The sequence below is a fragment of the Vagococcus lutrae genome, from assembly GCF_023299185.1.
GTDB lineage: Bacteria > Bacillota > Bacilli > Lactobacillales > Vagococcaceae > Vagococcus_A > Vagococcus_A lutrae.
This window is the reverse complement of the sequence record NZ_CP097017.1, coordinates 1,205,858-1,321,200: the sequence shown is the minus strand read 5'-3', so window position 1 is coordinate 1,321,200 and position 115,343 is coordinate 1,205,858. Positions and strand designations below refer to the sequence as shown.

Below are 115,343 nucleotides of genomic sequence, written 5' to 3'. Positions count from 1 at the left end.
AGATGAAGCTGAAACGATTGCGAAATACAGTAAAATCCTTCGCGAAGAAAAAGGAATTGATGCAATTGTTTTAATTACTCATTTATCAGCGGTAAGTGATGCGAATGGAAATGTATCAGGAGAAGTGGCGACTGTTCTTGATAAAGTAAACCAAATCTATCCAGATAACAGTATTGATGTTGTATTTGCGGGTCATAATCATCAACATACAAATGGCGTCTATGAAAATGGGGAAAATAAAACACGTGTTGTTCAAAGTACGGCACAAGGAAAAGCGTACATTGATTTACAAGGTGAACTTGACCCTGAAACAAAAGACTTTGTTGACGTACCGGAAGCGGAAGTGAAGCCGACAACTGATCGTTCAGACAAAAACGCAGAAGTTCAAAAAACTGTGGATCACGCGAGTGAATTGATTAAAAAAGTAACAGAATCTAAGATAGCTACTGCAGCAGAGGGCGTTACCACGATTACAAAAGATGTCAATGCTCATAGCGAATCACCTTTAGGGAACTTGATTGTCGATGCTCAGCTTCATATGGCGAATGATATTCAGTTGAAAGATGCAGCTGGAAATCCGGTTACAGTGGACTTTGCAATGACTAATAACGGTGGGATTCGTGCTGATTTAACTGCTCAACCAGACGGTGCTATTACATGGGGAGCTGTGCAAGCTGTGCAACCATTTGGAAATATTTTACAAGTGGTAGCGTTAAGTGGACAAACGATTCGTGATGTTTTAAATGAGCAACATAAAAATGGTAAGTTGCATTACTTCCTGCAAATTGCTGGTTTATCCTTTACCTATCAAGGTGTAGGTGATGACTTTAAAGTTGTCGAGATTAAGGATAGTCAAGGCAAGGAATTAGACCCTGAAAAAATGTACAACGTAGTGATAAATGATTTTCTATTTGGTGGTGGCGATGGATTTAAGAGCTTTACCAAAGGGAAGTTAGTTGCAGCTATGGATACAGACACCTCAACATTTGTTTCTTATTTTGAAAAGATGGAAAAAGAAGGTAAAAAGATTACCGCTCCCGCTTTAGGAAGAAAATTAGAAGTAGGAGAAGAAGTTCCCTCTGAAACAGAAGAGCCGGGTACAACAGAAACAGAAGGAACCGGTACAACAGAAACAGAAGAGCCAGGCACAACAGAAACAGAAGGAACGGGCACAACAGAAACAGAAGAGCCAGGCACAACAGAATCGACGGAAGATTCTAAAGAAACAGAAAAAAACAAACCACTAGATGAAGCGACAAAAGTTTCAAAAACAGTTCTTGTGGGAGGAGTTATTAAAGGAGAAAGTCTACCTGGTGCAGAAGTCATTATCACATTGCCAAATGGAGAAGTTCACCATGTAACAGTTGGTAAAGATGGAAAATTCTCATTTGATATCCGTGGATTCGATTTGAAAAAAGATGACACCCTTAAATTACATTTCATTAAAGATGACATGATGGTTGAAAGAGATATCGTAGTGACAAATGAAAAGGCAGAAAATGGTGGCACATCTGGCTCAAATAACAGTAATAATAAGAAACCTGGTTATTTACCACAGACAGGTGAAGAAGCAGCACCGTTTGCTTTAGCAGGGTTAGCCATTGTCGGCGGCGTATTAACAATCGTAATGGTTCGCAAGAAAAACGAAGTAAAATAGTTTTTGACTATTTAATTAATTTACGACTATTTCAAAGAAGTCGTCAGCGTAATCAATAATACGTTGACGACTTTTTTTATAAAAAAACGTGATAGCGTTGTCAAATAGATTGTGTAATGTTACACTTTTGATAGACATTATTAATAATAATGTAACGAAAGGGGAACTGTTTACGTGAATAATGAACAAAAACAAAGAAAAGAGTTTTTAAAGAATGGGAGAGGAAATATCGAAGCTCATAAGCGTACGAAGAACGTAATGTATCTATCACTATTAATTCTGTCGTTTTTATTAGTATATCACGATAGTTTGCCGGTAAAAGCAGATACTGTTATGAGTACAGTAGGTACAGCAACTGTAAATGTCAGTCAAGTGCAACAAGTGACGATGGAAAAAAGACGGTTAGACAGTTATGTGACGTCAGTAAGAGGTTTAGACCCAAATGTTGTTCGCTCTTATGTGAAAGAAATTCAATCAGCTGCGTCATTGACAGAACTAAACGCAATTGAAATGGCGATTCAAAATGATGTAGCCGCTATTCCATATGAACAGTATGATCAACAAGCGAGTGACAGGTTAAATGATTTAATCAATCAGGAGCGTGTCAGTCAAGGTTTTACTGCCTTTAAAGTAGATAAAAGTCATCGTGATATGCAAGAAGGAGCGCGTATTCGAGCGCGTGAAATTAGTCAACGCCCGACTCATCAACGTCCAGACGGTAGTAAATTTTATACAGCGATTCCAACAACCGATGGAAATCATTATACGTATTTTAGTGAAGCCGTCTATCGTGGCCCAGCTCCCTTTGTGCATGAGGAAATGGCTGCGATTGCCTTTAAAGCTTGGATGAATAGCGAAGGACATCGTCGTATTTTAATGAAAGACCGTTCCGACTTATATATGACGACTGCTTTTTACACAGATAGCGCAACAGGACGCATGCATGCGGTTTTAATGACTTATAAAGTTAAATAATCAATAAAACGTCATCACTATTCGCTGTGATGACGTTTTACTATTAACTGATGATTTTAACCGTTTTTTCTAATTCGCTCGTAGGGAAGTATTGATTTAAATGTAATAAAATTTGAGCACTGGCAATCGCATCGTCTAAAGCATGGTGATGATGTTCTAAAGGAATACCAATTGCTTGGCAAAGTGTGTTTAGTTTGTGATTTTCTAGTTCAGGCATTAGTCGTCTGCTCGCCGTTACCGTACATAAAGATTGATAATATGGTTGAGCTAGTCCGTGGTGTGCCAAAGTATGACGTAAGACACCATTATCAAAGGCGGCATTGTGCGCCACAATCAAGTGCTCTGGTTGAAATAGAGGTTCAATATCTTGCCATACTTCTTTAAACGTCGGTGCGTCTTTGACCATCTCAGGTGTAATGCCGTGGACTTGAATATTCCGCCAATGAAAGTCGGTTTGTGGCTGGATAAGTGAGTAGTAGCGTCCGACCAGTTGATTGTCTTGTACGACTACTAAGGCAATGGAACAAGCGCTATGACGTTTTTGGTTAGCCGTTTCAAAATCCAGTGCGATAAAGTTCATCTTACCCCTCCTTTGACCAATTAAGGCGAATCGAGACTGGACAGTGGTCACTTCCAAACACGTCCGCATGAATTTCAGCTGTTTCTAGGTAATCGGTCAATCTTTCAGAAATGAGAAAATAGTCGATACGCCACCCAGCGTTATTTTTTCTTGCATTAAAGCGATAGCTCCACCATGAGTAGGCGCCTTCCAAATCTGGATAGAAAAAGCGGAAAGTATCAACAAATCCACTATCGAGTAGTTGAGAAAAACTTTCACGTTCTTCTATAGAAAATCCAGGATTCTTTTGATTAGTTTTCCAGTTTTTTAAATCGATTTTTTGATGAGCGACATTTAAGTCACCGCAAATAATGACAGGTTTTTGTTGGTCTAATGCGACAAGGTGTTCTCGAAAAGCTTGATCCCACTCTAAACGATAGGGCAACCGCTTGAGCTCTGCTTGAGCATTCGGTGTATAGCAATTAACGAGGAAGAAGTCGTCATACTCTAAAGTAATTACACGTCCTTCTGTGTCGTGTTCAGCAATACCTAATCCGTATTGAACAGATAGTGCCGGCTTTTTAGCGAAAATGGCAACACCTGAGTAGCCTTTTTTCTCAGCATAGTTCCAATAGTGATGATAGTCGGGTAAAGGCATCTCAATTTGCCCTTCTTGTAATTTAATTTCCTGTAAACAGAAAAAATCTGCCTCAAAATTTTCGAAAATGGACAGAAAATCTTTTTTCATGACCGCTCTGAGTCCATTTACGTTCCATGAAACAAGTTTCATGTCGCAACACTCCTTTTTATTCATGTTTTCATTGTATCGAATATTGAGTAAAATCGCGACTATTTCTGTTTGATAGTTGAACGAATTAAGAGAATAGATAAGAAAGAGGAAAGATAGTTCTATTATCATGATTTTGTGATAAAATGAAACAGATAGTAATAGAGAAAGGATACATTTCCGTGAAGATAGAAAAAATACAACAAGACTTGTCACATTTAAATATTAAAGTAAATGAACCGTTATCGAATTACACGTTTACCAAAACAGGTGGTCCAGCAGATGTGTTAGCTTTTCCTCGTAGTCAAAAAGAAGCTCGTGAGTTAGTAGAGTACTGTTTAGCTCATCAACATCCGTGGTTAGTATTAGGTAATGCTAGTAATTTAATCGTCAGAGATGGTGGCATTGAAGGGTTTGTTTTAATGTTGACTGAGATGAATCAGATTGACGTTCATGAGGATAAAATTGTCGCCGAAGCAGGTGCAAAGCTGATTGAAACGAGTCGCGAAGCTTACCGTGCTTCTTTAACCGGTTTGGAATTTGCGTGTGGAATTCCGGGCAGTATTGGTGGCGCTATTTATATGAATGCAGGTGCTTATGGTGGCGAGATTAAAGATGTGTTTGAATCATGTGATGTACTATGGGCCGATGGAACATTTGAAACATTGACGTTAGAACAGCTTGAATTTTCTTATCGTCACAGTGTTTTGCAAGAGCGAAAAGGTGTCGTATTATCTGTTACTTTTGCTTTACAACAAGGTGATGCTTCAGCAATTAAAGCTCAAATGGATGAGTTGACACATTTGAGAGAATCGAAGCAACCGCTTGAATACCCATCATGTGGCAGCGTGTTTAAACGACCTGAAGGCCATTTTACTGGCAAGCTTATTCAAGATGCTGGTTTACAAGGATATATTCAAGGTGGCGCTCAAATTTCCACGAAACATGCCGGGTTTATTGTGAATATTAATCAAGCGACTGCGACAGATTACGTGACGTTGATTCGCTATATACAAGAAGTTATTTTTGAAAAATATCAAGTGAAACTCGAAACCGAAGTGCGTATTATCGGTCGCGAAGCATAGAAAAAGACATTCCTATTTGGGAATGTCTTTTTTATATTACGGATTTAATGTGACTAAATAGCGTCCAGTCATTTGTCCATTAAGTAAATCATTCATGGCACGAGGAACGTTTTCTAATGGAATGGTAGCTTGTATGGCGCTTTCTAATTGTGCGGGTTTCAAATCGGTCGCGAGTCGTTGCCAGATATGTTGGCGTTTATCATAAGGTGTATGAACGGAATCAATCCCAAGTAATTGAACGTGTCGAAGGATGAAAGGTAAGACAGTCGTTGTTAACTGAATACCTCCAGCGTTGCCACAAAGAGCTAGGCTTCCGCCATATCTAACACGCGGCAAAATAGCTGTGAGCAAAGGACCACCGACAGTATCAATCACGGCATCGTACTCTTGTTTCATTAAAGGACGGACTTTGTCCTCTGTTAAATCATTTGGTGTGAGAATTGTGCTAGCACCTTGTTGCGAAAGGTAGGAATAAGCGTCGTCACTTGTTTTTCGACTAACTGCTGTGAGATTTTGGTAGCCTTTTGCTTTGAGCATGGCTAATGCCAGACTACCTACGCCACCTGTTGCGCCAGTGATAAGGACGGTTTGAGCAGGTGTTAAGCCATGCGCTTCTAGTGCATCAATGGCAAGAGCTGCCGTAAACCCGGCAGTGCCGATAATCATGCTTTCTTTTAAAGTGAGTGAATGAGGGAGTGGGACGAGCCATTCACCCGGGACACGTGCGATTTCTGATAAACCACCACTATGGCTGACTCCAATATCATAGCCAGTAGCAATCACGCTATCCCCTTTTTTAAAGTTGGGGTTAGTCGAAGAAATGACGGTGCCGCTGAAATCAATCCCTGCAATAAGGGGATACTGTTTGATAACGCCTGTTTTCGGTTGTGAAGCTAAGGCATCTTTAAAGTTTAAACTAGAATAGGCGACCCTTACCATAACATCTCCAGGACCTAAATCGCTTTCAGTGGAAGGTAAAACGCTTGTTGTAATTTCATGATCATCATCTGCTTTAATCAAGTGTACTGCTTTAAAGGTGTTCATCCGCATAACCTCCTAGTATATGTTACCCTTATTATAGAACACCTTTAAAAAAATAACGATAAAAGATGAGTTGTTCTTGAAAAAGAAAATGTCATCCTTTATAATTGTGTTTAAATTAAACTTTAAGTTTACTTTTAGGTTACTTTAATAAGTGAGATGAAACATGGAAAGAGGGACATCGATGGATATTGGACAACGTATTAAAAATTTGCGTGTTCAAAAAGGATTAACACAAGAAGAGTTAGGCGAGCGAACGGATTTAACGAAAGGGTACATTAGTCAGTTAGAGCGAAATTTGAGTTCTCCTTCGATGGAAACATTTTTTTCTTTATTAGAAGTCTTAGGGTGTCAGCCACAAGACTTTTTTAATGTGGAAAGCACGCAACAAAAGGTCGTTTATGAGGTGGATGAGCGTACGAGCTATATTGATGAAGAAAAGCGGTATGAAGTGGAATGGTTAGTTCCGGATTCAAATGAAAATAAAATGGAGCCCATTTTTTTAACCTTAGAACGAGCGGGAGAATTTAAAGAGTTCGAACCGTCCATGTCGGAAACATTTGCGTATGTTATAGAGGGGTCGGTAGTGGTCGAGCTAGGAAGTAATCGTTATGTAGCGACAGAGGGACAGGCGATTTATTATCGCGCGACAGAGGTTCATCAAATTAAAAATAATGAGACAGGTGTGAGTCGGTTGTTGATTGTGGCAACAGAATCATATTTGTAAGGAAAAGGGGAGAGACGTATGACGGAAGCGATTATTACTTTTCATAATGTCAAAAAGGTTTATGATGATCAAGTGGTATTGAAAAATGTGAGTTTTGACATTGAACAAGGTAAGTTTTATACATTATTGGGACCATCAGGTTGTGGTAAGACAACGATTTTACGATTAATAGCAGGTTTTATCGAAGCGAGTGAGGGAGACATTCGGATTAAAAATAAACGTGTAAATGACATTCCAGCAAATCAACGAAAAGTAAATACAGTTTTTCAAGATTATGCGTTATTTCCTCATCTTAATGTTTTTGAAAATATTGCCTTTGGGCTAACCTTACGTAAAATGCCGAAAGCAGAAATCAAAGAACGGGTACAAGAAGTATTAAAACTCGTACAATTATCAGGATTTGAAGAACGCGAGATTAGTGAAATGTCAGGGGGGCAGCGTCAGCGTGTTGCCATTGCTCGCGCGTTAGTCAACGATCCTGAAGTGCTATTGCTAGACGAGCCTTTATCGGCACTGGATTTGAAGCTGCGGACGGATATGCAGTATGAATTGAGAGAATTACAACAACGTTTAGGTATTACGTTTATTTTTGTGACGCACGACCAAGAAGAAGCACTCGCCATGAGTGATGAAATATTTGTTATGAATGGTGGGAAAATCATCCAAAGTGGGACACCGGTTGATATTTACGATGAACCAATTAATCGCTTTGTTGCAGATTTTATTGGTGAAAGTAATATTGTAGACGGGATTATGCGTGAGGATAATCTTGTAGAGTTTGTTGGCAAACCATTTGAATGTGCAGACGGAGGGATGAGACCGAATGAGCCCGTTGAAGTCGTACTACGTCCTGAAGATATTCGCATCACATCGGTAGCACAAGGAAAGTTAAAAGTGAAAGTAGATACGCAACTTTTCCGTGGTGTACATTATGAAATTATTTGTTTTGATGCGGATGGCAATGAATGGGTCGTTCATTCGACTAAAAAAGCTGTTGAAGGCAGTGAAGTCGGCTTATACTTTGATGCAGAAGATATTCATGTGATGCGTTTCGGTGAGACCGAAGAAGAATTCGATGCTCGTTTAGAAAGCTACGAAGAGGATTAGGAGGGGGAAAAATGAAACAAACACGTATTACGTATTCCGTCCCGTATGTCTTATGGCTCGTCTTTTTTGTATTAGCACCTGTATTGTTGATTGTTTATCAATCATTTACTAATGGTAGCGGGCAGTTTACCCTTGAAAATTATCAAGCGTATTTTTCTTCCTCGACGTATTTAAAAATGACATTTAATTCCGTTTTTTATGCGTTTATTATTACAATGGCTGTTTTATTGATTAGCTATCCAACTGCTTATTTACTAAGTAAAACAAAACATAAACAACTATGGTTGATGCTCATTATTTTACCGACGTGGATTAATTTGTTATTAAAAGCGTATGCCTTTATTGGAATCTTTAGTCAAAATGGAAGTATTAACCATTTCTTATCGTTTATTGGTATTGGCAAGCAACAAATTTTGTTTACTGATTTTAGTTTTATTTTTGTGGCAGCTTATATTGAAATACCTTTCATGGTCATGCCGATTTTTAACGCTTTGGAAGAAATTAATCCGTCATTAATCAGTGCCAGTCATGACTTAGGAGCAAATCGTTGGCAGACGTTTCAACGTGTTATTTTCCCCTTATCGCTTAACGGTGTGCGAAGTGGCGTGCAAGCAGTCTTTATTCCGTCACTGAGCTTATTCATGTTGACTCGCTTGATTGGTGGTAACCGTGTCATAACCTTAGGAACCGCGATTGAACAGCATTTCTTAGTGACACAAAACTGGGGAATGGGCTCGACAATTGGTGTCGTACTGATTGTGGCGATGGTGATTATCATGATTCTAACGGGAGAAAAACGTAAGAAGGGAGGACGTCGCCATGAAAAAGCAACGCATAAAGTGGTCTAACTTGTATTTGGTCTTTGTCTTTATCTTATTGTATTTACCGATTTTCTATTTGATTTTTTACTCCTTTAATGCTGGCGGCAATATGAATGGCTTTACTGGTTTTACGTGGGAGCATTATCAAGCGGTTTTTGAAGATAAACGCTTATTGGTCATTGTATTACAGACGTTCCTCTTAGCGTTCTTATCCGCTTTAATTGCAACTGTGATTGGGACGTTTGGCGCGATGATGATTCATAGTACGCGTACACGTCAGCGTCGTAATGTCTTGTTAAGTGCGAACAATATTTTAATGGTGTCACCCGATGTTATTATTGGAGCGAGTTTTTTAATCTTCTTTACGATGTTAGGAGTCAGTCTTAACTTTGTGTCAGTAATGTTATCTCACGTGGCGTTTAGTATTCCTATTGTTGTGTTAATGGTGCTACCTAAACTTAAAGAGATGAACCCGTCACTAATTGACGCCGGTCGAGATTTAGGTGCAACGAATTGGCAAATCATTCGAAAAGTGATTATCCCTTATATTACACCGGGAATTATTGCAGGTTATTTTATGGCTTTTACGTATTCATTAGATGATTTTGCGGTGACCTTTTTTGTAACGGGTAATGGTTTTTCTACCTTATCAGTAGAAATTTACTCCCGTGCACGTCAAGGAATTAGTTTAGAAATCAATGCGCTGAGTACCTTGTTATTCTTATTCTCGATGGTCTTAGTGACAGGTTACTATTTTATTACGCAAGATAAATCACGTAAGAAAGAAAAACAAGCACGTCAGAAACAAGAGGTGGCGGCACTATGAAAAATTTAAAAGTGTTAGTTATTGGCATAGTGGGAATTATCGGATTGTTATTTTTCTCGAGCCAACAAATGCAACGCTCTCAAGGTTACGCCAGTGGTAATACGGTGACCATTTATAACTGGGGAGATTATATCGACCCGAAATTAATTAAAAAGTTTGAAAAAGAAACCTCTTATAAAGTGAGTTACGAAACATTTGACTCAAACGAAGCCATGTTTACCAAAATTCAACAAGGTGGCACGGCGTATGATTTAACAATCCCTAGTGAGTATATGATTCAAAAGATGATGAAAGAAAAAATGTTAATCCCAATTGATTACAGTAAGATAAAAGGCATTGAACAGATTGATGAGCGGTTTATGGATTTAGACTTCGATCCCAAAAATGTCTACTCGATTCCTTATTTTTGGGGAACACTAGGAATCGTTTATAACGACAAGGTTATTAAAGCCGATGAAATGCAACATTGGGATGACTTATGGCAAGAAAAATTAGCGAACAATGTTATGCTATTTGACGGTGCACGTGAAGTGATAGGACTCGCTTTAAATAGTGACGGGCACTCGTTAAATAGTAAAGATAATCAGTTGTTAGAAAAAGCTGCGCATAAACTGGACTCTTTACCGAATAATGTCAAAGCTATTGTCGCAGATGAAATTAAAATGTATATGATTAATGAAGAAGCAGCGGCTGCGGTAACTTTCTCAGGTGAAGCTTCAGAAATGCTCGATAATAATGAACATCTACATTACGTTATCCCATCTGAAGGGTCTAACTTATGGTTTGATAACATCGTGATTCCTAAAACAGCTAAAAATATTGAAGGAGCTTACGCGTTTATCAATTTCTTATTGGAACCTGAAAATGCAGCACAAAATGCTGAATATATCGGATACTCCACTCCAAATAAAGGAGCATTAAAGTTATTGCCAAAAGAAATCACTGAAGATGAACAGTTTTATCCTAAAGATGAGGTGATTGCTAACTTAGAAGTCTATGAGGATTTAGGGCCAGAATATATTGGGATTTACAATGATTTGTTTTTAGAATTTAAAATGCATCGAAAATAAAACAGACAGGTAAGAGTGATGTGACTCTTACCTGTTATTTTTTACTGTAGGTATTTTTGGTTATTCTTTGTCTGATTTATGGTATGATATTTTAAAGAGATCATCCGATCAACAAAGGAGGAGAACGATGGAAATTATTGAGAAAGCACCTGCCAAAATCAATCTCGGTTTGGACGTTCTCCGAAAACGAGAAGATGACGGGTATCATGACTTAGAAATGATTATGGCGAGTGTTGATTTAGCCGATAAGTTGTTTATTCAAGAATTAGAAACAGACGATATTGTAGTGAAGACCAGTGCGAGCTTTTTACCAGTAGATGCAAAAAATAATGTCTATCAAGCTGTCGCATTATTAAAAGAAGCGTGTGGGATTTCTAAAGGCGTTTTTGTCGATATCAAAAAGAATATCCCAGTTGCTGCTGGACTGGGAGGAGGTAGTAGTGACGCTGCAGCTGCGTTACGTGGCTTAAATCAGTTATGGGGACTTGGTCTTAAAACGAATGAGTTGAGCCAGATTGGTTTTCAAGTCGGTACAGATGTCCCGTATTGTATGTACGGCTCTACAGCGTTTGTTAGTGGACGTGGGGAAAAAGTCGAACGTTTACCTGCGATGCCACAGTGTTGGGTTGTGCTAGTCAAACCCCCATTTAGTGTGTCTACGCGTAAAATATTTGCTGAGTTGGATATGGAAACAATCAGTCATCCTAATATCGCAGCGTTGAAAGAAGCGATATTGAATGAAAGTTATGAAGACATGATTCAATACATGGGCAATGCAATGGAAGCGACGACAATCGAACGTCGTCCGGTTGTGCAAGAAATTAAAGACCGCATGATGCGTTATGGAGCAGACGTTGCGATTATGAGTGGCAGTGGGCCGACCGTTTTTGGTTTGTGTCAAAATTATTCGCGTGCAAAACGTGTCTATAATGGCTTAAAAGGATTTTGCCAAGAAGTTCATATTGTTCGGACGTTGAATTGTTAAACGAAAAAAGTTTGAACAGTCGCTAACATATAGCGTATAATAAAAGGCGTATAAGATGAGAGTGTGGAGGGAATAGAATGTTTAAACGATTTAAAAAAAATAAACAAGCAACATGTCATGCTGTAGCGAAAGGTCAGTTAATAGACTTACCAACTGTTGGGGATGGTGTTTTTTCAAGTAAGATGTTAGGAGATGGCTTTGCTATTCGTCCAGAAAACTCAGCGGTGTTTTCACCAGTTACAGGAAAAGTACTGAGCGTCTTTCCGACAAAGCATGCGATTACGATTGCTAGTGACGACGGTTTAGAAATATTAGTTCATATGGGGATTGATACGGTCGAATTAAAAGGAGTACCTTTTACCATTCACGTCAAAGAAGGCGATAAAGTATCCCCTACAACTCAACTAGCAGATATGGATTTATCTGAACTAGCTAAAACAGAAACAGACTCTACAGTTGTCGTTGTTGTCACAAACATGGACGCTGTTAAAGAAATGCCAGCTGTGACGGAACGCACAGTGGAAGCTTCTGAAGAAGTATTAACCTTAACCTTAAGTTAACCAAAAAACATCGGACTGCTTGTAAAGCAGACCGATGTTTTTTTTATAAAAATTAATTATTCTTGTGTTAAACCGTCATGAATAGTGTCAATATTCCACTTCATCATGTCGTAATAAGTATCTCCTGTTTCGCCTTCTTTTGCTAACGAGTCAGTAAATACAGTGTCGTAGATATCGACTTTTGTTTGAGCAGCGACAGCTTTCATTGTTTTAGGAGAAACACTTGTTTCCACAAATAAGGCTTTAACGTTTCCGCTATTGACGATGTCAGTAATACGAGTCATTTGTTCTGGCGTACCTTGGTTATCAGTATTGATTTCCCAAATGTATTCAGCACGTAGGTCGTAGGCTTTAGAGAAATACTTAAATGCGCCTTCACTTGTTACTAAAATACGTTGTTCTTCAGGAATCGCCGCCATTTTTTCTTTGGCTTCTTCATGTAATGCCGCTAGTTTTTCTTGGTAACGATCATGATTTTTTTCATAATAGTCTTTATTATCAGGGTCGATTTCGATAAGACGTTTGGTGATATTATCAACGTAAATCATACCGTTGGCTAGAGATAACCATGCATGCGGATCTTCTTCATTTTCTTTGCCTTCTTCTGTTAAATGCTCAGGTTCAATTCCCTCAGTGACTAAAAAGGCAACGTCCTCTTTACGAGCATTTTCTAATAACTTCTTAAACCAACCTTTTCCTGTTTCTAAGTTCATGCCGTTATAAAACAAAATGTCTGCTTTTTCTACGTTTAAGGTATCTTCAGGTGTGGGTTCATACATATGAGGGTCTGTCCCGCGTGTAACGATACTTGTCACATTCACTTTATCACCGCCGACATTTTCAACCATATCAGCGATAATGGAATAACTTGCGACAACCTCTAATTTATCTCCTTCTTTTTTTGTTGATGCTTTATCTGATGTGTCAGTCGCGCTACATGCTACTAACGTTGTAGCAGCCACAACACTGACTAATCCAAGTAACCACTTTTTCATTCTGTAACTTCCTTTCCTTTGGCTTTAAAGAAGCCGTTTTTTGGTGAAAAAATAAATGAAACAATAAAGAAACTAGCACTGACTAATACAATAGCTGCACTTGTCGGTAAGTTGTACTCAAAACTTAATATTACGCCAATAATTCCGCTAATCACGCCCAAACATGATGAGCCAATAATCATATGGGATAACTTGTTTGACCATAAATAGGCTGTCCCAGCTGGTGTAACTAAAAGCGCAATAACCATGACAATCCCAACTTGGGAAAGAGCAGAAACGGTAAAGATAGTTAATAAAAACATCAATAAGTAATGATAGAAGGCAGTGTTCATTCCATAAGTTTGTGAAACAACAGGGTCAAACGACGTAATTAGAAATTCTTTGTATAAAAGACTAATAATGCCTAAAACAATGACCATAATGATAAAAGATTGTAAAATTTCGCCAGGTGTAACGGCTAGCACATTCCCGAATAAAATATGGTTTAAGTCGGCACCACTTTCTGCTTTGGTAATTAAGATAATCCCTAAAGCGAAAAAGGAGCTTAAGATTATGCCAATAGAAGTATCGGTTTTAATTTTACTTTTCTTAATAATAAACTCGATTAACACTGCGGCAAGCAAACCAAAAGCGGTTGCGCCAATCATCATATTAATGCCTAGCATATAGGAAACTGCGACACCGGGTAAAACGGCATGGGATAAGGCATCTCCCATTAAAGAAAGGCGTCTTAAAACAATAAAGCTACCTAAGACCCCGGATGTGATACCGAGTATGACGGATGCAAGTAAAGCATTAAACATACTTACCGGCATATTCAGTGCGTCTGCGATATTAAAGAGTATTTCCATGAATAGGTTCCTCCTCTCTAAAGAGCAAGTTACCAAGTGTTTGGCCGTAAGCAGATTGGATATTTTCTTGATTGAAGACATCTTCTGTTTCACCAGCACCGATAATGGTGTGATCAAGTAAAATAAGATGATCAAAATAATCTTGCACTTTATTTAAATCATGGTGGACGGTAATAATTGTTTTGCCGTCAGCGACTAGTTCATTGAGAATATCAATGATGATTTTTTCACTCGCCATATCAATACCGACAAACGGCTCGTCTAAAAAGAAAAAATCAGCTTGTTGAGCTAAAGCACGTGCAATAAAAACACGTTGTAGCTGTCCGCCTGATAAGTTACCTATTTGACGGTGAGCAAGGTCGGCTAAGCCGACTTTTTCCAAAGCTTCTTTAGCAATGGCTTTTTCTTTTTTTCCAGGATGTTTAAAAAGAGGTAAACGTGGATAGGTACCTGTTATGACAGTATCCATGACGTTAATTGGAAAAGTTAAATCAATTTCACTGCGTTGGGCGACATAGGCAATTTGTTGGCGATAACTGTCTATTTTTTGACCATTAATTGTGACTTGTCCAGAATCTTTTTTTATAATTCCCAGGATGGCTTTTAATAATGTGGATTTACCAGCTCCGTTTGGTCCGATAATACCGATAGAGTGTTCTAAAGGTAAATCGAGTGACACATTATTTAATGCTTTCGTTCCATAATAGGAAACATTCAAATTTTTTACTGAAAGCATATGAGTTCCTCCTTCTATTTTCTTGTAATTACAGTGTAAACCAAAAAAGATTTTTAGGCAAGCCTAAAACGCTATTAAATTTTTATTGTTGCATCTCGATTGACGATTTTCTCGTAACGTGTTATTATTGTAAAGTTAATCAAAACGTAACTGTTACGTTTTGTCGAAAGGAAGGGGAGATGACATGGTTTACTATATAGAAGTAAACGATATTACCTTTTATTACGAAGATGAACCCGTTTTAGAAAATATCTCTTATACCGTTAGTCCGGGAGAGTTTGTGATTTTAACAGGAGAAAATGGCGCTGCGAAATCGACATTACTGCGAAATACGCTCGGTTTATTGCATCCTTCTAGTGGGTCGATTAGGATTGCGGATAAAAATATTAAAGGCGAATCTTTAAGTATCGGCTATATACCACAGCAGATTGCCTCTTTTAATGCAGGATTTCCAAGTACTGTATTAGAGTTAGTTGAATCAGGTCGGTATCAACATGGCAAATGGTTTAAGCGTCTCAACGCACGCGACCATGAGCATGTAGAGAAAGCATTAAAGTCAGTCAACATGTGGGAGATGCGTCATAAGCGGATTGGGGAATTGTCAGGCGGGCAAAAGCAACGGATTGCTTTAGCACGTGTTTTTGCGACCGACCCAGATTTATTTGTTTTGGATGAACCAACTACTGGAATGGATGAGGGGTCACGTGGGGACTTATATCGTCTATTGCAACATAATGCACATGAACATCAAAAAGGGATTTTAATGATTACCCATGATCATGAAGATGTAGAAAAATATGCAGATCGACATATCCGATTAGTTAGAAAGGAGAATTCTCCATGGCGATGTTTTCATATGAATTCATGATTCGAGCCTTGATTGCTGCGAGTATGATGGCTGTTATTGCCCCGTTATTAGGTGTCTTTCTAGTCATTCGTCGACAATCATTACTGGCCGATACGCTTTCACATGTCTCACTAGCAGGGATTGCACTCGGCTTTTTTGTAAATTGGAACCCAACGATTACGACGTTGTTAGTCGTGATTGTTGCCGCTTTTATTTTAGAAGCGTTAAGACAAGTTTATCGCTCCTATGCCGAGATTGGGACAGCTATTTTAATGTCGGGTGGTATGGCGACCGCCTTAGTTTTAATGAGTTTAAACAAAGGCAATAACGCCATGCGTATTCAAGAATATTTATTCGGTTCGATAGTGACGATTAGTTGGGACCAGATTAAAATTTTAGGCTTTTTATTCGTTTTATTAATTATCGGCTTCTTTTTATTCAAGCGTCCTATGTATGTTTTAACTTTTGATGAAGCAACGGCTCATGTCGATGGTCTGCCTGTTAAAACGATGTCGATTGTTTTCAACGTTTTGACGGGGGTCGCCATAACAGTCCTCATTCCTATTGCCGGAGCCTTATTAATTTCTGCGGTAATGGTTCTACCAGCAGCTATTGGAATGCGTATTGGTAAAAGTTTTAATCACGTTATTCTCGCAAGTATTTTTGTCGGCTTGATAGGTATGCTAGGTGGACTGGTGGGCTCATATCAATGGGATACGCCTGCTGGGGCAACGATTACGTTAATTTTTATTTTTATCTTTTTACTGTTAACCCTTTATAAAAAGCTGCGTGTAGCTTTTAAAAAGAAACAAACTTCATAATGAAAAGACATAGAATGTGGTGATTCTATGTCTTTTTTTAGTTGCTTCTCATGAAAAGCTGTTTTTCTGTTATAATAGGAAGTGAATCGCTGAAAAAACTATGAAAAGTATGTGTTTCATCATATAATAATATGAAACAGAAGAAAGAACGAGGGATGGCAATGAAAGTGAGACGAAGTGAGCGACTCATTGATATGACGCAGCATTTATTAACACATCCACGAACATTGATTTCACTAACCTACTTTGTTGAAAAATATCATTCAGCAAAATCGTCGATTAGTGAAGATTTGGGGATTATTAAGCGGACATTTCAAGAGCGCGGCTATGGCCTATTGGAAACATACCCAGGAGCAGCTGGGGGAGTGGTGTATACACCTAAGATGACCATGACAGAAGCAGAAGAAGTAGCGAAAGAATTGAGTGCTCGCTTATCTGAAAGTGACCGTTTACTACCAGGTGGTTACGTGTATTTATCAGATTTACTAGGCGAACCGGAATTGCTACGTAAAGTAGGACATATGATTGCTTCTAAATATGTGGAGCAACCGATTGATGCGGTCATGACTGTGGCAACAAAAGGAGTACCAATCGCGCAAGCTGTTTCATACTATTTGAACGTTCCATTCGTGATTGTACGCCGTGACTCTAAGATTACAGAAGGGTCGACAGTAAGTGTCAACTATGTTTCAGGCTCATCTGAGCGTATAGAAAAGATGGAGTTATCAAAACGCAGCTTGAAACCAGGCTCTAAAGTGCTAATTGTGGACGACTTTATGAAAGGCGGCGGCACAATTAACGGTATGAAGAGTTTGATTGAAGAGTTTGGTGCGGAGCTTGTCGGTACGACTGTTTTTGCAGAGTCAAATTTTAGTGGACGCAAACAAGTAGATGATTATTACTCGTTACTGTGCGTAGAAAGTGTTGACACTCAGACGAAAACGATTCAAGTCGTTCCGGGAACGTATTTTCAAGAAGAATCAGATTAAAGGGGGATTTTTTTGATGGGAAATCGTTATGCCATCATTTTAGCTGCGGGGCAAGGATCTCGTATGAAGTCAAAAAAATATAAAGTATTACATGAGTTAGCAGGAAAAAGCATGGTCGATCATGTTTTAACACAGGTAGAAACATTAGCGCCGACCCAAGTGGTAACCATTGTAGGATATGGTGCGGAAAGCGTGAAGGAAGCGTTAGGCGACCGTACGGCTTACGCTTTACAAGCGGAACAATTAGGAACGGGGCATGCTGTGTTACAAGCAGATGCTTTATTAGCTGATAAAGACGGGACAACACTTGTGATTTGTGGGGATACGCCTCTATTACAAGCGTCGACTTTAGCTGCACTTTTTGAAACACATGAGTCAACAGGAGCGAAGGCGACCGTATTGACTGCAGAAGCACCTAATCCTTTTTCTTATGGACGGATTATTCGTGATGAATCGGGTAATGTAAAGAAAATTGTAGAAGAACGTGATGCCACAGATGAAGAGCGTCAAGTCACAGAGATTAATACGGGGACGTTTTGTTTTGACAATCAAGCTCTTTTTGACACGTTGAAAAAAGTAGGAAATGATAATGATCAAGGTGAGTATTACTTACCTGATGTTATTGGATTGTTACAACAACAAGGTGAGAAAGTTGCGGCGTATCAAATGGCTGACTTTGCTGAATCAATTGGTGTTAATGACCGCGTAGCGTTAGCGAAAGCAACGGAAACAATGCGTCAACGCATTAATCATCAACATATGGTTAATGGTGTTACCTTTGTTAATCCTGCAGCAACGTATATTGATGCGGAAGTTGAAATTGGTAATGATACATTGATTGAAGCAGGCGTTACTTTGCGTGGACGCACTAAAATTGGTTCTAATTGTGTTATTGGAGCAAATAGCGAGATTGTTGAGAGTGTGATAGCTGATAATGTTGTCGTCACCTCTTCGATGATTGAACATGCGACCATTGCTGCGGGTGTAGATGTCGGCCCTTATGCACATATTCGTCCAAACAGTGATTTAAAAGAAAACGTTCATATTGGAAACTTCGTAGAAATTAAAAACACTACGATTGGGGCAAATACCAAAGTCGGTCATCTAACGTACGTAGGAGATGCGGACTTAGGCGAGCATATTAATGTCGGTTGTGGCACAGTTTTTGTGAACTATGACGGAAAAAATAAACACCGTGCGACAGTAGGGGACCATGTGTTTATTGGATGTAATGCTAACTTAGTTGCGCCGGTAACGATTGGGGACCGGGCATTTATTGCAGCAGGTTCGACGATTACTAAAGATATTCCGAACGATGCATTAGGTATCGCGCGCAGCCGTCAAGAAAATAAGGATGGTTATGCGAAGAAACTACCACATAATGAATAAATAATATAAAATCTCTTGATTTTATATGGAAAAATGACTACTATTTATAAGGAAGTAATATTAATTAGATAGCAAAAAGAAAGCGGAGGTTCTCATGACAAATCATTACTTTGATCCAAGGTTAAAAATATTTGCCCTGAATTCAAACAGACCGTTGGCTCAAAAAATCGCAAAAGCAGTAGGGGTCGAATTAGGAAAATCATCAGTGAAGCAATTTAGTGATGGCGAGATTCAGATTAATATTGAAGAAAGTATTCGTGGTGACCATGTTTATTTAATTCAATCAACAAGTTTCCCAGTCAATGATAATTTGATGGAGTTACTAATTATGATTGATGCCTTGAAACGTGCGAGTGCGAAAACCATTAACGTGGTGATTCCTTATTACGGTTACGCCCGTCAAGACCGTAAAGCACGCTCTCGTGAACCTATTACAGCGAAGCTAGTAGCAGATATGTTAACAGCAGCTGGCACGACACGTGTGTTGACACTTGATTTACACGCGGCACAAATCCAAGGATTCTTTAATATCCCTGTTGACCACTTGATGGCAGCACCTTTATTAGCTGACCACTTGACACACCAAGGATATGTGGGAGACGATGTGGTTGTCGTATCACCCGACCATGGTGGTGTGACACGTGCGCGTAAATTAGCCGAGTTTTTAAAAGCACCAATTGCGATTATTGATAAACGTCGTCCAAAAGCAAATGTGGCGGAAGTGATGAATATTATCGGTCAAGTCAATGGGAAAAAATGTATCTTAATTGATGATATGATTGATACAGCTGGCACGATTACATTAGCCGCACAAGCGTTGAAAGATGAAGGTGCGACAGAAGTGTTGGCATGTTGTACGCACCCTGTTTTATCAGGACCGGCTTTTGAACGTCTTGAAGCTTCTCCGATTGAAAAAGTCATTATTACGGACTCTATCTATTTACCAGAAGAAAACCGTATTGAAAAATTAGAAGAAGTAAGTGTGGGTTCATTGATTGGGGATGCGATTAAACGTATCCATGAGAATAAACCTGTTAGTCCGCTTTTTGAACAAAAGAAACTATAAAAAAACGAGCCAATTACGGCTCGTTTTTTTTATAGACAATATTAAGGTTGGTTATCTTGTTTGATTTTGTTTATAGCTTCTGGATCGTTTGCTAATAAATCTCTAATTTCGCGTAAGTAGACTTCAGCAGCAGCTAATTCTTCTGCTACTTCTTCCTCTTCTTCTTGTTTTTTGCCAAATGAACGAGCTTTGTTCATAGCTTTAACAATTAAGAATACGACAAACATAGTAATAAAGAATGTAATAATAGCTGAAACAATCATGTTAAAGTCGAGGACAATACCTTTTCTTAATGTAACGCTAAGACCAGAGATTTCGCCTGTTTTACTTCCAGTAATTAAAGCAATGGCAAATTCAACAAGTGGTGTGATAAACCCTTCTACAAGTGCTGAAACGATAGAACTAAACGCTCCCCCAATAACAACCCCAATAGCTAAGTCTAACGCATTTCCTTGAACAATAAATTCTTTAAATTCTTTAATCATTTACTTCCTCCTTGATTTGATACTTATATTATAACGAAAAAGGATAAAAAAGTAGAATTATTCGCTTTTAAATGTTATTTTTTAATGTAATTTTTATTTGAAAGTCGAGTGTTATTCAAAATTATGCTATGATAGTAAAGATTAAAGACCGTAATGTGAGAAACATTGGACACATTACACAGTGGAGAAAGGACGGTTGGGAACATGACGATTTCATTAGCAGAAAATGTCACTTTACACGTTATTCCAACAAAGAAATATAAAACGACACGTGTGCTGATTCGTTTTGCCACAGATGTGACAAAAGAAAATGCGAGTTATCGCACATTATTGAGTAGTTTATTGGAGACAAGTAGTGCAAACTATCCCACGAATAAACAAATGAATGAACATCTTTCTGAGCTTTATGGTGCTAGTTTTGGTTCGGGGACGGGAAAAAAAGGAAATCAACACTTTTTAGAGGTTTCTTTATCAGTTGTCAATGAAAAATTTTTACCGCGTAAAGAAGCAGTATTAGCGGCAGGGATTGATTTCTTGGAACAAGTGTTATTTTATCCGAATGTTCAAGATGGTCAGTTTGATAAAGCACAATTTGAGCGAGAAAAGCGTAATTTAATGGCGTATATTCAATCCATTTATGATGATAAACAGAGTCGAGCGGGTCTTAGTTTACAAGCGTTATATTTTGAAGACTATCCAGAACAGGCGATTCCAAGTTTTGGAGACTATCACATTATTAAAAATATTGAAAATGAAGCACTTGTATCCTACTATCACCAGATGTTACGTGAAGACCAAATTGATATTATGGTGTTAGGGGATGTAGAAGAGGAATCAGTTCGACCATTATTTGAAAGTTTACCCTTCCAGGGACGCTCGATTTCGGCTCCTTCTTTTTTTGTGGACACAGTTGCGACTTCGCTTAAAGAACAAACGGAGTGTTTAGAAGTGAAGCAAGGAAAGCTAAACATGGGGTATCAAACGGGTGTTTACTATTATGATGAGGATTATTTTGCTGCGCAAGTTTTTAATGGTTTGTTTGGTGGTTTCCCTCATTCTAAACTTTTTATGAATGTGCGTGAAAAAGAAAGTATGGCGTATTATGCGTCTAGTCATTTAGATACATTTCGAGGTATGTTGACGGTGCAAACAGGAATTGACGACCGTTTGAAAGACAAAGTGATGACATTAATTGATGCACAATTAGCGTCACTTCAATTAGGAGAAATCAGTCAAGAAGACTTGTATCAGACGAAAGAGATGCTAAAGAATCAGTATCGTCTGTCGCAAGATAATCCAAGCGTTATGATGGAAGTTTCTTACTTGAGCCACTATATCCCTAACATGGTGATGAGTGATGATGACTGGTTTAACAAGATTGACGCAGTAGAAGTGGCGGATGTTCAAAGAGTCGCCCAACGTGTCAAAAAACAAGCGATTTACTTTATGAAAGGAGTGGGCGAACGTGTTTCATAAAAAGGAATATCCATTATTAGAAGAAACCCTTTATTCAGCCACCTTACCGAATGGTTTGACCGTTCATCTGTTACCTAAAACAGGTTTTCATAAAACTTACGGCATTATGACGACGGAATATGGGTCGATTGATAACGAATTTATACCGTTAGGGGAAACAGAGTTTCGTCATGTTCCAGACGGTATCGCTCATTTCTTGGAACATAAATTGTTTGAAAAAGAAGATGGCGATGTTTTCCAAACATTTGGTAAACAGGGTGCTTCCGCGAACGCTTTTACTAGTTTTACTCGTACGAGTTATTTATTCTCTACCACAAGCCGAGCGATTGAGAATGTGGAGACCTTATTGGATTTTGTACAGGAGCCTTATTTTACCGAGCAGTCGGTCAATAAAGAAAAAGGTATTATTGCCCAAGAGATTCAAATGTACGAAGACGATCCGAATTGGCGTTTGTTTTTTGGCGCTTTGAATAATATGTATCCTAAACATCCTTTACACATTGATATTGCAGGGACGGTTGAAAGTATCCAAGATATTACGGCAGAAGATTTATATCAATGTCATGAGACGTTCTACCATCCTAGTAATATGAACTTATTTGTGGTAGGAAATTTTGATTTAGAACAGATGCAGGAAGTGATTACAAGCAATCAATCCAGTAAAAGTTTTGCCCCTTCAACTGTAATAGAGCGTCGTTTCCCTAGTGAAACGTTGGCGGATATTGTACGAGAGAGTGCCATTGAATTGGATGTTCAACGACCTAAAGTTGCTTTGGGAATTAAAGGTATTGAAGATTTACCTGAAACAGGTTATGAAAAAGTACGTTATCGTACGGCTGCTAGTCTTTTATTACAGCTACTTTTTGGCAGTACCTCACAAAACTATGCTGATTTATACGATGAAGGGCTACTTGACGACACCTTTAGCTATGAATTTGAAATGAATCGTGGTTTTTATTTTGCTTTATTAAGTGGGGAGGCCGAACAGCCTGAGGAGTTAGCCGAACGTTTGACAGACATTTTGTTGACAGCAGAAGTGTCAACGGAAATTACAGAAGAGAATTTAGAGTTGCTTAAAAAGCGAATGATGGGGAAATATTTACAATCATTAAACTCGTTAGAATACATTGCCAATCAATTTGGTCAAAATCATTTCGGAGATGTGTCATTATTTGATATGATACATGTTATAGAAAGTATTCAATTAGAAGATATTCACACAGTGAGAAAACAATTGCTCCATCCACAAGCAATGACACGTTTCTATATCTATCCTAAAGGAGCGATGTAAGCGTGAAGTATGCGTTGATATTGGGAGCAAGTGGGGATATTGGAATGGCGACGGCTCGCGAACTAGCCTCAGCTGGTTGGTCGCTTTATTGTCATTATCATCGACATGAAGAAGTAGTTAAGACACTAGTACAGGAATTGTCCGAAAATTATCCTGAGCAGTTGTTTTCTGCGGTTTCATTAGATATGACACAGTCAACCGTTCCACTTGCTTTTTATGAAGAGATTGGGCCTGTCGATGCGCTCATCTTTGCAAATGGTAAAACCGTCTACAAGCTGTTAACCGAGATGGAAGCGGAAGAAATGGATGAGTTGTGGCGCTTATTCGTTAAAACACCGGCATTAATTTGCCAGCATTTACAAGAGAAATTAGCCAAACGCAAGCAAGGGCGTATCGTCTTTATTAGCTCGGTTTATGGTTTTTCTGGTAGTGCGATGGAAGTGATGTATAGTACCTTAAAAGGGGCGCAACACGCGTTTGTTAAAGCGTACGCTCAAGAAGTCGCTTCTTTAGGGATGACGGTTAATGCTGTGGCACCAGGCGCAGTGGACACACATATGAATACGGATTGGACGGCGGAAGAGCAGGCTCAGTTACTGTCTGATATTCCATTGCAACGAATGGCTTCGCCTTATGAAGTCGCAACATTAGTGACATTTTTATTAGGGGAATCTGCTAGTTATATTACGGGAGCGAGTATTCCGATAACTGGAGGTTGGAAGTATTAGTACGAAAAAGAAAAAGGTGAGAATGTGGAAACAATCGGTGAACGACTAAAAAAAGCCCGTTTAGAAAAAGGCTATACCATGGATGAATTGCAACAATTAACTAAAATTCAACGACAATATTTAGAAGCCTTAGAAGAAAATGAATTTGAAAAATTACCAGGAAGTTACTATGCTCGTAACTTTATCAGACAGTATGCTAAAACGGTCGATCTAAATCCAGATGAAATGGTCACCATTTATGACGGGAAGACCCCTAAAGCGCCAGTGCTCGTGGATGAAGTCAATCATTCGCGAAAAGCATTGCATCAAAAAAAAGCGACGAAACAAACATGGTTTTCTCGCGAGCGCTTACCGATGATAATTTTAATAGCCGTTGCCACACTAATTGTGGGCAGTATTCTTTGGCTGTCGTTAAAAGATGATGGAAAACGTCCTGTGATTGAACGTCCCGAGGAAGTTGTGATTGAAGGGGAAACGAGCTCGGTAGAATCAGAAACGACACAAGCAGAAACGGAAGAATCAGTGTCTGAAACTGTGGAAGAAAAACAAATGGCTGTGAAATTTGAGCGTGAAAGTGGCAGTAACAGTTACTTTACGATTAAGGGTGTAGCGGAACCCCGTACATTAAGTTTTACTTCGCAAAATGGCCGTTGTTGGATTGGCGTAATGGTGGATGGGAACTATATTTTTGATCAAACATTAGAAGTAGGAGACCAGACAGAAACGACGCTTCCTAAAGGTGCCAACAATGTGACGATTGTACTAGGGGCATCTGATTATGTTTCGATTGCTATTAACGATGAGGACTTCCAGTTTGACCCTAATCACACGGGTAATATTAAACGAGATATCCATGTGACTTTTAAAAAGTAGTGGAAAGAAAGTGAGCGAAAAAAATGAATTTACCGAATAAATTAACTGTTATTAGAATTTGTATGATTCCTTTTTTTATCATCATGTTAACTGTTCCTTTAAATTGGGGAGTCGTCAATTTAGCCGGGACGAGCGTGGCGTGGACGCAAGTCATTGCCATGGTAATATTTGCCGTAGCGAGCATAACAGACTGGTTGGATGGTAAAATTGCGCGCGACCGAGGTCTAGTTACAAACTTTGGTAAGTTTGCAGACCCTTTAGCCGATAAGATGTTAGTGATGACTGCGTTTATTATGCTAGTGGAACAAGGAAAAGCACCGGGGTGGATTGTAGCTATTATCGTGTGTCGCGAGTTAGCTGTTACTGGTTTACGCTTATTATTAGTAGAAGATGGCGAAGTGATGGCGGCAGCATGGCCGGGTAAAGTTAAAACGATGACACAAATGTTGGCGATTATCTTTTTATTAATTGATAACGCACCGTTCAATGCGCTTCATTTACCAGTGGCGACGATATTATTATATGTCTGTTTATTCTTTACCGTTTATTCAGGTGCCGACTACTTTATAAAAAATAGTCATGTTTTTAAAGGATCTATGTAAGTTAAAATTAATGAGACTCGTATCAAATTCGATACAGAGTCTCTTTTTTTGTAGTAGAATAGTAAAAAAGAGAGAAGATAATAAAAATAAGAAATAAAGTCTTTTTTTTACGTATATTATCTTTGAAAGGAGAAAAAGGATGCGAGCAGAAATTATCGCAGTGGGTACGGAGCTATTAATTGGCCAAGTGGTTAATACCAATGCGACTTTTTTATCAGAAGAATTAGTGGGGATTGGTTACGATATTTATTATCACAGTGTGGTAGGAGATAACCCAGAGCGTTTAAAAGAGTTAATTGGACAAGCCTCTCAGAGAAGTGAATTGATTGTGTTGTGTGGGGGATTAGGACCAACAGAAGATGATTTAACGCGAGATGTGTTAGCTGATTATTTAAAAGAGCCGATGGTGTTAGATCCAGAGGGTTACGATAAAATTGCTACCTATATGACACGCTCTGGTCGCGAGATGACGGGAAATAATCGTAGGCAAGCGTTAACGATTCAAGGAGGTCAAGCGATACCGAATGATACAGGCTTGGCAGTCGGGACTTTTTATCAAGCTGAGACGACGAGTTATTTAGTCTTACCAGGACCTCCACGTGAGTTAAAACCAATGTTTTATCATCATGTTATCCCATTGTTAAAGCAGCAGTTACCTCAAACAGACCAACTGTATTCTCGTGTATTACGCTTTTTTGGTATCGGGGAGTCACAGTTAGTTTTAGAATTAGAAACATTAATTCACGAGCAAACCAATCCGACCATTGCGCCATATGCAGGAGATACAGAAGTTCGTTTACGACTGACAGTCAAAGCAACAGATGAGACAACAGCAAATGAGATGCTAGATGAGATGGAAGAAAAAATTATGTCTCAAGTAGGGGATTATTTCTATGGTTATGGGGAAGAAAATAGTTTGATTAAAGAAACCGTCAAGGCGTTAAAAGCCGCGAAGCAAACGGTCGCTTCGGCCGAAAGTTTGACTGCCGGGATGTTTATGAGTGCATTGGGAGACGTTCCCGGTGTTTCTAGTGTCTTTAATGGTGGCTTTGTCACATATACGAATGAGATGAAAAGTTGCTTATTAAAGATTGATTCAGCTTTGCTTGCTCAACACGGGGCTGTTAGTGAGGCGTGTGCGTGTGCGATGGCAGAACAGGCTCGTGTGTTAACAAAGAGTGATTATGGCGTAGCATTAACAGGCGTAGCAGGTCCAGATAAAAGTGAGGGTGAGCCTGTAGGAAGTGTGTGGATTGGCCTTTCTTCTGCGATAAGTGGGACACAGGCTTATCATTTTCAACTTCAGCGAGACCGTCAATATATTCGGCAAAGTGCCATGATGCGCGCAATGGACTTATTACGTCGTCAAGTGATAGCAGAAAATCACGACTAAATCGAATGTTTGTTCGCTTTTTTCTTGCTTTTTACAGATGAAAACATTATGATGAAGAAGTAAAGAATTCAAGGAGGGTAAAGAATTGGCAGATGATCGTAAAGTGGCACTAGATGCTGCATTAAAAAAAATAGAAAAAAACTTTGGTAAAGGCTCTATTATGAAGTTAGGGGAAAAAGTAGACACACAAATTTCAACTGTTCCTAGCGGTTCTATCGCGTTAGATGTCGCTTTAGGAGTGGGTGGCTATCCCCGAGGCCGAATTATAGAAGTATATGGTCCTGAGAGTTCGGGTAAAACAACCGTAGCACTTCATGCCATTGCTGAAGTACAAAAAAATGGTGGGACTGCGGCGTTTATTGACGCAGAGCATGCCTTAGACCCTGCATATGCTAAAAATTTAGGGGTTAATATTGATGAGTTATTACTTTCTCAGCCAGATACTGGTGAGCAAGGGTTGGAGATTGCGGATGCATTAGTATCAAGTGGTGCGATTGATATGGTGGTCGTTGACTCGGTCGCAGCTTTAGTTCCTAGAGCAGAGATTGATGGCGAGATGGGGGACACACATGTAGGCTTACAAGCTCGTTTAATGTCACAAGCCCTAAGAAAACTATCTGGTTCGATTAACAAAACAAAAACCATTGCGATTTTTATTAACCAAATTCGTGAAAAAGTAGGAGTTATGTTCGGGAGCCCAGAAACCACTCCGGGTGGACGCGCCTTAAAATTCTATGCAACGATTCGTATTGATGTACGCCGTGCTGAACAAATTAAAGCGGGTACGGAAGTGATGGGAAATCGTACGCGAATAAAAGTTGTAAAAAATAAGGTAGCCCCTCCTTTTAGAATGGCTGAAGTCGATATTATGTATGGTAAAGGGATATCTAAGGAAGGCGAACTATTAGATATGGCCGTCGAACAAGATATCGTGGATAAAAGTGGCGCTTGGTATAGTTACAATGAAGAGCGCATGGGACAAGGTCGTGAAAACTCTAAACAGTTTCTAATGGATAATCCTGAGATTATGGCAGAAATTGATGCTAAAGTGCGAGCTGCTTATGGTATTGGCGAGCCTGTTGATGAAGAGCTAGATGTGACATTGGATTTAGAAGAAGAATAAATCAATAACGACTTTTAAGCGCGCTTAAACGCTTAAAAGTCGTTTTTTGTTCTAAATAGCTGAGCCTATTTAAAATAAAATAAAGTTGACACTTTGATACACAACTATTAGAATTAATGTGTGTATCAATATACATCTATGCAAGTAGGCATAGTGATAATAATATATGTTTATCAAAAAAACTACACTGATATAAAATGATTATACGGAGGTGTACTATGAACACAATTGCTATACTCCTCGGTATCATCAGTTTGATTGTCGGTCTCGGCGCAGGGTTTGTCATTGCGAAAGTACGTCAGGAAAAACGAATTGACGCAGCCAAACATTCAGCAGAAGGCATTTTAGAAGAAGCAAAGCGTGAAGCTGAAACATTAAAAAAAGAAACGTTGTTAGAGTCCAAAGAAGAGAATCAGAAGTATCGTCTAGAAGTTGAAAGTGAGTTGAAAGAGCGAAGAAACGAAGTTAAAGAACAAGAAAATCGTTTACTCCAACGTGAAGCCACGCTTGATCGTAAAGATGAAGCGTTAGTTAAACGTGAAAACTCACTAGAAGATAAAGAAGAAAAACTTGATTCTAGAAAACAATTAATTGGTGAACGAGAAGAAGAAATCACGAAGTTAATAGAGGAACAACGCGTTGAGTTAGAACGGGTGGCATCCCTTTCTCGTGAAGAAGCAAAAAATATTATCATGACAGAAACAAAAGAAGAGTTAACCCATGAAATGGCTGTTATGGTAAAAGAAAGTGAACAACGTGCGAAAGACGAGGCAGATCGTGTTGCGAAAAACTTACTAGCATTAGCAATGCAGCGTAGCGCGGCAGATCAAGTATCGGAAACGACAGTTTCGGTAGTCTCTTTACCAAATGATGAGATGAAAGGTCGTATTATTGGACGTGAAGGACGTAATATCCGTACGTTAGAAACGCTAACGGGGATTGACCTTATCATTGATGATACACCGGAAGCAGTCGTATTATCTGGTTTTGATCCTATTCGTCGCGAGATTGCACGAATGGCTTTAGAAAAATTAATTCAAGACGGCCGGATTCATCCAGCTCGTATTGAAGAGATGGTAGACAAAGCACGTAAAGAGATGGATGAGCGTATTCGCGAATACGGTGAAAACGCCGCATTTGAAGTGGGTATCCATACGTTACATCCAGACTTGATTAAGATTATGGGACGTATGCGTTTTAGAACGAGTTACGGCCAAAATGTTTTAAATCATTCCATTGAAGTGGCCAAGTTAACAGGTGTGTTAGCTGCCGAACTAGGGGAAGATGAAGAAATGGCACGCCGTGCAGGTTTCTTACATGACATTGGAAAAGCACTTGACCGTGAAGTTGATGGTTCTCATGTGGAAATTGGAACGGAATTAGCTAAAAAATATAAAGAGCCTGAAATTGTTATTAATGCGATTGCGTCACATCATGGTGATACCGAAGCGACTTCTGTTATTTCAGTTTTAGTCGCAGCCGCTGATGCCTTATCAGCTGCTCGACCTGGAGCACGAAGTGAGTCGTTAGAAAATTATATTCGTCGTTTAGAACGTTTAGAACAAATTGCAAACGACTTCTCAGGTGTCGATTATAGTTTTGCGGTTCAAGCGGGACGTGAAGTGCGTATTATGGTTAAACCGGAAGAAATTTCTGATGATCAAGCGACTATCTTAGTCCGCGATATCCGTAAACGAATTGAAGCAGAATTAGAATATCCAGGACATATCAAAGTCACGGTAGTAAGAGAAACACGTGCTGTTGATTATGCCAAATAATAAAAAGTTTTCCGTCATAAAATGTGGCGGAAAACTTTTTTGCTTATAAAAGAGAATTTGAGAGCGGATAGTAGATTGGAGTAGTTATCGTTATTGTTTTTCATTGAAAAATAGTATAATAAAAGAACAAGGAGTAGGGAGGAGAAAGTATATGAAAGATGTGGTGAAAAGAAGTATAGGAACAGCGATTGGTATGACAGCTGGCTTACTCATCTATGACCAAATAAAAAAATCGCGCTCGTATCAACGTTTAGTAATTGGACAATCGCGTGAAAAAAAGATTCCAACGCTTCTTTTACATGGCGTGCATGGCGATCATCGAACAATGAAAGGTATGATTCGTCGTTGGGGACGTGAAGGACTTGCTTACAAAGCGTTACAAATCGAAGTGTCTGCTGATGGCGACATGATAGTAAATGGAACGTGGAATCAAAATCTCGATAACTTAAATCCCTTGATTCAAGTCTTTTTTGAAAATAACGATGCCAGTGCCGACCAACAGGCAAAATGGCTGACGCGTATTATGGTATTTTTAAAAGATAAGCTTGAGATAGATCGTTTGTACCTTCTAGGCCATTCAATGGGAGGAGTCGCGTCCATGTATTATTTAACTTCGGAAGCAGCGACAACAGATGATACGCCGATTGTGAAGAAGTTTGTTTCACTAGGGTCGCCTTATAAGGGAGAAATTGCGGATACACTGATTAGTCGCTTGTATCAATTGGAAAAAGAGGGCAAGCGTGATTTCGATGAAATGTATCAACATTTTATGTCAGTTAATCAACGCCTATCGCCAAATCTCTCCGTTTTAAATATTTATGGTGACTTAGAGGACGGCACTGAGAGTGACGGGATTATTATGACAGAGGATGCGCGTGCTTTACGTGACATAGTAGCGCATAAAGTGGCATCTTATGATGAGGTAGAAATCACGGGGTTAGGCGGTCAACATACGTTATTACATGAGAACGGTGAGGTCGATGAAACAGTGAGCTTGTTTTTATGGGGACAATAAATTTTAAGAAAGGAAGAGACATATGAATGAACGAAAAATTGATTGGATGAGTATCTTAGTAGGGATTCTATTTATCCTAGCGGCTATGGCGAGTTTTCGTCAACCTGCGTTAGTTTTAACGACTTTGGTCATGTGGTTAGCATTGATTGCGGTGATAAAAGGCATCCAACACTTTGTGACGTACAATCGCATTAAGAGTAATTTTGGTGGTGCGAGTACGTTATTAGTCGTGAATGGTGTTCTCGATGTGCTTTTTGGGACAATTGTGTTATTTAATGTTAAAGCAAAATTTATCAGCATGCTATTGTTAGGGTGGTTATTTGCCTTATGGTTTATTTCGAGTTCTCTTGTTCGAATTTTTAGTGCAAGATTATTACGTCCATTTAGTAAACTGGCGTATTGGACAACAATGATTTTAAATATTTTATGTGTTATTGCGGGAATAACGATGTTTTTTAACCCGCTGGGAGCATCTCTAACCGTTCCGTTTTTAATTGGTTTTTACTTTTTAATGTTTGGTATTGAGCGTATTATATCAGGCTTTACCGCCACAGGTATTTAGAAAAAAGGAAAGTATTTCGGTTTTTAAATGAAAATGCTTTGAAGTATTTTTTATCGTGTGTTATACTAATGTTAGTGATTTTTTGTAACGGGAATACAGGTAAGTTGTTTTAAACTTTTTCCTATTAATTCCATTCAAGAACTACACGAATAATTTGGAAAAGGAGGAGTTTAGAATGACTGAAGGAACAGTAAAATGGTTTAACGCTGAAAAAGGTTTTGGATTCATCACTGTTGAAGGTGGAGACGATGTATTTGTACATTTCTCAGCTATCCAAGGTGAAGGTTTCAAAACTTTAGAAGAAGGTCAAGCTGTAACATTTGATGTTGAAGACGGCGACCGTGGACCTCAAGCTACAAACGTAGTAAAAGCTTAATTAGCCTTTTGAGATCATATCCTACCACTTTGTTGGTAGGATTTTTTTATTGAAATCAAATTTCGATAAAAGTGTTGACGAATGGTTTAAGTAGGTATAGTATAATTAACATAGTCATCCGGGATGTTAGCTCAGTTGGTAGAGCAACAGACTCTTAATCTGTGGGTCGCGGGTTCGATCCCCTCACATCCCATTGGGTGCCAAACCCACGAGAATGGCGTTAGATTGGCGTTTTAGGACGTTTCGAAAATCTGACGCGCATTCTCATTTTTTTTTGGAATAAAATAGGTAAAAAAGACCTTTAAAGAAAAATAATTTCGTAAAAAAGATAAAGTTAAACAAAAACTTGAAAAAATATTTCCTAAGCGTTATAATGAAAGCGTATTAAAAGAGAGGAGGATTTCATTGTTAGGTTTTTCAGTTTTTTTAAGTGAAGAAATCACCGAAGAAACAGCGGCTTATGTAGAAATGATGTCTAGAAGTGGTTTTACGCATGTTTTTACCTCGCTTCATATTCCAGAAGATGACAGCAGTCAATATGTTCCGCGTTTAAAAGCTTTAGGCGAAATATTGAAAGCGCATCATATGAATTTAATGGTAGACATTTCAACAACAGGTCTAAAACAAATCGGGTTTGATATTTCTTCAGAAGATGATTTGAAAGCGATTAAGCAGCTAGGTATTACTGGTTTACGAATGGATTATGGCTTAGATTTAGAAACAATGGCGTTTTTATCTCATCATATTACAGTGGGATTAAATGCGAGTACATTATCTCAAGCTGATGCTGAAGAGTTAGGTCGTTTAGGGGCTAATTTTAACAATATGGAATTATTACATAACTATTATCCACGTCCTGAAACAGGTCTAAGTGAAGCAAGTTTTCGTGAGAAAAATCGTCAATTTCATCATCTGGGTATTAAAAACAGTGCGTTTGTACCGGGAGATGCACGATTGCGAGGGCCATTGCATTTAGGATTGCCAACATTAGAAAAGCATCGTGATGTTCATCCATTAGCAGCAGCTATTGAGTTATTTCAAGATGATACGATTGATGGTGTTTATATTGGGGATGAAACGATTCAACCTTTAACCGCTCAACAATTTTATCAATATTTTAAAGAAGCATGTGTCTTACTACCAGTATCAGTTAAGAGTGAGGCGCATAGGGCGCTCTTTATTGATACGCATACGAATCGTATGGATGATGCTCGTGATGTTGTTCGAAGTCAAGAGGCACGTTTTAAAACGATCCCTACTATTGAACCAGATAATACAGTGTCAAGAACAGTGGGTTCTGTGACATTGGATAATCGGTTGTACGGACGATATATGGGGGAACTCCAAGTTGTTAAACGACCATTGCCGGCTGATGAAAAAGTGAATGTTGTGGCGACCATCGACACTCCCCACTGCGGCTTAGTGCAATGGATTCAACCTGGACAAAAATTTGAATTAGTACCAAAGGAGAAAGCATAATGGATTTAGGAGCATTAACTACTGAAAAAAGAAATCAACGAACGACTGGGTTGGACGAAATGTCTACCTATGACATTTTAAAAGTGATGAATGAAGAGGACGCGAAAGTACCTCAAGCAATAAGTCAAATCTTGCCTGATATTGAAGCGGTGGTAGCTAAAATTATTGAAAGCTTTAATAAAGGTGGACGTTTAATTTATATGGGAGCAGGAACAAGCGGACGTTTAGGCATTTTAGATGCAGCAGAGTGTGTTCCAACTTTTGGTACAGAGCCAGAGATGGTACAAGGGTTAATCGCAGGTGGCATGTCTGCCATGACGGTGGCTGTTGAAGGGGCAGAAGACTCTCAAGAATTAGGTAAGGAAGATTTAGAGGCGTTATCTTTAACAGATAAAGATATTGTGATTGGTATCGCCGCAAGTGGTCGTACCCCGTACGTGATTGGTGGTTTAACTTATGCCGCAGAAGTGGGAGCTACAACAGGGTCTGTAACATGTAACAAGGGCTCTAAGATTAGTGAATACGCTTCTTATCCGATTGAAATTGAAGTAGGGCCTGAGATTCTAACAGGTTCCACACGTTTGAAATCAGGAACTGCTCAAAAACTTGTTCTTAATATGCTATCAACTGCTTCCATGATAGGTATTGGAAAAGTATATAAGAATTTAATGGTAGACGTGAAGCCTACGAATGAAAAGTTAGTAGAGCGCTCAAAACGAATTATTATGGAAGCGACAGAATGTGACTATGAGCTAGCGAGTGAGAAGTTTGAAGAAGCAAATCAAAATGTTAAGTTAGCAATTGTGATGATTCTGACAGATAGCGACAAAGAAACGGCATCAGAAAAGTTAATTAAAGGAAATGGGTTCGTGAGAAAAACTTTAGGATAAAAGGAGAGAAAGTAAATGACAGATAAAAATAAACGCATTGCGTCTGAGATTTATCAGTATGTTGGGGGACAAACAAATGTGAACAAGGTTGTCCATTGTATGACACGTGTTCGTATGGAAATTAAAGATTATAATAAAGTCGATTTAGAAGGCTTAAAGAATATTGAAGGTGTTATGGGTGTGGTAGAAGACGATACCCTTCAAGTCGTAGTCGGACCTGGAACGGTTAATAAAGTAGCCAAAGAAATGGTCGATATGGTAGGAGTAGAGTTGGGTGAAGATTTTCCTACCGCAACAACGGTTAGTGGTAAAGAGGCGGTTAACCAAAAAGCTGCTGAGATGAAAGCAGAAGTGAAGAAGAAAAATCAAAAACCATGGTCAAAAGCATTGAAATCTATCGCTAATATTTTCGTACCGTTAATTCCAGCTTTTGTTGGATCAGGGATTATTGGTGGATTTGCTTCTATCATTAAAAACATGTTAACGGCAGGTTCTATTTCAGGCGACGCTTGGGTAAATATTGCAAGTGTGGCGAGTATTATTCAAAGTGGTATCTTTGCTTACTTAGTGATTTATGTTGGGATTAATAGTGCCCGTGAATTTGGAGCTTCTCCAAGTTTAGGTGGGGTTATCGGGGGGATTACGACCTTGACGGGTATGAATCCTGATTTACCACTTCCTAACATTTTTACAGGAGATAACTTAAGTCCAGGTCAAGGTGGGATTATTGGGGTTATCTTTGCAGTATTTCTACTATCATTTATTGAGAAGAAACTACATGACATCGTACCTGAGTCTATCGATATTATTGTGACACCAACCATTAGTTTAATGGTAATGGGTCTTATCACAATTTTCTTAATCATGCCTATTGCAGGAGTGATTTCTAATTCCTTAGTTGGGGCGTTAAACTGGGTCTTAAATATTGGCGGAGCTTTCGCTGGTTTTGTATTAGGAGCAAGCTTCCTTCCAATGGTAATGTTTGGATTACATCAAATTTTAACACCTGTTCATTTAGAAATGATTGAACAAACAGGCAGTACGTTACTTCTACCTATCTTAGCGATGGCCGGTGCTGGTCAAGTCGGAGCTGCTTTAGCATTATGGGTAAAATGTCGTAAAAACACTCAATTAACAGAATTAATTAAAGGGGCACTACCAGTTGGTATTTTAGGAATTGGTGAGCCACTAATTTATGGTGTGACGTTACCATTAGGCCGTCCGTTTATTACGGCTTGTATCGGTGGTGGAGTTGGTGGTGCCGTGATTGGTTTAATCGGTAACATTGGTGCGACATCTATTGGACCAAGTGGGGTTGCGTTAATTCCATTAATCGCGAACGGTCACTGGTTTGGCTATGTGTTAGGATTATTAGCTGCCTATGCGGGTGGTTTTGTAGCGACTTATTTCTTTGGAACGACTAAAGAAATGCAAATGGGAGCTTAGTTAATGAAAAAAGCAGTTATTTTTGATATGGATGGTGTGCTGATTGCCTCAGAGCCTGTTTATCAGAAAAGACGGCAACGATTCTTTGAAAAATATGGGATACATTTAACGGAAAAGCAGCAGTTATCTTTTGTAGGCTCTAACCCTCCCAAGATGATGGCGACATTGTTTCCTAATGATGCTCGTAAACAAACAGAATTTTTAACCGCCTATCGGGCGTATACTGCAAAGCATAACATTGATTATGTATCAATTTTAGATCCTACGGCAGAAACGTTATTAAAAAAACTACAGCAAAAGGGACTCACGTTAGCTGTGGCATCTTCAGGAAGTCAGCGAGCTATCGAGCAAGTCTTGACAGAAACAGGTCTGGCATCTTATTTTGAAACGTATGTTAGTGGGGAATCATTTGAGGAGTCGAAACCACATCCGGCAATTTATCAAGCAACAGCCGAAAAATTAGGCTATCAGCCGAGTGAATGTATAGCTGTCGAAGACTCTTATTATGGTGTATTAGCGGCTAGCCAAGCGGGTATTGACGTATTGTTATTACGAAATCCGTTTTACCACATCGAGGCTCCTCAAGCTCATGCAGAGATTGAAAAGCTGATACAGGTGCTAGACTTTGTTTAAAAGCAGACTCGAACGAGACGTTCGAGTCTGCTTTTTTTAGAAAGTTCTCGACCAAAGTATCGAAGGAAGGTAAGATAGAGAAGAGGTGATGGGTGTGAATGTATTAATTAAAATAAAAGAAAACTTAGAGCTATTATCTAAGTCAGAACGTAAGCTAGCGGAGTGGATTTTACAATATCCTAAAGATGTGATTCATATGACAGTTACAGGGTTAGCTAAAGAAGCGGATTCGAGTCCAGCAACTATCGTCCGGTTGTGTCACTCGTTAGGATTAGCGGGCTTTCCGGATTTAAAATTACAGCTATCGGCGATACCAGAACAAGTGGCAGAAGATTTATTAACAGATATTGTGCCAGATGAATCGCTTGATCAGTTAAAAAAGAAATTACGAGTGAAATTAGATTATGCTTTTGATGAAACAGTAGAACGATTAAAAAATAAAGAGTTGGAACAAGCTTTAGCTTGGATGCGAGAAACGACTGTTTTTTATACGTATGGTTTAGGTGCTTCTGGTTTGGTGGCCAACGATATTTATCAAAAACTAAGTCGGATAGGACGTAGCGTGATGAATGAGCAAGATCATCATTTACTAGCGACAGCTATGGTAACGCAACAAGCTCCCGCACTACTATTTGCGATTTCTAATTCAGGTGAAAAGCCTGAAGTGTTGAAGCTAATGGATGTTGCGAAAAATAAAGGGATTAAAGTCGTTGGTTTGACGAGTCGTCGCGATTCGACACTTGCTAAACAAGCAGATGTTACTTTGTTGACCGCAACAGGTGGTGAAGCCCCACTTAGAAGTTCCGCAACGAATTCACTGTTAGTCCAGCTATTTGCCGTGGATATACTTTTTTCTGCTTTCGCTTCACAAGAATATGAATATTCCCTTCAAAAGTTGAATGATTCAAAAGAAGTGATTTCGCAATATTTTGAAAAGTCATCTCGTTGCGATTCGTAAGCGTTACTCGTTGACAAAGGCCGAGTAACACCGTAAAATTATTGGTCATGAACGAAATGTACTGGGGGAATCAATGTGTCAGATGAACGCGAATGGAAACTAGAAGAAGCCTATTTAGATAAAGTTTATAATAAATTAACCGAGACCTATCAAGATGTTGTACAAGCAGCAGAACATGCCGACCAAGATTCACGACAATTTATTCAAGGCTTATCAGGTGATTTGAGGATGAGTCAAGACTCTGTTTCAGATAGTTTTGAGTCATTAATCGAGGTTGAACAAAAAAACCAGGAATTAGCACAGTTAAATTATAAACGGGAATGGTTGGCGAAACAGCATCATAATGTGACGCAATTAATGGATTCCGCTTATTTTGCTAAATTAGATGTGCAGTATCCAGATGAAGAAGACGTAGAGTCTTTTTATATAGGAGTGGCAGGCTTTAGTGATGATCATCATGAACAATATGTTTATGATTGGCGATCACCGATTGCTAACTTATACTATGAAAATAATATAGGCAAAACGTCTTATGAAGCCCCTGTGGGAACAGTCCCTGTTGATTTAAAAAATCGTCGTCAGATTCGCGTGGAACGTGACCGGTTGCTTGATTTCTTTGATACGACGACCGCAATTGAAGACCCGATGTTGTTAGAAGTTTTAAATGAGTCTTCTTCTGCAAAATTACAAGATATTACAAGCACCATTCAGCGCGAGCAAAATGAAATTATTCGTGATACATCGAGTCACGTGCTGATTGTTGAAGGAATTGCGGGAAGTGGTAAGACGTCGACTATTTTACAGCGAATCGCTTATTTACTATACCGTTATCGTGATGATTTGCTGCCGGAGCAAGTTTTGCTTCTGTCGCCTAACCCGATGTTTAGCCAATATATCGAAGAAGTCTTACCAAGTCTTGGTGAAAAAAATCCGCGTCAAATGACGTTTCGTGATTTAATGAAACTAAAAGGACGGCACTATCCTGTTGAGACGATGGCTGAGCAACTAGAGAATCAGACTGTTCGGACAGATTTGACACATATGTTGACATTGGAATCTTATGTGGAAAAATTGACGGCGAAAGATATTTATTTTATCCCATTAAAGCGTGAGGAAGAGGTTGTAATTTCGGCCGAGTGGATGCAGGAAACACTGGCATCCTTGCCTGATAGTACGGAGATGTATCGTCGTTTAGAATACGTGCGTGAACAAATGTTGGCACAGGTCGAACGATACATCAAAACAGAGAGTAAGCAAGCATACTGGCGTGATGAAGTTCAAGATTTAAGCAATGAAGAGTATAAGCAACTATTTCCAAAAGGGATGAAAGGTAGTGAAGATGATAATATCGAGCGGATTGCATTTAAACTATTGACGAAACGTTTTGGTAATGTACGTCAGCGTATTCAACGCTATGGCTGGTTAGATTTAGAACGTCACTATGTTGAAGCAACTGGTGAGGCATTATCTTTACCGTTATCACTTGACCAAAGTACAGAGTTTGCTTATCTGCATTATCTATTATTACGTCAGCGAAATGAACGACGGGTTAAATATGTGATTGTAGATGAAGTGCAAGATTATTCAGAAACGCAACTTTATTTCCTATCTAAAATATTTGACCAAGCGAACTTCACATTAGTGGGAGATGGACTACAGTCTATTTTTGTACAGGGAACATCTTTTGACCGCATGGCTCCGATATTTGAAGGAGAAGGGCGTCGTATTAAACGAATGGCGTTAAAAAAATCCTACCGCTCAAGTGGTCCGATTAGTCAGTTGATGAAACACTTAGCAGGTGGCGAAAGCAGTGGGATTGAAGTGATTAATCGTCCGGGTAAGAATCCGGTCTATGTACCTTTAAAAAATGAGCAAGCTTATCGAGAATATTTACAAACGTTTATCGCACAGCGTGAAAAAAATACGCGTCGTGTCATCTTAACGAAAACAAGTGAGGAAGCCAAAACACTGTATGAATCACTCGGACGTCCACATGATTTACATGTTGTCACAGATACGGCAGCGATGAATTTTTCAACGAAAACCATGATGATGCCGATTCATTTAGCGAAAGGATTAGAGTTTGACCACGTGCTCATTCACGATGTTTCGAATAATCACTATTCAGATACACAAATGGCAAGGCACTTACTTTATACCGCAAGTTCGCGTGCAATGCATGAATTAACACTGCCATTTATCGCGCAACTTACTGAGTTATTAAAATAGAAAAACTGCCAGTCAATCAAGACTGGTAGTTTTTTATTTTAACAAAGGAATGTCTAGAGTTTAAACTCTTGTTAAAATAATGTATAATGGAAGTAATATCCGTGTAATGAAGTGTTCTGCTCTAGAGGAGGAAATAAATACATGAAAAAGATATTAGTCGTAGATGATGAAAAGCCCATCTCAGATATAGTAAAGTTTAATCTTTCAAAAGAAGGTTATGATGTTTACACGGCTTATGATGGTGAGGAAGCAATCGAACAAGCGGAAGAAGTCGTACCAGACTTAATTCTATTAGATTTAATGTTACCAAAAATAGACGGGCTAGAAGTCTGTCGTCAAATTCGCAAAAAGCATGATATGCCGATTATTATGGTGACAGCCAAAGATTCAGAAATTGATAAAGTTTTGGGTCTTGAATTAGGTGCAGATGATTATGTAACCAAACCATTTTCAAATCGCGAATTAATTGCACGGGTTAAGGCGAATTTACGTCGTCAAGGAGCAGCTGCTGCGTCAGCAGAAGAAGAAAATGATAATAATGAACTAGAAGTGGGCGATTTAACTATTCATCCAGATGCGTACATCGTGTCTAAACGTGGTGAAAAAATCGAGTTAACCCACCGTGAATTTGAGTTGCTTCATTACTTAGCTAAACATTTAGGACAGGTCATGACACGCGAGCATTTATTACAAACCGTTTGGGGATATGATTATTTTGGAGATGTGCGGACGGTCGATGTGACGGTTCGTCGTCTAAGAGAAAAAATAGAAGACAGTCCGAGTCACCCTTCGTGGCTAATTACGCGTCGTGGTGTCGGGTATTATTTAAGAAATCCTGAGCAAGATTAGGAGAAAGAGAAACAGTATGAAGAAAAAATTTAATTTTTTCCAGTCTGTTCATTTTAAAATAGCCATGGTGTTTGTTCTACTGTTAGTGATTTCAGTAGAAATCATCGGGGCTATTTTTATTAGAGAACTGGAAAATACGACTATCAATACGTTTCAAATTAACATGAATTCTCAAGTTGAACAGTTGGCATCCAATTTAAGTAATGAGCTGACATCCGATACGGACGATCCTGATGATTTGAATTTAAAGCGTATCATTAGTGAATTTGCTAAAAATGATATTTTAGAAGTTCGTGTTGTCGATGATAAAGGGATTGTAAGAGCGACGAGTGAAGTTACTAAGCAAAGTGATGTCGGAAAGAAAAATGATTATAATAGTTTAAATGATTTTTCAGAAAAACGAACGGAGATTACAGATCCTAACACGGGAGAGCGTGTGTATATTAATGTTCAACAAGTGAAATCGACCACAGGGAATGCTGTTATCGGTGCAGTTTATGTTAAAAGTAATATTGAGAAAAAATATAAAGAAATTAGTGAAACGACCTTAATATTCTTTACCGCTTCTGTGATTGCCATGACAATTTCTCTTGGGGTGGCGATTTTGGTTGCACGCACTATCACCAAACCTATTGGCGAGATGCAACGTCAAGCCGTGCGAATTGCTTCAGGCGATTATACGGGGAAGGTCGAAGTTCACGGTCAAGATGAGCTCGGTCAGTTGGGGCACACTTTTAATGAACTCTCTGACCGAGTAAAAGAAGCGCAGGAAACATTAGAAGCCGAGCGTCATCGGTTGGATAGCGTGCTATCTCATATGACAGATGGGGTAGTGGCGACCGACCGACGAGGAAAAGTGATTATTATCAATGAGATGGCTCAATTATTATTAAATGAAACGGTTGAGTCAGCGATTGGACAATCTATTTTACATGTCTTGCGTATTGAAGAAAATTATACGCTCCGACAATTATTAGAAGAACAAAACGAACAATTAATTGAAATACCGGGTGAAGAGGAAGACGATTGGACGATTTTACGCGTTGACTTTGCGATGATTCGTCGAGAGTCAGGGTTTATCAGTGGTCTAGTGTGCGTCTTGCATGATGTAACCGAACAACAAAAAGTAGAATCTGAACGGCGAGAGTTTGTATCAAATGTGTCTCATGAATTACGAACACCTTTAACTAGTATGAGAAGCTATTTAGAAGCGTTATCTGATGGAGCTTGGCAAGATCAAGATATTGCTCCAAAATTTATTAGCGTCTCACTAGAAGAAACAGATCGTATGATTCGCATGATTTCTGACTTGCTAGAGTTATCGCGTATGGATAGTCAAAAGATGAATTTACAGCTTGAAATGGTCAACTTAAACGAGATGTTTAACTTTGTTTTAGACCGATTTGAGATGATGATTACGAGTAAAAATCAAGATTATACAATCCGACGTGAATTTACACGACGTACGATTTGGGTGGAAGTCGATTCTGATAAGATGATTCAAGTGTTGGATAATATTTTAAACAATGCTTTGAAATACTCTCCAGATGGGGGTGTCATTACCTGCTCGTTATTAGAAACGCATAACAATGTGATTATGAGCGTTTCAGACCAAGGAATGGGCATACCTAAAAAAGATGTTAAACGCGTCTTTGATCGCTTCTTCCGTGTTGATAAAGCACGCTCGCGGGCGATGGGTGGTTCTGGATTAGGCTTAGCCATTTCAAAAGAAGTCATTCAAGGGCACGGTGGGACAATCTGGGCTGAAAGCGAAGAAAATGCAGGTTCTACCTTCTTTATTTCCCTACCTTATATACCAGTAGAGGAGGACCTTTGGGAATGAAAAAACTAAAAGAACGTTTAATACGCTATGCATTGATTGTCATGATTGGCCTTAGTTTTTTTCTTTCTTGGAAAATTTGGACCCAATCAGGCAATAAAAGCTTACAGAATATGAATACCAGTGCTACCCCTTCAGCAGTTAAAGAAGCGAAAGATATATTTGTACCCGTACAGCTCGTTTATCACGAAAGTCCGGATAACGCTGCACTGAGTAATCGAAGTGGACTAATCGATCGGATGAATCGCTTACTTTTTCAGTTGAAACTCGGCAGAGTGACAGCGCATCGCGACTTATCTGATGACCGTTACTTTGCTCTACAACAAGTAGCGCCTAGTGTGGAATTGATATTTTCAGATGCTATCTCGCTTGAGTATTATTTAGATATCAATGAAGAAAAGTTAAAAGGAGATGCTATTGATAATGTCACAGTCAATCGTTTAGTTTTTGATCCGGAGGCATCCGTTCTTTACTTTATGGATGATCGCAATAAAACCATTTATGAAGCCAGTGCTTCAGGGCTAAATGAAGAAACATTCAATGATTTACTATCTGAAGGGCGTAATCACTTTAAAAAGGTAACAATGGACGGAACGCTGACACCACATTTGTATTTGTACGATGATCCTGTTACATTAAAAAAATATAGTTATATCTTAGAAACACAGTCGTATACTATGTTTTCCAATGCCCTTTTTAAAAATACTGAAGATGTCTTCGCCAATGACGCTCAAAAAGATGATAAGAATATCAACTTGATGAATGCTGAAGGCCAGAAATTAAATATTCAATATGAAACAGGAGAAGTCCGCTTTAATGATCGCTATTCGCCAGCTAATCCAAATGCTTTAGAGATGGCGAATACAAGCTATCAAGCGATTAAACGTATCGCAAATAATATGGGGATTGTCCGTTACTTTGCTAATCAAAATGGTACGATAGTGTATCGTAACTTTGTAGAAGGTTATCCTATTTTTAGTGACCAAAATAAAGGGAGAATTGAAGTATCCTTTTTTGAAGGACAATTATCTATCGTCACTAACCAAGATACGATTTTAGTTCCCATACCGGCTGATGAGACGGTGACGTTGCCACAAACGAGTGATGTTTTAAATGAGTTATTAATGGCTGGTGTCAAAAAAGAAGATATTCAAGGCTTGCAAATTGGTTATACGTGGCACACAAACCGTGAAACGCGTCAAGTCGTAGACTTAGAACCTGAATGGTATGTCAATTATCGCGGTGTGTGGGATAATGTCCCAACAGTGTTACACTTATTAGCCACGGAACGGGAGGAGATGTAATGGATTTTAAACGAATTGAGTTTATATTTTTGATTACTTTTTTATCCCTCAATCTCTTTTTAGCATTTTCATACTTTCAAGGACAAGCAGAAACAACTCAATTGCCAGAAAGCAGTTATTTAGATAATATTGAAAGTAGACTGAAAGAAGAAAAGATTACGATTCCGCATGATTTTTCTACCCAAGAAAAAGAAGGCTATTATTTAAGCGCCTTACCGACTAACTTTGAAGAGCGTGGTGTGACGAAAAATGCTCGACTAAATGATGCCATGACAGTCGTTGAGGATTTGGAGAGTATACCGATTGTTGATATTTCGAAGAAGAACGTGAGACAAGAAGTGGAGTCTTTTGTGACGAATTCGGAAGATATAGCTGAAAGAGAGAGTTACACGTATAGTAGCGCTTTATCCGAACCGCCGTATGCTTTCGTCTATACGCAATCGTTTGAAGGGATTCCTTTCTATGACGGTTCTAGCAAATTAGTGGTCACATTGGAAGATACCGCTAATGGACGTTTGACATTGTCGCAGTTTAGCCAAACGCATATAGAAGATGTTGAACCATTACGTGAAAAGCAAATTCTCATCACCGAGCATGATGCTATTGTAACCTTGTATTTAGCCAGTCGTATCCCAAATGGCGCGACGATCAAACAAACAACACTAGCCTACACCAAAATATTTAGCGTGAGAGGGAAAGATGTTTACGTGCCCACATGGTTGATTTGGATTGAAAACAAAGATAAAGAGTTACAAATAGAAAAAATCAATGCTTTTTCTAACTCTATTATTTCTAGTGGCATGTCAGAAGTTAGAAAAGAAACATTTTAAAGAAGGACAGTGATAAAGTGAGTGATTTACAAGCATTTAATGTGAGTGTGCTAGCGAGCGGTAGCACGGGAAACTCACTTTACATCGAAACAGAAAAGCGACGGCTTTTAGTGGATGCTGGTTTAAGTGGGAAAAAAATTACAGAGTTATTAGCTGAAATAGGACGAACCCCTGCTGAGCTAGATGGGATTTTTGTTACCCACGAGCATACTGACCACATTAAGGGCGTAGGTGTTTTATCGCGACGTTATGGTATTGATGTTTTTGCCAATGAAAAAACATGGCAAGCGATGAGTAAAAATGTGGGTACAATCAAACCAGAAAATCGTCATCATTTTGAAATGGGAAAAGTCCTGACTTTTGGTGATATGGATATTGAAAGTTTTGGCGTCTCTCACGATGCGATTGAGCCTCAATTTTACCAGTTTCATCGTCACAACAAAACGGTCACAGTTGTTACCGATACCGGTTATTGTAGCGACCGTCTAAGAGGAACTATTCGTAATTCAGATTGTTATTTAGTCGAAAGTAACCACGATATAAATATGTTACGAACAGGTGGTTACCCTTGGCATCTAAAACAACGTATTTTAGGCGATAGTGGTCATTTATCAAATGAAGATGGCGCTGAATTAATGACCGACGTCATCGGTTCGCGTACGAAAAAAATCTTTTTAGGTCATCTAAGCAAAGAGAATAACTTAAAAGAAATTGCACATATGACGATGGAACAAACCTTGTCATCAATTGGGATTGACACACGACGAGAGGTACAAGTGTTTGATACAAGCCCAGATGCTGCAACACCATTATTTGAAGTCTAAAAAAGACCGCTTTCCAATGGAAAGCGGTCTTTTTGCTTATTCTTTTTCTAAAGAAGAACGGTCTAGTGAAAGGGAAACTTTCACGGTATTTTTGTGATGCTCACGATAGTAGGTTACCTCAATCTCGTCCCCGACTTTTTTCGTATATAGAATGGTTTGAAGGTCAGTCGCATTTTCAATCTCTTTACCATCAATTCCTACAATCACATCATACTGTTTTAAGCCTGCTGCTTCAGCAGGAGAAGCGGCCTGAACGCTACGAATGATTACACCAGATTTAATATCTGTTGGCAATTTTAAGATTTTTTCTTGTTGTTCTTGGCTAATGACCGCTAAATCAATCATCGTCACACCTAACATTGGGCGAATGACTTGTCCGTTTTGTTCTAGTTGATTAATAATATCGACAACATCATTACTTGGAATAGAGAAGCCCATACCCTCAGCAGAGATACCACTCGCTGCTCGTGCAATCTTAATGGAGTTAATTCCGATTACTTGGCCCGCAATATTAATTAATGGCCCACCAGAGTTCCCAGGATTAATCGCCGCATCTGTTTGAATGGCATTAATATTCGTAGGTTGTCCTGTTTCTGGATTTTGATTCGTGATTGTTCGGTTTTTAGCGGAAATGATACCCTGTGTCACAGAGTTAGCATAATCAGAACCGAGTGGAGAACCAATCGCAATCGCAGGTTCACCAATTTTTAGAACATCAGAATCACCAAATTCAGCAGTATCTTTTACGCCCTCGGCACTGATTTTTAAAACAGCCAAATCAGTATAAGCGTCGGCACCAACTAGTTCAGCGGACACTTTTGAACCGTCGTTCATTAAAACTTCTAAAGCATCAGAACCTTCCACGACGTGATTATTAGTCACAACATAGGCGTTTTTACCATCTTTTTTATAAATAACCCCACTGCCCTCGCTAGAAGTTTCGAGCTCGTCTTGTTTATCTTCTGATTTCTTTTCGGGTTGTTGCGGTAAACCGAATAGTCCACCAAGTCCATATTCATCCGCCATTTCTTGTCGTTTTTGTAAATTAATAACAGAAACGACAGCGCCTTGTACTTTCTCCACGGCTTTAGAAGTATTGTTTTCCACATCATAAGCCACTTTCTCAACTTTCGTAGCTTCACCATGATTGTTTAATGGCTGAGATGTCTTATCACTGTCTTGATTGAAATTAAATAAAAGACCAAACGCGACGGCACCTCCAATGAGTCCGCCTAAAAGTCCCGTTCCAAAACGTTTAAGAGGGGATGAAGTAGATGTTTCATATGTTTTCATAATTGTCGGTTAAAAACCTTTCCTCCTTTAACTTAACTGTGTAATTAAAGTATATAAGGGTTTTGTGAATAAGTCTAATAAGATTATTTGAATATTTTATGAAAGAAACATTTAAAATACGAAGAAACATATAAATCACAAGTTATGCACAAAAGTTATCCACAAAACATACATTCTGTGGATTGTGGACAAGTTGTTTGAAGAAAAGGGATAAAATAAAGAAAATTACTATATCGATAACGTGGATATGTGTATAAGTCTGTGGATAACTGTGGAAAACTCCTTTTTAATGTGATAAACTTATAAAAACGAATGTACGGATATACGGAGGAAAAAATGAAAGTCACAATATTAGCAGTAGGAAAATTAAAAGAGAAATATTTGAAACAAGGTATTGCAGAATATAGTAAACGCTTAGGTCCTTATACAAAGTTAGATATTATTGAAGTGCCAGATGAGCAAGCGCCTGAAAATCTTAGCGAAACGCAAATGATACAGGTGAAAGAAAAAGAGGGACAGCGTTTGTTGGGGAAGGTAAAGGAAACAGATTTTGTCATAACACTTGAAATTCAAGGGAAATTAGTCAGTTCTGAAGAGCTCTCTAAAACCATTGCTACACAAATGGTTAGAGGGAAAAGTCATTTTGTTTTTGTCATAGGAGGGTCACTTGGGTTATCTGATGCTGTGATGAAAAGGAGCAACTATGCTATCTCTTTTGGGCGAATCACTTATCCACACCAATTAATGCGTTTAGTTTTAACCGAACAAATTTACCGAAGTTTTAGAATAATGAAAGGCGAACCGTATCATAAATGATGCGGTTTTATTAGTATTGACAGTTAAATGTATCTAAATTACTTAAGTGTTACTCATATAATCGAAATAAAAATCCATAAAATTTTAAGCTGTTTTTAAAAGAAAAGGCTTGCATTTTTTTCTCAATCGCTTATACTGAAAGCGTAATAAATATTTTTTATCAATATACAAAAAAATGTATATTGAGAAAGGAGAATTTATATGAAAAAGATAGTTGTAGGTGGACAAATTGACAAACCAGAAGTTATGGCTCTTGTTGAGAAGCATTCGAATGGTAATTTTGAAGTAACTATTAAAAGTGACTTAGATGCAGCTATGGCTGTTAAATCAGGTCAAGCAGATTTTTATTTAGGTGCCTGTAACACAGGTGGTGGTGGAGCGTTAGCTATGGCGTTAGCTTTGTTAGGGAGAGAAAACTGTGTAACAATTTCAATGCCTTCAAGTGTAATGAGTGAAGAAGAAATTCGAGTGGAAGTGCAATCTGGTAAAAAAGCATTTGGTTTTACAGCTCAACATAAAGAAATAGTAGTACCAATTATTATGGACGAATTATCAAAATTATAAAATATAAAGAGAATGGTGGAAAAAAATGGACTCATCTAAAATAATTGAATTGATTGCTATTGCGGCTTTGGGAGGACTAAGCTCAATTTTAGCAAATAAAGGTATTGCGGTTTTTAACGACGGTTTACGTCCCATTGTACCTGAATTCCTCGAAAAAAAGATTGGTAAAAAAGAATTAGCGGCAACAAGTTTTGCCTTGAGTTTTGGTTTAGTTATTGGATTTGGTATTCCAGTGTCAATTGGTGCTTCAATTTTATTAGTACATAGTATTTTATTAATGACTGATATTATTGGTTCATGGGCTCCAGAAGGCAAAAAAGGAATGATCATTGCTGGTATTATTGGTGCGGTTTATGGAGTTGGTTTAGTTTTAGGATTACAAGCAGTGGTTGATGCATTTGCTTTAATGCCTGTTAACTTTATTGATTCATTATCAAAAGTTGGTGCACCAGTTGTTATTTCATTTAGTATTTTTCCAGCAGTAGCAATTGCAAGTCAACATGGCTTTAAAAAAGGTTCTATCTCATTTGGTGCGACATTATTAACATTATTTATTGTAAAACAATTTGGGACTTTTAAATTAGCTAATGGGACATCTTTAACATTAAGTGCAGAAGGTATGTCACTTTTAGTTGGTATGATTTTCATGATTTACTACGCTGTTAAAGTTAAGAGTGATGGAAGTAATTCAAATGAAAGTTTAGTCAGTGTCTTTTTAGAACGTGTTAACAGAATCAAGAAAAACTGGATTTGGTTATCAGCAATGGGTGGATTAGTTGCAGCAGCAACAAGTCTTTTATTAATCGCTGGAGATCCTATTTCTTTAAATCTTTTAGCTGAAGGTAAAGCAAGTGAAGCAGCTTTAGCAGCTTTTGCTAGAGGGATTGGATTTATTCCGTTAGTATTCTCAACAGCAATTGTAACGGGTGTTTATAGTCCTGCTGGAACAACATTTGTATTTGTAGTAGGTATTTTATTAAAAGGTAACCCAATCTTAGCATTTGCAGTAGGTGCTTTAGCTATGTTTATCGAAGTACAATTATTAACATTAATGGCAAAAACTTTAGATAAATTCCCAGGTATTAGAGAAATGGGAGAACATATTAGAACAGCAATGAATAAAGTATTAGAAGTAGCCTTATTAATTGGTGGAGCAATGGCATCAGAAGCAATTGCACCAGGTATTGGTTATTTCTGGGTAATTGGATTATTACTATTAAATAAAAAAGCAAACAAACCTGTTGTAGATTTAGCAGTTGGGCCGATTGCTGCAATCACTTTAGGTATTTTAGTAAATATTTTAAACTTAATTGGTTTATTCACACCTGTTGTAGCTGGTTAGAAAGAGGGGGCAACAAAAATGGTCTTACAAAAAGGTATCACTTATATGCATGAGCATACAACAATCGATTTATCACGTTTGAAAAATATCGATGACACAAATTTAAATTGCTATGATGAGACTGTAGCAGAATACAAAAAAATGTACGATAAAGGTGTCCGCAATATTGTAGACGTAACGAATATGGATATGAGAAGAAATCCATTGTACGTTAAACGCGTTGCAGAGGAGACAGGCATGAATATCGTTCAGGCGACAGGCTTTTATCAAGATAAATTCTTACCTGAATTTGTTACAGATTACTCGATTAAGCAATTAACAGATTTTATGGTGAAAGAAATCAGAGAAGGTATTGCTGAAACTGATATTAAAGCACACATAATTGGTGAAATCGGAACAAGTAAAAACATTATGATGCCTCGTGAAGAGAAAATATTTGAAGCGTCTGTTCTTGCTCATAAAGAAACGGGCGTACCAATTACGACTCATACGACACTAGGAACTTATGGTCATGAGCAAGTTGCTTTCTTTAAAGAACGTGGCGTTGATTTAAGTCGAGTTGTTATTGGTCATGTGGATTTAACAGGTGATATTGATTACATTTTACATATGTTAGACCAAGGTGTGTATGTTGAATTTGATACGGTTGGTAAAGAAAATTATCAACCGGATTTACTAAGAGTTGAGATGTTAAAAGAAATCGAAAAAAGAGGATACACTGACAAAGTATTTTTATCAATGGACATTACAAGAAAATCAAACATGGAATACATGGGTGGAATTGGTTATTCCTATTTATTAGATACATTTGTTCCTCTTGCTTTAAACAATGGTGTTTCTCAAAAATTTATCACAAAAATGTTAGAAGACAATCCGATAACATTTATGAATAGAGGTTAAACTTATGAAAACTTATCCATTAACCAGTTTAACAATTGAAGAAGCAACACAACTTCAATTTAAGTTAGTTGATTCCATCACTCGTTTTTTCCCAGGAAATGAAATACTAACACGAGGTGACTTAGGAGTAGTCAAAGGCTTAAACCAACCAGAATTTACAAAAAAAGTAGAAGAAGTACTAGCAGACTTTTTTGAAGCTGAGAGTGCCATGCTTGTCAGAGGTTCTGGAACGAATGCCATTCGACTTGCTCTTTATGGTTCAGTTGGAACGAATGGGACTTTATTAGTCCATGAAGCAGTTATTTATCCTACAACACAAGTATCAATTGATATGTTGGGTATCAAGATAATTCGAGCGGACTTCAATGATTTAGAAGCATTAAAAACAGCAGTATCTAATGAAAAATTAGACGGCGTATTGGTTCAAGTAACACGTCAAAAAATTGACGACTCATATGATTTAGAAGAAGTGATTAAAACAATTCGTGGTATTAGTGAAAGCCTACCAATCGTTACTGATGATAATTATTCAGCCATGAAAACTAAAGGAATAGGAACACAATTTGGTGGTAGTTTAGCCTGTTTTTCTACATTTAAACTACTTGGTCCAGAAGGTGTAGGATGTATTGTTGGAGATAGCCGATATATTAATAAATTAAAACAAGACAATTATTCTGGCGGTGGACAGGTTCAAGGTCATGAAGCTTTAGATGTTTTAAAAGGTTTAATCTATGCACCTGTTTCATTAGCGATTTCTGCACAGGTAAGTGAAGTATTATGTGCTAAAATCAATGAAGGTGAAATAGAAGGTTTAGAAGAAGCTTATGTTGTGAATGCCCAATCTAAAGTTGTGGTAATTCAACTAAAAGAAAACAATGCTCGTGAAGTAATTGATGCTGCAACTAAGTTAGGTGCTCTACCACATCCAGTGGGAGCAGAGTCGCAGTATGAATTTTCCCCACTTGTTTACCGAGTATCTGGTACTTTTAGAGCAACAAATCCTGAGGCGGAGCATTCGATGATTCGAATTAATCCAAACCGTGCAGGTGTTGAGACCATCATTCGTATTTTAAAAGAAGCAATGACTATAGTGAAGAAATGAGGAGTTAGGATTGAGTAATAAATTCTTGAAGAAAAAAGGGGTAATCATTAATCATTTAGCATCTGATTTACTTCAGTTAAAAAAAGGGGATAGAATGCCGAGTATTACTGAGTATCAGAGTGAATATGATGTTGCTAGAGGAACTGTCCAGAACGCATTGAATTATTTAAAAACAGAAGGTGCGCTTGTGACTAAGAGTCATGGACATCTAGGAACCTTTATCGAAGAAATTGATTATACCATTTTACAAGAATACGCTCTTTCTGAAGCTATTTTAGGAACGATGACTCTACCTTACTCACGCTTATATGAAGGATTAGCAACTGGTATTTATGAAGAATTTAAAGAGCATAATATCAAGTTGAATCTTGCTTATATTCGTGGATCTAAGGAAAGAGTTCGGTCAATATCAACGAAGACGTATCGTTTTGCAGTAGTATCAAAATTTGCTGCAAAACGAGTGATTCAACAAGGTGAGCCATTAGAAATTGTGATTGATTTTGGAAAGCAAACTTATTTAAGCGGGCATGTCTTATTATTTGCTAACCGTCATAACAATAGTATTGAAGATGGGATGAAAGTAGCGATTGATTATAGTTCACTGGATCAGCAAATGTTAACGAATGAAAGTATTCAAAACAAGCAGGTTGAGCTGGTTGAAATGCCTGGTCATCAAATTATTCACTCTTTAAAGAGTGGGCAAATTGATGCAGGGATTTGGAATTTTGATGAGATTCGTGACAAAAACTATGAAGAGTTGAACTATATCACGTTAGATAATAATCAATTAGAAGAGGAAATGAGTACTTCGGTTATTGTTTGCCATCAAGATGATACGTCAATGGAAGCTTTCTTTAACAAAAGTTTTGATATGAAACGAGTTTTAGATATTCAAACACAAGTAGGCGATGGGACAATGGTTCCAAGATATTAAGGAGAAAATCATGATTAAAGAAAAACTAGAGATATTAGTTAGCTCAGAAGTAATTGATGAAGAAACGCGTCAATATATATTACAAGTTTTAGAGTGTTTACTTGAAAACAATATTATTAACGAAGTAGCTCAGTCAGATGTGTTCTTGACACATTTAGCAATGGCTGATACAAGACGCAAGAAAAATGAAGTAGTAGCAAGTTTAGATGATTTTATTTTATCTGAAATTACTGCTGATCCTAAATTTTCTGATGCAAAAGATTTATGGGTAAGCATAGAAGAAATGGCACCAAAAAACTTTGAAGAAGCGGAATTAGATTATTTTTATCTACATATCATTAATTTATTAAGGGAGGATTAATATGTTTTTAGAAGCTACAAAACGTAGAAATCCTGAATTAATAGATGCGGCTATCAAGTTACATCAAGAAGGAGCAATCCTACCTGATACGTATATTTTAGACTTAGACCATATTGTTAAAAATGCTAAAGTCTTAAAGAGACATGCTGATGAAGTTGGAATTGACTTGTTTTACATGACCAAACAAATTGGTCGCAATCCATTAGTCTCTCAAGCTATCAGAGAAGCAGGTATTGAACAAGCAGTAGTTGTTGATTTTAAAGAAGCTCTAATTATGATGGAGCATGGTTTACCAATTGGTAATGTTGGACATTTAGTTCAAGTTCCAGTGGCTCTGTTAGAAAAAGTGATTGATTATGGACCTAAATATATGACAGTCTTTTCACTTGATATGCTGAAAAAAATCAATGAAGCAGCAAAAAATGTTGGGAAAGTTCAAGATATTTTATTAAAAGTGATTGAGCCAACAGATGAAATTTATGAAGGTCAATTTGGTGGTTTTCATTTAGACGAGTTAGAACAATTAGCAACTGTTTCTAAAGAATTAAGCCATATTAACATTTCAGGATTAACCTCTTTCCCATGTTTCTTATTTGATGGTGAAAGTGAGTTAAAACCAACAAATAATATTCAAACCATTGAAAAAGCAACTCAAATTTTAGTTGAGAATGATATTTTAATTACTGAATTAAATATTCCTTCAGCAACATGTAGTAAAACAATTCCATTAATTAAAGGCATTAACGGGACACAAGGTGAACCAGGGCATGCGTTAACAGGGACAACACCTCTTCACGCTAAAATGGATTTAGAAGAAGTTCCAAGTATAATTTATGTTAGTGAGATTTCTCATAACTTAGATGGTAAAGCCTATTTTTATGGTGGTGGTTATTACCGAAGAGGCCATTTAGAGAATATCTTAGTAGTAAATGAGGATAATACAAAAACAGATGATAAAGTAGAAGCTTTTGGTAATGAGAGTATTGATTATTACCTAACTGCTGAACATACTCATGCAGTAGGTTCAACGGTATTAGCAGCTTTTAGAACACAGATTTTTGTGACAAGAAGTGATGTAGCAGTTGTTTCTGGTATTAGTAAGGGACAACCTAAAGTAGAAGGTATATACAACAGTCTGGGAAATTTAATTAGAAGGTGATAAGATGAGTAGATTTGTTGTGATTGTATTAGATAGTTTTGGCGTAGGGGCAATGGATGATGTTTCAAAAGTTAGACCAAGAGACATTGGAAGTAGTACGGCAGGACATATTATAGAAACAAATCCAAGTATTCAACTACCAACATTGGAAAAATTAGGTTTAATGAATGCTTTAGGATATGAGATTGGTGAACATAAAAAATCAGAAACTGCTGTTTTTGGTACATCTAATTTGTCTCACCACGGGGCAGATTCATTTTTAGGCCATCAAGAGATTATGGGAACAACACCTAAGATTCCTTTAATTCAACCATTTAATCAAAAAATTGACGAAGTTGAGGCTAATCTTTTAAAAAATGGTTATTCAGTTCGTCGAGTGGGTGAAAAAGGTACACAAATTTTAGTTGTTAATGAAGTAGCAACAGTAGGGGATAATTTAGAAACGGATTATGGTCAAGTTTATAACGTTTCTGCTTGTCTTGATTTAATTAGTTTTGAAGATTTAAAAACATTAGGACATGTTGTTCGTGAAGTTGTTCAAGTGTCTCGAGTGATTACATTTGGTGGGGAGCAAGTCACATTAGATGATTTATTAGCCGCTAGAAAAATTAAAAACAATGAAATAGCTGGAGTAGATGCACCTGAGTCTGGTGTTTATAATCATGGTTATCAAGTTGTTCATCTGGGATATGGAATTGATAAAAATGTTCAAACACCAACTATCTTAGATAAAGAGGGGATTACAGTTTCATTTTTAGGAAAAATCGCTGATATTATTCAAACAGATAGTACAAGATTATTTCCTGGAGTAGATTCTGAATACTTATTTGATTGTTTAATGAGTGAAGTTAAAGATATAGAGACTGGATTTATTGCTTTAAACATTCAAGAAACTGACTTGGCAGGTCATGCTGAGGATGTTTATGGATATTCAGACCGTTTAGAATTAAGTGATAGAAGAATAGCTGAATTATTACCTTTACTTGTTGAAGGAGATATTTTAGTAGTAATGGCCGATCATGGAAATGATCCAACTATTGGACACAGCAATCACACCAGAGAAAGGGTACCGTTATTAATTTACAGTCCAGGAAAAGAAAATATAGAAATTGGCTTAAGAAGTACTATGGCAGATGTGGGGGCAACTGTAGCTGATTTTTTCAAAGTATCAGCCCCACAAAATGGTACGTCTTTTCTTAACACTATTACTTAAAAACAATGATAGACTTTAATGAAAATAAAAAGACTGTGTTATAAGTATAATTGCTTATTGCCAGTCTTTTTTAGGAGGATGCAGATGTCATACAGAATAAAGTCGTACGCAAAAAAAACATTCTTAGCTATGGATAACAGATATAAATCAGTAAAGAAAGTATATCCTAATAGTATTGATCAAATTTCTCAAACAAGTGGATATTTTATGGGCATAAAAGAGGTACAAGATATCTCCGAAAAGTTTATTTCAAGATTAAATAAACTAGGGTTTATTAATCATACCGTTGATAAAGCTAGTTTATCTGGTAGAGCAATTGATTTAGATTTAATCAATCCTTTAACAGGGAATTACATGACAGGTTCATCTAGTGGTACTGCCTTAAATGTTTTTTTAGAAATTAATGATTTAGGTGTTGGAACAGACGGAGGTGGTTCGGTTTTAGCTCCGGCTATGAGTTTAAATTTGTACGGGTTTATTCATCCTGAATTAGGGAAAGAGGTTACTAGTAAAGAGGAAGTTAAAACTTCAACAGATGGTGTTGCTTTTTTTACGTCAATTGGGTTGATTGCTAAGGAGTTGGAACTGATTGAATGTGTGATAGAAAACGAGTTTGTTGTTGAGTCAAAAGAAGGAATCATTATAGCTACTGATACAGAGAGTTTGTTGTCTAATGAAAAGTTAATTAACGCTAACTATAATATTAGTCTAGTTGATATGCCTGACAAATTTATAAAAGAACGAGAGAATTTAATAAAAGATTTAACTAATCTGTTAGAGCATTACGATATTGTGATATCTAAAGAAGGGCCTGTTGATGTACAAGGGTTTGGAGACACAATATTTGGACATTTCTCTAAAGAAACAAAAACTTATCAACAAATGGCTAATAAAGGGTTTATTAGAGTGGCTAATATGGTTAACGCTGTATCGCTTTGTGTTCCTACTACTCAATTAGGAGAGGGATATGTTATAATGACCAAGAATAAAAAAGCATTATCTCATTTAATAAATATTGGAAAGAAAATAAAAGAAGAACAGGACTTACTATCAAAAAATTACTTTAGTAATCATTCCAAGTATTTTGAAATGGGAGTATAAGTATTAAGTTCTAAGAGTTAGATTGATTTAATTCTATCCATGTATTAACAATAAAATATTATGTAGCACAGTATATGGAAGTATGAAACACATCGTTAGATAGAATATTTCTTCTGATTCCTAAACACAATAGTTGGACATCTTTTTTTAATGAATGTTATGATTAGCTTAGTACAAAAAGTAAGGAGTGATAACATGACAGATTATACATTGCCTACTGTATGGGAATGGGAAGATGCCAATACTAACATAGGTGGAAACCGTCCAACTTCGGGCAGTCGGTTTAAACAAAAGCTACCCGTAGGAGATGCACCATTTCAAGTTTATTCGTTGGGAACACCAAATGGAGTAAAAGTGACGATTATGTTAGAAGAATTGAAAGAAATAAGCAAGACAGACATAGCCTATGATTTATATCAGATTCATATTGGTGAAGGAGACCAGTTTGGATCGGATTTTGTATCGATTAGTCCTAACTCAAAAATACCTGCGATGGTGGATCAATCACAAACACCATCAGTTAATATATTTGAATCGGGTTCTATATTATTGTATCTGGCAGAAAAATTTGATGCTTTTTTACCAAAAGAAATCCACGAGAAGACAGAGGTGCTTAATTGGTTGTTTTGGCAAGTTGGGTCAGGTCCTTTTGTAGGAGGAGGATTTGGGCATTTCTTCCGTTATGCTCCTGAAAAGTTGCAGTATCCAATCGACCGCTATACGATGGAAACGAAAAGACAGTTAGATTTATTGAATAAGATATTAGCCGAACGTGAGTATATTGCCGGAGATGAGTATACGATTGCCGACATTGCGAATTGGTCTTGGTATGGTCAGTTAGTCTTAGGGGATTTATATGATGGTGCGGCTGAATTTTTAGATGTTGAAAGTTACCCGCATGTATTAAAATGGGCTCATAAAATTGCAGAGCGCCCAGCCGTAAAGCGAGGAATGACAGTAGAATATCAATCGATTAAATAAAGATGAGTATTAAAAACCGCCACATCATTCATGATATGGCGGTTTTCGTATTATTAAGTTCATATAGTGTTTGTAAAAATTTTAGGCTCTTTGTCAAATAGGACTGATGAGTCAAAATGAAGTCGAAAGATGAGTGGAACTCGTTCCATTCATCTTTTTTATTTTACTTCAATGAGGCGATTCATCATGAATATTCTTAATTTCATGTTCTCAAATGATTTAAATCCATAGGATACCCGTTTTAAGGTTTTAATATGTGTGTTTTTAGCTTCAATCTTACCATTTGAATAGGGATATATTAGGGAATTACGAATCCCTTCTTCATAGTTTAAAAGGTTTTGAAGTTTCTTACGAAATTCTGAATCTAATGTTTCAGGTAGTTCTTTTAGTTGTTGGATAAAGGACACGTGATTTTTGCTTCTGAAAGCATCCATCATATCATGAAAACAGTAATAGGCTTCTTTTAACGGTTCAGAATAAGACAAAAGACGGTCAATCATCATGGCTTCTGTTTGATAAGGATAATGGGGTGCACGGAAACTACGCCATGTTTTATATTCTGAATGATTGATAGACATTCTGTCTTTCGTTAAGCGACGCCAGTTGGCTTTTAATTTTAGATAACCTATCTGGTTATTCTGTTGTTTCAATCGCTTCATTTCCTTAATACGAAAGTCCTGAAAGGCTTTATTACAATGTTTAACCACATGAAAGCGATCAATAATAATCTTGGCTGATGTAAAAACACTCTTCGTCAATTGAAAGTAAGCGGCATTCATATCTGTGACTAATAATTTGACGTCGTTATGATTCGGATACTTTTTGAAATGAGCAGTCAATTGTGTTAACTTCCGTGAAGGAAGTATATTAATAAGTTTTCCTGTTATACCATCTGCACAAATAAAGCTCATGGTGTCTTCTGAAGAACAATGAGAACGAAATTCATCTACCATTAAGACCTCCGGTAAGTGCGTTTGATAGGGGTTTGGTAGATAACTTTTAATTGAGCGTAATACCCTAATGACGGTAGTAATAGAAACATGGCATAATTTCGCAATTAAAGTGAACGAGATTTTTTCTTTTAATAAATCTATTATTTTAAGTATCACATGTCTTGAAATAGAGTGTCCTTTCTCGACAAAATAAGGGGTAGCAGTCCAATGATGAGCACAATTTTTACAGGTATAGCGTTGTTTTGCGACGTTCATAATTAAAGGCAAATGATTAAATTGATCAAAACGCACGACCGCTTTTTTCTTACCATTTCTTACGACTACTTGCTTCCCACTTTCGTTATACACCATTGAACCACAATGGTGACAAGGTGTTAGAGGGGGTGAAAAAGTAGCGTTCACCACACATGTTTGTTGTCCTTTTACCATTTCGTAAGAAATGTCAGATGTGATTAAATTTGGCTCTATGATTCGTAGTAATTTTTTGATATCATTAGACATGAGCATATCGCCTCCTGTTTGTTTTTTTGTGGTAAATTAATCATATAGGAGAACGGTATGCTTTTTAATACCTAAAATTAAGAAAATTAAAAAAGGGCTGATGAATCATTTATTTGATTCATCAGTCCTTTAAATTATAGAGCCAAATTTTAAAGATTGTAGGTAGATAGTATACGATTCATGATGCTTATAACAAAACATTTCGTTATAAGACATAATAAGAATCGCTAAGTGGTTACGTTTCGTGAGAAATGACGTATGATATTAGTCCTTACCAAAATATTCTTGATATATTTTTTCAGCTTCGTCTTTTAAGATATTTTTCGTTACGGCAGGAACATGTGGACTTCTTTCAAAAACTTCATCACTGCCAATCATAATATTAAAGCCGGCGATTTCTGCAAGTTCGTCATGAGACAAACTGTAAACAACGCGTCCAACATTTGCCCAAACAATCGCGCCTGCACACATGCAACAGGGCTCGCAACTGGTGTAAAGGGTGTAGTCAGATAAATCTGTAACACCAGATGAGTGACAATAATCACGAATAATACCTAGTTCAGCGTGATAGGTTGGGTCGCTTTCAGTATGAATATGATTTTTTCCCGTAGCAACGATGTGTTGATTTTTGACTAATAGTGCCCCAAACGGCTCATTACCCTCCTTAGCAGCAGCTTTAGCTAATTCTAAAGCGTCTTTCATAAATCGTAAATCTGATTGATGTGAATTTTTAAGCATGAATTATCCCTCCGTTAGTTTATTTATCTTATTGTAACCTATTTTAGAGTAGTTTATAAGTAAACGGATGTTGTGATTTTTATTACAATATCTCATTATAATTTAATGATTAAAATGTTAATCATATATTATAATGGAAGTATTGAATTTCATAAAATGAATATTTGATAATTAATCTTTTATAAATGGAGGGATTTATATGAAAAGGTGTACAGCACTGTTTCTAAGTAGCCTGTTAATTTTGTCGCCTGTGACAGGGATAGCAACAGAATTGGATTCTGAAACATTGACATCTGATACGGCTATTAGTAATGGAGGGTTGCGAGAAAAAACGGATGATGTGCAAAATACAACACCATCGTTAGATACTCAAAATACAATAGATACGGATAGCTCTGAAGAAGTAGAAACAGAAAGAATTGAAAGCACTGAAGAGAATAAGAAGGCTCAATCAGTTAATTTTTCTGCATTATCAGATGATGAATTAGCTGAGTATTTGAATGATCCAGAGAAGTATCAAGAGTTGTTAGATTATATTAAAGCGACAACTGACTACAGTGATATGTTACCAATGGCACGTTCAGCCAGAGCGAACCAAAAGATGGGTGTCGCAGAATACATGGGTATATCTAGAGATCAATTAATGAAGCGTCTAACTATGCACGAGTATGATAATTATTATCTTGGAACACCTTTTAAAGGGTTATGGACACCTATCGAAATGTGTATGAGTCCTCTGGGCAATCCTAACAAATACGGTCCTGGATTTAACTGTACAGGCTTTGTTGCAACTGTTTTTAAAGAAGCCGGCGCTAATATGAATAAAATTACAAATGTTGCGAATGCATGGGGAAGTATTGCGAATGCTTACAATTGGCGCGATGCCTTAGTTAGAAATACTGAGTATTATGCTTTTGATTCTGTTTCTCAATTATTAAATAGTGGGAAAGCGGAGAAGGGCGATGTGATTTATTTTGAACCAGATTATACAAAGCCGGGATATGATTGTCATATAGGTTTTTTCTGGGGAAACACACCGAATCATAACCGTATGTGGCATTCATATGATCGAAATATTATGAGTAATATCAAATCCGCTACGCCATATACGAAAATATTTTTATTTAAATTAGGGGAAAAAGCAGACCCTAATGATCGTGGTCCATACATTCCACTAGGTGAGTATGTTCGAATAAAATCTGGAAATTATAGTGTTTTTAGTGATTTTGAGTGGCATATTAAAAATAGTTCAAATATCTTGTTAAATAAAACATATTATGCGAAAGGAAAATATAACCATAAAAATGGTCATACTTACTATTCGTTATATGATTCAAAAGATAAATGGATGGGATATATTGATAAAGAAGCAGTGAATCATACAGCTGTTTACGGTGAATATTTATCATTTAATCAGTATGTAACCATTAGTTCTTCGGATTATAACACGTGGACAAATTTTGACTGGAAGTTTCGCCAATCAACCAAAGAGTTAAAAGATCAAACATTTATGGCGCGTGGTGAATATCGTCACTTCAATGGTAGTACTTACTACTCTTTATATGATATCGATGGTAAATGGCATGGCTACTTGAATAAAAATGCAACACGCCCAGCTCCAGCTCAGGGGAGCTATATCCCTTATGGTGAATATGTGCGTATTCAGTCGCCAAACTATGATGTGTTTCAAAACTTTGGTTGGAAAGTAGCGAGAAGTAGCAAATCACTCCATAATAAAACCTATTTAGCAAAAGGAAAATACCACCATCAAAATGGAAGTGTTTATTATTCTCTATATGATAATAAAAATAACTGGTTAGGCTATATTAATAAAAGTGCGACGAAAGAAGTTCCAAACTACGGTGAATATTTATCATTTAATCAGTATGTAACGATTAATTCTTCGAATTACAACACGTGGACTAACTTTGACTGGAAGTTTCGCCAATCAACGAAAGAGTTAAAAGATCAAACATTTATGGCGCGTGGTGAATATCGTCACTTCAATGGTAGTACTTACTACTCTTTATATGATATCAATGGTAAATGGCATGGCTACTTGAATAAAAATGCAACACGCCCAGCTCCAGCTCAGGGGAGCTATATCCCTTATGGTGAATATGTACGTATTCAGTCGCCAAACTATGATGTGTTTCAAAACTTTGGTTGGAAAGTAGCGAGAAGTAGCAAATCACTCCATAATAAAACCTATTTAGCAAAAGGAAAATACCACCATCAAAATGGAAGTGTTTATTATTCTCTATATGATAATAAAAATAACTGGTTAGGCTATATTAATAAAAATGCGACGAAAGAAGTTCCGCGTTACGGTGAATATATTTCTTTATATCAACCTGTAAAGATAGATTCACCGAACTATAATACTTGGTCTAATTTTGATTGGAAGTTCCGTCAATCAACGAAAAAGTTAAAAGGTCAGTCATTTATGGCACGTGGTGTATATTATCACTTTAATGGTAGTACCTATTATTCATTATATGATGAAAAAGGAGAATGGTATGGTTATCTAAATAAAGATGCAACCGTACCGACTAATTAGTATTAAAATAACCTTATGACTGTAAAGTCATAAGGTTATTTATATCTTTTATAAAGAAAGCCTTTACAGATTATTTTTAATGTGCTATATTAAAAATAATCATAAGGATTGTGACTGGCAAGCAGGCAAAACCTGAATTGATAAGAATAATATGAGTACGACTGTCTTAATGGATGGGTGCTTTATATTGTTTTTCTCAATTTGGGTTTTTTTGTTTGTCCAAAATCCAAGAGGAGGAGCCAAAATGGCAAAGCAAACAAATAAAGAATTAGCTTTAAAAATATTAGATCTCGTTGGAGGCGAGAAAAATGTGCAAAGCGTCGTGCATTGTGCCACTCGTTTACGTTTTAAGCTGAAAGATGAGTCGCTTGCGCAGACAGACGTCTTAAATAATATGGACGGTGTTATTCAGATTGTTCAAAGTGGAGGCCAATATCAGGTTGTAATAGGCAGCCATGTACGCGACGTTTATCAAGAGTTGGTTGGAGCGACAGGTCTAGGTGAAGGAACTGACGTGGAAGAAAGTACTAGCGATAAAAATATTTTCAATAAATTTGTAGATATTATTTCCAGTGTGTTTACACCGTTCTTAGGAGCTTTGGCAGGGATCGGGGTATTAAAAGGATTTCTGACGTTAGCAACCGTTATGAACTTGATTTCGATAGAGTCAGGTACTTATCAAATATTTTTAGCGGCTTCTGATGGTTTTATGCAATTTTTACCAATGGCTTTGGCATTCACAGCAGCGAAGAAATTTAAAACAGATCCTTTCATTTCGTTAGCGATTTCCGCTGCTTTAGTCTATCCAGAAATTACGGCAAATGCCACAACGGGTTTGTTAAACTTCTTTGGTTTACCAGTCATTATGGGGCCAACAGGGTACATGCAAACGGTTATTCCAATTATTTTATTTGTATGGGTCCAATCATATATTGAAAAATTAGCAAAAAAAATCTCACCAAATTTCTTACAATTGATACTCGTACCATTGCTAACTATTTTAATTATGGTGCCATTAACATTTGTAGTCATCGGGCCAATTGGCACTATTTTTGGTAGCATTCTTGGAAAAGGATATGATGCGATATTTGGCTTTAGTCCTATTGTTGCTGGTTTAGTAATGGGTGGTTTATGGCAAGTATTTGTTATGTTTGGTATGCATTGGGGTTTTATTCCTATTGCATTAAACAACTTGACTATTAATAACTATGACACTATGACACCCATGTTACTCGGAGCTGTTTTAGCACAAGCAGGTGCTTCTTTAGCTGTTGCTTTACGAACAAAAAGCGAAAAACGTAAAACATTGGCAGCAACAGGTGCTTTAACAGCTATCTTTGGTATTACGGAACCGACTGTTTATGGTGTTACTCTACCACTTAAAAAACCTTTTATTGCAGCGTGTATCGGTGGTGCTGTAGGTGGTGGGATTATTGGTGGCGCTGGTGTGAAATTATTTGCTGGCGGTTTAATCAGTGTTTTAAGTATTCCTGGATTTATTAGTACAATTGAAGGGATAGAATCTAACGTTACAATGGGAATTGTTGGGGTAATTGTTTCATTTGTTTTAGCCTTTGTCTTAACATTGGTACTTGGTTTTGATACAGAGAGCGAAGCAGTCACAACAGTTGAAGCCTCATTAAATGATTCAGATGAAGACCGTTTAATCAGTGCCCCATTAACAGGTAAAATTGTGGCGATAAAAGATGTCCCAGATGAAGTATTTGCTTCTGAAGCATTAGGAAAAGGTTTAGCCATTGAACCAACTATCGGCGAACTACACTCACCAGTGAAAGGAACTGTCACCACTGTATTTCCAACAGGTCATGCTGTCGGTGTAACATCAGACAGTGGCATTGAAGTTTTGATGCATATTGGAATGGATACAGTCGCTTTGAATGGAGAAGGGTTTTCTATTAAAGTAAAAGAAGGCGAAGCTGTCGATAAAGGAACGCTATTAGTAACCATGGACTTAGATTTTATCCGTAAACAAGGTTATCCAACGATTACGCCAGTTGTGATTACGAACTCAAGCGACTATTTAGACATTCTAGATTTGGGGCAGACTGATGTCGTGATAGGAGAAGATATTTTAACGGTCGTTAAATAATGATAAAAGTAAAGGAATCATGACGTGACGTGTTATAATCTTCTTAAAGGCAGATCAGAAAGGGATTATGATCATGTATGTAATCAATAAAATCTTAAATAATAACGTGGTAATATCGGTAGATGAACAAAAGCGCGAGATTATTGTCATGGGAAGAGGGATAGCATTTGGGAAAAAATCCGGCGATAATGTCGAAAAGCAAGCGATTGATAAAGTATTTGTTTTATCAAACGAAGATAATGTCTCAGAAATTGCCTCTTTCCTTCATCAAGTCGATGAACATATTCTGGATATTTCAAAGGAACTATTGATGGAAGCGGAGCGTCAGTTTGACTTTGCTTATACAGACAAAACGTATTTGACTTTAATCGATCATTTAAACTACGCAGTGTTAAGAAAGCAAAAAGGTATCACTATTCCGAATCCACTGTTACTAGATATTAAAAAGTTTTATCCAAAAGAGTTTGCCTTAGCACTGCAAGGATTAGAGTGGATTGAACAGCGGATGTCTGTTCACTTTAATGGAGATGAAGCTGGTTTTATTGCGTTGCATCTGGTGACGAATAATCTTAATACAGACAATGTCCAAACGACCATACGCGCGACAGAACTTGTAAGAGATATTTTGACGATTATACGCCGGTTTTTTGGTTTAGATTTTGATGAACAGTCGCTTAGTTATACGAGAATGGTGACACATATTCAGTATTTCGTTCAGCGGATACTAGCTGACAAAACTTATCAGGAAGAAGATGTATTTTTATATGAGTTAGTGCAAGCGAAGTATCCGCGAGCATATCAATGTAGTTCACGTGTTAAAGATTACTTACAACAAAAGGAAGGCATTATAGTAGAGAATGCTGAGATGATATATTTAGTTATTCATATTAATCGAGTTGTGGATGAAACGATGAAAGAACAATCAGAAAGGAGCCAATAAAATGGCATTTAGAAAAGATTTTTTATGGGGTGGCGCTACAGCTGCGAATCAATGTGAGGGAGGATACGACCAAGGTGGACGTGGTTTAGCGAACGTTGATTTAGCTCCGACAGGTCCCGACCGTTTTCCAGTGATTGCTGGAGAGATGAAGATGTTTGAATTTGACGACGAGCATTTTTATCCAGCGAAAGAAGCAATTGATATGTATCACCGTTATAAAGAAGACATTGCTCTTTTTGGAGAGATGGGCTTTAAAACATATCGCTTGTCGATTGCTTGGAGTCGGATTTTCCCTAAGGGGGATGAAACGGAGCCAAATGAAGAAGGGCTTCAATTCTATGAAGATTTATTTAAAGAATGTCATAAATATGGTATTGAGCCTTTAGTAACGATTACGCACTTTGATTGTCCCATGCATCTAGTTGAAAAATATGGAGCATGGCGCAGTCGTGAGTTAGTTGGTTTTTATGAAAATCTTTGTCATGTTATTTTTAATCGCTATAAAGGTCTGGTTAAATACTGGCTCACATTTAATGAAATTAATATGATTTTACATGCACCATTTATGGGAGCAGGTCTTTACTTTGAAGAAGGCGAAAATAAAGAGCAAGTAAAATATCAAGCGGCGCATCATGAGCTAGTAGCTAGTGCGATTGCAACGAAGATTGCCCATGAAGTAGACCCCGAAAACCAAGTTGGTTGTATGTTAGCAGCAGGAGCGAATTATGGCTATACATGTAAACCGGAAGATGTATGGGCTTCACGCAAAGCAGATCGTGAAAATTATTTCTTTATTGATGTCCAGTCACGTGGCGAGTATCCAGCGTATGCGTTGAAAGAAATGGAACGTCAAGGTATCGAGATAAAAATGGAAGAAGGAGACTTAGAATTACTGAAAGAGCATACGGTTGACTTTATTTCCTTCTCTTATTATTCCTCTCGTGTCCAATCGACAGACCCTAAAGTGAATGAACAAACGGAAGGAAATATCTTTGCTTCTATTAAAAATCCTTATTTAGAAGCAAGTGAGTGGGGTTGGCAAATTGACCCACTTGGTTTAAGAATTACGATGAATGATATTTATGATCGTTATCAAAAACCATTATTCATCGTAGAAAATGGCTTAGGTGCGATTGACGAACCTGATGAAAATGGTTATGTAGAAGATGATTATCGTATCGATTATTTAGCAGCTCATATTCAAGCGATGAAAGATGCGGTTGAATTAGATGGTGTGGATTTAATGGGTTATACGACTTGGGGCTGTATTGATTTAGTCAGTGCGGGAACAGGTGAGATGAAAAAACGTTACGGATTCATCTATGTAGACCGAGATAACGAAGGTAATGGTACCCTAGCTCGTAGTAAGAAAAAATCATTTGATTGGTATAAGAAAGTTATTGCCACAAATGGAGAAGATTTATCAAATCGTTAGATTTAGCAAAAGACGTGAGAGAGCATACTCACGTCTTTTTTGGGCTCTTTGTCAAATAGGACTGATGAATCAAAATGAAGTCGAAAGATGAGTGGAACTTGTTCCATTCATCTTTTTTATTTTACTTCAATGAGGCGATTCATCATGAATATTCTTAATTTCATGTTCTCAAATGATTTAAATCCATAGGATACCCGTTTTAAAGTTTTAATATGTGTGTTTTTAGCTTCAATCTTACCGTTTGAATAAGGATATAGAAGAGAGTTACGAATCCCTTCTTCATAGTTTAAAAGGTTGTGAAGTTTCTTACGAAATTCTGAATCCAATGTTTCAGGTAGTCCTTTTAGTTGTTGGATAAATGACACGTGATTTTTACTTCTGAAAGCATCCATCATATCATGAAAACAGTGATAGGCTTCTTTTAATGGTTCAGAATAAGACAAAAGACGGTCAATCATCATGGCTTCTGTTTGATAAGGATAATGGGGTGCACGGAAACTGCGCCATGTTTTATATTCTGAATGATTGATAGACATTCGGTCCTTCGTTAAGCGACGCCAGTTGGCTTTTAATTTTAGGTAACCTAAGTGGTTATGCTGTTGTTTCAATCGCTTCATTTCCTTAATACGAAAGTCCTGAAAGGCTTTATTACAATGTTTAACCACGTGAAATCGATCAATAATAATCTTGGCTGACGTAAAAACACTCTTCGTCAATTGAAAGTAAGCGGCATTCATATCTGTGACTAATAATTTGACGTCGTTAGGATTCGGATACTTTTTGAAATGAGCAGTCAAATGCGTTAACTTCCGTGAAGGAAGTATATTAATAAGTTTTCCTGTTATACCATCTGCACAAATAAAACTCATGGTGTCTTCTGAAGAACAATGGGAACGAAATTCATCTACCATTAAGACCTCCGGCAAGTACGTTTGATAGGGAGTTGGTAAATAACTTTTTATTGAGCGTAATACCCTAATGACGGTAGTAATAGAAACATGGCATAACTTCGCAATTAAAGTGAATGAGATTTTTTCTTTTAATAAATCTATTATTTTAAGTATCACATGTCTTGAAATAGAGTGTCCTTTCTCGACAAAATAAGGGGTAGCGGTCCAATGATGAGCACAATTTTTACAGGTATAGCGTTGTTTTGCGACGTTCATAATTAAAGGTAAATGATTAAATTGATCAAAACGCACGACCGCTTTTTTCTTACCATTTCTTACGACTACTTGCTTTCCACTTTCGTTATACACCGTTGAACCACAATGATGACAAGGCATTAGTGGGGGTGAAAAAGTAGCGTTGACCACACATGTTTGTTGTCCTTTTACCATTTCGTAAGAAATGTCAGATGTGATTAAATTTGGCTCTATGATTCGAAGTAATTTTTTGATATCATTAGACATGAGCATATCGCCTCCCGTTTGTTTTTTTGTGGTAAATTAATCATATAGGAGAACGGTATGCTTTTTAATACCTAAAATCAAGAAAATTAAAAAAGGGCTGATGAATCACTTTCTGATTCATCAGTCCTTTAAATTATAGAGCCCTTTTTTGTGTGATAGATAAACAGTTATCCGTTTTGTATATGTTATAATAAGGAAAAAGAGGGGGGACGTCTGTTGAAACCAATGCATCTATTAGTCACGCTTGATGAAGGGTATGTGTACCCTTTAAAAGTCATGTTGCTATCGTTATTTGAAAATAATCCAGACGAAGAAATTAAAGTATGGCTTGTTCACGCTGGAATTTCAGTATCTTCTTTAACTAGTATTTCACGTTTAGTTAATCGGTTAGGCGGCACATTCGAACCATGCTTGATTGAGGATACTTTTTTTGACTCCGCTCCAGTTGTGGAACGTTACCCTAAAGAAATGTATTTTCGCCTATTAGCTGGGCAAATTTTACCAGAAGAAGTGGAGCGCGTTTTGTACATAGATCCAGATACTTTGATTATTAACCCGTTAACAAATTTATGGGAGATGGATTTGCAAGGGTATATGTTTGGCGCAGCTGTTCATAAAGGAATTACGAATTTAACAACAGGGATTAACAATATCCGATTGGGTACTAAACATGGTTATTATAATTCGGGTATTATGTTGATTGATTTGCAACAAGCTCGTCAAAAGATACATCTAGCAGATATTGAGTACGTTATTCAAGAATCAGGACACTATTTAATGCTCCCTGATCAAGATATTTTAAATTTCTTATACGGGGAAGATATTTTAGAAATACCTGAAGAGAAGTGGAACTATGATACGCGTAAATTTAAGGCGTACTATGCACGGAGTTTGACGAAAATTGATTTACACTGGGTAATGGAGAATACGCATATTTTACACTTTTGTGGACGTCCAAAACCTTGGGAAAAAGAAAGTGACGGTCGCTTTGTAGCGTTATATCATCATTATGAACAACGTTTACATCGCTACAACAATAAGATGGATAGAGGGGAAAATAATGGCTGATTTAACTTTAGGAGAAATCGTCATTCGTTTAATATTAAGTACCGCATTTGGCGGTGTCGTGGGATTTGAGCGGCAGTATAAAAACCGACCAGCTGGGATGCGAACGCACATTTTAGTGTGTATTGGTGCGACTATTATTGCGCTCATACAAAGTGAGATAGCGGTCAATGCCCTAAATTTAGCGATTGAATATCCAAAACTAACCGGTGTTTTACGAGCTGACGAGGCACGTTTAATTGCGCAAGTCGTGAGTGGTATTGGTTTTTTAGGTGCCGGCACGATTATTGTGACGAAACAGAGTGTCATGGGCTTAACGACGGCTGCCTCCTTGTGGGCATGCGCTGGTTTAGGAATTGCGACCGGTATGGGATATTATCAAATTGCCGTGGCGGGGTTTGCCGCGATTATGTTTTCTTTAACCCTTGTAAAACGGATTGTTAAAGTGCCGAAATTGAAAAAATTAGAGGTACAATACGTGCATCGTGTTGAAACGAAAGAATTTCTAAATGCGTATTTTGAAAAACATGCAATTGAAATAGAAGATGTCGTGTTTGATGTATATACCGTGCGAGATAAAAAAATCTATAAAAATGTGTTTACCATTGATTTACCACGTGAGCTGACTTATGCGGATGTCATCGAAGAGTTATCGATGCATCCTAATATGATGAAAGTAAGAATGGTCGCCTTAGCAGAGTAGAAAATCCCTTATTCATTTTTGGATAAGGGATTTTATTTAGATGATGGCTTAAAATAGATTTAAAAATAATTCTTGCGAGAATAAAAAGCTTGCTCTATACTAATACAAGACATTAAATAATCGAATGACAGAGAGCATTCATTTAAAGGAGAAAATTAAATATGAAAACAACACATTCGCTACATGCACCAAAAATGACACGTCATCAGCGGTTGACACTTTTATCGTCCGCTTTTGGTATGGGTTTGGAAAATATGGATATTATGTTTATTGCGTATTCACTGACATCCATCATCCATGATCTTGGTTTAACAGGTGCGCAAGCAGGTCTGATATCGTCTGTGACGAATATTGGCATGCTAGTAGGCGGTGTTTTTTTTGGCCGTTTAGCTGATAAATATGGGCGTGTTAAAATTTTTACTTATACGATTTTTATTTTCGCTTTTGCAACGGCAGCCATGTTTTTTGCCACAAATATTTATTGGATTTATCTTTTTCGTTTTCTAGCTGGGATAGGTGCTGGTGGAGAATACGGGATTGGGATTGCGTTAGTGGCAGAGGCCTTTCCACCACAAAAGGTTGGGAAAATGTCGTCTATCATTGGTGTTTCAGGACAAATTGGAGCAATTGTCGCAGCTATTTTAGCAGCGGTTTTAGTTCCACTTTTCGGATGGCGTGAGCTATTTCTATTTGGCTTAATTCCGGTAATATTAGCTTTTATCGTTCGTGAGAATCTAGAAGAAAGTGAAACTTGGAAGAATAATCAAGAGATTAGTCGTCAAGAGAGTGGTCTAAGTGAGCTTTTTGGGACAAAACAATTAGCAAGGCGGACGCTATCATTGATGCTTATGGCGATTGTTCAAATTGCTGGTTATTTTGGTTTAATGAATTGGTTACCATCGATTATGCAAACAGAAATGGGTTTTAGCGTGGCTGGTTCGTCTTACTGGATGATTGCGACTATTATAGGTATGAGTTTAGGTATGTTAGTTTTTGGAAAGTTCTTTGACCAGTATGGTCCGCGATTTTCTTTTGGTGTATTTTTATTGGCATCTGCCGTATCTGTTTTTGTTTTTCCGTTGGCAACGTCGCCGTTCATGTTATTACTTTTAGGGGCAGTCGTAGGATTTTTTTCAAATGGGATGTTCGGTGGATATGGAGCGATTGTCAGTTTGCTTTACCCGACGCACGTACGGTCTTTAGCAAATAATATAGTGATTAATGTTGGTCGAGCTATTGGAGGGTTTTCATCGGTTGCGATTGGCTTTCTACTTGACCGTTATTCTCTAAGTGTCGTGATGACGTGTCTTTCCATGATGTACTTATTAAGCTTTATCATCATGATATCTTTAACCGATTTAAAAAAACAAAATTTTAAAATCAATTAAATAAAAATAAAAGAGAGATAAAATTATAAACTTATTTTATCTCTCTTTTACTATATTATTAGCTGTATTAAAACTTATTTTTGAAATGAGAAGCTAAAAAATAAATATAAGAGGTTAATATTTCCTTCTTTATAGATTAAAAAATCGAGCGACACTTATGCAAGCGTTGTCTTATAATGAGGTGTAACAAATATATTGAAGGAGAGTGTAAAAATGAATAAAATGGAGAGCTTTTTTAATGAGAAGCTACAGCCAGTTTTTACAAAGTTAAGTAATCATATTATTTTGAAATCAGTTATGAATGCACTTATGATGTTACTTCCTGTGACAATTGTTGGTTCATTCTCGATATTGTTAGGAAATTTTGCTTTCCTTGGAAAATTCGGTAAGCAGCTTAGTATGATAGGCACTTATACAAATTCATTAATGGGTGTTTTTATTTCTTTTTCTATAGCTTATTCGTATTTAAAAATTAAAGGAAACAAACAAGCGGTAGTAGGGGGACTCCTTTCATTGGTTTCTTTTTTAATATTGACACCTCTACAAGAATTTCCAGGTGAGAAAGACGCAATAGTAAAAACTATTGTAGTAGACACGTTGTCTTTCTATGGCGCAATGGGAATGTTTACAGCTATTATTTTTGGGTTATTAGTTGGTTTTATTTACAATACTGTCATTGAAAAGAATTGGACAATTAAAATGCCTGATTCTGTACCTGAGAATATTGCAGCAGGATTTTCAGGATTAATTCCGGGTGCAATTATCTTATTGTTTGCAAGTATCGTAGCTTTCTTCTTTAGTTTGACGCCATTTGAATCAGTGCATACTGTTATTTATGCTTTATTACAACGACCTTTAACATCTATTGGTGGTACATTTGGTGGAATGATTATTGTAGCGTTGTTAAGTCAAGTCCTCTGGTTTTTTGGTATTCATGGGTCAATGGTTGTTTTATCAGTCATGTTGCCAATTTGGATGCCTTTAGGGATGGAAAATTTAGCAGCATTTCAAGCAGGCCGAGAGTTACCTAACATTATTTCAAGTGCTTTTTTCACAACTTATACGCCGGGTGGATTTGGTATCTCGACCGCTTTAGTTTTATTATTAGCCAAAAGTCAACGATATAAAACATTAGGAAAACTATCCACTATTCCGGCACTGTTTAATATAACGGAGCCTATTATCTTTGGTATGCCGTTAGTGTTAAATCCGATCTTTATGATTCCGTTTATCTTCAGTAATGCTATAGGGTTATCTATTGCCTATTTTTGTACCGTAACTGGTATAGTACCTCCGCCAATCGGAATTGATACACCTTCAGGAACTCCAATTATTATGGGAGCTTTTTTACAAGGAAGTTGGAAAATAGCTGTTTTACAAGTAGTTTTAATTATTATAATAGCTTTATTTTGGTACCCGTTTGTTAAAATTGCGGATAAGATGGAATTGCAAGCAGAAAAGGAGCACATAGGATAAACTCATAAAGAAAAAGAGAGAGAGAGAAGAATAATGGAAAGAAAAGAACTGTTAGAGCTATTAAATGGTCTAAGCACAGCAGAAAAAATTGGACAATTAGTTCAACTATCAGGTGATTTTTTTGATGAAAGTATGGACGTGACAGAGACAGGTCCGTCAGAAAAAATTGGTTTAGCAGAGGAATATAATTTATATAATACAGGTTCTATTTTAAATGTGTTGCAAGCGGATAAAATTTATCAATTACAAAAAAATTATCTAGAGAAAAGTCGTCATAAAATTCCACTAATGTTTATGTCGGATATTATATACGGATTTAATACTATATTCCCAATACCTATTGCTCAAACATGTAGTTGGGATTTTGAATTGATTGAACAATCTGCTGCGATATCTGCTGAGGAAGCGTATTACGCAGGACAACAAGTAACTTTTTCTCCAATGGTAGATTTGGTAAAAGATCCTCGTTGGGGTAGAGTGATGGAATCTCCAGGTGAAGATCCTTATATAGGAACTATGTTTAGTAAAAGTGTAGTAGAAGGTTTACAAGGAAAGCAAGCAAATAAAATTGAAGAGAAAAAGTTAGCAGCTTGTGTAAAACACTATGCTGCATATGGTGCCGCTGAATCAGGTAGAGATTACAATGGTGTGGATATGTCTTTAAGTAAATTTTATAACCAATATCTCCCAGCTTATAAAGCGGCCGTAGATGCAAAAGTAAAGCTAGTTATGACCGCTTTTAATACGCTAAATGATGTACCTTGTACTGGAAATGAATGGTTAAATAAGCAAGTCTTACGAGAAGAGTTGGATTTTGAAGGAGTATTGATTACAGATTATGCAGCTATCGAAGAATTAATAGCACATGGTTATGCGAGTTCTCCCAGTGATGCTGCACGTATAGCGTTAGATGCTGAAGTAGATATTGATATGAAAACAGCTGTCTATGCCAATCATTTAGAAAAATTGATTGAAGAAAACGTACTGTCTATTGAACAATTAGATCAAGCGGTCTTACGAGTTTTAGAGCTAAAAAATGACTTAGGATTATTTGAAAACCCATATAGAGGGTTGATTGATGAATCAGTTCCTACAGCAGAGGATGATCATCGCGAAGTCGCTTTAGAGTTAGCAGAAAAATCGCTAGTTTTATTAAAAAATAATGGAATTTTACCACTTAAAAAGGATAAAAAAATTGCTCTTGTGGGTCCTTACGGAGATAATGCAAATACATTAGGTATGTGGGCAATTAATGGGGATCCATCTAAGACCATTACCTTGAAGACAGGTATGGAGCAAGTTTTTTCTGAAAGCTATCTATCTTTTGCTGAAGGAGCTCCTTTGATTGAAAATATCGAGCGTCTTGGATTTTCATCAAATATAACAGCTGGGAAAGTTAAATTACCAGAGTATGATAAAGGAGCACTTTTAGAAGCAGCTTTGAAGAACGCACGTGAGGCAGACTATATTGTTGTGGCTTTTGGAGAACATGTTTTAGAAAGCGGTGAAGCAGGATCAAAAACAGATTTGAGAATAAGCGAGGCTCAAAGTGACTTAATTACTCAATTAGCTGAGCTAAATAAACCTATGATAGGTGTTATATATTCGGGAAGACCGAACAATATCACTCACTTAATAGATAAATTTGATGCACTTGTTTATGCTTGGTATCCAGGGTCAATGGGAGGGCTAGCTGTTGCTAATATTTTGAGTGGTCGAAGTAATCCAAGCGGGAAGCTTACTATGTCCTTTCCAAGAAACGAGGGTCAAATCCCTGTATATTACTACAATTATAGGACAGGGAGACCGATTAAATCAGATAATGAAAATTCACGCTTTACTTCACGCTATATTGATGAGAGCAATTATCCACTTTTCCCATTTGGATATGGTTTGAGTTATTCGGATTTTCGTTATCATACGATTTCTGCTTCGTCTAAAGAGATTAAAGAAAAAGAAAAGTTAGAAATTAGAGTAGAAATATCGAATGAGAGCAATGTTCAAGGGGATGAGGTGGTTCAACTTTATATTCAGGATAAAGTTGCATCTATTTCGCGTCCATCCAAAGAGCTGAAAGCGTCAAAACGTATTACGATTGCACCACATTCAACGGAAGAGGTTATCTTTAAGTTATGTATAGGTGATTTTTCTTTCTTTGATAATAAAGGAACATCTGTTTTAGAAACGGGAGAATTTATTATTTTTGTTGGCTCAAATGCTGAACAAACCCCATTATCATTAGAAATCTCGTATATAGCTTCTTAAAAAAAACAAAGTATCTATTTTTAGATACTTTGTTTTTTTATTGAAACTTTATTGAAAAGTGTTACTCTTTATATGAAGTCGTTTACGTCAGTTTAAGGAGGATATGATGTTAATACATGAACATGTAGATGTAGATCAAGAGGTTATGGCTAAGATTTTTTCTTTTAAAAACGATGAGTTTAAAAAAATTATCCCATTACATTTTCATCAGAGTGTTGAGATTATCTATTGTGTTGCGGGATCGTTAGTAGTCGATGTAGGGCAAAAGACGTCTATTTTAAAATCAGGTGACATTATCGTAATAAATCCGAATGTTGCACACGAAACAAAAAGTATAGAAAAAAACCATGTAATTGTTTTACAAATAAAATCAACCTTTTACAATCATCAGACTCATACCATTAAATTAAATACGTCGCGAATAACAGTTGATTCCGAAGTGCTGTCGATAATTCAAAATATTATGATATCGATGAAAGCTATCAATTGTAAAAAATTACCTTACTATCAATACTTGATGCAAAGTCAATTGTCGTTGCTTAAATATTATTTATTGGACCATTTTTTAATTCCTTTGTCAGAAGATGAATTAAGCGAAATGCCAACGGTAAATAATAAAATATATGGCATTTTGCAATATATTCAATCTCATTTTACAGAAGACATTTCACTTGCTCAAATCGCTGAGTTTTCAGAGTATACGATTCCTTATTTGTCTAAGTATTTTAAGAAAAGAACAGGGATAACGGTTTTAGATTATATTTATAAATTAAGGTTAGAAAGAGCTATATACTTAATGAAAACCACTGATAAAACTCTTTTAGATATTTCGCTTGAGGCAGGTTTTCCTAATATGCAATCGTTTAGGACGCGACTGAAAAAGGAATTTGATGTTACACCACGTGAATATCTTAATGCGTTAAAATTAGATAAAAGATAAACGATTGAACTGATATATTTGATAGTTGAAATCTGAAGAGTAAGTAGCAAATTTTTATACAATAATCGGGGGAGGTGTGTAAAATAAAAGATCGTTTTTTACTCAATACTATTATTTTTCGCCAAAGAGTAGAAATAAAATGAATGTTAAATAGACTTTTTTAATATGATTATAATAGTTTAACGGTATGGTTATGAAATGTTAAATTTGTGTTATTTATGATAGGATAGGAATAGAAAAGATTGAGAGCATAAGGAGTTAAGGAGGGGTTGAATAATGAAACGAGTCGAGCGAGTATTTCTTTTTGTTAGTGAGAAAACAAAGGGCTTATTGTCAGAAGATATAGAAAACGGTGCAGGCATTACGACTAGACAAGTCGCCGAGGCCCTTGATATTCAACGTTCAAACGCAAGTAAAGATTTAAATGAACTCGTGAAAGACGGCTTGTTGCATAAGACAGAAGGTCGTCCTGTTCGTTATTTAATTCGAAGTGAGCAAACGGAACGATCAACATCTTTTTCTAAAAGAGCTGTTAAACCAACACCTTCTCTATCTGAACATGATATTTTTGAAAGGATGATTGGTGCGAATGGTAGCATGCGTGTGCCGATTGAACAGGCTAAGGCGGCTATTATGTATCCACCAAAAGGATTGAACTGTTTGATAACAGGTGCTACGGGTTCTGGTAAAACCCATTTTGCGCATATTATGTTTGAATTTGCAAAAGCTCAAGGGTTGATTAAAGGTCATCAAGAGCTCGTAGTCTTTAATTGTGCCGATTACGCGCATAATTCTGAGCTTCTAATGAGTCACTTGTTCGGTTATGTGGCAGGGGCTTTTACTGGTGCAACAGCAGATAAAGAAGGATTGATCGCCAAAGCAGATGGTGGCATGCTCTTTCTAGATGAGGTCCATCGTTTGCCACCAGAAGGACAAGAGATGATTTTTTATTTTATGGACCACGGTAAGTATAGCCGTTTGGGTGAAACGACCAAAGAGAGTCGTGCGGACGTGCGTATTATCAGTGCCACGACAGAAGATACGACATCGTATTTATTACAAACGTTTGTGAGACGGATTCCGATTCATATTCAACTTCCAAGTTTTGAACAACGTCAAACAAAAGAAAAAATTGACTTGGTAAAACTAATGGTTGGCATGGAGTCAGAACGTATTCAACACAGTATTTCCTTAACAGAGGACGTAGTAAAAGCGTTAATCGGAAGTGTAACGTATGGTAACATTGGTCAATTAAAATCGAACATTCAGTTGACCTGTGCGCGTAGTTTTTTGAATCACATGGATAAGGAAGAAATCGTGATTACAGTCGATGATTTAACTGAGGAAGTGAAGAGTGGTTTAACTCATTTAGCCAACGACCGTCAAACATCAGCCGAGCTCTCTCAATATTTAGACCCAGTTATGGCGATTTCCTCAGATGAAACATTACTACCGCACGTAGCAGATGCATATGAATTACCTTATAATTTATATGAAATTATTAATGAAAAAGCGGCTTTGTTAAGAGATGATGGTGTCGATCAAGAGTCGATTAATCAGTTTATCATGACGGATATTCATGCCCATTTGAATTCATTTTATAAAAACTATCGTCTGACATTTGATATTGAAAATCAATTGGCAGAAATTGTCGATCCGGCTGTCATTGAGGTGACCAAAGAGATTTATGAAGTGGCGCGTTTACGTTTAGGTGACCAATTTCAAGTCAATTTTATCTATGCGATGAGTTTGCACATCAGCTCCTTTTTAAAACGTCACAATAGTGATTATGCTTTGACAACGGATGACCAAAAGCATGATAGTATTCGTAAAATGGTCAAAGAATATCCAGCTGAATATGATGTCGCTTTGGAAATTAAACGTCTCCTATATGATGCTTTTCAAGTGGAAATACCGGTTGCGGAAGTAGAGTATTTGACCGTTTTATTAGTCTCTTTAAAGAAAGCTAGTCAAGTAGGACGAATAGGTATGGTAGTAGCTGCACATGGAAATAGTACGGCCACTAGTATGGTACAAGTAGTCAAACAACTTTTTGGAAGCGATAATATTTTGGCTGTAGATATGCCGCTTGAGATGAAACCGCGTGTTGCGTTAGAAGAAATGATTACAGCAGTAGAACGTGTCGATCAAGGTCGCGGCGTCATGATTTTAGTAGATATGGGATCGCTTGCGACATTTAGTGAAGAAATTACACGTCGAACGGGTATTGAAGTGCGTACGGTTGACATGGTAACTACAGCTTTAGTGCTAGAAGTAGCGCGTAAGACTGAATTGTTAGATACGGATTTAGAAGAGTTGTATCAAAGTACAAAGAAGTTCCGTGGTTATGGCAGTGTTCCTGAACCGACTCATTATCAAGCTTCGAGCACACCGGCACAATCTAAGCGTGCTATTTTAGCTATTTGTGCTTCTGGTAAGGGGACGGCGGAACGAATGAAAGAGTTGATAGAAACATACGTAGCTGAGGTAGGAGAAAAAAATCTAGAAGTGCTACCTATTTCTGTTGTGGATATGAAGAATGTCACGCGAAAAATTCAACAAGATTATCATGTTATAGCAGCGACAGGGATTGTTGATCCGGATATAGGAGTGACTTATATTCCAATGGAAGCTCTTTTTTCTGGTGAAGGTAAAAAAATTATTCAAGAAGAGTTAATGGATGCTGAGATGTCCTCATTTGAACCAGTAGTCGTAGATGATGAGCAAGCGTTACAACTATGTTACGACTATTTTGAATCGACTTTCTTGTTCATCAATGCCAATCGGGTAATTCCGTTGCTTTGGGATTATACACAAAATGTTGAGCAGCGGTTTATACCCGTTCATAGTCAAGCATTCAGAATTAATTTCATGATGCATTTGGGTGGAATGATTGAGAGATTGCTGCATCACGATGTTTTAACTGTAGATGAGTCACAACGTGAATCTTTTTCGGATTCGTTATTCTTAGAGATGAGAAGAGAGACGCAAGTGTTAGAAGAAACACTAGGTATGACTGTACCAGATGAAGAATTGTACTATCTCGTTCAAATTGTTGATAATACACTGACAAGAGAAGGTTCTTAGTGTATCTTTTTAGTGGTACACAATTAAATAACAATACACATACATAAAAAGAGCTTGATTTATCAAGCTCTTTTTATGTATACACTAACTTGGCACGATAATTGCTTATATAATAAGTAGCGACAATAGTGAAGTAAAGGAGTAGGAACTATGATGGATATTCGTTTAGTGCGAATTGACGACCGTTTAATTCATGGACAAGTGGCAACTGTCTGGGCAAAGCGGCTAGACATTCAACGTATTTTAGTGGTAAGTGATGCCGTCACCAAAGACCACTTACGTAAAACGTTACTACAACAAGCAGCACCGCCAGGGGTCAAAGTTAATGTGATTACTGTAGCGAAGATGATAGAAGTCTACTCACATGAATTGTTTGACGGCTTACGCGTGATTGTGCTGTTTACGAATCCTTTAGAAGTGGCAGCTGTTGTCGAAGCAGGAGTGCCTTTGTCCTCAGTTAATATTGGTGCAATGGGGTATGCTGCGGGGAAAAAAATGATTTCTAATACGATTGCGGTTGATCAACAAGATATTGAAGCGTTTCGTTACTTACATACGCGTGGTATTGAATTAGAAATCAGAAAAGTGATAACGGATAATAAACAACTACTGTGGGATGTTTTAAAAAAGGCAAAGATACAGTAATTGTTAAAAGTTATTTGAAAGGAAGTGAAAAGGAAAGAGACAAAGAAAAGATGAGACCAAATTAACATCAGACAGTCTCGTTAGAAGGGTGTGGTTTGATGGGGGTATTTGGAAGTGATGACAAAACAATAGGAGGTATGGATATGGTAGGAATTATCTTAGCAAGCCATGGAGAGTTTGCTGAAGGTATTTTGCAATCTGGTGCAATGATTTTCGGAGAGCAAGAAAACGTCAAAGCAATTACGTTAATGCCAAGTGAAGGTCCAGATGATGTAAAAGCAAAAATGCAAGAAGCAATTGCTTCATTTGATAACCAAAAAGAAGTCTTGTTTTTAGTGGACTTATGGGGAGGCACGCCGTTTAATCAGGCCAATACATTATATGAAGAGCACAAAGATACATGGGCGATTGTCGCAGGGTTAAACTTACCTATGGTGATTGAAGCATATGCTTCTCGCTTATCAATGGATTCTGCACAAGAAATTGCTGCTCACATTATTAACATAGCAAAAGAAGGGGTTAAAGTAAGACCCGAAGCGTTAGAACCGGAAGAAGAAGTGGCTAAAGAAGTGGTACCTGTTACACCTCAAGGAGCTATTCCAGAGGGAACAGTTATCGGAGATGGAAAAATTAAATTTGTTTTAGCTCGTATCGATAGTCGTTTATTGCATGGACAAGTGGCAACCGCTTGGACGAAAACAACGCAACCGAATCGAATTATTGTCGTTTCAGATGCGGTATCGAAAGACGAACTACGTAAGAAATTAATTGAACAAGCAGCACCTCCAGGAGTAAAAGCAAACGTTATTCCAATTAGAAAATTAATTGAAATCTCAAAAGATCCACGTTTTGGTGGAACAAAAGCCTTATTATTATTTGAAAACCCACAAGATGTTCTTGAAGCAATCGAAGGTGGCGTAGAAATACCTGAAGTAAACATCGGGTCAATGGCACACTCTGTTGGGAAAGTCGTAGTAAGCAAAGTGTTATCAATGGGACCAGAAGATGTTGAAGCTTTTGAAACAATGAAAGCAAAAGGCGTTCAATTTGATGTCCGTAAAGTACCGAATGATTCACAAGCTAACATGGCAGAAATTATGAAAAAAGCTAAAAATGAATTAGCACGCGCTAAGTCATAAAATAAATTAAAATAGGAGGCGTACTATGTCTATTATATCAATGATTTTAGTTGTACTCATTGCGTTCCTAGCTGGTATGGAAGGGATTTTGGATGAATTCCAATTTCACCAACCGCTAGTCGCATGTACATTAATTGGATTAGTCACAGGAAACTTAGAAGCAGGAATTATTTTAGGTGGTTCATTACAAATGATCGCACTTGGATGGGCAAACATCGGTGCGGCAGTCGCTCCGGATGCGGCTTTAGCATCTGTAGCATCAGCAATTATTCTAGCATTAGGTGGTCAAGGTGTTAAAGGTGTTTCATCAGCGATTGCGATTGCAATTCCTTTAGCCGTAGCCGGTTTATTCTTAACAATGGTAGTTCGTACTGTAGCGGTACCTATCGTCCATATGATGGATACAGCAGCAGAAAAAGGTGACATTCGTAAAATTGAAATGTTACATATTTTAGCAGTTTGTTTACAAGGGATTCGTATTGCAATTCCAGCAGCCGCTCTTTTATTTATTCCAGCGCAAACAGTTCAAAACTTTTTAGAATCAATGCCAGCGTGGTTAACAGACGGAATGGCAATTGGTGGTGGAATGGTCGTAGCAGTTGGATATGCGCTTGTTATTAACATGATGGCGACTAAAGAAGTATGGCCATTCTTCATCATTGGTTTCGTTGTGGCAGCTGTTTCTGAATTAACGTTAATCGCTTTAGGAGCTTTAGGTGTGGCTTTAGCTTTAATCTATTTAAACCTATCTAAAATGGGTGGCTCTTCAAACGGCGGCGGTGGACACACTGGTGATCCGTTAGGCGATATCTTGAATGACTACTAATCTAATCGAAGGAGGAAACAGAACATGGCAGAAAAAATAGAATTAACAAAAAAAGACCGTCTAGCTGTAGCATGGCGCTCAACATTTATCCAAGGTTCATGGAACTACGAGCGTATGCAAAATGGTGGTTGGGCGTTCTCAATGATTCCGGCAATTAAAAAATTATATAAAACACAAGAAGATCGTTCAGCAGCATTAAAACGTCACTTGGAGTTCTTTAATACGCACCCATACATTGCTTCACCTATTTTAGGGGTGACACTAGCACTTGAGGAAGAACGTGCTAATGGTGCGCCTGTTGATGATGTAGCAATTCAAGGGGTAAAAGTAGGGATGATGGGACCGTTAGCCGGAGTAGGTGACCCAGTCTTCTGGTTTACTGTTCGTCCTATGTTAGGAGCATTAGGTGCTTCATTAGCGATGGCAGGTAATATTTTAGGGCCAATCATTTTCTTCGTGGCATGGAACCTAATTCGTTGGGGCTTCATGTGGTATACACAAGAGTTTGGCTACAAAGCTGGTTCAAAAATTACTGAAGACTTATCAGGTGGCTTGTTACAAGACATTACTAAAGGGGCATCTATTTTAGGGATGTTCGTGCTCGCCGCACTCGTTCAGCGTTGGGTTTCTATTCGCTTCTTACCGATTGTCTCTGAAGTAAGACTCGACGATGGTGCTTACATTGAATGGAACAACTTACCAGCGGGTGGAGAAGGGCTACAAAAAGCTTTCGAACAAGTCAACCAAGGTTTAGCGTTGTCATCAATTAAAGTAACGACTTTACAAGATAACTTGGATCAATTAATTCCAGGTCTTGCGCCATTACTTTTAACATTCTTATGTATGTGGCTATTGAAGAAAAAAGTTAGCCCTATTGTTATTATTCTAGGCCTATTCGTTGTCGGTGTTGTTGGACACGTTATTGGGTTACTATAATCGATTGAACTCGGGCTTAGTCCCGAGTTTTTTTATCTTAACTATGTTAGAATATAAGCAAATGCAAGTGTAAAGGATGTGATAGGGTGGTACAATCATTAAATACAAAAGTTGATTTAGTCATCGATGCAACAGCTTTTACAGGGTTGACTGATTACGGGAAAATTATGATTGGTGATAAAGGATTTGAATTTTATAACGATCGTGATACGCGCAAATATATACAAATCCCTTGGGAAGAGGTAGAGTATGTGATTGCGTCTGTCATGTTTAAAGGGAAGTGGATTCCTCGTTATGCGATTGAGACGAAAAAAAATGGTACTTATACGTTTTCTTCGAAAGAACCTAAGCGTGTATTACGAGCGGTTCGCGAATATGTTGACCCAGAAAAAATGGTTCAGTCTTTAAGCTTTATGGAAGTAGTCATGCGAGGCTTAAAATCCATCGGGAAAAAGAAAAAATAAAAGAGTATGAGCTACGGTCTTCTGATTGACATAAGAAGAACCGCGTCTCGTACTCTTTTTATTTTGGTGCATGTTCGACTGTGGCACGCCACATTGGAAAAAGGCATAGTGGACCTAAGATAAAACCTGGCAGTAAGTATAAAAACGTTGGGACCATCATGGAAGCCACGATGAGAAGACAAATAAGCGTGAGTAAGATGAGCCAAATAGTAAAACGCCAAGGCTCATGTTTAGTCGTTACTAAAATAGCGGGTAATTTGGGTCGAAACTTATCTCGTAGTGTAAGGCTAATGCCAAATAAAATTGAAACAGGTAGGCTAACCATTAAGCCAATTGGAAGTAAAGAAAGACCAGATTGAAATAATTCGCGTATTAAAAAAGAAAGCGAAGTGACCTCTTCGGGATGAGAGATAAAGCCAACCATAGCAGCTAGGCTCCCACTAAAAAATGTTCCTAATAAAATAGCTAGAAAGCCATATAAAATAGCAGTAATAGTCAGATAAAAAGTGCGCATGTTCACGACTCCTTCGTAAAAGGTAATTAACTAAATTGTAGCACGATAAAGGATAGATTGTCATTTAAGCTTTTTTAAAGATTGTATAAGTGATTTCATTGGTGGTAAAAAAGATATGTGGTATGATATTAAAAACATTGAAAGGGGACGTAACGTATGGGGTTAAATGAGTTTATCTTAGGTCTTAATAATTTAGAAACGATTACACGTGCGCCAGGTTTTTTTAAATATACAGAACATACTGTGGCTGCACATTCCTATCGTGTCGCTTCTATTGCACAAGTGTTAGGCGATATCGAAGAGTTAGAAGGAGTCGATGTTGATTGGAAAATGTTATATGAAAAAGCGTTAAATCATGATTATACCGAGCGTTTTATAGGAGATATAAAAACACCTGTTAAGTACGCTAGTCCTGAGCTTCGTGGAATGTTGCAACTAGTCGAAGAGAAAATGACTGAAGAGTTTATCAATCAAGAAATCCCTGAAGCATTTCAAGATATATATAGACGCCGTTTATGTGAAGGAAAAGATGACTCTATTGAAGGGCAGCTTTTAGCGATTGCTGATAAAGTGGATTTATTGTATGAGTCGTTTGAGGAGATTGTCAAAAACAATCCAGAACCTGTGTATCAAGAGATGTTTATGGAGTCTATTCAGACAATTCAACAATTTCGTCACCGTCCTTCTGTTTCTTATTTTTTCAAAGAGATATTCCCAGAGTTATTGGATAAAGATTTTTTTGGTAAAGAGCAATTTATCAATCGTGTGAAACAATATGTGACACTAAGTGAGGGTAATTAACTGATGCAAATGAATATTAAGTGTGAGAATAGTGTAGCCTACATAGAGATTACGGATAGAGAAGATGTGTGGTTACTATTAGAAGAAAAGATAACTATGGAACATGATGGGCTCACTTTTATTTTTGACCGACACTATTTAAAAACCGTCTGTCTGACGAATGATTTACCATCAAAAAAGCCAAAAGACGAACGATGGTTGTGTTTGCCGTTTAGAGATAGTGAAGTGCTAGATAATATCTACGATAAGATAAAAAAAGAGCCGTTATGGATGGAAACAGACGTTTCTCCTTGGATGAGCGCTTTGAAACAACTTTTACCAATATTAGGTTTATCTTTAGAAAAATCCACTAATAATAAACAAACGAAAGTACGTCATAAATGGACGAAAGAGATAAAGGATATTCCTTTTAATGTGACGTACAGAGGAAGTACTGCCACTGTTTATTGGAAAAAAAGACAAGAGATGCATATTTTAGCTGGAGCTAAACTTGTTCAAGAGGCTCCGCTGAATAAAGATGGGTCAGTAGGGTTTGCTGCTAAAGTAGGCGACAAATTGCGTCTAGAACAAGCAGATAAGATTCGAAACGGCTATACAATAGAAGATGTCATATTAAAAAGCGTTAATGAAGTCGGCTTATTTCTCTATTATGGTGGGACGAATGGTTGGCAAGTGTTGGTGGACTCAGAAGGAAAATCAATCGACGAATGGACAAAAGTTGGTTAATAACGAACGAAAAAATATATATAGGACAAAACATTCGTTTTTCGTTGTTGAGTCGCTGATGATTTCATGATACATTTAAGAAGAAAAGGAAATGGAGTGTGAATTATGACAAATTGTTTAGTGCTACAGACAGATTTTGGTTTAGTAGATGGTGCCGTCAGTGCAATGTATGGGGTTGCGTATACCGTGGATCCGACTATTCGGGTTCAAGATTTAACCCATGAAATTCCACCGTATGATATCTGGATTGCTTCGTATCGTTTATATCAAACGGTTAAGTATTGGCCAAAAGGCACTGTTTTTGTTTCAGTAGTGGATCCGGGTGTGGGAAGTCATCGCCGCAGTATCGTATGTAAAACCACGTCTGGTCATTACATTATTACCCCAGATAATGGTTCCATTACTCATATTCAGCATTACGATGGGATTGAAGAAATTCGTGCGATTGATGAAGTTAAGAGTCGCTTGCCTCATTCAGAAGAAAGTCACACATTCCATGGACGTGATATCTATGCTTATAATGGTGCGCGTTTAGCTGTGGGAGAGACCACGTTTGAAGAGCTAGGGTCACCAATTGAACCTGACACGCTCGTTACGTTGCCTTTAATCGAAGAATCACAAACAGGCACTATTTTGAGAGGTAGTATCGACGTATTAGACGTACGTTTTGGTTCATTATGGTCGAATATCTCATCTGATAGTTTGAAACGCATTAATGTGAAACCAGGCGACCGTGTGCAAGTCACTATCTATCATAAAGAGAATAAAGTCTATCAAAATATTTTGTTATTTGCTCGTTCATTTGCAGATGTCAATATCGGTGAGCCACTTGTTTATATTAATTCACTCGTCAATGTTGGGGTAGCTGTTAATCAAGATTCATTTTCAAAACTTTATCATATTGGGACTGGGATTGACTGGACATTAGAAATTCGCAAGGCACCGCGTGTTATCTATGAAGAAGACGTGTTATAATAATCAAAAAGAATAGGTGGAGAAATCATGAAAAAAGAGTTTTCGGTTCAGACGATTGTCGCCATTGGTATTGGGGCAGCCGTTTTTGTTATTTTGGGTCGATTTGTTGTAATTCCGACAGGATTCCCGAACACTAATATTGAAACAAGCTATCCATTTTTAGCTTTAATTGCGAGCTTATTTGGTCCAGCTGCAGGATTTTTAATTGGTTTTATTGGGCATACGATTAAAGATTTAACAACTTATGGTGCTTGGTGGAGTTGGATTATTTGTTCAGGCGCGATTGGCTTTGCATATGGTTGGATAGGTAAACAGCTAAAATTAGAAGAAGGACTTTTTCCAAAAAAAGATATCATTCGCTTTAATGTTTTGCAAGTTATCAGTCACTTAGTAGTCTGGGGTGTATTAGCACCTGTATTGGACATTTTAATTTATAGTGAGCCAGCGAATAAAGTTTTCACACAAGGTGTGATTGCGGCGGTGAGTAATAGTGTGGCGGTGGGGATTATCGGTACATTATTAATGAAAGCATACGCCTCTTCACGTACGAAAAAAGGTAGCTTAACAAAAGAATAAATATGATAAAATAGAGACAGTGAGAAAGTTGAATGTGAGTTCAACTTTCTTTTCCTATAAGAAAGAAACAAAAGATTTGAGGCTAAAAAATGAAACCTTTAATTGAATTTAAAGATGTGTCGTTTCAGTATCATAGTCAATCTGAACCGACACTTCATGATTTAAATATCGCTATCTATCCAGGTGAGAAGATATTAGTGGTCGGACCAAGCGGGAGTGGGAAGTCTACGTTTGCTCACTGTATGAACGGCTTGATTCCACATATGTATTCTGGTGCACTAACAGGTAGAGTTCAGGTCAATGGCAAGGATGTTTCGACATCTTCTTTGTCCAGTTTGTCTTTTGATATTGGAACAGTTTTACAAGACACTGATGGACAATTTATTGGGTTAAGCGTTGCAGAAGACATTGCTTTCTCGTTAGAAAATGAATGTGTAGCCCAGTCAGAAATGAAGCATGCCGTAAAGAAAATGGCAGAAACAGTGTATTTAACCGACCATTTATCACATCGACCGCAAGATTTATCGGGCGGACAAAAACAACGTGTTTCAATGGCGGGGGTGTTAATTGATGAAGTGCCAATTTTACTGTTAGATGAACCACTTGCTAATCTTGACCCAAAAACGGGGAAAGAGTCGATGGTGTTATTAGATGAATTGAACGAACAGTACGGTGCGACGATTATCATCGTAGAACACCGTTTAGAAGATGTTTTATACCGCGATGTTGATCGCATCTTAGTGTTTTCTGAAGGTCGAATTATTTCTGATTCATCACCTGACGAATTATTAAAACAATCTTTACTAGCAGATGTTGGAATTCGTGAACCATTGTATATATCAGCCATGAAGTATGCTGGGGTTGACTTATCGCAAGTTGAAAAAATAGCTTCACTTTCGGACGTGACCGCTCCCAAGCTGAAATCGCAAATGCAAGAGTGGGCTTCAGACTTACCACAGCCGCGAGTTATGGAAAAACAGTCACCATTATTGTCTATCAAAGATTTAACCGTTCGTTACGAAGTGCAAGGTAAACCAGTTCTTCAGGATTTATCTGTCGATTTTCATACTGGAGAAATGGTTAGTATTGTTGGAGAAAATGGTGCAGGTAAATCGACATTGTGTAAAGCTATCTGTGGCTTTACGCCTGCTGAATCTGGGCAATTCATGTGGAACAATCAAGAATTCAACTCGCTTTCGATTAAAGAACGCGCCGACTATGTTGGTTACGTTATGCAAAACCCAAATCAAATGATTTCTAAAAAGATGATACGAGAAGAAGTAGGATTAGGTCTTGTGCTGAGAGGGGTATCCGAAGAGGAAATCGAAGAACGTGTCACTCGTGTTTTAAAAGTTTGCGGCTTATACCCATTTCGTAATTGGCCGATTTCTGCTTTGAGTTTTGGTCAGAAAAAACGTGTGACAATCGCGTCTATTTTAGTGCTAAATCCGAAAATGATTTTACTAGATGAGCCGACAGCGGGACAGGACTTAAAACATTATACTGAAATGATGGATTTTCTATTGGAGATTAGTCATCAAGGGGTGACAGTGGGAATGGTCACACATGACATGCATTTAATGTTAGAGTATACCGATCGGACGATAGTGATTGGTGAGGGGCGAGTGTTAGCAGATGATATTCCCGCCCATATTCTAACAAATCATCAATTAGTAGAGAAGGCGTCGTTAAAAGAAACGAGTCTGTTTACGTTTTCTCAGCAACTAGGTATGGCTGACCCTGTCTCGTTTACTGAAAAATTTATTGCATTTGATCGGGAGGCGAGATTAAAATGAGTCAAACCCAGTTATTAGGCTATATACCAAAGAAGACAGTCATTCATCAGTTGAGTGGCGCCTCTAAACTTTTGGCGTTAGTTTTTCTATCAGTTGCCACGATGACAACGTATGATACACGTTTTCTTCTAGCGATGAGCCTTTTATCCATCGTGCTATTTCGACTATCTCATATTAAATGGCAAGAGATTTCGTTTGTCGTGAAGTTCGTAGCTGTGTTTTCTCTGTTAAATCTAATTGCTGTCTATTTGTTCTCACCTGAGTATGGTGTATCTGTTTACGGAACACGTCATGTGATATGGGAAGGTGTCGGACGTTTTACTTTAACACAGGAACAACTTTTTTATGAATTTAATCTGTTATTAAAATATATCGCGTCAATTCCTATTGCCTTGATTTTTATTTTGACGACGAATCCAAGTGAGTTTGCTGCGAGCTTGAATAAGATAGGTGTCAGTTATAAAATTAGTTATGCGGTTGCCTTAGCGTTGCGCTATATTCCAGATGTTCAACGTGATTTTTTTGATATCTCAATGGCACAGCAAGCTAGAGGTATTGAATTATCCAGAAAAGCGCCTTTTCGAGCGCGTGCTAAGGGGACGGTGGCGATTGTATTTCCATTAGTTTTATCAAGTATCGAACGCATTGATGTCATTAGCACCGCGATGGAGTTGCGCCGATTTGGGCGACATAAAAATCGAACATGGTATTCTGCTCAAACGTATCGATTTCACGATTATTTTGTCATAGGGGTTTCGTTAGTACTACTCATTATTTCCTTTAGTTTATTTAAAGTAAATCAAGGGCGTTTTTATAATCCGTTTTAAATAAAAGAGACACTTCAGTTTAGATAGCTAGATTGAAGTGTTTTTTTATTATAGAATAGACTCAAGGATTAAATTTGAGAAAAGAGGTTGTGAGATGAAACGATATATCGCAGTGCTATTAGTAGTTGTGTTTACTTTAGTTGGGTGTCAGCAACCCACGAGTGAACAGACGGATAAACAAGCTAAGACGGATGGAAAAGAGTGGTATGCATCGGCTTTGGCTAAAGGTAAAGAAGCCATTATTGATGAAGAGTATGACAAAGCTCTCGCGTCTTTTGATTTGGCCTTAGAGTATCAAGCGAATGATGCCGAAGCGACCTTATTAAAAAAGCAAGTGGAATGGTATCAAAAAGGGCAAAAGTTAATGGAAGAAGGGAAAGAAAAGGAAGCAGAGGATGTTTATATTGACTTGATTACGTCAAAAAATGGTTCGAAAACATTGAAAAAACAAGCAGAAGAGCAACTGGAGATGTGGGGAAAAGGAGAGCGTAAAACAACTTCTACTGCATCGGAAAAGTCGCCAGTATGGAATGATAACAAGCAGAAAGCTTTAGATGAGTTTATCAGTGAATGGGAACAAAGCATGGACCAACATTATGATAAAGCCTACCCAAATGGTCAAACGATTAATTATTATGGCGTTAACTTACCCGGAGATTTTGGCGATCTATCGCTTTCAGTTAATGGTCAACCTGTTTCGATATCGTTGATTGGAGAGAATCAGTCGACCACTTATCAAGTTGTGGCGATGTATTCTAATATCGAACGCGATTATCCTCGCTCAAGCTATTGGTACCTCTTTACGTTAAAGGATGGCACTCCTAAAATATTAGTGACAGCTCAAAATCAAGGGAATGAACAACAAACCATCGACTTTACTGAAACACAAAATGCGGCATTGATAGAAGGATATCGGAATATAGTGCAGCAAAAGTGACACTTTTTTATAGAGCATCTACTATTTACGGTGACAAGGTACTCAATTTAACAAAGTTTGTTAAAAACTATCATTTCAGTTATAATGAAAGGGTTAATGTGATTGGAAAATATAGAGGAGAAGTGACATGCGTATACTTTTAATAATACCCGCTTATAATGAAGAAGAAAGCATTTTAGATACGATAAATATGATAGAATCATTTAAAAAGACAGATGATACGCATGATTTTCAACTCGACTATGTAGTTATAAATGACGGATCAACTGATCGAACTGGTGATGTTTTAAAGGAAAATAAGGTTAATGCCGTTCATTTGATATCTAATTTAGGTATCGGAGGTGCTGTTCAGACTGGTTATTTATATGCGGTTAAATATGATTATGACATAGCCGTACAATTTGATGGAGATGGACAACATGACATCGCATCTATTTACGCTTTAGTTGAACCTATTGTAAGTGAAAAGGCAGATTTTGTAGTTGGTTCTCGTTTCGTCGAAAATGCGATTTCAGAGTTTCAAACGAGTAATATGAGACAGCTAGGGATTAAAATTATCTCCTTCTTTATCAAACTCGTGACAGGGAAGAGAATATATGATGTGACCTCTGGATATAGAGCAGCAAATCGCACAGTTATGCGTTATTTTTCAGAGAGATATCCTCAAAAATATCCGGAACCTGAATCTTTAGTGAAACTCCATAAAAAGAATTACGTAATAAAAGAAGTCCCTGTTAACATGTTTGAAAGAGAAAAAGGGGTATCATCTATTACGCCTTTAAAATCTGTTCGCTATATGATTGAGGTTTGTTCGGCTATTTTGATTTTGGGTTTTACAAAGGAGGTTAAATAAGATGAATGTTTTATCTGTCTTAGTTTTTGTCATATCCTTTGTATTTTTTGTTTTTGTGATTCGCACGATAAACAAAAATATTATCTCACTTCAATATGCGTTAATTTGGCTTTTGATTGGGATTATCATGATGGTGTTTTCTATCTTTCCCGATTTAGCAGAAAGAATCGCTCATGCATTAGGATTTGCTTTTGCGTCTAATTTTGTTTTATTTGTTTCCGTTATGTTTTGTTTAGTTCAATTAATTTTAACGACCTCTTATATTTCAAAACAAGATGATCAAATAAAAAAACTCATTCAAGAAGTATCACTCTTAAAAAAAGAAATGAATGAACAAAATCGTCATCATAAATAAAAAGTTCTGAAGAAAATATTTTCTTCAGAACTTTTTTTATGGAAGTAATTTATTCAAAGCAATCGCTAAGAGCGAAGCAGTGGCAACAGGTGAGCTAAATAAATATTGAATAGTCTGAGGTAAGCTACCCACATAGTCTTGTGGAATAAAGGTTAAAGCAAGTGTCATAATCATCGGTAAAGCGATAATATACATTTCACGTTCACCGATAGCGACATTTTTCATCACTTGTAAGCCACTTGTTGCGATAATACCACACACGACAACAAATACCCCGCCAATAACAGCTGTAGGAATGGCTGAAATTAAAGCAGATAATTTGCCTGAAAATCCAAACAAAATGAACCAAAAACCTGCGGCAGTAAGCACCTTACGACTTGCCACACCTGTAATTGAGATAATTCCCGCATTGGTCGAGTAACCTGTTACAGGCGTAGACCCAAGTAAGCTCGAAACGACACAGCCTAATCCTTCTCCTAACACGCCGCGATTAAGTTGCTCATCAGAAAGAGGCGTATCGCATACTTGACTAACAGCAAACCATGTTCCAGTAGTTTCAGCCATTAACACGAGATAAATAATTAACATTGTGACGGTTGCCGATAGATTAAATGAAAAATGGAAATCTTTAAACGGTATCGGCATTAAGGAAAACCAACTCGCTTGCTTTACAGTTGATAAATCGAGGATCCCCATAAAATTAGCTAGAAGAGAACCGCCAAATAAAGCTAGAATGACTGACGTAATTTTTATGTAGCGTCCTTTATTTGGAAATACACTAGCAAACATGACACTTGCAACTAAGATAAAAGCAGAAAATACCGCTAAAAGAATATTTTGATTAAGGGAAGAACCTTCACCAATAAAAATATTATTATTTAACGCAACTGGCATTAATGAAAGTCCTACGATGAAAATAATGGTGCCACCAACAATAGCTGGCACAAAATGTCGAATGATTTTAGTGAAAATACCAGTAAAACTTAATAGAACGACCAGCAAAGCGCCGATTAAAGACGCGCCTAGAACACTTGCCCAACCTTCGATACCGGAACCGTTAGCAAAATAAATTCCCGCAATCGCTCCAATAGGAATGAAGGAAGGCCCTTGTCCGACAGGCAGTTTCATACAAAAATGCGATTGAATAATCGTGGCGATACCTGCGGCTAAAAAAGTAGATTGTATTAAAATAGAGGTTTCTTGAGCTGAAAGACCAATGATGGAAGCAATAATAAATGGCACAACATAAACGTCCATGGCTAATACGTGTTGAATCCCAAGTAGTGCGGCTTGAAAGGGGGATACGGATTCATTAGGGCCTATCAGTAAACGTGAGTCTGTGTCAGCTTTAATAGATTGATTTTTAATGGATTGTTCCATGATTAAACTCCTTTTTGATGGACAAGTTCACCTTGTACCCAAACTTTTTGTATATTGGTTGCTTGTATAAGATATAGCAGGCTTTCTAAAATTTCTTCTGGTGCGATATTCGATTCGAAGAAAGGCATTGGATTGCCGACATCTTGAGTGTCAATAACTAAAGCATCCCAAGCGTAGTTTTTTTCAAACTTTCCAATTGGCAAGGAAAGAGCTTGCCCACCGCCAGCCGTAGCATGATAAAAGGCTTGGATCATCGAAATCTTAGACTCTTTTGCTCCTCTTTCTGCTGCAGTTTTTTTGGGGTCGACGCCTTCGTCTAAATAGCGAGAAGCCATAACTGCTTGTCGTATATTTTCAAAAAGAGAAGGACTAAATCCACCACTAATATCGGTACCTAAACCAATATCGAGATGATAATCGTTTGCGAATTCTGCAAGTGGTAAAACAGCGTTGGCAAAATAAGCATTTGAAATGGGACAATGGGCAATTCCCGTCCCAGTTTGTTGGAAAAGTAAGGCATCCTCGTGGGCGAGATGATTACAATGAGCCATGACTGCTTTATCACCTAAAAGTTGAAATGAGTGAAGTGCGTGTGCGTCATTTTGATTAAATCGTTCTTTTACATAGTGATGTTCCCAATCACTTTCACTACAGTGTGATTGAATATGAACATCGTACTTCTTGGCTAGTTTACCTAACCCATGCAAAGCTTCGTCGGTACAGCTCGGGATAAAGCGAGGAGTGACGACAGGATAGACGCCTTGTTTGGTTGTTTTGTGAAGAGCTTGGACGTCCTGAATAAACGATTCGGTATCAGCAAGAGCAGATTCAGTTGATGCATCACGATAAAAATCAGGGTTCATGATGGGATCGTCCATGACGACCTTACCTACTAACCCGCGCTGTCCTTTTTTTGCACAAATTTCAGCTAAACGAAAAGAAGCTTCTTTATGAATAGAAGCAAAGTAAAGTCCAGTGGTTGTTCCATTGGCTAGTAAGTGTGAGACGAGATTTTCATATACAGTCGTTGCATAGTCTAAATCTGAAAAGCGTGCTTCTAGCGGAAAGGTATACGTTTGTAGCCAATCTTCAAGAGGCTTATCTAAAGCGCGTCCCGCTTGTGGCCACTGTGGAGCATGGATATGGAGGTCTACGAGGCCGGGAATAAGATATTGCCCTTTTTTCAATTCTACAAATACCTTTTGTTGTTTAGCTAAAGCAAATTGTTGTGAGTATTCTTTTTCAGAAGGTTGTGAAATGTTGACAATCTTGCCTTCGAAATCAATAAAAAATAGTGAATCGGATAAAAACTCTAGTTGTGAGCGTGACGAGGTGTAAAAAGCATTCCCTTTAACAATAAGCGAATAATTCATTATAATCCCTTTCTTTTGTTCGTTTTATTTTATCTATATATCTATTCTACAATAAAACAACAAAAATTCAATATAAAAAACGAACTATAATGACAAGCTAGTCTTTATGGTTCGTTTTTTATGAATAATTATAATGATTTTTTTGGGAGGATTTTATAAGAAGCTTCTCTTGAGGATGAGCCTTTCCGATACTCTTGTATAAGATAAGGAGGTCTTCGTTTTGACTCTAAAAAGATTCGTCCAATATATTCTCCCATAATTCCTAAAACGATTAATTGAACACCACTAAGAAATAAAATCAATACTACAAGAGTAGGGTAACCGGGTACTGGATTTTTAAACAATAAGGTTTTAACGATAGTGTAGATCATATAGATAAATGCACCTAAGGCAATCACAACGCCTCCTACTAAAGAGAAACGTAACGGTTTAACGGAATTAGAAACGATTCCATCCATAGCTAGCTTTAGCAAATTAGTCAAGCGCCATTTTGTTTCACCAGCAAATCTTTCTGGGGCTTCAAACTCAATCGCTTTTTTCTTGTATCCGACCCACATGTAAAGCCCTTTTGTGTATCTTTCGGATTCTCTTAGTTGAATAATACCATTAACACATTTTCGGTCCAGTAAACGAAAATCTCCAACGTTTTCTAAGACGGGTAGTTTAGAAAAATAGGTTAAGATTTTGTAATATAATTTAGAAGAGCATTTTTTAAAAAAAGACTCTCCTGAGCGTACGACTCTTTTTCCGTACACGTCTTGGTAACCTTTTTCCCATTCTTTTATGAGGTTTGGAATGAGCTGAGGAGGGTGTTGTAAGTCGGCATCCATGGTAATCACTGCGTCACCTATCGCGTGGTCGAAGCCAGCTAACATGGCGATTTCTTTTCCGTAATTACGTGATAAATCGACATACGTTACACGGTCATCGTGTTTTTGTAATTCCTGGATAATAGTCAGTGATTGATCATGACTGCCATCATTAATAAATAAAATTTCAAAAGCATAGTTTGGTATTAGCAAAAGCGTGCTAGTAAGTTGTTGATAAAGTTCGTTAATAGACTCTTCTTCATTATAAAGAGGGATACAAATTGTTATGACTTTCATTTAGCTAACCTCCTGATTCATATTGTAACAATAAATGAAGAAGTATAGTAGTATAGTATATGTATGATAATGATTATTTAGGAGTGACACATGTGGAAAGTATACTAACGTTAAACCATGTCAGTTTCAGCGTGCCTGAAAAAGACATATTGAAAGATGTTCAACTAACTATTAAACCGGGCGATTTTATCACTATTTATGGACCTTCTGGAAGCGGAAAGTCCACTCTATTAAAACTTATTGGGACATTATTAACCCCAACTGCAGGTGAAATTCAGTATAAAGGTCAAGCCGTAAGTGAGTTACCAATTACCGAGTATCGTCAGGCAGTTTCGTATGTTTTTCAATCACCACAGTTATTTGGTGAAACGGTATTAGATAATCTTTCTTTTCCTTACGAGATTCGTCAAAAAGAATTTGATAAAGACCGTGCGCTAATGCTTTTAAAAGAGGTACAACTAGATGAATCGTATTTAAATAAAGCCATCACGGAGTTGTCTGGTGGCGAAAAACAACGAATTGCGCTAGTACGTCATCTGTTGATATTACCTGATGTTTTGTTACTAGATGAGATTACGAGTGCATTAGATGAGGCGAATCGTTTACATGTACAAGCCTTTATCAAACGCTTGCAAGAAGAAAAAGGATTAACCGTCTTATGGATTACACATCAGCCACAAGAGTTAGAACAATCAAACCGCCATATTGAAGTGGTTGATGGAATCGTGAAGGAGGTAGAAGTGTCGTGGGAAATTTAGAGATTTCAAATACGTCATTGGCATTTGCGACGGTTTTAATTGCGGTTGCCTTAGTCATTGATTATAAGGAGCAGTTAGGGTTAGGAAAAGATATTTTTATTGCGGCGATTCGTGCGGTTATTCAATTATTCATTATTGGCTATGTTTTAAGTGCGATATTCAAAGTGGATAATTTATGGGTGACACTGGCCATGGTATTGTTTATTGTAGTCAATGCAGGGATTAATGCTGGGAAACGAGCGGAAGGGATAGAGGGAGCTTTTCAAATCTCGCTGATTGCGATTGGAGCCGGGACATTTCTGTCGTTGTTTATTTTATTTATCACCGGAACATTAGAATGGACACCTTCTCAAATTGTACCGATTACGGGGATGATTGCGAGCAATGCGATGACCGCGGTAGGTGTTGGTTATCGTCAAATGCGGTCGCAATTTAATGACCAACGTCAACAAATTCAAGAGAAATTAGCCTTAGGAGCGAATTTAAGACAGGCTTCTAATCCTATTATTCGTGAGAGTATAAAGGGAGCAATGGCACCAAGTATTGACCGTACCAAAACAGTTGGGCTAGTAAGTTTGCCAGGGATGATGTCTGGTTTGATGTTTGCAGGAATTGATCCGACGATGGCTATTCGCTATCAGATTGTGGTAATGTTTATGCTCATTGCGACGACAGGATTTTCAACAATGATTGCTAGCTACTTAGTGTATAAGAAGTTTTATAATGAACAGTGGCAATTAAAATAAGAAAAGACGATAAGCAAACCTACTTGCTTATCGTCTTTTTATTAATTTGTATAGTTATCAAAATAACCTTTAATGTAAACGAATGGTGTTCCTTTATCGCCACTTCCTGATGTTAAATCAGAGAGAGAGCCTATTAAGTCTGTTAGACGACGAGGTGTAGTACCTTGTGCTTCCATAGCGCCGACTAAGTCTTCGTCTTTGTTTTGAATGTACTCAGAGATAGCTTCTTGTAAAGCTTCTCCACGTAAATCAGCGAAGTTATTATCCGCTAGATATTTTAGCTTGACTTCGTTAGGTGTTCCTTCTAATCCAGCCGTATAAGCTGGGGAAACGACAGGGTCAGCAAGTTCCCAAATTTTTCCAACAGGGTCTTTAAAAGCACCGTCACCGTAAACCATCACTTCGACGTTTTTACCTGTTAATTCAGCCAATTTAGCTTGGATTCCGTCGACAAGTGGTTGTGGGTTATTTGGGAATAGTTTGACGCTATCTTCTGTTGATTTGTTAGACCCAAGTAAGCCGTATTGTTCGTTATAACCACTACCGTCGATTGGAGCAGCTAAGATATCGTCCATTGCGAATACTTTTTCTGCGCCGTTTTCATTTAAAATACGTTTAGTACGGAAACGTGAATGAATATCACATGTTAAAACACTCTTAGTGTAATCTAAAATTGTTTTGGCATTATTTGAGAAGATGACTTCACACTCTGCACCTTCAGCTTCGATTAATGATTTATAGTAATCAATATAGTCAACGCCTGTAAAAGTATGTTTTTGATAGCCAAAATGTTGACGAAACTCAGCTTCTGTTAACACATCAGTCCAAGGGTTGATGCCTTTTTTATCTAAATCTTCTAAGTCAACTAAGTGGTTGCCAACTTCATCTGAAGGATAACTTAGCATAAGGACCACTTTTTTCAAACCACGTGCCATACCACGTAAAACGATTGAGAAGCGGTTACGACTTAGGATTGGGAAGATAATCCCTACAGTGTCGTCACCAAATTTCGCAGCAACATCGGTCGCGATGTGGTCAACGGTTGCGTAGTTTCCTTGTGCGCGGGCAACGATTGATTCTGTAATTGTGACAATGTCACGATCTTCGATTTCAAATTTTTCCATTTTAGAGGCAGCTAATACAGTGTCCACGATAAGTGTTTCTAAATCGTCCCCTTGATTAATGATAGGGCCGCGTAGACCTCGTACTGTTGTTCCGACGATTCTTTCCAATAGTCTCTCTCCTTCAGTGTGAATGTTAAGCATTCAACACAATAAGTTTTATTACTTGTTTACTATACACTAAAAACATGGTATAAGTAAAATTAATAGTATTAATATAGGGTATAAGGAGAGGTTATATGATAGGGAAATTAGATTTGTATCGCATCTTTCAAGTTGTCAGTCAAAATAAAAGTTTTTCCAAAGCAAGTCAAGAACTATTTATGACACAGTCTGCTGTAAGTCAGAGTATTTCAAAGTTGGAAATGGAATTGGGTGTGACGCTCTTTTATCGCACGCCTAAAGGGGTAACACTCACGCAAGAAGGGGAGATGCTTGAATCATACACACGGCAAGCATTGACAACCATTCGTGCGGCAGAAGACCGTTTGTTAGACTTTCAAGAAATGAAAACAGGAGAATTACGTTTAGCGGTGGGAGATACCATTGCGCGATATGTTTTGCTTCCTTATTTAGAAACCTATCACAGTCAATACCCTCAAATAAAATTAAAAATTCTCAACGGGACAACGGCGGAGATTATCGCTTATATTAAAGCGGGAGAGGCGGATGTTGGGCTGTGTCATTTGCCTATCGAAGAGTCGCAAATGGAGATTTATCCGTTTAAAGAAATTCACGATGTGTTTATTACTAGTTCTAGTAGCAACCTAGCCTTAGATAAAAAGTGGTCGTTTCAGTCTGTGTCGGATTTACCGCTTATCTTATTGGAAAAGCAATCAAACTCGCGAACTTATGTTGACCAGTTTATGACAAGTCGTGGCGTGACATTAAAACCCGTCATAGAGTTAGGTTCCTATGATTTAATTACAGAATTTGCCAAAATTAATTTAGGGATTTCTTGTGTTGTGCAAGAATTTGTAGAAGAATACCTTGAAAAAGGCATCGTCAAAAAGCTCCCTTTATTAGAAGAAATTCCACCACGTCATATTGGCGTCATTCATCTTAAAAATATGCCGCTACCTCAAGCGGCACATGTCTTTATCGACCGATTGAAAGAGTAAGTTATTTGTATAAAATAACTTACTTTTTTTAGATTAGTTCACAAAATTGTATTGTCATCTAAAAATAACTGTATTAAACTCACTCCAGAGCTTCTTTATACTGTGAGTATATCATTCAGTAGAAAGGAAGCGTTAGCGTGGAAGATTGGTTAGGAATTGCAGGCAAAGTAGTGATAGTGACAGGAGGATCATCAGGAATCGGTGCAGCTGTTGTTCGCTCTTTATTAGAGCAAGGGACATGTGTGGTTAACGCGGATTTGAATCCAAGTCAAGATGAGCATGAAAACTTAATGTTTGTGAAAACAGACGTAACATCACTTGCTGATGTGAAAAATGTGGTAGCACAAACGAAAGAACGTTTTGGACGTCTTGATGGAGTCGTCAATAATGCTGGTATCAATATCCCTCGTTTACTTGTCGATGCAAAAGAACCAGAAAGTCAATTTGAGTTGTCGGAAAAGGTATTTGATAAGATGTTTGCTATCAATCAAAAAGGGGTTTATTTAATGTCACAAGCAGTCGGACGTGAGTTAGCAGCTCAACAGTCTGGTGTCATTATTAATATGTCCTCTGAAAGTGGATTAGAAGGTTCGGAAGGTCAAAGTGCGTATGCCGCTACGAAAGCAGCAGTTAATAGTTATACACGCTCTTGGGCAAAAGAGTTAGGAAAACATCATGTCCGTGTCGTTGGGATTGCTCCAGGAATTATGGAGGAAACTGGATTAAGAACCATTGAATATGAAACAGCTTTAGCTTACACACGTGGTATCACGGTTGAAAAATTGCGTGAAGGATACAGCAGTACGTCAACAACGCCGTTAGGAAGAAGTGGTAAGTTAACAGAAGTGGCAGATTTAGTGTGTTACTTATTATCAGATCGTGCAAGTTATATTACAGGCGTTACCTATAATGTGGCTGGAGGTAAAACACGCGGCTAAGACATGATTAAGGAGGAACAATTGTGTCTTTAACAAACAAGTGGTATGAAATTTTAAATATCTTATTAGTCAAACGTCGCGTAACAGTAGAAGAATTGATGACCTTGACAGACTTGTCTAAACAAACGTTACGCAAAAACATTCAATTACTCAATGACCGTTTACAGGAAACGGCTCAAATCGTAGAAGAAGGTAAATATTTTGAGTTGAAAGTCGCTCACCTAGATAGGTTTCAATTAATCATGTCAGGTAAGTTGAAAAAAGAAACGGATTTTAACTCAGCGGGTAAACGAATGGCTTACATCATTCGAGCGTTAATCGATGCACCTGATTATATTCTAATTGATGATTTGTGTGACGAGTTACAAGTCAGTCGAGGGACTGTCAATAAAGATATGCGGGAGATTAAAAAAGCAATTGGGCCATATGGTGTAAAAATCGTCGGTATTCCCAATAAGGGAATGCAGATTGTCGGCGATGAGTTTCACTTTCGTCTTGTCGTTTTGAAATTTGTTTATGATTATTACAGTGATGATTATCCGTTGACGCGTGATACGTTACAGTGGGCGGATAAATTAGCGAAATATTATAAACTAGATCAAGTGACGCTAGCTTTATTAAAAAAGGTAATAGGTGTCAGTGTTCAACGTATTTTGAAAACGAATCCAATGACGCAGCCTATTGCTTATTATAAAAATTTTGAATATCAGACTCCGATACTAGAGGATTTTATGATTTTTGTTGAAAAAGAATATCGACTAACATTGGGGCGCTATGACCAAGACTTTTTATCTTTTCCAGTTAATACGAGAACGACAGCGATGGTTTCAGATGCAAGTATGAAACAGCATGAAGCAGATGTGCGTGAGATTTTTGATGAGATGATGTTAGAAATTCAAAACAATTTTATGACGAAAATCGATGAAGAAGCATTATTTGAAGCGATGAAGTATCATTTAATGTTCATGTTAAATCGAATTATCTTTCATATAGATGTGTACGATTTGTTTATGGATGAGATTCAATTGAAGTATCCTTTTTCATTTGAGCTAGCTAAAGTTGCAATGAAAGCGGTTGAAGATGATTTAATGGTCACCGTTCATGAAGTAGAAATAAGTTATCTTGCCATTTATTTCGAATTAATCATGCAAAAGAAAAAAGGCCGTAGTCAAGATAAAAAAGTCGCAATTGTGTGTAGCACGGGGCGTGGTACGGCTACTTTAATTCACCGTCAATTAAGAGAGGTCTTAGGTGCCGACGTTGAAATCGTCCAGTATTCTGAAACGGATTATTTAGAGATTGATAGTGCGGAGTATCTCGCTATTTTTAGCACGTTACCTTTGGAAAGTCGAAATGGTAAGCCAGTGATACAGATTACCAATCTATTTGATAACGAATTGTTAATAAAAGAATGGCGTAAATTAGATGAGCAGCGATTGTTGACTAAAGATATTGTCGATTTTTCATTTGTTATTTTAGACAGTCAGAAAAGTTACTTGGAGAATGTCGCCACGATGATTGAAGAATGGATAGAAATAGGGAAGCTAGCTCCTGAATTTATGCCGTTGTGGCAAGAGCGAGAGCGTCGCCAAACGACGATTTTTGATCAAGGAATTGGTTTTCCACATACGATTAATAAAGGGTCAAATGAAATTGTTTTTCGAATAGGTGTATTCCCTGAGAAGATCTATGAAGGAAAACAATATGTAAAAATCGTATTTTTAGTGGGGATACCAGAGTACATTAACGATGAGATTGAAAAAACATTGATGGCCATTTATGACTTGATTTTTTCAATTGGGCAAAAGAAGGAATATGTCGCGCAGATTAGTCAGTGTCAAAGTCGCGAAGACGTTTTGGCGTTTTTAATGAGAGAGGAGCTAAGTTAATGCCATTTATATATGTATTTGGAATTGTTGCAGTATCGGCTTATTTATTACAAGGATTTCTTGGCTTTTTACAAATTAAACACTTTACGAAAGTTTATGGTGAAATGCGCCGCAAAGGACGTGTCGCGATTGGACGTAAATCAGGTAAATTTAAAGCGGGAACTATTGTCATGATTGCCATAGATGAAGCGGCGAATATCTTGGAAGTGAAAAAAATTCAAGGAACGACCGTCTTAGCTAAATTTAAAGATATTAAGGGATTGGAAGGGATGTCGATTACAGAATTGACACCAACCTTGCCGATTTTAGCGAAAGAAAACAAATTGACGCAAGCAACCGTTATGGATGCGGTACAGACGTATCAAAAAGTGATGAATGGTGAGGTTATTGAAACGCCACCGACACCGATGATGTCGATGAGAAATCAAGCGATGATGATGAAATACAGTCTACAAAATAAATTTAAAAGGAGTTAAAGACAATGATTTATATTACAAAGTTTGCAGAAGGGTTTATGAACCTGTTCCAAACAGGTGCCGAAACGTTTATTAGTTGGGTCACGGGAATTGTTCCGGTCGTATTAATGTTATTAGTTTTAATGAATACACTGACAGCGATGTTAGGGGAGGAGCGTGTAACGAAAATTGCTAAAGCATCATCTAAGAACGTGTTCACTCGTTATTTGATTTTGCCTTTTGTAGCAACGTTCATGTTAGGAAACCCTATGTCATTTACACTGGGACGCTTTTTACCAGAGTTTTATAAGCCAAGTTTCTACGCAGTAACAGCACAAGCTAACCACACAAGTAATGGTCTTTTCCCACATATTAACCCAGGCGAGTTATTTATCTATCTTGGAGTAGCACAAGGGATTACGACACTTGGTTTAAATCAAATGGATTTAGCAGTTCGTTATTTATTAGTCGGATTAGTGATGAACTTTGTAGGTGGTGTGGTAACCGACTATACGACAAAATATGTGTGTAAACAACAAGGCATTACCTTGAGCAAAGAAACAAAAGTCATTCATTAATTAAAAAGGAGCGTATCAATCATGAGCCAATATAGAAGTATAAAAATTAAAAAAGGATCAGGAGGATATGGTGGTCCCTTAATCGTGACACCGACTGAGAAGAAAAATAAGTTTATTTATGTAACAGGTGGCGGAGAGCGTCCAGCGATTGTAGATAAAATTGAAGAATTAACAGGCATGGAGTCAGTCAATGGCTTTAAAACATCTATTCCAGATGACGAAATTGCCTTAGCAATCATTGATTGCGGTGGTACATTGCGTTGTGGTATTTATCCGCAAAAAAATATCCCAACCATTAATATTGTCCCAACAGGTAAGAGTGGTCCTTTAGCGAAATATATTACGGAAGATATTTATGTATCCGCAGTAGATTTGGCGCAAATTTCGTTACTTGATGAAGAAGAAGCAACTAGCACAAAAGCAGCCGCTTCAGATGAAGTGAAAGCAGAAGCTACGCCAAAATACGATACAAATAAAAAACTAACAGAGAGTATGAACAAACCTGGTTTAGTGGCACGTATCGGTATGGGAGCTGGGAAAGTCGTTGCAACTTTTAACCAAGCAGCACGTGAGGCTGTTCAAACAGTTATCACAACGATTTTACCGTTTATGGCCTTTGTGGCATTGCTTATTGGGATTATTCAGGGGTCAGGAATCGGAGATGTTTTCGCTAAGATTATGGCGCCACTTGCTGGCAATATCTGGGGCTTGATTATTATCGGATTTATCAGCTCACTACCATTTTTATCACCATTATTAGGACCTGGTGCTGTCATCGGACAAGTGATTGGAACGTTGATTGGGGTAGAAATTGGTAAAGGAAATATTCCGCCACAATTAGCGTTACCTGCGTTATTTGCGATTAATACGCAAAATGCGTGTGACTTTATCCCTGTTGGATTAGGACTTGAAGAAGCTGAACCAGAAACGGTAGAAGTTGGGGTACCTTCTGTCTTGTATTCTCGTTTCTTAAATGGTGTTCCTCGTGTCGTAGTAGCTTGGTTAGCAAGCTTTGGTTTATATAGTTAAAAAAGAAAGTTGGAATGGAAAATGGAATTATTGACAACAACAATTAAGAGTATCGGCTCTCAAGCCCACATGTTTGAAGAAGAAAACATGCTTATATTATTCGGTGACAATGCGCCTGGTGATTTAAAGGATTTTTGTTACATTATTGACGTGAAACCTCTTGCTTCAGGAATTGAAACAGGCATGACACTGTCGATTGACAACCAAGCGTATACGATTACAGCAGTGGGAGATGTTGTCACTAAGAATTTAAGCGATTTAGGTCATATAACTATTAAGTTTGACGGCAAAACAGCGGCAGATTTACCGGGAACTTTACACGTTAAAGGTGCTGCTTTCCCAGTGATTGAGTCAGGCGCAACATTAACCATCTCATAGGAGGGGTAACGATGTATCTTGATACAGCAAATATAGAACAGATAAAAGAGTTACAGAGCTATGGTTTCTTAAAAGGTGTGACGACCAATCCGACCTTACTTGCGCGTGAGAAACGTCCGCGAGTGATACAACTTCAAGCGATTGCGCAACAATTAAAACCAGAAATGACACTGTTTATTCAACTGGAAGGATTAAGCCACGAGGTATTGTATCAAGATTTTTTACAGTTGGAAGCGACGTTTCCTAAAGTCAATCGGTGCTATAAAGTGGCGTTAAATGAAGCAGGCTTACAGACGATTGCTAGCATTAAGCAGTCACACCCTGAAACCTCTCTTTTAGCCACAGCCATTTATTCAGCTGAACAGATGTATTTAGCAGCATTGGCTGGCTGTCAGTATATCGCTCCTTACGTTAATCGCATGCAAGTCGCAGGGATTGACCCTTATGAAGAAATTCATTTAGCGCGTACATTTATTGACCAAAAAGACTTAACGGCTCAGATTATGGGAGCTAGTTTTAAAAATACTAGACAAATTAAAAAATCGTATCAGGCGGGAGCTCATATTACGACAGTTGCCCCTGACGTGTTAAAGCAAATGTCTACGCAACCAATTGTAGAACAAGCGATTGCTCAGTTTGAAAAAGATAGCCGTAATCTTTCGTAATGAAAACAACATCTTTGGCCTAAAAGGTTAAAAGATGTTGTTTTTTTGTTGGAAAAAGGCGTTAGAGTTTATAAAAAAACGCTAGATACGTTATGATAGAGAGAAGAAAGGGGGCATCACTCTTATGAAACAATCATTCAATCCATTATGGCAATTGTGGTTAAAAAACAATGCAAAGAAAAAAGATAATGACTCAGAAGAATTATTTGACTTGATGAAAGAGGCTTTTAATACCGTGACGATTTTAACAGCTGGCAAGACAGGTGTCGGTAAAAGTACCTTAATCAATACCGTTTTTAGAGAATCTTTAGCGGAAACAGGAGTTGGTAAGCCAGTCACAGCGCATTTAAATTATTATAAAAAAGAAAGTGTCCCTATCGCTTTATATGATACGCAAGGGTTGGAGTTGTCCAATCGCACGCAAAAAAGTGCCATGAAAGAAATTATCGCGAAAGTAGAAGAACTTTATCATCAAGAGGAGCAACGTGTCGACTTAATTTGGTATTGTGTTCACACACAGAGCAAACGTTTAGAAGCGTTAGAAAAAGAATTTATTGCGTCGTTATCGACTTATGCTCCAGTTGTTGTCGTGATGACTCATTATTATGGTACAGACGAAGATGAAACGTTTAAGCTCTATTTAGAAGAAACATTATCAAACGTGCAAGAAGTTGTCCCTGTACTAGCAAAGGAAGTGTCATTAACTTCCAATATACAGTTAAAGGCACACAGTATGCCGTATTTAGTCAGTGTATCAGAAAAACTATTACCTGTTTCTCAGCAACAAGCTTTTGCAAATGGGCAGAAAGTGTCCATCGCCATTAAAACTAAACAAGCCAAACGTGTTGCTGATCGCTATGCTTTAACAGCGGCAGGTGTTAGTACCACACCGCTTCCGTTTGCTGATGCGACTGCTTTAGTTAGTTTGCAAGTTGTGATGTTAGCGCATCTCACGGTGATTTTCGGTATTTCTGTAAGTAAGTCGCTCGTTCTTGGGGTAAGTTCTGCAGGACTAGGTTCTCAAGGAGCACGTTTGATTGGTAAGTATCTTTCAAGCAGTCTGGCTAAATGGGTACCTGGGGGCAATGTGACAGCGACGGTTATTAACAGCACAATCGCGCAACAAGTCACGTTAGGATTGGCGACGACTTATACAACGGTACTGACCAAAGTAGCAGAAATGGAACAAGCTGGTCAGACAGTGAGCGAGGAAGAATTGATTCGCCTAACAGAAGAAGCTTTTTCAAAAGACTCTCTAGAAAGTGAGCAAACCGATGAAAACTAAACCGAGTATTTCGCAACCGATGAATATTTTAGTAATGGGTAAAACAGGCGTTGGCAAAAGCACGTTGATTAATGCCATTTTTGGTGAAAGTGTCGTAGAAACGGGCATTGGACATCCGGTGACCCAACATATCCGAAAAGTTTCAACCGACACTATGCCACTTAATATCTACGATACAAAAGGATTGGAATTAAAAGCGTCCGACCGAACAGCCGTGCTAGAAGAAGTCACGGAGTTAATCGTCCACTTATCTGAAATGAATAAAGAAACGGACTATTTGCACATGGTTTGGTATTGTATCAACGCACAGACGCATCGACTGGAGACAGAAGAAATTAGTTTGATTGAAACGCTAGTACGTGACTTACCAGTGGTCGTGGTGGTAACCCAATCATATGGTGATACGGCACAAGCGTTTATAGAAGAAGTGAATGAACAATTAACTCATCTCGAAGTTCCGATCGTGCCAGTTTTGGCAACACCTTTAAAATTCGCTGGTTTTGAATTACCTTCGTCAGGTTTAGAGACACTGATAGATGTTACCGACGATTTATTGCCAAAAGCTATGAGTCGTTCATTTATCAACGCACAAAAAGTGCATTTACAAAAGAAACTAGCAGCGGCAAATCAATTGACAAAAGGTTATTTGGCGGCGACATTTACGACCAGTTTTGTGCCCATACCGTTTGCCGATGCCGTTGCATTAGTGCCGATACAAGTGGCCATGTTAGCGCAAATTACAAAAGTGTTTAACTTTCCGATTAAAAAAAGTGTTTTGACGCATTTAGTTTCAGCATTGATTGGGACTAGTTTGACAACGATGATTGGACGGTATACAGCCAGTGCCTTATTTAAACTCGTACCAGGCGTGGGAAGTGTGGCAGGGGGCGCTATCAGTGGTGGTGTGGCTGCAGGAATGACACAACTTTTAGCCAGTAGCTATATACATGCTTTAATGTTTGTATCCGAAGAGGCAAAAAATGGTCAACAAATTGCGCCGAAAGAAGTTATTCGTTTAACAAAAGAGTATTACCAAGCCACTTTTAAAAAAGAAATGAAAAAATGGCAGAAAAAACCCTCTCATTCAGAGGATGAAGGAAAGGAATAAGTGATGTGGAAGTTTATATGACGCCGATTATCGCGGGGATCGTTATGGCGTTTATCATCGCCTATGTGACGTTCGTGCCGGTCATTATTTTGCAATACCGACGTCACGGAGATGTCAGCAAAATTAAAAATTTAGTCGGTTATTCGTTTATTTTATATATGTTATGTGCATATTTTTTAGTCATCTTACCTCTACCAACGCGAGCAGAGGTGGCTCAGTTAACGACACCGTATTATAATCTCGTCCCGTTTAAATTTTTAGAAGATATTCAGCAACATTCAGGTTTGTCTTTAAGCAATCCTCGTACTTACATAGGCGCACTGAAAAGTACGAGTGTTTTTACTGTTTTATTTAATATCTTATTAACATTGCCGTTAGGCGTTTATGGAAAAAAATACTTTCGTTTATCTTTTTGGAAAACGATGTTACTAGGATTTAGTGTCAGTCTGTTTTTTGAATTAACACAGTTAAGTGGTCTGTATGGTATCTATTCTCGACCGTATCGTCTATTTGACGTGGATGATTTATTAACGAATACGTTAGGAGCAGTGGTAGGGTATGGTGTGGGAAAAGTCATGAATCCTTTACTGCCAGAAAAACGTTTATCAATTCCAGATCAGCGTGTCACCATTCTTCGTCGATTTTTGGCGTATTATATTGACACACTAGTGATTGGTTTGATTGTTACAGTGATAAGTGGCGGGTTACAACTTATTGGCCGCCCACTATCAAATGACGGTATCAGTTTGGTAGTTTGGTTTAGTTATTTTGTTTTTTTACCATTGATTTTTTATCAAACAATTGGGCAAGGTGTTTTAAAAATAGAGCTGCGCCCGACGACTGGTCATCTTAGTTTGGCAAAACTTTTAAAGCGTGCCTTATTGATGGGGATAGTTGTGAAATTAAATCCTTTGTTAATAGAATACGACTTTTCCTTTGGACAGGGCATAAATGTGGCGGCTTTAATGATTCAATTAATTTTCTTGATCATTTTGCTTAGCCAAGTCGTCCGAAAGAAAGAACAACTATTTTATGATCGATGGAGCCACCTGATCTTAGTGCCTAAAAAATAGAGAAAAAATCTCGTCTATTTGCTAGACAATCAAATAGACGAGTGAAACTTATAATTTAGCCTCTAACTGATAGACGCTTCTGCTGTGGTTGGTTCTCTAGGACAAGTTCGACCATGGCTTTGGCATAGTCAGCATAGCTAATGTAGCTATTACCATTTTCATCTGTCACTAAAAGGTCTTCTCCAAAAACATAATGACCAGACTTAGCACCTTCTGCATCAAAGTTTGCTGCGGGACTTAGGTACGTCCATTTGAAGTCATTATGCATCTCTAGATAGGCTAGGCCATCTCCCATTGCAGTAGCCAAAGGGAAATAATCTGAGGGGAAGTCAGGTGTATCCTTGAGCTGTTGTTGACGGCTTTCATCAACGTATAAACTTCCAGCTCCGCCGACTACCAAGAGATACCCTCCTGTTTTACGTAGTAAATCATGAAGATGTTTTAAAGACGAAGTATGTAGTGGTAGTGTTTCAGGTGTCCAAAAACCAGTAGCTAAAACAATCGTGTCAAAAGGTTTTAAATCTTCTGCTGTTAACTGAAATAGATCTTTCAATATGGTATGTTGAGCCTTTGTTTCATGTGAATGGCGAACGATTGCCGTAACCTCTAAGTTTTTTTCCACTAACTCATTCGTGATTAGACTTCCGACTTTACCGTTTGCTCCAATGACCGCTATTTTCATGTTATCCGCTCCTTTTATTTACTTTTTGTAAGTATATAATAACCATATCGTTTTTTATATTTGTTGTAAAGTACGCACTTTATTGTGTGTTAGTTTCTTAAAAGTAACTAATAGTAAAGAGAGGGGTGAGGATTATACTGCTACCTTCAGAAGAGTGCCCAGTTGAGCTAACATTACAATTGATTGGTAATAAATGGAAATTTTTGATTATTCGTGACTTATTAGAAAAGACACAACGTTTTGGAGAATTAAAAAAGTCATTAGCACCTATCTCCCAAAAAGTATTAACACAAAATTTACGTGAACTAGAAAAAGATGGTTTGATTATTCGTAAGGTTTATCCAGAAGTACCACTTCGTGTTGACTATCGTTTAAGTGAGTTAGGGGAAACACTAGCTCCTGTTTTAGCGACGATGCACGAATGGGGAGAATATTATAAAATAGAAAGAAAGTTAAAAACGAATGATTTACATGTGTAAAATCAAAAATGTTTGTTTATTAAAGTTTTTCATGTCGTTTTCTATTGCTTTTTCATAAAAAATGGTTCATAATGACAGTATCAATTAAATATAATTTCACTTATATATCGTCGAAATAAGGTCGACAGTCTCTACCTGATACCGTAAATATCAGACTATAAGTTAAAATAAGCGTGTGAATAAACGTACGCCTTTTTTTGCTTGTAGTCAAAAAAGGTGTACGTTTTTTGTCGATAATAAGGGAAAAATATCGAAGGAGATTAACATGAAACAGCTGCAAGAGAAAATTTTAAAAGAAGGTACTGTGTTAGGTCAAGGGGTTTTGAAGGTAGACCGTTTTTTAACACATCAAGTAGATCCTCAGCTCATGGCCGCTATAGGTCAAGATTTTGCGAATTATTTTGCGGAGGAAAAGATTACGAAAGTCGTAACACTAGAAGCTTCCGGTATTACACCTGCTGTCTTTACAGCATTGTCACTTGACGTACCAATGATTTATGCACGAAAATCTAAAAGTTTAACATTAAGTGATGAATTGTTAACATCAAGTGTCTATTCGTTTACGAAACAAGTGACAAGTGATATTTCGATTTCACGTCATCTTTTAACAGAAGAAGATACAGTCCTAATCATTGATGACTTTCTAGCCAATGGTCAAGCAGCTAAAGGGTTGATAGAGCTTTGTCAACAAGCTGGAGCAAACGTTGCCGGTTTAGGTATCGTGATTGAGAAGTCCTTCCAAAGCGGACGTCAACTTTTAGAAGACGCGGGTATTCATGTTTATTCTCAAGCACGTATTGCGTCATTAGATAACGGTGAGATTACTTTTGTAGAAAAGGAGACTATCCATGGATAAAAGACGAGCAACGCAACAAAATGCTGTTTTAGGTTTACAACATTTATTAGCGATGTATGCCGGAGCTGTAGCCGTACCGTTATTAATAGGTGCCGGTTTAGGATTTAATCAAGAACAAATGACCTATTTAATTTCGATTGATATTTTCATGTGTGGTGTCGCAACATTACTGCAGTTAGTCGTGAATAAAGTCTTTGGTATCGGTTTACCGGTTGTGTTAGGTTGTGCGATTCAAGCAGTTGCCCCTTTAATTTTAATTGGTAATAGTCATGGGGTAGGCTCCATGTATGGTGCGATTATGGCATCAGGCGTTGTAGTTTTCTTGATTGCTGGTTTCTTTTCTAAAATCAAAAAATTATTTCCACCGATGGTTACAGGTATTGTCATTACTGTTATTGGTTTAACACTTATTCCGGTAGCGATTAGTAAAATGGGTGGGGGCGACCCTTCTGCTGCTAATTTTGGTAGTAGTACATCACTGTTTCTTGCCTTTACGACTATTGCCTTGATTGTAGGGGTTCAATTGTTTGCGAAAGGATTTTTACGTTCAGTCAGTGTTTTAGTTGGCTTACTCGGCGGAACGTTGCTTGCGAGCTTTTTAGGACAAGTGAACTTGTCGGCAGTGAGTCAAGCACCGGTTTTTCATATGCCACAGCCTTTTTACTTTGGCAAACCGACATTTGATTTAATGCCTATAGTGTTAATGGTGATTATTTCAATCGTGAGCATGGTGGAGTCGACAGGTGTTTACTTTGCGCTAGGCGATATTTTAGACCGTAAGATGACTGAAGATGATTTAAAACGTGGTTATCGTGCTGAAGGATTGGCTGTGTTGCTAGGCGGTATATTTAATACATTTCCTTATACAGCATTTTCGCAAAATGTCGGCTTAGTTCAATTATCTGGTGTCAAAACCCGTCAGCCTATTTTCTTTTCTGCTATCTTTTTAATGATTCTCGGCCTATTTCCGAAGGTTGGTGCTTTAGCGCAAATCATTCCAGAACCTGTTTTAGGCGGAGGCATGTTAGTCATGTTCGGTATGGTCGCGATTCAAGGGATGAAAATGTTAGCGAAAAATGATTTAAACGACGAGAGAAATCTATTAATTATGACGATTTCAATCGGTTTTGGTTTAGGTTTTAACATGATTCCAGAACTTTTCCAACAATTGCCTGAAACCGTGCAAATGTTTACTGGAAACGGAATTGTCATTAGTAGTTTGACTGCTGTTGTATTAAATGCCCTCTGTTTTGGCTTTGAGGATAAAGAAATTTCGCAACCTGTGATAGAACCAGAAGTAAACATACCAAATCACTAGAGAATGAAAGAGACTAGAACTCCCCACGTTCTAGTCTCTTTTTTATACAATTAACCATATAAAAACAAAAAAGCTATCTTTTTTAAAAAATATCGATTAAAATGGACGAGATGTATTCACTTGAGATAATAAAAATAAAGGGGTGAAATAGGTGATGCAGAATAATTATGAACAATGGCTTTTGTTATTAGGTGGCATAGATAATATCATAGAAGTGACCCATTGTACCACAAGACTAAGAATCTCAGTTGAGTTGATTGAAATAGTTGATTTAGATAAATTGCGTCAAGAACCAGCTATTATCGAGTCGTTCGTTAAAGGTGGACAGGTACAATTGGTAATAGGTACACATGTTGAAAAGGTTTATCAAGCATTAATAAAAAAGATGACCGAGCTACAGTATGAAGATAGAAGTTTAGTGGTTCCGATAAAAAATAATAAACAATCATCACAATCATTTTTGGCTACAATCATGATGACTATTTCAAGCTTATTTGCTCCATTGATTGGGATTTTAACAGCTAGTGGTTTATTAAAAGGGTTACTATCGGTTAGTGTTGTGTTCGGATGGATAACTCAAGAGAGCGGGCTTTTTTTGCTTCTATATGCAATGTCAGATACCGTTTTTTATTTTTTACCAGTTTTGATAAGTTTATCTGCGAGCAAACGCTTTAAAGTTCCGTTGGGAACAGCAGCTGTCATTGGCTTGGCTTTCGTCTATCCTACGTTAGTACCTGCCGTCTTAGAGTCCTATGAGCCTCTTATAGTTTTATTCAAAGAAACGGTAGCTGAATTACCAATTTATTTTAAATTATTAGGTATACCGTTAGTTTTGCCACAATACGCGCATAGCATTTTACCGCCAATCGGTGCAATCTGGTTAGCTTCTAAGATCTACCCATTTTTTGAAATCCGTACTCCACGACTTTTACAGTCTTTTCTCGTACCATTTCTCACACTTATTCTCGTGTTATTTTTAACTTTTTTATTCTTAGGTCCTCTATTAACGGTGTTAGGTAATGGTGTTGCTCTTATTTTAACGAAATTGTATGAGTGGCATCCAGTGTTGGCTGGTTTAGTGTTAGGTGGTATTTGGCAATGGTTAGTTGTTATGGGATTACATTGGGCTCTTTTACCTGTGGGGTTATTAAATTTAGGAGTATTAGGTTATGATCCTGTTCTTGTATTGATGACAGGAACTTGGATGGCACAATCCGCTGCTGTTGCTGGTGTTTTGCTAAAAGAGAAATCTTCAGAATTAAATAGTATTGGGATTCCAGCATTAATAGCTAGTTTATTTGGAATTATTGAGCCGAGTCTATATGGGATTGTGTTACCACGGAAAAAAGTTTTTTTTGTTTCAACGTTAGCTTCTGCTAGTTCGGGTATGATTTTAGGGTGGCTACAAGTTAAAACTTATACAGTGACAGGTTTTGGATTGTTTTCTTTAGCAGCTTCAATCCATCCACAGATGGGTATTGGAGTGGATTTCTATGGACGTATACTAGCAATTTTTATAGCAGGTATTATTGCCTTTGTAGGTAGCTATTTTGTATCCATAAAACCCGTAAGTGAAAGCAAATAAATCGACCTTTTTTCTAGAATATCTTACAATTGATTCGAATTCGAAATAAAGGAGCAAACAAATGATTACATTAAAACCAGAAGATTTAAGCACTCAAGATAATTACAAACTACTTGTAGGTTCTGTTATTCCACGCCCGATTGCGTTAGTCACGACGCAATCTGAAGACGGCCTTGTCAATTTGGCCCCCTTTAGTTTTTTTAATGTTGTCAGTTCCAATCCGCCTGTTTTATCGCTATCTGTCCAACGCATGAATGGAGAGATGAAAGACACGGCGCGTCATTTGCTAGCAACGAAGGAAGCGGTTCTCCATATTGTTGATCAAGAAAACGTGGCTGAAGCTAATAAGACAGCAGCGACTTTACCTGCTGAGATGAGTGAATTGACTGTTTCAAATTTTGAAACAATTCCTTCAGATGTTGTCCGAGTACCTGCAGTTAAACCAGCGAAAGCGCGTTACGAAACGACTGTTTTAGAGTACGTTCCAGTCAAAAAAGAGGAGAGTGTAACAGCCGATTTCTTTTTACTAGAAATTAAAGCCTATCATCTTGATGAGACGATTTATGAAGCGGGTCGTATTAATCCTAAAACGTTAGGAGCCGTAAGCCGTTTAGCTGGAGATAACTACGCTGAGATTGGTAAATTATTTAGTATCGCTCGACCAGAATAATGTCCTACTACTTTTAATTTTAAAGAACAAACCAAGCCTGTTCTCTAGAAATTAAAAGTAGTTTTTTATTTTCAAAATAGGATTTTAGCTGTCCTCGGATAAAAAGGGTGGTATGATAAAGAAAAGATAAGATGAGAAAGAGCGACGAATATGAAAAATAAACAGTATTTAACTATACAAGATATAGCTGATTTAGCAGGTGTTTCTAAAAGCACGGTTTCACGTTATTTAAACGGTGGATCGGTAGGAAAAAAGACGCGTCAAAAACTAGAAATTATTATCGACGAGTACGATTATCAACCCAATATGTTTGCGCAAAGCTTGAAAGCAAAACAAAGTAATATTATTGGGGTTGTCGTCCCACGTTTGACGTCATATTCCGTACATGAGTCGTTAAAAGGGATTGACCTTTATTGCGAAGAAAAAGGGTATACGACGTTGATTGTGAATACATATCAGGACAGTCAGAGAGAAATTCAAGCGTTAAAAACATTTGGACAGCAAAATGTTGCAGGAATTATCTTTTACGGCAGGGTGATAACAGAAGAACACCTTGATGTGATAGAAAGAATCGCTATCCCGGTGGTCGTCTTAGGTCAAGAGGCGCGAGATATTCCTTATGTGATATACAATGATTATGAGGCGGGACGTCAAATCGGGCAATACGTTTCACGTATGGGTCACCAAAACGTTTTATACTTTGGGGTGACAGCAGAAGATAAGGCAGTCGGAGTTTCAAGACGTCAAGGAGTTATAGACGGTCTTCAATCTGGAACGAAAGTGGAAGAAGTGAAAACAGGTTTTTCTATAGAAAATGCCTATCAAACAGGTATGCGAGCTCTGTTAAGTACGCAAGCGACGTATGCTATTTGTGCAACAGATAATATTGCACTAGGCGTTTTAAAAGCTGCCCGCCAATTAGGAATAGAAGTGCCAACAGACTTGTCAATCTCTGGGTTTGGTGGTTATGCGATGGGCGAAGCTGTTCATCCAAGTTTAACAACGATTCATTATGATTTTCAAAAAGCAGGGGATTTAGCTGCCCATCAATTATTAGATGTTATCAATAAGGAACCGATTTCAAGTCCGGTCGTTGTAGATTGTCATTTAGAAGTAAGAGAATCAACAATTAAACATTAAAAGACTGGACAAACGCTATAAATGCGTTTACAATAAAATGGAACCGGTTTTAAAAATACGTTTTTAAAGGAGAAGAAAATGGAGAATCGTGAAATTGCAAAGCAAATTGTGACGTATGTTGGTGGACAAGAAAATATTAAATCCGTGGCACATTGTGCAACGCGTTTAAGAATTGTTGTGTATGAAAAGGATAAAATACAAGAAGAGAAAATCAATGAATTACCAAAAGTTAAAGGGTCTTTTTTCAACTCTGGACAGTTTCAAATTATTTTAGGTACCGGTACCGTTAATAAGGTCTATGATGAATTTAATCAGTTACATGTTTCGACAGCCTCTCAGGCTGATTTAAAAGAACAAACAGAAGACGAGCAACCTGCGTGGAAAAAAATGATTCGGACATTTGGTGACGTATTTGTTCCTATCATTCCTGTCTTAGTCGCAACTGGACTTTTTATGGGATTACGCGGATTGTTAATGCAAGAACAGATTTTAGCTGTTTTTGGCATGACGCCTGATCATATTAATAGTAACTTTATAATGTTTACACAGATTTTGACAGATACTGCGTTTGCTTTTTTACCGGCTTTAGTCGCGTGGTCTACGTTTAAAGTATTCGGTGGTTCCCCAGTGATTGGGATTGTTTTAGGGTTAATGTTAGTGAACCCTGCTTTACCAAATGCTTACGCAGTAGCAGCAGGTGATGCAGCCCCGATTATGTTTGGTTTTATCCCTGTAGTAGGTTATCAAGGGACAGTTTTACCTGCCTTTATCGTCGGACTTTTAGGAGCTAAGCTTGAAAAGAAAGTCCGTCAAGTGGTACCAGAAACGCTAGACTTATTACTGACTCCTTTTGTGACGTTACTAGTGATGAGTGCTTTAGGATTATTTGCAATAGGGCCTGTTTTTCACTCGCTTGAAACAGTCATTTTAAACGCTGCTGAAATTGTTTTAGCTTTGCCTTTTGGTTTAGCTGGTATCATTTTAGGTTTCTTTAATCAATTAATTGTTGTAACAGGTGTTCAT

The 115,343-nt window shown here is 37.6% G+C and carries 109 protein-coding genes, 1 tRNA gene, 1 pseudogene and 1 riboswitch (2 of these 112 running past the window's edge); of the genes and pseudogenes, 94 read left to right on the top strand and 17 right to left on the bottom strand.

The annotated features are described in order from the left end of the window. A protein-coding gene (locus tag M2919_RS06300) for a 5'-nucleotidase C-terminal domain-containing protein (protein WP_248848421.1) crosses the window boundary here: on the top strand, positions 1–1,657 show its 3' portion. It extends 869 nt beyond the left edge of the window; 1,657 of the gene's 2,526 nt are visible here — the last part of the coding sequence; its start codon lies off the left edge, out of view; the stop codon is at positions 1,655–1,657. Positions 1,658–1,831: 174 nt separating this feature from the next. Beyond that, on the top strand, positions 1,832–2,632 hold the full coding sequence (locus M2919_RS06295) for a CAP domain-containing protein (RefSeq protein ID WP_248848420.1): 801 nt from the start codon (positions 1,832–1,834) through the stop codon (positions 2,630–2,632). Between the two features lie 43 nt (positions 2,633–2,675). Here the strand turns inward: M2919_RS06295 and M2919_RS06290 are convergent, their stop codons facing one another. Continuing rightward, entirely contained in the window at positions 2,676–3,212 is a 537-nt protein-coding gene (locus tag M2919_RS06290; RefSeq protein WP_202585342.1) for a 3'-5' exonuclease, read from the bottom strand. Position 3,213: 1 nt separating this feature from the next. Beyond that, on the bottom strand, positions 3,214–3,981 hold the full coding sequence (locus M2919_RS06285; RefSeq protein ID WP_248848419.1) for an exodeoxyribonuclease III: 768 nt from the start codon (positions 3,979–3,981) through the stop codon (positions 3,214–3,216). Positions 3,982–4,160: 179 nt separating this feature from the next. On the opposite strand from M2919_RS06285, the gene murB reads away from it, so the two are divergent. Continuing rightward, positions 4,161–5,063 carry a UDP-N-acetylmuramate dehydrogenase gene (gene murB, locus M2919_RS06280; protein ID WP_023605838.1) on the top strand — a complete coding sequence of 301 codons (903 nt, stop codon included), beginning with the start codon at positions 4,161–4,163 and terminating at the stop codon, positions 5,061–5,063. 36 nt (positions 5,064–5,099) lie between these two features. Here murB and M2919_RS06275 read toward each other — a convergent pair whose 3' ends face one another. Continuing rightward, positions 5,100–6,107, bottom strand: coding sequence for an acrylyl-CoA reductase family protein (locus M2919_RS06275; protein ID WP_248848418.1), 1,008 nt, complete (start codon positions 6,105–6,107; stop codon positions 5,100–5,102). A 181-nt stretch (positions 6,108–6,288) separates the two neighbouring features. Here M2919_RS06275 and M2919_RS06270 point away from each other — a divergent pair, with 181 nt between their 5' ends. The 7 genes from M2919_RS06270 to M2919_RS06240 all read left to right on the top strand — a co-directional run bounded on the left by M2919_RS06270 (position 6,289) and on the right by M2919_RS06240 (position 12,200). After that, the gene (locus tag M2919_RS06270) at positions 6,289–6,831 is read left to right on the top strand and encodes a helix-turn-helix domain-containing protein (protein ID WP_126762913.1); all 543 of its coding nucleotides are present in this window, start codon (positions 6,289–6,291) and stop codon (positions 6,829–6,831) included. A gap of 18 nt (positions 6,832–6,849) precedes the next feature. Beyond that, entirely contained in the window at positions 6,850–7,938 is a 1,089-nt protein-coding gene (locus M2919_RS06265) for an ABC transporter ATP-binding protein (RefSeq protein WP_222316999.1), read from the top strand. 11 nt (positions 7,939–7,949) lie between these two features. Next, complete coding sequence (locus M2919_RS06260; protein WP_023605842.1) at positions 7,950–8,786, top strand: ABC transporter permease; 837 nt, start codon at positions 7,950–7,952, stop codon at positions 8,784–8,786. Continuing rightward, a complete protein-coding gene (locus M2919_RS06255) occupies positions 8,758–9,585 on the top strand; it encodes an ABC transporter permease (RefSeq protein WP_248848417.1) in 828 nt (275 codons plus the stop codon). The genes M2919_RS06260 and M2919_RS06255 overlap by 29 nt, the downstream gene beginning before the upstream one ends. Further along, positions 9,582–10,655, top strand: coding sequence for an ABC transporter substrate-binding protein (locus tag M2919_RS06250; protein WP_023605844.1), 1,074 nt, complete (start codon positions 9,582–9,584; stop codon positions 10,653–10,655). The genes M2919_RS06255 and M2919_RS06250 overlap by 4 nt, the downstream gene beginning before the upstream one ends. A 127-nt stretch (positions 10,656–10,782) precedes the next feature. Further along, on the top strand, positions 10,783–11,640 hold the full coding sequence (gene ispE, locus M2919_RS06245; protein ID WP_248848416.1) for a 4-(cytidine 5'-diphospho)-2-C-methyl-D-erythritol kinase: 858 nt from the start codon (positions 10,783–10,785) through the stop codon (positions 11,638–11,640). Positions 11,641–11,717: 77 nt separating this feature from the next. Next, the gene (locus tag M2919_RS06240; RefSeq protein WP_222317002.1) at positions 11,718–12,200 is read left to right on the top strand and encodes a PTS sugar transporter subunit IIA; all 483 of its coding nucleotides are present in this window, start codon (positions 11,718–11,720) and stop codon (positions 12,198–12,200) included. 56 nt (positions 12,201–12,256) lie between these two features. Here the strand turns inward: M2919_RS06240 and M2919_RS06235 are convergent, their stop codons facing one another. From M2919_RS06235 to M2919_RS06225, 3 genes are read right to left on the bottom strand one after another with little or no spacing between them, the layout of a single operon-like run. Beyond that, entirely contained in the window at positions 12,257–13,195 is a 939-nt protein-coding gene (locus M2919_RS06235) for a metal ABC transporter substrate-binding protein (RefSeq protein ID WP_202585338.1), read from the bottom strand. Further along, positions 13,192–14,046 carry a metal ABC transporter permease gene (locus M2919_RS06230; RefSeq protein WP_023605848.1) on the bottom strand — a complete coding sequence of 285 codons (855 nt, stop codon included), beginning with the start codon at positions 14,044–14,046 and terminating at the stop codon, positions 13,192–13,194. The genes M2919_RS06235 and M2919_RS06230 overlap by 4 nt, the downstream gene beginning before the upstream one ends. Then, a complete protein-coding gene (locus M2919_RS06225) occupies positions 14,030–14,782 on the bottom strand; it encodes a metal ABC transporter ATP-binding protein (protein ID WP_023605849.1) in 753 nt (250 codons plus the stop codon). Before M2919_RS06225 ends, M2919_RS06230 begins: the two co-directional genes overlap by 17 nt. A gap of 184 nt (positions 14,783–14,966) precedes the next feature. On the opposite strand from M2919_RS06225, the gene M2919_RS06220 reads away from it, so the two are divergent. The 5 genes from M2919_RS06220 (at position 14,967) to M2919_RS06200 (ending at position 19,894) form a co-directional block, all read left to right on the top strand. After that, positions 14,967–15,650 carry a metal ABC transporter ATP-binding protein gene (locus M2919_RS06220; protein ID WP_248848415.1) on the top strand — a complete coding sequence of 228 codons (684 nt, stop codon included), beginning with the start codon at positions 14,967–14,969 and terminating at the stop codon, positions 15,648–15,650. After that, positions 15,623–16,450: a metal ABC transporter permease gene (locus M2919_RS06215; protein WP_023605851.1), complete on the top strand. Its 828-nt coding sequence runs from the start codon at positions 15,623–15,625 to the stop codon at positions 16,448–16,450. Before M2919_RS06220 ends, M2919_RS06215 begins: the two co-directional genes overlap by 28 nt. Positions 16,451–16,611: 161 nt before the next feature. Then, the gene (gene purR / locus M2919_RS06210) at positions 16,612–17,439 is read left to right on the top strand and encodes a pur operon repressor (RefSeq protein WP_222317005.1); all 828 of its coding nucleotides are present in this window, start codon (positions 16,612–16,614) and stop codon (positions 17,437–17,439) included. Positions 17,440–17,454: 15 nt separating this feature from the next. Next, positions 17,455–18,828 (top strand): bifunctional UDP-N-acetylglucosamine diphosphorylase/glucosamine-1-phosphate N-acetyltransferase GlmU, encoded by a 1,374-nt coding sequence (glmU, locus tag M2919_RS06205; protein WP_023605853.1) that lies wholly within the window; start codon positions 17,455–17,457, stop codon positions 18,826–18,828. Positions 18,829–18,922: 94 nt separating this feature from the next. Beyond that, positions 18,923–19,894 (top strand): ribose-phosphate diphosphokinase, encoded by a 972-nt coding sequence (locus M2919_RS06200; protein ID WP_023605854.1) that lies wholly within the window; start codon positions 18,923–18,925, stop codon positions 19,892–19,894. A gap of 41 nt (positions 19,895–19,935) precedes the next feature. Here M2919_RS06200 and mscL read toward each other — a convergent pair whose 3' ends face one another. After that, positions 19,936–20,379 (bottom strand): large conductance mechanosensitive channel protein MscL, encoded by a 444-nt coding sequence (gene mscL / locus M2919_RS06195; protein ID WP_168413396.1) that lies wholly within the window; start codon positions 20,377–20,379, stop codon positions 19,936–19,938. Between the two features lie 204 nt (positions 20,380–20,583). Between mscL and yfmF the strand changes: the two genes are divergently transcribed. The 23 genes from yfmF to M2919_RS06080 all read left to right on the top strand — a co-directional run bounded on the left by yfmF (position 20,584) and on the right by M2919_RS06080 (position 44,878). Next, on the top strand, positions 20,584–21,855 hold the full coding sequence (gene yfmF / locus M2919_RS06190; RefSeq protein WP_248848414.1) for an EF-P 5-aminopentanol modification-associated protein YfmF: 1,272 nt from the start codon (positions 20,584–20,586) through the stop codon (positions 21,853–21,855). Then, on the top strand, positions 21,845–23,146 hold the full coding sequence (yfmH, locus tag M2919_RS06185) for an EF-P 5-aminopentanol modification-associated protein YfmH (RefSeq protein ID WP_248848413.1): 1,302 nt from the start codon (positions 21,845–21,847) through the stop codon (positions 23,144–23,146). The genes yfmF and yfmH overlap by 11 nt, the downstream gene beginning before the upstream one ends. Before the next feature lie 2 nt (positions 23,147–23,148). Further along, entirely contained in the window at positions 23,149–23,874 is a 726-nt protein-coding gene (gene ymfI / locus M2919_RS06180; RefSeq protein ID WP_248848412.1) for an elongation factor P 5-aminopentanone reductase, read from the top strand. Between the two features lie 24 nt (positions 23,875–23,898). Further along, the gene (locus tag M2919_RS06175) at positions 23,899–24,747 is read left to right on the top strand and encodes a helix-turn-helix domain-containing protein (RefSeq protein WP_248848411.1); all 849 of its coding nucleotides are present in this window, start codon (positions 23,899–23,901) and stop codon (positions 24,745–24,747) included. 23 nt (positions 24,748–24,770) lie between these two features. Next, positions 24,771–25,349: a CDP-diacylglycerol--glycerol-3-phosphate 3-phosphatidyltransferase gene (pgsA, locus tag M2919_RS06170; protein ID WP_248848410.1), complete on the top strand. Its 579-nt coding sequence runs from the start codon at positions 24,771–24,773 to the stop codon at positions 25,347–25,349. A 139-nt stretch (positions 25,350–25,488) separates the two neighbouring features. Next, positions 25,489–26,742 (top strand): competence/damage-inducible protein A, encoded by a 1,254-nt coding sequence (locus M2919_RS06165; protein WP_248848409.1) that lies wholly within the window; start codon positions 25,489–25,491, stop codon positions 26,740–26,742. A gap of 85 nt (positions 26,743–26,827) precedes the next feature. Further along, positions 26,828–27,865 (top strand): recombinase RecA, encoded by a 1,038-nt coding sequence (recA, locus tag M2919_RS06160; RefSeq protein ID WP_023605862.1) that lies wholly within the window; start codon positions 26,828–26,830, stop codon positions 27,863–27,865. A 218-nt stretch (positions 27,866–28,083) separates the two neighbouring features. Further along, complete coding sequence (gene rny / locus M2919_RS06155) at positions 28,084–29,643, top strand: ribonuclease Y (RefSeq protein WP_248848408.1); 1,560 nt, start codon at positions 28,084–28,086, stop codon at positions 29,641–29,643. 151 nt (positions 29,644–29,794) lie between these two features. Then, the gene (locus tag M2919_RS06150; RefSeq protein WP_248848407.1) at positions 29,795–30,658 is read left to right on the top strand and encodes an alpha/beta fold hydrolase; all 864 of its coding nucleotides are present in this window, start codon (positions 29,795–29,797) and stop codon (positions 30,656–30,658) included. A 22-nt stretch (positions 30,659–30,680) separates the two neighbouring features. Further along, on the top strand, positions 30,681–31,220 hold the full coding sequence (locus M2919_RS06145) for an HdeD family acid-resistance protein (RefSeq protein WP_222317018.1): 540 nt from the start codon (positions 30,681–30,683) through the stop codon (positions 31,218–31,220). Between the two features lie 175 nt (positions 31,221–31,395). Continuing rightward, positions 31,396–31,596, top strand: a complete 201-nt coding sequence (locus M2919_RS06140) for a cold-shock protein (protein ID WP_023605866.1) — start codon at positions 31,396–31,398, stop codon at positions 31,594–31,596. Positions 31,597–31,716: 120 nt separating this feature from the next. After that, a tRNA-Lys gene (locus tag M2919_RS06135) sits at positions 31,717–31,789 on the top strand. A 212-nt stretch (positions 31,790–32,001) separates the two neighbouring features. Then, positions 32,002–33,075, top strand: a complete 1,074-nt coding sequence (locus M2919_RS06130) for a DUF871 domain-containing protein (protein WP_248848406.1) — start codon at positions 32,002–32,004, stop codon at positions 33,073–33,075. Then, entirely contained in the window at positions 33,075–33,965 is an 891-nt protein-coding gene (gene murQ / locus M2919_RS06125; protein ID WP_202585775.1) for an N-acetylmuramic acid 6-phosphate etherase, read from the top strand. The genes M2919_RS06130 and murQ overlap by 1 nt, the downstream gene beginning before the upstream one ends. Positions 33,966–33,980: 15 nt before the next feature. Beyond that, positions 33,981–35,411, top strand: a complete 1,431-nt coding sequence (locus M2919_RS06120; RefSeq protein ID WP_126762872.1) for a PTS transporter subunit EIIC — start codon at positions 33,981–33,983, stop codon at positions 35,409–35,411. 3 nt (positions 35,412–35,414) lie between these two features. Then, on the top strand, positions 35,415–36,044 hold the full coding sequence (locus M2919_RS06115; protein ID WP_248848405.1) for an HAD family hydrolase: 630 nt from the start codon (positions 35,415–35,417) through the stop codon (positions 36,042–36,044). A 94-nt stretch (positions 36,045–36,138) separates the two neighbouring features. Beyond that, complete coding sequence (locus M2919_RS06110) at positions 36,139–37,002, top strand: MurR/RpiR family transcriptional regulator (RefSeq protein WP_222317025.1); 864 nt, start codon at positions 36,139–36,141, stop codon at positions 37,000–37,002. 75 nt (positions 37,003–37,077) lie between these two features. Continuing rightward, entirely contained in the window at positions 37,078–39,231 is a 2,154-nt protein-coding gene (locus tag M2919_RS06105; protein ID WP_248848404.1) for a HelD family protein, read from the top strand. A 141-nt stretch (positions 39,232–39,372) separates the two neighbouring features. Next, complete coding sequence (yycF, locus tag M2919_RS06100; RefSeq protein WP_126762863.1) at positions 39,373–40,080, top strand: response regulator YycF; 708 nt, start codon at positions 39,373–39,375, stop codon at positions 40,078–40,080. Positions 40,081–40,096: 16 nt separating this feature from the next. Further along, positions 40,097–41,923 carry a cell wall metabolism sensor histidine kinase WalK gene (walK, locus tag M2919_RS06095; protein WP_248848403.1) on the top strand — a complete coding sequence of 609 codons (1,827 nt, stop codon included), beginning with the start codon at positions 40,097–40,099 and terminating at the stop codon, positions 41,921–41,923. Next, the gene (locus M2919_RS06090) at positions 41,920–43,224 is read left to right on the top strand and encodes a YycH family regulatory protein (RefSeq protein ID WP_202585779.1); all 1,305 of its coding nucleotides are present in this window, start codon (positions 41,920–41,922) and stop codon (positions 43,222–43,224) included. The genes walK and M2919_RS06090 overlap by 4 nt, the downstream gene beginning before the upstream one ends. Then, positions 43,224–44,054: a two-component system regulatory protein YycI gene (locus M2919_RS06085; RefSeq protein WP_202585780.1), complete on the top strand. Its 831-nt coding sequence runs from the start codon at positions 43,224–43,226 to the stop codon at positions 44,052–44,054. The genes M2919_RS06090 and M2919_RS06085 overlap by 1 nt, the downstream gene beginning before the upstream one ends. Before the next feature lie 17 nt (positions 44,055–44,071). Further along, positions 44,072–44,878 (top strand): MBL fold metallo-hydrolase, encoded by an 807-nt coding sequence (locus M2919_RS06080; RefSeq protein ID WP_126762855.1) that lies wholly within the window; start codon positions 44,072–44,074, stop codon positions 44,876–44,878. Positions 44,879–44,914: 36 nt separating this feature from the next. On the opposite strand, the gene M2919_RS06075 is transcribed toward M2919_RS06080, so the two are convergent. Beyond that, positions 44,915–46,171 (bottom strand): S1C family serine protease, encoded by a 1,257-nt coding sequence (locus tag M2919_RS06075; RefSeq protein ID WP_248848402.1) that lies wholly within the window; start codon positions 46,169–46,171, stop codon positions 44,915–44,917. Positions 46,172–46,507: 336 nt separating this feature from the next. Between M2919_RS06075 and rlmH the strand changes: the two genes are divergently transcribed. The 11 genes from rlmH (at position 46,508) to yghU (ending at position 56,644) form a co-directional block, all read left to right on the top strand. After that, positions 46,508–46,987 (top strand): 23S rRNA (pseudouridine(1915)-N(3))-methyltransferase RlmH, encoded by a 480-nt coding sequence (gene rlmH / locus M2919_RS06070; RefSeq protein WP_248848401.1) that lies wholly within the window; start codon positions 46,508–46,510, stop codon positions 46,985–46,987. A 201-nt stretch (positions 46,988–47,188) separates the two neighbouring features. Next, positions 47,189–47,551 carry a DUF2620 domain-containing protein gene (locus M2919_RS06065; RefSeq protein WP_202585108.1) on the top strand — a complete coding sequence of 121 codons (363 nt, stop codon included), beginning with the start codon at positions 47,189–47,191 and terminating at the stop codon, positions 47,549–47,551. Positions 47,552–47,576: 25 nt separating this feature from the next. Next, on the top strand, positions 47,577–48,893 hold the full coding sequence (locus M2919_RS06060) for a YhfT family protein (protein WP_202585107.1): 1,317 nt from the start codon (positions 47,577–47,579) through the stop codon (positions 48,891–48,893). Between the two features lie 18 nt (positions 48,894–48,911). Next, a complete protein-coding gene (locus M2919_RS06055) occupies positions 48,912–49,793 on the top strand; it encodes a phosphotriesterase family protein (RefSeq protein ID WP_202585106.1) in 882 nt (293 codons plus the stop codon). A gap of 4 nt (positions 49,794–49,797) precedes the next feature. Further along, positions 49,798–50,895 carry an aminotransferase class V-fold PLP-dependent enzyme gene (locus M2919_RS06050; protein ID WP_248848400.1) on the top strand — a complete coding sequence of 366 codons (1,098 nt, stop codon included), beginning with the start codon at positions 49,798–49,800 and terminating at the stop codon, positions 50,893–50,895. A gap of 10 nt (positions 50,896–50,905) precedes the next feature. Then, positions 50,906–51,829 (top strand): GntR family transcriptional regulator YhfZ, encoded by a 924-nt coding sequence (yhfZ, locus tag M2919_RS06045; RefSeq protein ID WP_202585104.1) that lies wholly within the window; start codon positions 50,906–50,908, stop codon positions 51,827–51,829. Next, entirely contained in the window at positions 51,804–52,190 is a 387-nt protein-coding gene (locus M2919_RS06040; protein WP_248848399.1) for a hypothetical protein, read from the top strand. The genes yhfZ and M2919_RS06040 overlap by 26 nt, the downstream gene beginning before the upstream one ends. 1 nt (position 52,191) lies before the next feature. Continuing rightward, complete coding sequence (locus M2919_RS06035) at positions 52,192–53,349, top strand: YhfX family PLP-dependent enzyme (protein ID WP_248848398.1); 1,158 nt, start codon at positions 52,192–52,194, stop codon at positions 53,347–53,349. A gap of 4 nt (positions 53,350–53,353) precedes the next feature. Then, a complete protein-coding gene (locus M2919_RS06030; protein WP_202585101.1) occupies positions 53,354–54,562 on the top strand; it encodes a phosphopentomutase in 1,209 nt (402 codons plus the stop codon). 84 nt (positions 54,563–54,646) lie between these two features. Further along, on the top strand, positions 54,647–55,663 hold the full coding sequence (locus M2919_RS06025) for an amidase family protein (protein WP_202585100.1): 1,017 nt from the start codon (positions 54,647–54,649) through the stop codon (positions 55,661–55,663). Between the two features lie 195 nt (positions 55,664–55,858). Next, positions 55,859–56,644, top strand: coding sequence for a glutathione-dependent disulfide-bond oxidoreductase (yghU, locus tag M2919_RS06020; protein ID WP_248848397.1), 786 nt, complete (start codon positions 55,859–55,861; stop codon positions 56,642–56,644). Between the two features lie 158 nt (positions 56,645–56,802). Here the strand turns inward: yghU and M2919_RS06015 are convergent, their stop codons facing one another. Both M2919_RS06015 and M2919_RS06010 read right to left on the bottom strand, forming a co-directional pair. Further along, entirely contained in the window at positions 56,803–58,098 is a 1,296-nt protein-coding gene (locus tag M2919_RS06015) for an ISL3 family transposase (RefSeq protein WP_248848396.1), read from the bottom strand. Positions 58,099–58,362: 264 nt separating this feature from the next. Then, on the bottom strand, positions 58,363–58,836 hold the full coding sequence (locus tag M2919_RS06010; protein ID WP_248848395.1) for a nucleoside deaminase: 474 nt from the start codon (positions 58,834–58,836) through the stop codon (positions 58,363–58,365). Positions 58,837–59,035: 199 nt separating this feature from the next. Here M2919_RS06010 and M2919_RS06005 point away from each other — a divergent pair, with 199 nt between their 5' ends. The 4 genes from M2919_RS06005 (at position 59,036) to M2919_RS05990 (ending at position 65,881) form a co-directional block, all read left to right on the top strand. Next, positions 59,036–61,396, top strand: coding sequence for a hypothetical protein (locus M2919_RS06005; protein ID WP_248848394.1), 2,361 nt, complete (start codon positions 59,036–59,038; stop codon positions 61,394–61,396). Between the two features lie 244 nt (positions 61,397–61,640). After that, positions 61,641–63,506, top strand: coding sequence for a beta-glucoside-specific PTS transporter subunit IIABC (locus M2919_RS06000; RefSeq protein WP_248848393.1), 1,866 nt, complete (start codon positions 61,641–61,643; stop codon positions 63,504–63,506). A gap of 67 nt (positions 63,507–63,573) precedes the next feature. After that, positions 63,574–64,446 (top strand): BglG family transcription antiterminator LicT, encoded by an 873-nt coding sequence (licT, locus tag M2919_RS05995; protein ID WP_248848392.1) that lies wholly within the window; start codon positions 63,574–63,576, stop codon positions 64,444–64,446. 1 nt (position 64,447) lies between these two features. Next, positions 64,448–65,881 (top strand): 6-phospho-beta-glucosidase, encoded by a 1,434-nt coding sequence (locus M2919_RS05990; RefSeq protein WP_248848391.1) that lies wholly within the window; start codon positions 64,448–64,450, stop codon positions 65,879–65,881. Positions 65,882–65,997: 116 nt separating this feature from the next. On the opposite strand, the gene M2919_RS05985 is transcribed toward M2919_RS05990, so the two are convergent. Then, complete coding sequence (locus M2919_RS05985; RefSeq protein ID WP_248848390.1) at positions 65,998–67,293, bottom strand: ISL3 family transposase; 1,296 nt, start codon at positions 67,291–67,293, stop codon at positions 65,998–66,000. A gap of 225 nt (positions 67,294–67,518) precedes the next feature. On the opposite strand from M2919_RS05985, the gene M2919_RS05980 reads away from it, so the two are divergent. The 12 genes from M2919_RS05980 (at position 67,519) to M2919_RS05925 (ending at position 82,227) form a co-directional block, all read left to right on the top strand. Continuing rightward, positions 67,519–68,361, top strand: a complete 843-nt coding sequence (locus tag M2919_RS05980; protein WP_338065020.1) for a glycosyltransferase family 8 protein — start codon at positions 67,519–67,521, stop codon at positions 68,359–68,361. Further along, on the top strand, positions 68,354–69,061 hold the full coding sequence (locus M2919_RS05975) for an MgtC/SapB family protein (RefSeq protein ID WP_023606361.1): 708 nt from the start codon (positions 68,354–68,356) through the stop codon (positions 69,059–69,061). The genes M2919_RS05980 and M2919_RS05975 overlap by 8 nt, the downstream gene beginning before the upstream one ends. 161 nt (positions 69,062–69,222) lie before the next feature. After that, on the top strand, positions 69,223–70,449 hold the full coding sequence (locus M2919_RS05970; protein WP_248848389.1) for an MFS transporter: 1,227 nt from the start codon (positions 69,223–69,225) through the stop codon (positions 70,447–70,449). A 213-nt stretch (positions 70,450–70,662) separates the two neighbouring features. Next, positions 70,663–71,925 carry a PTS sugar transporter subunit IIC gene (locus tag M2919_RS05965; RefSeq protein WP_248848388.1) on the top strand — a complete coding sequence of 421 codons (1,263 nt, stop codon included), beginning with the start codon at positions 70,663–70,665 and terminating at the stop codon, positions 71,923–71,925. A gap of 33 nt (positions 71,926–71,958) precedes the next feature. Continuing rightward, positions 71,959–74,190 carry a beta-glucosidase BglX gene (gene bglX / locus M2919_RS05960; RefSeq protein WP_248848387.1) on the top strand — a complete coding sequence of 744 codons (2,232 nt, stop codon included), beginning with the start codon at positions 71,959–71,961 and terminating at the stop codon, positions 74,188–74,190. 106 nt (positions 74,191–74,296) lie between these two features. Continuing rightward, the gene (locus M2919_RS05955; protein WP_248848386.1) at positions 74,297–75,130 is read left to right on the top strand and encodes an AraC family transcriptional regulator; all 834 of its coding nucleotides are present in this window, start codon (positions 74,297–74,299) and stop codon (positions 75,128–75,130) included. A 276-nt stretch (positions 75,131–75,406) separates the two neighbouring features. After that, complete coding sequence (locus M2919_RS05950) at positions 75,407–78,217, top strand: sigma-54-dependent transcriptional regulator (RefSeq protein WP_248848385.1); 2,811 nt, start codon at positions 75,407–75,409, stop codon at positions 78,215–78,217. A gap of 153 nt (positions 78,218–78,370) precedes the next feature. Then, on the top strand, positions 78,371–78,862 hold the full coding sequence (locus M2919_RS05945) for a mannose/fructose/sorbose PTS transporter subunit IIB (protein WP_202585114.1): 492 nt from the start codon (positions 78,371–78,373) through the stop codon (positions 78,860–78,862). Between the two features lie 143 nt (positions 78,863–79,005). Then, positions 79,006–80,001, top strand: coding sequence for a mannose/fructose/sorbose PTS transporter subunit IIA (locus M2919_RS05940; protein WP_248848384.1), 996 nt, complete (start codon positions 79,006–79,008; stop codon positions 79,999–80,001). A gap of 25 nt (positions 80,002–80,026) precedes the next feature. Further along, a complete protein-coding gene (locus tag M2919_RS05935; RefSeq protein WP_126762818.1) occupies positions 80,027–80,827 on the top strand; it encodes a PTS mannose/fructose/sorbose transporter subunit IIC in 801 nt (266 codons plus the stop codon). A gap of 24 nt (positions 80,828–80,851) precedes the next feature. Beyond that, on the top strand, positions 80,852–81,763 hold the full coding sequence (locus M2919_RS05930; RefSeq protein ID WP_248848383.1) for a PTS system mannose/fructose/sorbose family transporter subunit IID: 912 nt from the start codon (positions 80,852–80,854) through the stop codon (positions 81,761–81,763). A gap of 86 nt (positions 81,764–81,849) precedes the next feature. After that, positions 81,850–82,227 (top strand): DUF956 family protein, encoded by a 378-nt coding sequence (locus M2919_RS05925; protein WP_023606354.1) that lies wholly within the window; start codon positions 81,850–81,852, stop codon positions 82,225–82,227. 58 nt (positions 82,228–82,285) lie between these two features. Here the strand turns inward: M2919_RS05925 and M2919_RS05920 are convergent, their stop codons facing one another. Next, complete coding sequence (locus M2919_RS05920) at positions 82,286–82,741, bottom strand: hypothetical protein (protein ID WP_248848382.1); 456 nt, start codon at positions 82,739–82,741, stop codon at positions 82,286–82,288. A 156-nt stretch (positions 82,742–82,897) separates the two neighbouring features. On the opposite strand from M2919_RS05920, the gene M2919_RS05915 reads away from it, so the two are divergent. The 9 genes from M2919_RS05915 to M2919_RS05875 all read left to right on the top strand — a co-directional run bounded on the left by M2919_RS05915 (position 82,898) and on the right by M2919_RS05875 (position 90,587). Next, positions 82,898–83,542 (top strand): YfbR-like 5'-deoxynucleotidase, encoded by a 645-nt coding sequence (locus tag M2919_RS05915; protein ID WP_248848381.1) that lies wholly within the window; start codon positions 82,898–82,900, stop codon positions 83,540–83,542. Between the two features lie 3 nt (positions 83,543–83,545). Further along, on the top strand, positions 83,546–84,268 hold the full coding sequence (locus M2919_RS05910; protein WP_248848380.1) for a hypothetical protein: 723 nt from the start codon (positions 83,546–83,548) through the stop codon (positions 84,266–84,268). Positions 84,269–84,373: 105 nt separating this feature from the next. Further along, a complete protein-coding gene (locus M2919_RS05905; protein ID WP_126763404.1) occupies positions 84,374–85,243 on the top strand; it encodes an SAM hydrolase/SAM-dependent halogenase family protein in 870 nt (289 codons plus the stop codon). Between the two features lie 27 nt (positions 85,244–85,270). Further along, positions 85,271–85,819, top strand: coding sequence for an ECF-type riboflavin transporter substrate-binding protein (locus M2919_RS05900; protein ID WP_126763406.1), 549 nt, complete (start codon positions 85,271–85,273; stop codon positions 85,817–85,819). An 89-nt stretch (positions 85,820–85,908) separates the two neighbouring features. Further along, positions 85,909–87,615 carry an ABC transporter ATP-binding protein gene (locus M2919_RS05895; RefSeq protein ID WP_248848379.1) on the top strand — a complete coding sequence of 569 codons (1,707 nt, stop codon included), beginning with the start codon at positions 85,909–85,911 and terminating at the stop codon, positions 87,613–87,615. Continuing rightward, positions 87,612–88,442 (top strand): energy-coupling factor transporter transmembrane component T family protein, encoded by an 831-nt coding sequence (locus M2919_RS05890; RefSeq protein WP_202585089.1) that lies wholly within the window; start codon positions 87,612–87,614, stop codon positions 88,440–88,442. Before M2919_RS05895 ends, M2919_RS05890 begins: the two co-directional genes overlap by 4 nt. A 94-nt stretch (positions 88,443–88,536) precedes the next feature. Next, positions 88,537–89,379 carry a DUF4767 domain-containing protein gene (locus M2919_RS05885; RefSeq protein WP_202585086.1) on the top strand — a complete coding sequence of 281 codons (843 nt, stop codon included), beginning with the start codon at positions 88,537–88,539 and terminating at the stop codon, positions 89,377–89,379. A 127-nt stretch (positions 89,380–89,506) separates the two neighbouring features. Next, positions 89,507–90,232: a glycosyltransferase family 2 protein gene (locus M2919_RS05880; protein ID WP_248848378.1), complete on the top strand. Its 726-nt coding sequence runs from the start codon at positions 89,507–89,509 to the stop codon at positions 90,230–90,232. Between the two features lies 1 nt (position 90,233). Continuing rightward, positions 90,234–90,587 carry a DUF2304 domain-containing protein gene (locus M2919_RS05875; protein WP_168413426.1) on the top strand — a complete coding sequence of 118 codons (354 nt, stop codon included), beginning with the start codon at positions 90,234–90,236 and terminating at the stop codon, positions 90,585–90,587. A gap of 36 nt (positions 90,588–90,623) precedes the next feature. On the opposite strand, the gene M2919_RS05870 is transcribed toward M2919_RS05875, so the two are convergent. From M2919_RS05870 to M2919_RS05860, 3 genes are all read right to left on the bottom strand, one after another. Next, positions 90,624–91,967, bottom strand: a complete 1,344-nt coding sequence (locus M2919_RS05870; protein ID WP_248848377.1) for a uracil-xanthine permease family protein — start codon at positions 91,965–91,967, stop codon at positions 90,624–90,626. A gap of 2 nt (positions 91,968–91,969) precedes the next feature. Next, entirely contained in the window at positions 91,970–93,340 is a 1,371-nt protein-coding gene (gene guaD, locus M2919_RS05865; protein WP_248848376.1) for a guanine deaminase, read from the bottom strand. A 128-nt stretch (positions 93,341–93,468) separates the two neighbouring features. Next, on the bottom strand, positions 93,469–94,446 hold the full coding sequence (locus M2919_RS05860) for a glycosyltransferase family 2 protein (RefSeq protein ID WP_248848375.1): 978 nt from the start codon (positions 94,444–94,446) through the stop codon (positions 93,469–93,471). A gap of 92 nt (positions 94,447–94,538) precedes the next feature. On the opposite strand from M2919_RS05860, the gene M2919_RS05855 reads away from it, so the two are divergent. Then, positions 94,539–95,204, top strand: a complete 666-nt coding sequence (locus tag M2919_RS05855; protein ID WP_248848374.1) for an ABC transporter ATP-binding protein — start codon at positions 94,539–94,541, stop codon at positions 95,202–95,204. Continuing rightward, on the top strand, positions 95,192–95,950 hold the full coding sequence (locus M2919_RS05850; RefSeq protein WP_023606764.1) for an ABC transporter permease: 759 nt from the start codon (positions 95,192–95,194) through the stop codon (positions 95,948–95,950). The genes M2919_RS05855 and M2919_RS05850 overlap by 13 nt, the downstream gene beginning before the upstream one ends. 41 nt (positions 95,951–95,991) lie before the next feature. Here the strand turns inward: M2919_RS05850 and M2919_RS05845 are convergent, their stop codons facing one another. After that, positions 95,992–97,182 (bottom strand): coenzyme F420-0:L-glutamate ligase, encoded by a 1,191-nt coding sequence (locus M2919_RS05845; protein ID WP_126763430.1) that lies wholly within the window; start codon positions 97,180–97,182, stop codon positions 95,992–95,994. A 128-nt stretch (positions 97,183–97,310) separates the two neighbouring features. On the opposite strand from M2919_RS05845, the gene M2919_RS05840 reads away from it, so the two are divergent. The 11 genes from M2919_RS05840 (at position 97,311) to M2919_RS05790 (ending at position 107,590) form a co-directional block, all read left to right on the top strand. After that, positions 97,311–98,192 carry a LysR family transcriptional regulator gene (locus M2919_RS05840; RefSeq protein ID WP_248848373.1) on the top strand — a complete coding sequence of 294 codons (882 nt, stop codon included), beginning with the start codon at positions 97,311–97,313 and terminating at the stop codon, positions 98,190–98,192. Positions 98,193–98,329: 137 nt separating this feature from the next. After that, complete coding sequence (locus M2919_RS05835) at positions 98,330–99,130, top strand: SDR family oxidoreductase (RefSeq protein ID WP_222317055.1); 801 nt, start codon at positions 98,330–98,332, stop codon at positions 99,128–99,130. A gap of 23 nt (positions 99,131–99,153) precedes the next feature. Further along, positions 99,154–101,019: a BglG family transcription antiterminator gene (locus M2919_RS05830; RefSeq protein ID WP_248848372.1), complete on the top strand. Its 1,866-nt coding sequence runs from the start codon at positions 99,154–99,156 to the stop codon at positions 101,017–101,019. Further along, positions 101,019–101,495, top strand: a complete 477-nt coding sequence (locus M2919_RS05825) for a transcriptional regulator GutM (protein WP_126763439.1) — start codon at positions 101,019–101,021, stop codon at positions 101,493–101,495. Before M2919_RS05830 ends, M2919_RS05825 begins: the two co-directional genes overlap by 1 nt. A gap of 5 nt (positions 101,496–101,500) precedes the next feature. Continuing rightward, positions 101,501–102,052 (top strand): PTS glucitol/sorbitol transporter subunit IIC, encoded by a 552-nt coding sequence (srlA, locus tag M2919_RS05820; protein ID WP_168413435.1) that lies wholly within the window; start codon positions 101,501–101,503, stop codon positions 102,050–102,052. A gap of 21 nt (positions 102,053–102,073) precedes the next feature. After that, entirely contained in the window at positions 102,074–103,081 is a 1,008-nt protein-coding gene (gene srlE, locus M2919_RS05815; protein ID WP_126763443.1) for a PTS glucitol/sorbitol transporter subunit IIB, read from the top strand. A 21-nt stretch (positions 103,082–103,102) separates the two neighbouring features. After that, positions 103,103–103,459: a PTS glucitol/sorbitol transporter subunit IIA gene (locus M2919_RS05810; RefSeq protein WP_248848371.1), complete on the top strand. Its 357-nt coding sequence runs from the start codon at positions 103,103–103,105 to the stop codon at positions 103,457–103,459. Positions 103,460–103,470: 11 nt separating this feature from the next. Then, positions 103,471–104,124, top strand: coding sequence for a transaldolase family protein (locus tag M2919_RS05805; RefSeq protein WP_248848370.1), 654 nt, complete (start codon positions 103,471–103,473; stop codon positions 104,122–104,124). Between the two features lie 124 nt (positions 104,125–104,248). Further along, positions 104,249–105,409, top strand: a complete 1,161-nt coding sequence (locus tag M2919_RS05800) for a YcjF family protein (RefSeq protein WP_248848369.1) — start codon at positions 104,249–104,251, stop codon at positions 105,407–105,409. Then, positions 105,399–106,517, top strand: coding sequence for a YcjF family protein (locus M2919_RS05795; RefSeq protein ID WP_248848368.1), 1,119 nt, complete (start codon positions 105,399–105,401; stop codon positions 106,515–106,517). The genes M2919_RS05800 and M2919_RS05795 overlap by 11 nt, the downstream gene beginning before the upstream one ends. Before the next feature lie 17 nt (positions 106,518–106,534). After that, a complete protein-coding gene (locus tag M2919_RS05790; protein WP_248848367.1) occupies positions 106,535–107,590 on the top strand; it encodes a VanZ family protein in 1,056 nt (351 codons plus the stop codon). 55 nt (positions 107,591–107,645) lie between these two features. Here the strand turns inward: M2919_RS05790 and M2919_RS05785 are convergent, their stop codons facing one another. Next, positions 107,646–108,272 (bottom strand): NAD(P)-dependent oxidoreductase, encoded by a 627-nt coding sequence (locus M2919_RS05785; RefSeq protein WP_248848366.1) that lies wholly within the window; start codon positions 108,270–108,272, stop codon positions 107,646–107,648. A 125-nt stretch (positions 108,273–108,397) separates the two neighbouring features. On the opposite strand from M2919_RS05785, the gene M2919_RS05780 reads away from it, so the two are divergent. The 7 genes and pseudogenes from M2919_RS05780 to M2919_RS05750 form a co-directional block, all read left to right on the top strand. Then, positions 108,398–108,751, top strand: coding sequence for a winged helix-turn-helix transcriptional regulator (locus tag M2919_RS05780; protein ID WP_200859844.1), 354 nt, complete (start codon positions 108,398–108,400; stop codon positions 108,749–108,751). An 80-nt stretch (positions 108,752–108,831) separates the two neighbouring features. Next, positions 108,832–108,929, top strand: a riboswitch (purine riboswitch). An 87-nt stretch (positions 108,930–109,016) separates the two neighbouring features. Then, positions 109,017–109,607, top strand: coding sequence for a xanthine phosphoribosyltransferase (locus M2919_RS05775; RefSeq protein WP_023606756.1), 591 nt, complete (start codon positions 109,017–109,019; stop codon positions 109,605–109,607). Next, positions 109,600–110,925 carry a nucleobase:cation symporter-2 family protein gene (locus tag M2919_RS05770; RefSeq protein ID WP_248848365.1) on the top strand — a complete coding sequence of 442 codons (1,326 nt, stop codon included), beginning with the start codon at positions 109,600–109,602 and terminating at the stop codon, positions 110,923–110,925. Before M2919_RS05775 ends, M2919_RS05770 begins: the two co-directional genes overlap by 8 nt. A 154-nt stretch (positions 110,926–111,079) precedes the next feature. After that, the gene (locus tag M2919_RS05765; RefSeq protein ID WP_248848364.1) at positions 111,080–112,510 is read left to right on the top strand and encodes a PTS transporter subunit EIIC; all 1,431 of its coding nucleotides are present in this window, start codon (positions 111,080–111,082) and stop codon (positions 112,508–112,510) included. 61 nt (positions 112,511–112,571) lie between these two features. Beyond that, positions 112,572–113,180, top strand: coding sequence for a flavin reductase family protein (locus tag M2919_RS05760; protein ID WP_248848363.1), 609 nt, complete (start codon positions 112,572–112,574; stop codon positions 113,178–113,180). A gap of 150 nt (positions 113,181–113,330) precedes the next feature. Continuing rightward, positions 113,331–114,320, top strand: coding sequence for a LacI family DNA-binding transcriptional regulator (locus tag M2919_RS05755; RefSeq protein ID WP_248848362.1), 990 nt, complete (start codon positions 113,331–113,333; stop codon positions 114,318–114,320). A 78-nt stretch (positions 114,321–114,398) separates the two neighbouring features. Beyond that, positions 114,399–115,343: pseudogene (locus tag M2919_RS05750) on the top strand (sucrose-specific PTS transporter subunit IIBC); its annotated part runs 444 nt beyond the window's last position; the annotation flags it as partial.

Bases quoted from the DNA above. Each gene is read 5' to 3' on its own strand.
- M2919_RS06145 (WP_222317018.1), top strand. From the start codon at position 30,681: ATGAATGAACGAAAAATTGATTGGATGAGTATCTTAGTAGGGATTCTA.
- M2919_RS06085 (WP_202585780.1), top strand. From the start codon at position 43,224: ATGGATTTTAAACGAATTGAGTTTATATTTTTGATTACTTTTTTATCC.
- bglX (WP_248848387.1), top strand. From the start codon at position 71,959: ATGGAAAGAAAAGAACTGTTAGAGCTATTAAATGGTCTAAGCACAGCA.
- M2919_RS05950 (WP_248848385.1), top strand. From the start codon at position 75,407: ATGAAACGAGTCGAGCGAGTATTTCTTTTTGTTAGTGAGAAAACAAAG.
- rny (WP_248848408.1), top strand. From the start codon at position 28,084: ATGAACACAATTGCTATACTCCTCGGTATCATCAGTTTGATTGTCGGT.
- guaD (WP_248848376.1), bottom strand. From the start codon at position 93,340: ATGAATTATTCGCTTATTGTTAAAGGGAATGCTTTTTACACCTCGTCA.
- M2919_RS06090 (WP_202585779.1), top strand. From the start codon at position 41,920: ATGAAAAAACTAAAAGAACGTTTAATACGCTATGCATTGATTGTCATG.
- M2919_RS05965 (WP_248848388.1), top strand. From the start codon at position 70,663: ATGAATAAAATGGAGAGCTTTTTTAATGAGAAGCTACAGCCAGTTTTT.
- purR (WP_222317005.1), top strand. From the start codon at position 16,612: ATGAAAGTGAGACGAAGTGAGCGACTCATTGATATGACGCAGCATTTA.
- M2919_RS06275 (WP_248848418.1), bottom strand. From the start codon at position 6,107: ATGAACACCTTTAAAGCAGTACACTTGATTAAAGCAGATGATGATCAT.
- M2919_RS05860 (WP_248848375.1), bottom strand. From the start codon at position 94,446: ATGAAAGTCATAACAATTTGTATCCCTCTTTATAATGAAGAAGAGTCT.
- M2919_RS05760 (WP_248848363.1), top strand. From the start codon at position 112,572: ATGATTACATTAAAACCAGAAGATTTAAGCACTCAAGATAATTACAAA.
- M2919_RS05790 (WP_248848367.1), top strand. From the start codon at position 106,535: ATGACGCCGATTATCGCGGGGATCGTTATGGCGTTTATCATCGCCTAT.
- M2919_RS05875 (WP_168413426.1), top strand. From the start codon at position 90,234: ATGAATGTTTTATCTGTCTTAGTTTTTGTCATATCCTTTGTATTTTTT.
- pgsA (WP_248848410.1), top strand. From the start codon at position 24,771: ATGAATTTACCGAATAAATTAACTGTTATTAGAATTTGTATGATTCCT.
- M2919_RS05890 (WP_202585089.1), top strand. From the start codon at position 87,612: ATGAGTCAAACCCAGTTATTAGGCTATATACCAAAGAAGACAGTCATT.
- M2919_RS06150 (WP_248848407.1), top strand. From the start codon at position 29,795: ATGAAAGATGTGGTGAAAAGAAGTATAGGAACAGCGATTGGTATGACA.
- M2919_RS06005 (WP_248848394.1), top strand. From the start codon at position 59,036: ATGAAAAGGTGTACAGCACTGTTTCTAAGTAGCCTGTTAATTTTGTCG.
- yfmF (WP_248848414.1), top strand. From the start codon at position 20,584: ATGACGATTTCATTAGCAGAAAATGTCACTTTACACGTTATTCCAACA.
- M2919_RS05755 (WP_248848362.1), top strand. From the start codon at position 113,331: ATGAAAAATAAACAGTATTTAACTATACAAGATATAGCTGATTTAGCA.
- M2919_RS06285 (WP_248848419.1), bottom strand. From the start codon at position 3,981: ATGAAACTTGTTTCATGGAACGTAAATGGACTCAGAGCGGTCATGAAA.
- walK (WP_248848403.1), top strand. From the start codon at position 40,097: ATGAAGAAAAAATTTAATTTTTTCCAGTCTGTTCATTTTAAAATAGCC.
- M2919_RS05915 (WP_248848381.1), top strand. From the start codon at position 82,898: ATGGGGTTAAATGAGTTTATCTTAGGTCTTAATAATTTAGAAACGATT.
- M2919_RS06055 (WP_202585106.1), top strand. From the start codon at position 48,912: ATGGTCTTACAAAAAGGTATCACTTATATGCATGAGCATACAACAATC.
- srlA (WP_168413435.1), top strand. From the start codon at position 101,501: ATGATTTATATTACAAAGTTTGCAGAAGGGTTTATGAACCTGTTCCAA.
- M2919_RS06200 (WP_023605854.1), top strand. From the start codon at position 18,923: ATGACAAATCATTACTTTGATCCAAGGTTAAAAATATTTGCCCTGAAT.
- M2919_RS06235 (WP_202585338.1), bottom strand. From the start codon at position 13,195: ATGAAAAAGTGGTTACTTGGATTAGTCAGTGTTGTGGCTGCTACAACG.
- M2919_RS06000 (WP_248848393.1), top strand. From the start codon at position 61,641: ATGGCAAAGCAAACAAATAAAGAATTAGCTTTAAAAATATTAGATCTC.
- M2919_RS06120 (WP_126762872.1), top strand. From the start codon at position 33,981: ATGACAGATAAAAATAAACGCATTGCGTCTGAGATTTATCAGTATGTT.
- M2919_RS05825 (WP_126763439.1), top strand. From the start codon at position 101,019: ATGCCATTTATATATGTATTTGGAATTGTTGCAGTATCGGCTTATTTA.
- M2919_RS06140 (WP_023605866.1), top strand. From the start codon at position 31,396: ATGACTGAAGGAACAGTAAAATGGTTTAACGCTGAAAAAGGTTTTGGA.
- M2919_RS05920 (WP_248848382.1), bottom strand. From the start codon at position 82,741: ATGCGCACTTTTTATCTGACTATTACTGCTATTTTATATGGCTTTCTA.
- M2919_RS06075 (WP_248848402.1), bottom strand. From the start codon at position 46,171: ATGAAAACATATGAAACATCTACTTCATCCCCTCTTAAACGTTTTGGA.
- M2919_RS06225 (WP_023605849.1), bottom strand. From the start codon at position 14,782: ATGCTTTCAGTAAAAAATTTGAATGTTTCCTATTATGGAACGAAAGCA.
- ispE (WP_248848416.1), top strand. From the start codon at position 10,783: ATGGAAATTATTGAGAAAGCACCTGCCAAAATCAATCTCGGTTTGGAC.
- M2919_RS05910 (WP_248848380.1), top strand. From the start codon at position 83,546: ATGCAAATGAATATTAAGTGTGAGAATAGTGTAGCCTACATAGAGATT.
- M2919_RS05880 (WP_248848378.1), top strand. From the start codon at position 89,507: ATGCGTATACTTTTAATAATACCCGCTTATAATGAAGAAGAAAGCATT.
- licT (WP_248848392.1), top strand. From the start codon at position 63,574: ATGATCATGTATGTAATCAATAAAATCTTAAATAATAACGTGGTAATA.
- M2919_RS06115 (WP_248848405.1), top strand. From the start codon at position 35,415: ATGAAAAAAGCAGTTATTTTTGATATGGATGGTGTGCTGATTGCCTCA.
- rlmH (WP_248848401.1), top strand. From the start codon at position 46,508: ATGAAAGTCACAATATTAGCAGTAGGAAAATTAAAAGAGAAATATTTG.
- M2919_RS05895 (WP_248848379.1), top strand. From the start codon at position 85,909: ATGAAACCTTTAATTGAATTTAAAGATGTGTCGTTTCAGTATCATAGT.
- srlE (WP_126763443.1), top strand. From the start codon at position 102,074: ATGAGCCAATATAGAAGTATAAAAATTAAAAAAGGATCAGGAGGATAT.
- M2919_RS06065 (WP_202585108.1), top strand. From the start codon at position 47,189: ATGAAAAAGATAGTTGTAGGTGGACAAATTGACAAACCAGAAGTTATG.
- M2919_RS05770 (WP_248848365.1), top strand. From the start codon at position 109,600: ATGGATAAAAGACGAGCAACGCAACAAAATGCTGTTTTAGGTTTACAA.
- glmU (WP_023605853.1), top strand. From the start codon at position 17,455: ATGGGAAATCGTTATGCCATCATTTTAGCTGCGGGGCAAGGATCTCGT.
- M2919_RS06260 (WP_023605842.1), top strand. From the start codon at position 7,950: ATGAAACAAACACGTATTACGTATTCCGTCCCGTATGTCTTATGGCTC.
- M2919_RS06050 (WP_248848400.1), top strand. From the start codon at position 49,798: ATGAAAACTTATCCATTAACCAGTTTAACAATTGAAGAAGCAACACAA.
- M2919_RS06060 (WP_202585107.1), top strand. From the start codon at position 47,577: ATGGACTCATCTAAAATAATTGAATTGATTGCTATTGCGGCTTTGGGA.
- M2919_RS06030 (WP_202585101.1), top strand. From the start codon at position 53,354: ATGAGTAGATTTGTTGTGATTGTATTAGATAGTTTTGGCGTAGGGGCA.
- M2919_RS05975 (WP_023606361.1), top strand. From the start codon at position 68,354: ATGGCTGATTTAACTTTAGGAGAAATCGTCATTCGTTTAATATTAAGT.
- M2919_RS06290 (WP_202585342.1), bottom strand. From the start codon at position 3,212: ATGAACTTTATCGCACTGGATTTTGAAACGGCTAACCAAAAACGTCAT.
- M2919_RS06220 (WP_248848415.1), top strand. From the start codon at position 14,967: ATGGTTTACTATATAGAAGTAAACGATATTACCTTTTATTACGAAGAT.
- M2919_RS05935 (WP_126762818.1), top strand. From the start codon at position 80,027: ATGTCTATTATATCAATGATTTTAGTTGTACTCATTGCGTTCCTAGCT.
- M2919_RS05775 (WP_023606756.1), top strand. From the start codon at position 109,017: ATGAAACAGCTGCAAGAGAAAATTTTAAAAGAAGGTACTGTGTTAGGT.
- M2919_RS05810 (WP_248848371.1), top strand. From the start codon at position 103,103: ATGGAATTATTGACAACAACAATTAAGAGTATCGGCTCTCAAGCCCAC.
- M2919_RS06025 (WP_202585100.1), top strand. From the start codon at position 54,647: ATGTCATACAGAATAAAGTCGTACGCAAAAAAAACATTCTTAGCTATG.
- M2919_RS06270 (WP_126762913.1), top strand. From the start codon at position 6,289: ATGGATATTGGACAACGTATTAAAAATTTGCGTGTTCAAAAAGGATTA.
- M2919_RS06015 (WP_248848396.1), bottom strand. From the start codon at position 58,098: ATGTCTAATGATATCAAAAAATTACTACGAATCATAGAGCCAAATTTA.
- yghU (WP_248848397.1), top strand. From the start codon at position 55,859: ATGACAGATTATACATTGCCTACTGTATGGGAATGGGAAGATGCCAAT.
- M2919_RS05955 (WP_248848386.1), top strand. From the start codon at position 74,297: ATGTTAATACATGAACATGTAGATGTAGATCAAGAGGTTATGGCTAAG.
- M2919_RS05945 (WP_202585114.1), top strand. From the start codon at position 78,371: ATGGATATTCGTTTAGTGCGAATTGACGACCGTTTAATTCATGGACAA.
- M2919_RS06240 (WP_222317002.1), top strand. From the start codon at position 11,718: ATGTTTAAACGATTTAAAAAAAATAAACAAGCAACATGTCATGCTGTA.
- M2919_RS05795 (WP_248848368.1), top strand. From the start codon at position 105,399: ATGAAAACTAAACCGAGTATTTCGCAACCGATGAATATTTTAGTAATG.
- M2919_RS05840 (WP_248848373.1), top strand. From the start codon at position 97,311: ATGATAGGGAAATTAGATTTGTATCGCATCTTTCAAGTTGTCAGTCAA.
- yycF (WP_126762863.1), top strand. From the start codon at position 39,373: ATGAAAAAGATATTAGTCGTAGATGATGAAAAGCCCATCTCAGATATA.
- M2919_RS05985 (WP_248848390.1), bottom strand. From the start codon at position 67,293: ATGTCTAATGATATCAAAAAATTACTTCGAATCATAGAGCCAAATTTA.
- M2919_RS06010 (WP_248848395.1), bottom strand. From the start codon at position 58,836: ATGCTTAAAAATTCACATCAATCAGATTTACGATTTATGAAAGACGCT.
- M2919_RS05980 (WP_338065020.1), top strand. From the start codon at position 67,519: ATGCATCTATTAGTCACGCTTGATGAAGGGTATGTGTACCCTTTAAAA.
- M2919_RS05900 (WP_126763406.1), top strand. From the start codon at position 85,271: ATGAAAAAAGAGTTTTCGGTTCAGACGATTGTCGCCATTGGTATTGGG.
- mscL (WP_168413396.1), bottom strand. From the start codon at position 20,379: ATGATTAAAGAATTTAAAGAATTTATTGTTCAAGGAAATGCGTTAGAC.
- M2919_RS06215 (WP_023605851.1), top strand. From the start codon at position 15,623: ATGGCGATGTTTTCATATGAATTCATGATTCGAGCCTTGATTGCTGCG.
- M2919_RS05805 (WP_248848370.1), top strand. From the start codon at position 103,471: ATGTATCTTGATACAGCAAATATAGAACAGATAAAAGAGTTACAGAGC.
- M2919_RS06040 (WP_248848399.1), top strand. From the start codon at position 51,804: ATGGGACAATGGTTCCAAGATATTAAGGAGAAAATCATGATTAAAGAA.
- M2919_RS06255 (WP_248848417.1), top strand. From the start codon at position 8,758: ATGAAAAAGCAACGCATAAAGTGGTCTAACTTGTATTTGGTCTTTGTC.
- M2919_RS06265 (WP_222316999.1), top strand. From the start codon at position 6,850: ATGACGGAAGCGATTATTACTTTTCATAATGTCAAAAAGGTTTATGAT.
- M2919_RS06250 (WP_023605844.1), top strand. From the start codon at position 9,582: ATGAAAAATTTAAAAGTGTTAGTTATTGGCATAGTGGGAATTATCGGA.
- M2919_RS06165 (WP_248848409.1), top strand. From the start codon at position 25,489: ATGCGAGCAGAAATTATCGCAGTGGGTACGGAGCTATTAATTGGCCAA.
- M2919_RS05765 (WP_248848364.1), top strand. From the start codon at position 111,080: ATGCAGAATAATTATGAACAATGGCTTTTGTTATTAGGTGGCATAGAT.
- M2919_RS05970 (WP_248848389.1), top strand. From the start codon at position 69,223: ATGAAAACAACACATTCGCTACATGCACCAAAAATGACACGTCATCAG.
- M2919_RS05785 (WP_248848366.1), bottom strand. From the start codon at position 108,272: ATGAAAATAGCGGTCATTGGAGCAAACGGTAAAGTCGGAAGTCTAATC.
- M2919_RS05870 (WP_248848377.1), bottom strand. From the start codon at position 91,967: ATGGAACAATCCATTAAAAATCAATCTATTAAAGCTGACACAGACTCA.
- M2919_RS05885 (WP_202585086.1), top strand. From the start codon at position 88,537: ATGAAACGATATATCGCAGTGCTATTAGTAGTTGTGTTTACTTTAGTT.
- M2919_RS05990 (WP_248848391.1), top strand. From the start codon at position 64,448: ATGGCATTTAGAAAAGATTTTTTATGGGGTGGCGCTACAGCTGCGAAT.
- M2919_RS05940 (WP_248848384.1), top strand. From the start codon at position 79,006: ATGGTAGGAATTATCTTAGCAAGCCATGGAGAGTTTGCTGAAGGTATT.
- M2919_RS05905 (WP_126763404.1), top strand. From the start codon at position 84,374: ATGACAAATTGTTTAGTGCTACAGACAGATTTTGGTTTAGTAGATGGT.
- M2919_RS05930 (WP_248848383.1), top strand. From the start codon at position 80,852: ATGGCAGAAAAAATAGAATTAACAAAAAAAGACCGTCTAGCTGTAGCA.
- M2919_RS05800 (WP_248848369.1), top strand. From the start codon at position 104,249: ATGAAACAATCATTCAATCCATTATGGCAATTGTGGTTAAAAAACAAT.
- murQ (WP_202585775.1), top strand. From the start codon at position 33,075: ATGGATTTAGGAGCATTAACTACTGAAAAAAGAAATCAACGAACGACT.
- M2919_RS06230 (WP_023605848.1), bottom strand. From the start codon at position 14,046: ATGGAAATACTCTTTAATATCGCAGACGCACTGAATATGCCGGTAAGT.
- M2919_RS06035 (WP_248848398.1), top strand. From the start codon at position 52,192: ATGTTTTTAGAAGCTACAAAACGTAGAAATCCTGAATTAATAGATGCG.